This window comes from Micromonospora luteifusca, from assembly GCF_016907275.1.
GTDB lineage: Bacteria > Actinomycetota > Actinomycetes > Mycobacteriales > Micromonosporaceae > Micromonospora > Micromonospora luteifusca.
Genome location: NZ_JAFBBP010000001.1, coordinates 3,839,699 through 3,950,175 on the forward strand (window position 1 = coordinate 3,839,699; position 110,477 = coordinate 3,950,175).

The window sequence follows — 110,477 nt, forward strand, 5'->3', positions numbered from 1 at the left end:
TCCGGCATTCGTTGGCCGCTTTCCGCAGCGACCTGCAGTGGACCATCGTCGAGTGACCGACGACTGCGAGCGGGAGGTGTTCGGCCGGGTGCTCGACGCCCTGCTGCGCGAGGACCACCTCGGCCTGCTCAGCACCGGCCGACTGGACGGGCCAGGCCTCAGCACCGGCCGACCGGACGGGTCCGACTGGTGGCAGGTGCCGCGCCCCGGTGGCCTGCTGTGCATTCCGGTCCGGGCGGACGGCTTCCAGCAGACCCTGCGCAACACGGCGCCGATGGTGCTGGTGCTCGCCAACGGCGCCACCCACCGCACGGACACCCTGGAAGGGTTGTTGACGGTGCTCGCCCCGCACGGCAACGCCGAGGCCGAGGCCGGCTGGCGGGACTTCGGCACCGAGTGCCGCGCCGACCTGCGCGCCCGACGGCTCGCGGCCCGCGACCGACCACGCGTGCTCGCCGAGGTGGCCACCGCACGCGCGAGCACCCCGACAGGTCTGCCGGCGGCGCTCCTGGACGACGTGCTCGCCGCCCACCACGGCCACCCGGTCTACCCCACCGACCGGTGCCGGCACGGTCTCAGCGACGACGAACTGCTCCGGTACGCCCCGGAGCACGCCCCGCGTTTCGCGCTGCGGTGGTACGCGGCCCCCGCCGAGGGCGTCCGGCTCACCGGCGAACTCCCATCGTGGTGGCCGCGCGCACAGCGACCGGATCAGGTGTTGCTGCCGGCGCATCCGATCACCGCGGCACGCGATGCGCTACCGGTGACGGACCTGCCGGTGATCTCGGCGCGACCCACCCTCTCCATGCGGACGGTGGCGCTGGATGACGACCCGTACCTGCACCTCAAACTGCCCCTGCCCACCGCGAGCCTCGGCGCCCGCAACCGACGCACGCTGCACCCGGGCTCGCTCGCCGACGGCGCGGCCGTCGCCGCGCTGCTCGAGAAGATCGCCGGCGCGGAACCCGCCTTCGCCGGCCGGATCCGGCATGCCGACGAGAGCACCTGGGCGCACGTCGACGGTGACGAGCGGCGCAGCTTCCTGCTGCGCCGATTCCCGCGCGACCTGGCCGGCGTCCACGTGGTGCCGGTCGCGGCCCTCGCCGCGGCCGACCCGGTCGCCGGCACGGTCCTCGAACGGATCAGCCCCGAGCGGCCCGGGACGCTGCTGGAGTCCTATCTGGACCTGCTGCTCGACTGGCACGTCTTCCTGTGGCTACGCCACGGGATCGCCCTGGAGGCGCACCCGCAGAACATCCACCTGCTGGTGCACCCCGACGGTACGGTCGGCCTGCTCTACAAGGACAACGACGGTGCCCGACTCGACGCGCGGCACGGCGGCCGGGGCGGGCTCGTCCTGGCCGACGACCGGATGTGGGCGCGCGATCCGCAGGAGCTGGCCGACGTCTTCATCACCATCACCCTGCACCTGGCCGCCGCCGCGCCCCTGATCGCCCTGGCCGCCCGAGGGCTGCCCGTGCCGACCCCCGCCGAAGCGCTGGCACCCCGCCTCGCCGCCGCCCGCGACAGGTGGGGTGACGGCCCGGCGGCACGAACCTTCACCGAGCGGGTCCTGCGGGCCGCCCACCTGCCCATCAAGGCGATGCTCACCGCCGGCACCCTGCTGCCCAAACAGCGGCTGGGCTGCGCCGACATCAACAAGTACTACCTGCGTACCGGCCCGAACTACCTCCGGGAGACACGATGACGTGCGCACAGTTGCGCTCCCGGCCAGCCAGCGCCACCGGCCAGCTCGCCGACCTGGCTGCCGCCCACGCCATCTTCGGCTGCCTGCTCCGCGAACTTGCTCCGCCGGACGGCACCCCGAGCGTGGTCGACGGCACCGTACGTCTGCTGCTGCGGCACCTCGGCGTCACGGTGCGCTGCGCCGCCACCCGACTCTCACCGCTCGGCTCGCACCGCTACGCCGGCCCGGTGCAGCGGAAGACCGACGACGGGCGGTGGCAGGACCTGGACGCGGACGGGCTGGCCACTCTGGTCGCGGCGGAACTCACCACCCGTACCGGGCTGGCGAACGACGAGTTCGTCGAGCAGGTCCGGGCCAGCCGGGACACCATGGCCCGGCTGCTGGCCGAGCGACCGGCCGAGGATCCGACCCCCACCGGTGAACCCGCCATCGACGCGTACGTCGACTCCGAGCAGTCACTGGTCTTCGGCCACCCGCACCACCCCACCCCGAAGTGGCGCAGCGGTGACCCGGGCAGTTGGCGGGCGTACGCGCCGGAGCTGCGTACGTCGTTCCGGCTGCACTGGCTCGCCGTACCGGACGAGCTGGTCGCCGGCGCCGGACCGTTCGATCCGCTCGTGGCCGCCCTCGACCCGCCACGGCCTCCGGTCGGGCACCGTGTCCTGCCGGTGCATCCCTGGCAGCTCTCGCTCATCCCACCGGAGCACCCACGGCTGCGCGATCTCGGGGCGGCCGGTGTGCCGGTACGACCGACGGCGAGCGTCCGCACCCTTTACGCCCCTGACGCCGACCTTTTCGTCAAGACCAGCCTGCACGTACGAATCACCAACTGCCTGCGTAAGAACGCCCGCTACGAACTCGCGGGCGCGGTCGCCCTGACCGACCTGCTGGCCCGGGTGCCGATGCCGGACGGGGTCGGGCTGCTCGCCGAGCCGGCCTACCGCACGGTCGACGTCCCCGGCCCGGACGAGGCGTACGGGACGATCCTGCGCGGCGGCCTACGCCCCCACCTGCGGCCCGGGGACACTCCGCTGCTGGCAGCGGCGCTGGCCGCCACGCCGCTGGTGACACCGGACCCGGTGGCCTGGTGGCGTGCGTACGTCGGGTTGCTGGTGCCGGCGGTGCTGGGCTGCTGGCTCAGCCACGGTGTGGTGCATGAGGCGCACCTGCAGAACGTGGTCGTCGTGCTCGACCGTGACCGTCACCCGGTACGCATGCTGCTGCGCGATCTGGAGGGGGTCAAGCTCGACGCCGATCGGTGGGACACCTGGCCGGACGACGTGCCGGCGCAGGTTCGCTACGGTCCCCGGGACGCCCGCCGCCGGATCGTCTACTGTCTGTTCGTCAATCACCTCGGTGGCATCTGTGGGGCCCTCGCCGACGCGCGGCCGGGCATCGAACGGCGGCTGTGGCACGAGGTGCGGGCCGTCGTCGAGGCGGTGGCCGCCGACCTCGACGATCCGCCCGAGCTGCGCGTGCTGCTGAACGGTGAGCCGTTGGTGGCCAAGGCGAACCTGCTGGTCCGGTGGCGGCGCGACGCCGACCGGGCCGCACCGTTCGTGCCGGTGCCCAACCCGATGGGTGGGCCACGGTGACGAGACCCGTCTACGTCCACGACCTCGACGCGCTGACCGCGCAGGCCGAAGCCATCCGGGCGGCGCTGCCCCGGCAGGTCGAGCTGCTCTACGCGGTCAAGGCCAACCCCGACCCCGGCGTGCTGCGTACCCTCGCCCCGGTCGTCGACGGGTTCGAGGCCGCCAGCCGTGGTGAGCTGCGGAGGTTGGCCGAGGTGCTGCCGGGCCGGGCCCCGGCCGCGTACGCCGGGCCGGGCAAGACCGATGCGGACCTCGCCGCCGCCCTCGCCGCCGGAGTGCACCGCATCCACGTCGAGTCGCCCGCCGAGCTTCGGCGGCTCGGTGCGCTGGCCACCGCCGCGGGCCGGTCCGCCCAGGTGCTGCTGCGGGTGAACCTGCCGGTCGACGCACCCGGCGCGAGCCTGCTCATGGGTGGCGGACCCAGCCCGTTCGGCATGGACCCGGCCGACGCGGCCGAGTGCGTCCGCCGCCCGCCCGCGGGCATCGACGTACGCGGAATCCACGCCCACCTGGCCAGCGGGCTGGACGCGCCGCTTGCCGCCACGGTCGCCGCCGCCGTGGTCCGCTGGGCAGTGACCGAGGTGGGCGCGGTCGAGGTCGACGTCGGCGGAGGCATGGCCGTGGACTACGCCGCCCCGGCGGCACGCTTCGACTGGGTGGACTACGGTCGGGCGCTGGCCGGCGTCCTCGACGCGCACCCGGGGGTGCGGCTGCGCATCGAGCCAGGCCGGTCGGTGACCGCCTACTGCGGGGCGTACCTCACCGAGGTCATCGACGTGAAGCGCTCCTACGGCGAGTGGTTCGTGGTGGTGGCCGGCGGCACCCACCACCTGCGCACACCTGCGGCGAAGGGACACCCGCAGCCGTTCACCGTGCACCGGCGGCGCGGCTCTGCCGGCCTGCCCACCGACGGCCCGCGCACCGACGGGGGGCCGGTCACCGTGGTCGGGCAGCTCTGCACCCCGAAGGACGTGCTGTCCCGTTCGACCACCGCCGGGCCGATCGGCGTGGGTGACGTGCTGGCCTTCGCCATGGCCGGCGCGTACGCCTGGAACATCAGCCACCGCGACTTCCTGCTACACGAACCGCCGCTCTTTTGCACCGGTGACCCGGAGGAACTGGCCGGCGAGTGGGCCGCCCGACCGCTGGCGCTCTGACCTCAGTCCAGTCCGTTACACAGTGGATCCGAGGGTCAAAAATACGTGCGGGCCGTCGATACGATGACACCGATCGGCGCCGACACAGGCGCCGTCAAGTGGAGGTCAACGTCTAGATGAAACGCATCGGTGCAGCGATGCTGGCAATGGCGGTCGGTGTCACCACCGCCGTTCTGGCTACCGGCCAGCCGGCCCTCGCCGCCACCTCGACCAATCAACCCCTGTCGAGCTGGGCGTACCTCGATTCGCAGAGCCCGACGAAGAAGTTCGTCAACCCGGCTGTTCCGCCGCCCGTCGGCACACTTGTCGACAGCGCGAACAAGGCACACACCTACCGCTCCTACTTCACCTACGACCTGACCCAGCTCAAGGGCGCGGTGGTGCACAACTCGTACCTCTACACCAATGAGGAGACGGTCACCGACTGCTCCGCCGCCGCGACGATCGAGGTGTGGCGTACCGCTGCGGTCAAGTCCGGGACGACCTGGAACAACCCGCCCGCCGAGCTGGAGAAGCTGATCTCCGCCGACCGCGGCCCGGACTCCATCTACTGCCCCGGCTACCTGGGCATCGACATGGTGTCGACCCTCAACGCCGCGCTCACCCGGCACGAGAAGTCGATCACCATCGAATACCGGATCACGGCAGCCCAGGAGACGGACCCGCGCGCCGGCCGCACCTTCCAGCGGCCGACACTGAGCTCCACCTCCAACTACCCGCCGACCGTGACCGACCCGCGCCTGGAGGCTCCGGACCGGCCGTGTGGCACGGTCACCAGGCCGTCGCCGGCAGCGGCCTCAACCCTGTTCAGGGCTACCGCGAACGACCCCGACGAGGACGACTTCCCGTCGATCCTCTACGCGATCTGGCCGGTCGACCACCCCGACCAGCGCCGTGAGTTCTACAGCTACAACTTCGCCACCGACCTGAGCCAGTACGCCCACGGTGAGCTCCTCGCCTGGCAGGCCCGCGCCAGTGACTACTACGACGCCGGGCCGTGGAGCAAGGTCTGCTACCTCGTCATGGACAAGACGGCACCGGCGAATCCGCCGGCCGTCTCCTCGAAGCTCTACCCGGAGGGCGGAACGCCCGGCGGCGGCACCGGCCTCAAGGGCAAGTTCCGCCTCGACGCGGACGGCGACCGCGACGTCGTCGCCTTCGCGTGGCGTGACTCGATGGGTGACTCCGGCCGGATCAACGCGCGTCGCCCGGGCGGCTCGGCCATCCTCGAATACACCCCGAAGCGGGACTGGTTCGAGGAGCTCTACGTCAACTCGATCGACGCGGCGGGCAACCACGGGCCGGAGAAGACCTACCGGTTCTGGATCGCCGACACCGCGCCGAGCGCGCAGATCGAGCTGGGTGGGGTCGGGCTGCCGAGCACGATCACGCTGACCGCGCCGAAGCCCGAGACGACCGCCTTCGGCTATCAGGTCAAGGGCGGCCCCGAGTCCCGGGTGCCGGCCGTCGACGGTAAGGCGACCGGGCAGCTCACCTTCACCGAGGTCGGCGAGGTCGAGGTCGTCGTCAGCAGCTATGCGAAGAACAAGCTGATCGGGCAGGACACCCTGCGGACCATGGTCACCGACGCCCCCGGGGTCGAGTCCGCCGAGTTCAACTTCGACAGCGAGCCGATTGCCGGCAAGACCGGTTCGTTCACGTTCACGCCGCGCAACGCCGACGTCGTTTCGTACGAGTACGTCCTGGACGACACCCCGCAGACCGTCCCGGCGGCGGCGGACGACACCGCCGTGGTGCCGTGGACGGCGACTGCGGGGTGGCACACCATGGTCGTACGGTCGGTGCAGGCGGACGGCTCGAAGTCCATGGAGACCTACTACCAGTTCAGCGTCCTCGATCCGGTGCCGTCGGTGTATTCACCGACACTGGAACACCTCACCCGGATCGACGGCGTCGGCCTGCCAGTGGAGTTTTATCTGAGCAGCCAGTTGCCGAACGTGACCGGCTACGTCTACCGGTTCGACGGCGGCCCGGAAACCGTCGTCGACTCCTTTGGTGCCAGCGTGACGGTCAACGTCACGCCGGTGCACACCGGCGACAACACGCTGCTCGTCCGGGCGCTGCTGGCCGACGGCACCCGATCGCCCGAGAAGAGCTTCACCTGGCAGCCGTTCGAGGCGCCGGTCATCATCACCGACCCGCCGAACGGTGGTGCCGCCGCTCAGCCGATGACGCTGACGTTCCGTTCGGCGCTACCCGACACCAAGGAGTTCCGCTATTCGCTGGACTTCGGCGAATACCAGATCATCGCGGCAGGGCCGGACGGCACGGCGACCGTGTCGTTCACCCCGCAGTGGGATGGCTGGTTCTCGGCCCGGGTCACCGGTGTCGCTCAGGACGGCACGACGTCGCCGGAGCGCGAGATGACCGTCCCGGTCCGCGACACCCGGGTCTCGGTGTGGAGCCAGTACAACGAGTGGAGCCCGAGGGGTGGCATCGGTGTGCCCGGTGACTTCGCCCTCAGCACCTCCTGGACGCCGGAGGTGGCGGAGTACCGCTACCGGCTCAACGACGGCCCGGAGCTGACCGTTCCCCGAGCGGACAACTGGAACACCCTGGTCACGGTCGTGCCGGACCGCAACGGGCTCAACACCCTCACCGTGCAGGGTCGCACCGCGGACGGCCGGCTCTCCCCGGTCACCGAATACCCGTTCCAGATCGGCACCGCGCCGCAGGTCGTCTCCGAGGTGTATCCGCGGGACACACCCGGCGGGGGAGTCGGCGTCGAGGGTCGCTTCGAATTCAGTGGCGGCACCGCCGGGATCACGTCCTTCGAGTACACGATCGGCGGCACCGCAGGCACGGTCGCCGCCGACGCGCAGGGCCGTGCGTCGATCACCTGGACCCCGACCGAGGCGACCAGCCTCTACCTGGTCGTCAAGGGGCGTAAGGCGGACGGCAGCACGACCGACGAAACCGGCTACTACATCGCAGTGAACCCGGGCTGATCGATCTTCGATCCGTCCCAGCTCCACCAGTGATCGGATGACGCCCCGCAGGCCGGGTAACCGCCTGCGGGGCGTCATCGGCTCGACCCCCCTCCGTCTCCGCCCGGGTTGGCGGAGCCTGCGGGGGAGCCGGAGCCCGAGGCGCCAAACCGCTGACGGGGCGGTGGCGCACGTCGACGAGCGATCGGCGCGGACTTCTGGCACCGTTGATACGGCGCGCAGTGTCGCCGGGCTGCCGGTGACGCCGTAACGAGGGGGTTTCGTGGACTTCACGCTGTCGACGCGGCAGGGGCGGATCGGCACGGTGGTGGAGGTCGTCGGCGACCTGGACATGAGCACCACGCCCGAACTGCGTGACCAACTGCGCAAACTGGTGGAGAGCGAACCCCAGGTGGTGGTGGTCGACCTGACCCGTGTCGAGTTCATGGACTCCAGTGGCCTCGGCGTGCTCGTGGTCGCCTACAAGGACCTGCGGGAACGGAACGCTCGGCTCGCCCTGGCCGGAGTCAGTCAGCCGGTGCGTACGGTGTTGTCGATCACCTCGGTGGACCGGGTCATCGGCGTCTTCGAGTCGGTGCGCGACGCCGAGGAGGCGCTGTCGGCGGTGTCATGATCACCGTCGCCGGGGGAGGCTGCTGGCGCGGGCCGTGTCGGCGCCAGCGGTGCTCGATCGTGGCCCGCTGCCGCCGTACCAGTCGACGATGAGCAGGGTGGCGTCGTCGGCCAGGACCGGTCCGGCGGTTGCCAACACCGCGTCGGACAGCGCCCGGACCGCCTCACGGGGATGCAGGTGGGTGATGCGGAGCAGAGCGGCGGGCAGGTCCAGGTCGGCCGCGTTGCGTTCGCGCATCCCGTCGGTGACGATGACCAGCCGGTCGCCGGGCAGCAGAATGACCTCGCCGCTGCGGTAACCCTCGTCGGGAAACATGCCCAGCGGGAAGTTGGCGGGCAGTTCCAGCGGCGTAGCCCGACCGTCGCGTACCAGCATCGGCGGAACGTGGCCGGCATTGAGCAGCTCGCAACGCCCGGTGGTCAGGTCGACGCGGCCGAGCACGGCCGTCACGTAGGCGCCGCGTACGTTGGCGTGCTCGGCGACGGCGCGGTTGGCCAACTCCGCCTGAGTGATGAGGCTGTCACCGTGGCGGCGGGTGTTGCGCAGGCTGCCGACCCCGAGGGTGGCCGTCAGAGCGCTGGCCACGCCGTGGCCCATCGCGTCGGTGACGCTGACGTGCAGCGTGTCGCGGGCCACGCTGTAGTCGAAGGTGTCGCCGCCGATGCTCGCGGCGGGCTCCAGCCAGCCGGAGAGGGCGAATGCGCCGGCCTCGCACGTGAACGAGGCGGGCAGCAGGCGGCGTTGGATCTCGGCGGAGAGGGTGAACGGAGCGCTGCGCTGCCCCCACTCGAACAGGTCGGTGTGTCGACGGTTGGCGATGACCACGAACGCCAACGCGTGTGCGGTGCGGGCGATCCGTGCGGTGACGTCGGCGTCCGGCTCGTCGGGCAGCTCGATCTCCAGCAGGCCGATGGCCTCGCCGCGTTCGGTGACGGGTGCGAGCACCGTCCACCGGTCGTCGCCGGTCAGCACCACAGCGGTCTGCTGGCGCAGTGCCTGCTCGTACGGCCCGCCGTCGAAGGGGAGAACCTCGGCGGTCTCCTCGCCCTGACGTCGGCCGGGACCGCCGAGGGCCGTTTGGTGAGTCAGACGGACCAGTGCCCGGCCGCTGAGGTCGGCGATGAGCAGCGAGACGCCGAGCGCGTTCAACGCCGTGACGATGGCGCCGGTGACGGCCTGAACCGCCTCGACCGGCGCGGCTTCCTCGGCCGCCTGCAGCATCTCGGTCAGCACGGCCTGCGCGTTCTCCTCCACCCATCGAGCATAGGCAACTGCTGTTCCGGGCGTCCCGGCCTGACCGGCTACGAAGGATCGGCCCGGCTCTCTTGCGCTGGCGGTGCTCGCAGGCCCGTGGGCTCCCTCCGACTCGGTGTCTGTCGGGTGCTCCGATGATCAGCCGAAGCAGTTGGGGAACAGGGTGGTGAGCTGGGGTGGATCAGAGCCGGACCCGGCCATCCCGGTTGACAGGATCGGCGCCGGCGCGCGGGCCCGTTTGGAGGTTTCTCCTTCTCTTGCGGGACGTTTCGTGGCAGGCGAGCAACGCGAACGCGGCGGCCGTCAGCAGACCACCGAACAACGGGATGACGCGCACCCCGGCCGTCGCGAGCAGACCCGCGCCGATGAACGAGCCGGCTGCGAGGCCGAAGTTGAACGCGACGCTGAGGCTGGCCGACGCCATGTCGGTGGTCGACGGGGCCACCTGCATGATGCGGTGCTGGATTCCCGCGATCAGCGAACTGAACGACATCCCCGCCACGGCGAGCAACGGGATCGTCAATGCCTTGCTCGAGCCAACCACGTAGAGGCCGAGCATCGCGGCGGTGATGAGCCCGAGCAGACCCAGCACGACACCGAGCGGAAACCGGTCCAGCACGCGGCCGACCGCCCAGGTGCCGGCGACGCCGAACGAGCCCTGGACGAAGAGCAGCATGCCGAGAGATGCCGCGGCGAATCCGCTGACGTCGAGGAGGAAGACGGTCATGTAGGTGAACGCGCCCATGGCGCCGGTGACCGCGAGGATGGTGGCGACGAGGAGCACCACGAAGCGGTGTCGATCCGGCGTTGGCCCGACGTCGCCCGCACCTTGTTGCGGTGTGACGCTGGGCAGGAGCAGGGCGACCGCGATACAGGTGACGAAGCCGAGGATGGCCATCGCGACGAAGGCGGCCCGCCACCCCGCCTGCGCGCCCAACCAGGTGCCCAGCGGTACGCCGAGGACCGGGCCGAGAGCGTTACCGATCGACAGCCGAGCCACGATGCGGCCTCGGATGTTCGCGGGGAACATCGAGATCGCCACGGGGAACACCACCGCCCAGAAGACACCGTTGGTGGTGGCGGACACCAGCCGTGCGGCGAGCAGCACCTCATAGGAGGTCGCGAAGGCCGACACCGTCGTCGCCGCGGCGAACACACCGAGCGAGCCGGCGAGCAGTGGGCGCCGGGGCACTCGCCGAGTGACCCGGGTCAGCGGGAGCGCCACAATCATGACCACCACGGCGTACCCGGTCACCAGCAGCCCGGCCTCGGACCTGGAGCGTCCCAGGTCCGGCGCGATCAGCGTGAGCAACCCGATCGGAAGCACCTCGGTGGTGACGTAACAGAAGGTGGCGGCGGACAACGCGGCGAGGGCATAGACCGCGCGTCGTGGGTGCGTCATCGGCTACCTCCCAGATCCTGGACAAGGTGCAGCAACAAGCCGCCACGCAAGCGGTACGCAGGAGACCTTGCGCTACTCGATCCCAGATGTCTTCGTCTGATCCCGGCTAACTGGGTTTTGACGGTAGCATAGACGGTCTGACATGCCTCGTCATGTCCCACCCGCCCAGGGGCCCATCGCCATGATCGACACCAGGTCGGCGACATGGGGGTGTCCAGGCCGCGGGACACCCCCACATCGGCGACCTGGTGGCGATCAGGCTTACCTCGGCCGCCGCGTCGCGCGGCCGCGCCTACCTCGGCCCGCCGCGCCGCGCGGCCTTGCCCACCTCGACCCTCCCGCTGCGGGTCGCATTACCGGCTCTGAGTCGAGCGGAGCATAACCGCCTTGAATGAGTTAGGTGGTAGCATTCTCGGCATGCCACTCGACGTGTGCCAGCTACCGTTGGTCGGCGGCCACCCTGTGCTCGATCTGGTCAACACCCTCGAGCGAGGGGGCGAGTCGCCTCACGACTTCCTGTCCGACAGCTCCGCTCTGCTGCGCTGGTCGGTCCGGGTCGGCGTGATCAGCGACGCCGAGGGCGACCAGGTTGGCCGGGCGTGGCGCGACGAGCCCGCGGCGGCGCACGCGGGACTAACCGCGGTGCGGGACATTCGCGAAGGGGTGTATCTCGTGCTGCTTGCCGCGATCACCGACGCGGACGGTGATACGGCGGGTGACCCCGTCGCGGCCGGCGCCGCGCTGGTCGCACTACATCAGCGCTGGTCCGGCGCGGCTGCCCGAGCAAGATTCGTGCTCGACTCGTCGCGGGTACGACTGGCCTACGGCACGGTGCCGGCCATGCTGGTGCCCGACAGGATCGCCGAGGCGGCCCTCGACGTCATGCTGACGGCCGACCTGACCCGGGTGCGCCGCTGCCCGGTGCTCGAAGGTGGCTGTGGCTGGCTGTTCCTCGACCAGAGCCGCAGCGGTTCCCGCCGTTGGTGCCGCATGGCCGACTGCGGCAACGCGGTGAAGGCGCGGCGGCTCACTGAGCGACGCCGCGCGGCGCGGGCATCGCACTCGTAGGCAGTCGACGATGGCGTGTCAGCGCAGCTTGGTCCTGGGCTGGGAGAACGGCGGTCCGGGTGACGTGCGTGAACATCCGCCACTCCCTGCCACCCCAGGCGAACACCCAGGTCGCTAGACTGTTCCCTCGCGCCCCCGTAGCTCAGGGGATAGAGCATCGGTTTCCTAAACCGTGTGTCGCAGGTTCGAATCCTGCCGGGGGCACCTCAATAGGCAGCCGAAACACGGCCTGAACTGGCGATACGCGTGCTGCTCAATTGGAACAGGTGCGTAACCGTAGGCAAACGGCAGCCGCCGTTCGTCGTAGGTCGCAGAAAAGGCGCGGAATGCTGGGCGGGCGCTACGCGTCGCGAGCGACGGCCCTGCGGGTCGCTGGCGGTCTGGCATCCTGTGCGGATGCGACAGGTCACCGTGCTTGGCAGTTCCGGTGCCTTTCCCGAGGCGGGCCGGGCCTGTAGCGGTTTCGTGGTGGACTGGGACGGCTACCGCTTGGTGCTCGACCTTGGCTACGCCACGCTGCCACGGCTGCTCGGGCACTGGCCAGATGGTGCGGTGGACGCTGTTGTCATCACCCACGAGCACCCCGATCACTGCATCGACCTGCACGGGCTGTTCCGGATGCGGTTCTACGGTGACTTCCGTGGACCACGGCTGCCGTTGTACTGCCCGCCAGGCGTGCTCGACCGGATTAGCGGCCTGGAGCCGGACGTCGACCTACATGCGGTCTTCGACCTGCATCCGGTGCCCGGCAACTACCGGGTGGGGCCGTTCGACTTGACCGGAGTGGCACTCCCGCACCACGTGCCCAACGCAGGCATTCGCATACAGGCCGACGGGATGGCCTTGGCCTACTCGGGAGACACCGGCCCAACTCCCGCGTTGGCCGAACTCGGCCGTGACGCCGATCTGTTCATCGTCGAGGCCACCGACCGCGACGGCGAGACCAACCGACCCACACGCAATCTACTGACCTCCACCGAAGCCGGTCACTGGGCTCGTCGGGCGGGTGCCCGCCGCCTGATGCTCACCCACTTCTGGCCAGGCAACGACCGGGCAGCCGCAGTGGCCGCCGCACAGTTGGAGTTCGACGGTGTTGTGCTGGCGGCCGAAGAAGACCTCACCGTCATCCTCGGGACACCAGATCGCTGACCGCATTCAACCGAGCCCTGATCGTTGCCTGAGGGGGCACGGAGTGGTGCGGGCCATCACCGGGCGGCGGGCCAGCCGTGGGATCAGATCGCCGATACATACTCCGGCAACGCGCGGGGTGCCTTGACCCGCAGGAGGCGTTCGGCGGCAGTCATCGCACGCAGGATCGGCAGCCAGGCGGCTCCATCCCGGATCCACCGGCCGCCGTGGGTCTTCGGGACCATGAGCCGGACGTTGGGTCCGATCTGCTGCTTCTTGTGCACCAGATCGCGGTGGCTTTCCTGGTACTGGGCGAACGCGACACGGTGGTCACCGCTCGCGCTGGCCAGTTCCCCGGCGAGGCGGTAGGCACCGACCAGGGCCAGTTCCGCGCCCGCGCCCGAGGCTGGCGAGGCGCATGCGGCCGCGTCGCCCACCAGCCCGACGCGACCGGTCGACCAGGAGGGCATGTGCACCTGACTGAGCGCGTCGAAGTAGAAGTCCGGGTCGGCCAGCGCTCCGGCGAGCAGTTCCTGGATCTGCCAGGAGATGTCCCGGCCGAATACCTGGCTGACCAGGCGCTTGTGCTGCTCGACGTCGCGGACGTCGTACCGCAGCGGCCCGGAGCGGAAGATGAAGTACGCCTTGGCTTGGGCGTGGTTGCCGGAGCGGTAGACGCCGGCCATCTTGCCCGGCTGGTTGTACATGGTCACCCAGCGGTTCTCTCCCAGGGCCGCGTCGGCATTGGCGAAGGCGAAGTAGTGGTCCTTGTACCGCAGGAACTGCGACTCCGGCCCAAAGGCGAGCCTGCGGACGTTGGAGTGCATGCCGTCGGCGCCGATGACCAGGTCAAAGCGGCGGCTGCCGGCATGGTCGAAGGTGACCGTCACGCCGTCGTCGTCCTGTGCCAAGCCGCGGATGGAGTCGCCGAACAGGTACTCGACCCCGGCGCCGGTCGCCCGATGCAGCAGGGCAACCAGGTCGCCGCGCATGATCTCGACCTCGCTGGCTCCCGCCGTGTCGAGGCGGGCGACGGTGCGGTCGGCAGCATCGACGAACTTCATACCCTGCACATCGGTGGCTGCTGCCCGGATAGACGGCATGATGCCCATCCGCTCGGCCACGGCAACGGCATGGTCACGCACGTCGACGCCGTTGCCGCCGGCACGCAGGCCCGGTGCGCGCTCGACGACCGTCGGGCGGAAGCCGTACCGGGCGAGCCAGTGCGCCACGGTCAACCCGGCGATGCTCGCACCGGAAATCAGGATCCGCTGGTTCATGGAGGCGCCCCTTCACGTACGATAAATGGAGTGCGCGTTCCAGATGATTATGTGGAAGGGGTGTTCCAGATGTCAACTGCGGTTGGAGGCGGGCGCCGGGCAGACGCGGTCCGCAACCGGCAGCTGGCCCTCGATGCGGCGATTGCGCTGCTGTCCGATCCGGGTGCGACCCTCACCGTGGAGGCCATCGCCAGGAGAGCCGGTCTTGGGGCGGGGACCGTCGTGCGCGCTTTCGGCGGCAAGGACGCGCTGGTCGACGCCGCAGTCTCCACACTGCTCGAACCCGTGGTCACCCGCGCCCGCGACCTGCTCGCCCAGACCAGCCCCGAACGGGCCCTCCGCGTGTTCCTGGCCGAGTTGATCGCATTCCAGTCCGCCCACCACTCGATCAGCGAACAACTCGGCGGCCTGGACCTGCCCGCCACCACAACGCTGCGGGCAGAGCTGGTGCGCGTCGTTGAGGACATGATTGCCGGGGCGCGCCGCGACGGCGCAGTTCGCACGGACCTGGAACCCGACGTCATCGCGGTCCTGATCGGCGAGTCGGCGTTCGCGATCGCCCGATCCTCCCCGGCGTCCGGCGAACTCGCCGCCGCCTACATCACCGTCATGATGGACGGATTGCGCCCACGGTGATCTGCGGAGACGGCCGGCCTGCCAGCGAAAGGCTGTTACTCAGGGGCGTAGGACGACCTTGCCGAGATTGGCGCGGGCTTCGATGATCTCGTGCGCCGAAGCGGCATCGGTCAGCGGAATCTCGGCATGTACCGCGGGTCGCAACCGTCCGGACTGGCTGAGTTGCCACAGTTGTTGGTGATGCTGCTCGTAGAGCTCCGGTTCGGTGTTGGCGAATCGGGCCATCGTGAGGCCGGTGACGGTCTTCGAGCCGGCGAGCAGGTCGAAGGCGGGCACCGTGCCACCGCCTGAGCTGAAGAAGATCAACCGCCCGCCCGGTCGCAGTGCTGCCAAGGCGCGCGGCAGCAGGTCGCCGCCGACCCCGTCGAGCACCACATCGACCGGTTCTCCCCAGTGTTGGCTGTCGTAGGTGACGACCTCGTCCGCCCCGAGCCCGCGTAGGAAGTCCGCCTTGTCGGGCGAGCTGACGGCCGCCACGACCCGTTTGATCCCGTGGATTTTCGCCAGTTGGACCGCGAGATGTCCCACGCCGCTCGCCGCACCCGTGATCAGCACGGACTCGGTTGTGGTCGGCCGGGCGGTGGCGAGGGCGGCCAGGGCGACATGCCCGCTGCGGACCAGTGCGACGGCTTGTGTGCAGCTGGCACCGTCGGGTATCCGGCTCGCCATGAAGTCGGGCGCGAGGACCAGGTCGGCATACGAACCGGTGAAGGTCAGGGAGGTGACGCGGTCCCCGACTGCGAACGAAGACACCCCTGGACCGGTGGCGACCACCGCGCCGGCGATCTCTCCGCCAAGGATCCCGGGTAGCGGTGTCTCGCCCTCGCCCCGAACCCTTCGCACGGATGGCAGGGTCACGCCAATCGCTTCGGTGCGCACCAGCAGTTCGCCGGGCCCGGCCTCTGGGGTCGCGGCCTCTTCGAGGCGAAGCACCGCCGGGCTGCCGTACTCGTAATAGCGGACTCGGCGCACGGGCACCTCCATGTCGTTGGGATACCCCTACGATAGGGCAAGCTCGTGGGGATATCCCAATGATTTTGGTACGCTGCGCGAATGGCCGAGGTTCCGTATGCTCCCGCCCGGATCCGCGCCTTGCCGAGCTGGCTTCTCGGCCGCGCCGCGGCTCGTGGGCACCGGCTCGTCGCAGAGGCCCTGGCCCGCGAAGGCATGCGGATGATGCATCATGCGGTCCTGTCGACCGTCGCGGAACTGGGGCCGGTGTCTCAGGCGGATCTTGGCCGAGTCCTCAACGTCGACCCCAAGGACATGGCCGCGCTCGTTCGCGACCTGCTCGCCGAGGACCTGGTCATTCGCACGCCGGACCCAGAAGATCGGCGCAAGAACGCGATCTCCATCTCAGCCGACGGGCGGCGACGCCTGCGTCGCACCGAGCGACTGGGCGATGATGCCAACGACGAGCTGACGGCCGCCCTCACGCCGGCAGAGCGCGAGCAACTCGTGGCCCTCCTGGCCCGCATGGTCTCGCCGGAGTAACCATTCGTCGGGGTCCTTGAACCTGGGGGGTGAGCCGCCCGGGCCATCGACGGGCCAGTGGAGGAACGCCCTTCGGTCACTGTCTCTGGTGACGCCCATGATCCAGATGCTGACCCGCCCGGGTCGGTGAACCCACCCGGTCCGGGTCGCTTTCCTGGCTTCGGACACCGTGCCCGGTCAGGACGGCCTCGGTGCGCTGAAGGATCACCGTGGGCGCCTCGTGCGACGCCAGCGGTGCCTGTGGTGCGGGCGGCACGCGGAGTGGGTAGAGGTTGCGCAGGAATCGCTCCACCGGGTGCTCGACCCATCGGTAGCAGGCCCAGGCCAGGGCGATGCCCAGCACCGTCCAGACCAGCAGGACCTTCAGATTCATCCAGCTCGGAGGGCTCGTCTTCACCGTGCCCATCAGCCAGTAGATGACCGACAGGTGGACCAGGTAGAAGGCGTAGGACCAGGCACCGAGGGAGACCAACGGTTTGCTGCGAAGGAACGAGGGCTTCCCGGAGACGTCGTTGATCGCCGCCGCGAGCACCACGAGTACGCAGGCGGGGATCAGACCCTGCTGCGACCAGTGCGCAGCCCACCAGCCCTGCCGTGCGCCCCACCACAGCAACAGCACCGATGCCGGCACCGATGACAGGGCGAGCCACAGATTGATTCGCGGCCGCCATCCGCGTAGAAGCGCGGCGGCGGTGATCATTCCCAGCAGGAATTCGATGAATCGGATCGGCGGGAAGCGGATGAACCAGGAGAGTTGGATCCAGTACTGCTTCGGGTCGATGAAGTCCTGCACGAAGAACCAGTAGGCCCACTCGATGGCCATGCCGGCCGCCGCGATGACCGCGAGCGCCGGCAGCCGCAGTCGCAGCAGCGGCCGGATGACGAACGGGAAGAGCAGGTAGAAGAACGCCTCGCAGGAGACCGACCAGGCCACCGGGTTGGCGACGAGATGCGCCGCCGGGGGGAACCACGACTCGGTCAGCGACAGGCTCAGCAGGGTGCGCTTCCAGGAGTCGTGCCAGACCTGGTCGAAGGCCACCCAGGCGATGACGGTGCTGACCGCGAGCGCGGGCCAGACCCGGGCGATCCGGCGCCAGTAGAACGTCCCGGTGCTCACCGTGGGGGAGAAGGACCAGGTCAGCACGAAGCCCGAGAGAACATAGAAGAACGTGACCCCGGCATCACCGAATCGGAAGAAGTCGCCGAGCCTGATGTCATTGACGGTGGGCAGCTTGATGATCTGGTTAGCGTGGAACAGGAACACGGCGAATGCTGCAAACCAGCGCAGCCCGGTCAGTGATTCGACCCGGGGCATGCGGTCTTTGGGAGAACTCATCGTGATGTGGCACCTTTGGGGCATCCGCGTGACCGGGGGTCGGCTGGCGCTCCAGGCATAATGCCAGGTTTCCCGATGGCGTGGCAGACGGCGTCACCAGTGGTAGGCCAGGTTCACCGCCAGCGTGGCCACCACGGTGGAGAAGAACACCGCCCATCCCACGAGTTGGCGGGAACCCACCCGCAGGTGCGCGATGAGCGCGCCGACGAAGTACAGCACGAGGCCAGCGGCGGCGAGCGTCCCCAGCAGCGGCACGGCGAACCCGGCCAGCAGCCCCAGAGAGCCGGCCGCCAGCGCCATGCCCAGCCGCGGCACCCACGACCGTGGTATCCGCTTCATGTCCGCCTGGGCCTTCGGGTAGTCGTGGCCGATCAGGTAGGTGACGGCGGCGATGCCGGTGAAGACCGAGGCGAGGATGGTGATCGTGACGTATGCGGCGAACATGTGGCCCTCCTTGGTGGCTGTCTGCCTCAAGGACGGGGTGGTGCCGCGGAACGTTACCGGCGGTGCTGTGACCTGGGGCACTGTCTCGCCGAACCCAGGCCGGATGCGGAACCAGAGCGTGGGCCACGGAAAACCGCAGCCCACGCTCGACCGGTGACGCCCAGGACGTGCCGGCACGTCAGAAGTACTTGTACATCTCCTCCGAGGCCGCCTCGGTCTCGCTGGCGGGCGGTGCTTCCACCGTGACCGGCTTGCCGAACTCGCTCAGCCGCATCTGCGTGACGAGGTCACCAATCGTCTTCGTGGCAACCGTGTAGGAGAGCGCGGTGAGGTGTCCCTCGGCGTCGAGAGTCGCTTCGAACGGAATCGCCGTCGGGTCCTTCGCCAGCTTGGCGGACGACTCGAGGCCCTCCCGCATTCCGGCGTCGGTGCTGGCGGCCTCGGCGGCCTTCCCCAGGTCGGCGACACCGGTGTAACGGCCGTCACCCACCTCCTGGGCAGACACGATGCCGCCGATGATGCCGGTCTGCGCCTTCATGTCGAAGGACTGGCGCAGCGTGCTGTTCGGCTTGAGCTTGGTGAGGTCGAGCTTCATCCACGGCTTCTCGCCCTCGAGCGATTCCGACTTGAGGTAGGCGGCGTCGCCGATCAGCCGCGCCTCCAACGGGTCCGGGGCTTTGCCGGTGATGTGGAACATGCGGGCCGCAGGGTCCATCTTTCCGTTGAGGGTGATCGACTGGTTGCCGGCCTTGACGGAGGCATCCATGGCGAGCTGTCCAGCGAGGCTGCGGTCCATGCCCTGCTTGACGGCGGCGACCGGCTCAAGTTTGGACGTTGCCGGGGCGGCGGAGGGACCGGACGCTCCCGGGTCGCTGGAGTCGGTGCCGCAGCCACTGACGAGGGCGACGGCGAGGGCAATCGAAAGAGTAGGGATCAGTCGGCGCATAGACGCGACCCTAATAGGCGACCGCCACCGAATTTTCGCGAGTGGCGGCACCGCCACACAGGACCGAGCAGGGCGGCCACCCGCCTCAGACCGTCGGTAGCTGTTCGGCTCGGGTGAGCACCTCGTCGATCAGGCCGTACTCCCGAGCCTGTTCGGCGGTGAACCAGCGGTCCCGGTCCCAGTCCTGCTGGATCTCGTCGAGGGTTCGTCCACTGTGCTGGGCGATCAATTCCTGCATCGTCCGCTTCACGTGCAACATGTTCTCCGCCTGGATGGTGATGTCGGCGGCGGTCCCGCCCATCCCACCGGACGGCTGATGCATCATGACCCGCGAATGCGGCAGCGCATACCGCTTGCCGGCCGCGCCCGCACAGAGCAGGAACTGCCCCATCGAGCCGGCGAACCCGAGCGCCAGCGTCGCCACGTCGTTGCGGACATAACGCATCGTGTCGTAGACCGCCATCCCCGCACTCACCGACCCGCCCGGCGAGTTGATGTAGAGAAAGATGTCCCGGTCGGCGTCCTCAGCGGCGAGCAGCAGGATCTGCGCGCAGATCTGGTTGGCCGACTCCTCCGTCACCTCGGTGCCGAGGAAGACGATCCGCTCGCGCAACAGCCGCTCGAACACCTGGTCACCGAAGGACGGCTGTCCGCCGTCCAGCATCCGCACGTCGTACCCGATCATGTGCCGCCGCCTTCCACCACACCGGCGGGCGGTGGGACCGCCCGGTGGACCGGTCCCTTCAGCGTGCGTGCGACGGCGGTGGCTGGCCCAGGGATTCTGCCGCCGGCAGATCCGCCGACGGCAGAACCGCGCGGCCTACGCGGCGGTCAGCTGCCGTAGGCCCAGGCGGGCCCGCGCGCTGTCGGCCAGGGCGGCGGTACGCGGACCGGGGTGCGAGCCACCAGCGGAGGCCATCGCGTCGACGCTGAGGGTCGGCTCGTTCGCCCCCGGCCCGCGGTGCAGGACGAGCCCGCCGATGCGTGGACCCACCAGCAGGGTGGCGTTGCCGATCTCGCGTCGAGTCGCATCGACCCGCTCCAGGTGGGTCAGCACGGCGCGCGGCGCGGCCGGGAGGCGAGGCTCGACCCGCCGCATGTCGTCGCGGGCCTCCCCGAGCAGGTCGGCGAGGCTGATGCCGAGCGCCCGGCAGATCGCCGCGAGCACCTCCGACGACGCCTCCTTGCGGCCCCGTTCCACCTCCGACAGGTAGGGCACCGAGACGTCGGCCGCGGCGGCCACCTCGCGCAGCGTGCGGCCCTGACGCTGGCGGTGGCGGCGCAGCACCCCGCCGATCACTCGTCGTAGTAACGACATGGGGACCTCACCTCGCGGTCGTCGTCGGGGGAACAGTCCCATCATGCCCGCTGCCGGACCGGCCGGCGGTCCCGTGCGGGGCCACCGCCGTTTCGACAGGTGCCGGTCGTCCGCTGTGCGACCCGGACGTGCCGGGCACGACGTACCCGCTATGTTGTGGGCGTGCAGGCGACGGTGGCGGAACAGGTTCGACGGTGATCCATTTTCCCGCGCAGCGCCGAGGCCCGCTCAGTGCGCTGAGCCTCCGGCTCGCCGCTGCCCTGGGCCTGGTCTTCGCCGTGGTCGCCGCGGTCTACCTGGGCCGGGAAGGCTACCGCGATGTCAACGAGGACGGCCTGACCCTGCTCGACTGCTTCTACTACGCGGTCGTGTCGCTCTCGACCACCGGCTACGGCGACATCACGCCGGCCGCGCCGTCGGCCCGGCTGGTCAACGTCCTCTTCATCACCCCGGCCCGAGTGATCTTCCTGATCATCCTGGTCGGCACCACCCTGGAAGTTCTGACCGAGCAGTACCGGACCGGCCGTCGCCTGTCGCGGTGGAGGAGAGCCGTGAAGGACCACGTCATCATCTGCGGCTACGGCACCAAGGGGCGCAGCGCGGTCTCCGCCCTGATGGAGAACGGTCTGGACCGCTCGCGAATCGTGGTGGTGGAACGCAGCGCCACCGCCCTGCGGCAGGCCACCTCCGCCGGGCTGGTGGCGATCGAGGGCTCGGCGACCCGCTCGTCGGTGCTGAACGAGGCGCACGTCAAGAACGCGAAGGCCGTGATCATCGCGACCGACAGTGACGACGCGTCGGTGCTGGTCGCGTTGACGGTACGCCAGCTCACCGCCGGACAGGTCCGCATCATCGCGGCAGCGCGGGAGGCGGAGAACGCGCCACTGCTCAAGCAGAGCGGTGCGCACCACGTGATCGTCTCCTCGGCCACGGCGGGTCGGCTGCTCGGCCTGTCCACCTCGGCGCCGCCGCTGATCGACGTCGTGGAGGACCTGCTCACTCCGGGCCAGGGCATGGCGTTGGCGATGCGCTCGGCGGAACGGGACGAGGTGGGTCGCTCGCCGCGCGAGCTGGAGTCACTGGTGATCGCCCTGGTGCGGCGGGGCAAGGTGGTCACCCTGGCCGACCGGGCCGGCGCGGTGATCGAGACCGGCGACATGCTGGTGCACGTACGCGACGACCGCCCCCAGTCCGCGACGACCGCCTGACCGTCACGTCGCAACGACCGCCTGACCGTCACGCCGCTGTCGCGGCGGGCGGAATGCGGCGTCAGAGGGAATCGTCGGCCACGCAGATCGCCTCGGTGCAGTTGATCGGCGTCGTGGTGGCGGCAGCCCGCCGAAGCAGCTCGTAGAGCGTCTCCCGCTCGCTGGGATCCAGCGCCCCCAGCACTTCGTTCTCCGCACCAGCGAGGGCGCATTCGGCCTCGCTGAGGCGTTTTGCCCCGTCTTGGGTGAGCTCGACGACATGTCGACGGCGGTCCTCGGGTGACCGGCGTCGCTCGACCAGTTGCTCCGCTTCGAGGTCGTTGAGCAGCCCGACGATGTTGGTGCTGTCCATCTCCAGGATGGTGGCGAGCGCCTGCTGGCTGGTGCCACCGCCGGCGCGCAGCACCGTGAGCGCGACCAGATGCCGCGGGCGCAGGCCCAGCGGCGCCAGCACCGTCTCGGACCGCAGCCGCATCCGCCGGGCCAGATGGTCCAGGAGCGCGCCCGAGCGGTGCTCCGAGGGGTCAAGCGGCGGGGCGGACATGTGACCCAGTCTACCGAGCCGTCGGAACATCTGCCTGCTATAAATAGTTGGTGCTGCACAGACGATCCTTGGAGGAGGAATAATGCATCTGCTGCATATCGACTCGAGTATTCGGGGTGACTGGTCGGTCAGCCGGCGGCTCACCGCCCGCGCGGTCGCCACGTGGCGTGCGGCCCATCCGGACGGCACGGTGACCTACCGGGACCTGGGCGCGGAACCGCTGCCGCACCTGGACGCGGCGGGCGGGCTGGCCCGGATGACACCGCTGGACCAGCACACCCCGGCGCAGCGTGAATCCTGGGAGCTCAGCGAGCGGCTGGTCGACGAGGTGAAGCAGGCCGACGTGGTGCTGCTCGGGCTCCCGCTCTACAACTACGGTGCGCCCAGCAGCGTCAAGTCCTGGGTCGACCACCTGATCGTCGCCGGTCTCACCTACGACCCGACGACGCAGGAGGGCCTGCTCAGCGGCCGCGAGTTCGTGGTGGTGGCCACCCGGGGTGGCGGCTACGGCGAGGGCACCCCGCGCCACGGCTGGGACCACGCGGAGCAGTGGCTCCCGCACGGCCTGTCGATGACCGGCCTGGAGCCGCGCTTCATCAGCACCGAACTGACCCTGGCCCCCTCCGTCCCGGCGATGGCCGAGCTGATCCCGCTGCACGAGGCGAGCCTCGCGGCGACCGAGAAGGAGATCGACAACCTCTGGATGCCGGCCTCGGCCCAGCGCTGAGCACCGATACGACGAGAGCGGCCGCCCCCAGTCCTGGGGACGGCCGCTCTCGTCATGCGGTACGGGTCAGAGAATCGTCCAGGTGTCGCCGCTGGCGAGCAGCCCGGCGAGTTGCTGCTCGGGGGTCTCGGTGACCGTCGCCTTGGCGGCCGCGAGCTGAGCCTGCACCACGCTGTCGTAGGAGGGTCGGTCCACTGAGCGGAACACCCCGATCGGGGTGTTCCGCAGGTCCAGGCCGGGCAACCGGGACAGCGCGAAGGCGTACGCCGGGTCGGTGACCGTGGCGTCGTGCACGACGATCTCTTCCGGGCGGACCGAACTGGTCTCCCGGACCTCCAGGCCGAACGCGCCCGGTGGGTGTACCACGCAGAACTGGCCGTCGGCGCCGAAGGTGATGGGTTGCCCGTGTTCCAGGCGGATCAGGTAGTCGTCGCGGGTGCTCGGGTCCTTGAGCTGGTCGAATGCCCCGTCGTTGAAGATGTTGCAGTTCTGGTAGATCTCCACGAACGCCGAGCCTTCGTGTTCGGCGGCGGCCCGTAGGACCGACTGGAGGTGCTTGCGGTCGGAGTCGATGGTCCGGCCGACGAAGCTGGCTTCCGCGCCGAGAGCGAGCGAGAGCGGGTTGAACGGGGCATCCGCCGAGCCGGCCGGAGTCGACTTGGTGACCTTGCCGACCTCGGAGGTGGGTGAGTACTGGCCTTTGGTCAGACCGTAGATCCGGTTGTTGAACAGCAGGATCTTGAGGTTGACGTTGCGTCGTAGCGCGTGGATCAGGTGGTTGCCGCCGATGGACAGGGCGTCGCCGTCGCCGGTGACGACCCAGACCGACAGGTCCGGCCGGGATACCGACAGGCCGGTCGCGATCGCTGGGGCGCGGCCGTGGATCGAGTGCATCCCGTAGGTGTTCATGTAGTACGGGAAGCGCGACGAGCAGCCGATCCCGGAAACGAAGACGGTGCGTTCGCGGGGGATGTTCAGCTCCGGCATGAACTGCTGGATGGCGGCCAGGATGGCGTAGTCACCGCAGCCGGGGCACCAGCGCACCTCCTGGTCGGACTTGAAGTCCTTGGCGGTGAGCTTGACAGCGACGGGCTCAGACATTCTTCAGCACCTCTTCCAGCGTCGTCTCCAGCTCGGCGGACGTGAAGGGCAGGCCGCGGACCTGGTTGTAGCTGATCGCGTCGATGAGGTAGCGGGCCCGGATGACGTGAGCGAGCTGGCCCAGGTTCATCTCCGGGATGACCACCTTGTCGTACGAGCGCAGCACCTCACCGAGGTTCGCCGGCATCGGTGCCAGGTGCCGCAGGTGCGCCTGGGCGATGGACAGGCCGCGCTGGCGGACCGCGCGGCAGGCGGCACCGATCGGCCCGTACGTCGAGCCCCAGCCAAGGACCAGCACCCGGGCGTCACCGTCGGGGTCCTCGACCTCGATGTCCGGGACCGGAATCGTCTCGATCCGGGCGGCCCGGGTACGCACCATGAAGTCATGGTTGGCCGGGTCGTAGGAGATGTCGCCGGTCTTGTCGGCCTTCTCCAGGCCGCCGATGCGGTGCTCCAGCCCTGCCGTGCCGGGAATCGCCCACGGACGGGCCAGGGTCTGCGGGTCACGCAGGTAGGGCAGGAAGGTGACGCCGTCCTCACCGTTGGGTTCGGTGGCGAACTCGACCCGCAGGTCGGGCAGCGATTCGACGTCGGGCAGCAGCCACGGCTCGGAGCCGTTGGCGACGTAGTTGTCCGACAACAGGATCACCGGGGTGCGGTAGGTCAACGCGATCCGAGCCGCCTCCAACGCCGCGAAGAAACAGTCCGACGGTGACCGGGGCGCGATCACCGCGACCGGCGCCTCACCGTGGCGACCGTAGAGCGCCATGTTGAGGTCGGCCTGCTCGGTCTTGGTCGGCATACCGGTCGACGGGCCGGCGCGCTGCACGTCCACGATCACCAGCGGCAACTCCAGCGCCACCGCGAGCGAGATCGTCTCACTCTTGAGCGCTACACCCGGACCACTGGTGGTGGTCACACCCAGCGACCCGCCGTACGACGCGCCCAACGCCGCACCGACCGCCGCGATCTCGTCCTCGGCCTGCACGGTGGTCACACCGAAACGCTTGTGCTTACTCAACTCATGCAGGATGTCCGACGCGGGCGTGATCGGGTACGCGCCGAGGAAGACCGGCAACCCGGACCGCACCCCAGCAGCGACCAACCCCAACGACAACGCCGCGTTACCGGTGATGTTGCGGTACGTGCCCGGTCGCATCTTCGCCGGCTTGACCTCGTAACGCACCGCGAAGTCCTCGGTCGTCTCGCCGAAGTTCCAACCGGCCTTGAAAGCGGCGACGTTCGCCGCGACCAACTCCGGACGGGCCGCGAACTTACGCTCCAGGAAGCGCAGCGTCGACTCGTAGGGCCGCGAGTACATCCAGGAGAGCAGACCGAGAGCGAACATGTTCTTCGACCGCTCGGCGTCCTTCTTCGACACCGCGTGCGCGGCGAGCGCGCCGACCGTCATCGACGTCAGCGCCACCGGGTGCACGACGTAACCGGCCAGCGAATCGTCGTCCAGAGGACTGCCCTGGTAACCGACCTTGGCGAGGTTGCGCTTGGTGAACTCGTCGGTGTTGACGATGATGTCCGCGCCGCGAGGCAGATCGGCCAGGTTGGCCTTGAGAGCCGCCGGGTTCATCGCCACCAACACGTTCGGCGCATCACCCGGGGTGAGGATGTCGTAGTCGGCGAAGTGCACCTGGAAGCTCGACACGCCGGGCAGGGTGCCGGCGGGGGCCCGGATCTCGGCGGGGAAGTTCGGCAGCGTGGAAATGTCGTTGCCGAGCTGCGCCGTCTCCGAGGTGAACCGGTCACCGGTCAGCTGCATGCCGTCGCCGGAGTCACCAGCGAACCGGATGACCACCCGGTCGAGTTGACGGATCTGCTTGGTCACTGTGCCACCTTCGTTCGCGACTGCGGGGCGCGCAAAACCGGCTCACTGCTCGCGCTCACGCCTGCACCTCGCTTCGGTGCGCGCGGTCGCGCGGGCGGCTGAACATGATGGTGACCTCGCCTTGCCCGGCCACGGGACCTCCTTGACGCAACGTTTAACCGCACCGCCCCAGGCTGGTCCGGCCGCTGTCGTTCCTCACCTGAGAGCCTACGTCCAAGCGGCCCCCAACCCTCCCCGGAGGTCCGCCGACTGAGACCCGATCAGGCCGAGAAATGCCCTGGTTTGCGGCCCTACGCCCCGCCCGCCGTAATTCAGATCACCACGGGGTCGCCCGTCGATCAGTCGGCGGGGTCGGTAACGGCCTTGGCTGCCGGGCCGGAGAAGCGGCGGCGCAGCGAGGTGGTGGCCAGCGTGAGGGCCAGCACCACCAGCAGCGCGGAGACCGCGATCAGGATGATCGCGGTGCGCTGTACCGAGGTCATCCCGCCGTCGCCGTCGGCGGCACCGCCGGGGAGTACGCCCTGGGAGCCGGTCGGCGCGGGCGGTGAGACCACCGGCGTGGCCAGCGCCGCCGCGGCGGTGATCCGGAAACTCATCTGCACCTGTCGGCTCGAGCCGCTGCGCGGGTCGAGTTGGCCGATCACGGCACCGGACAACGGCGCTTCCCGCTGGGCCTGCGGCGTCGCCTCCACCGGCAACCGCAACTCGGCGGTCCTGCCCGCCAGCACCGGGCCCGTGTCGCAGCGGGTCCGGGCCTCATCGACCGCCACGCAGCCGGGTGGCGGGGTCGGAACGGTCACCCCGTCCGGCAGGACGACCTCGATCCGACCGGCGGCGTCCACCGGGCCGGTGTTGCCCAGCCGCAGCGCGAGGGTGCTCGCGGCGCCGCTGATGTCGAAGGCCAACTCGTCGGCGGCCAGTGCGATCCCGGGCACCGGCGGGCCAGGAGGAAAGAGCACCGCGAAGCCCTGGTCGTCGGCCGCTTCCCCGGGCACGCCCGGCGCGTCCGCGACGATCTGGACGGAGCCGGCGAGGGGCATCTGCTTCCACGCGGTGCCGTCGACCCGCAGGCGGAGCAGAGCGCTGAACCGGACGCCGGCCTCGGCCGTCCAGGCCCCACAGCGGTACGCGCCGCCGCCGGCCGCGGCGCAACCCTTTGTCCCAGTGTCGGTCAGCCCCGCCGGCAGCGTGTACGAGAGCCGGATCCGTTGCGCGGTCGTGCCGGTGTTGTTGACCGTGACCTGCAAGGTGGTGTCCGTGCTGGCCGCGTTCCAGTACGCCTCGGTGAGGGTGACGTCCTGCGTGGTGACCTGCACGCCCAGCGGGTTCGGCGACGGCGGACCCGGGGCGGGCGGGCGGACCGGCGGGACCGGCGGGACCGGGGGAGCCGGCGGCACCGGGGGCGCTGGCGGCACCGGGGGCGCCGGTGTGGGTGGCCCGCCCGGCGCGGGCGCGGTGGTGGTCGGTGGCGGCGGGATCTCCGGGGCGGTGGTCTCCGGCGCCGGCGGTGTCGTCTCCGGCGGCGGCGCGGTGGTCTCCGGTGCGGGGACGGTCGGTAACGGGTCGCCGCTGGGTTCCTCGGTCGGTGGCGGTTCCTCCGACGGGGTGGTCTCGGGGTCACCCCCGGGTTCGCTGACCGGGTCGGTCAGTTCGACGATCGGGTCCGCGTCCGGCGTTGCCGCGCCGGCCCAGGCCGGCCCGACGGCGAGCGCCGCGAGCAGACCGAGCGCGAGCGCGGTCGCCAGCAGGGGCGTGGAACGCCGGCCCTCCGCCCGGTCACCGGGCGTTGCCTTCACGCGGGCCATCTGACCTCCGGTGACATGGATGGGTGTCCAATGTTCGGCAACAGTTGCCCCAGTGCACTAGTCCCGTCCGGAAACGAATCCGTAACGTGTTTGGGACGGCCCTTCCGGACGGACGGTAAGCTCCCGACTGTGACCGGATACCTGGGCTCGTACGCGACGCTTGGGCTCCTGCTGCTCGCCAGCGTTCTGTTCTTCGTTACGGCGTTCTCGGCCAACCGGGTGTTACGCCCCGCGCGTCCGGCCGATCCGCCCGGCAAACGGGCCAGTTACGAGTGCGGGCTCGACCCGGTCGGCGCGGACTGGGCGCAGATGCAGATCCGTTACTACGTCTACGCGTACCTGTACGTGCTGTTCGCGGTCGAGGCGGTGTTCCTCTTCCCCTGGGCGGTGGTCTTCGACCGGCCGGGCTTCGGTCTGGTGACGGTGGTGGAGATGGCGGTCTTCGTGGCGGTGCTCGCGCTCGGCATTCTCTATGCCTGGCGTAGGAACATCCTGCGCTGGACCTGAGCGTCGCGACCTCCGGCGATCGTGCCGGTCAGTACGGCCGTTCGCGGTCGGTTACGGCGACGACCGGTCAGGCCAGGCCCCGGCGGGTCGCCGCGGGCGGCCGGTCACCTCGGATCGAGGCCACCATGTCCAGCACCCGGCGGGTCGGGCCGACCTGGTGGGCGCGGAACACCCGGGCGCCCAGCCAGGCCGAGACCGCCGTCGAGGCGAGCGTCCCCTCCAGCCGTTCGGGCACCGGCAGGTCCAGCGTCTCACCGATGAAGTCCTTGTTGGAGAGCGCCACCAGCACCGGCCAACCGGTTTCGGTCAACTCGTCCAACCGCCGGGTGATCTCCAGGGAGTGCCGGGTGTTCTTGCCGAAGTCGTGTGCGGGGTCGATGAGGATGCCGTCGGGGCGTACCCCTGCCGCCACCGCGCGCTCGGCGAGCCCGGTCACCGTCGCGACCACATCGGCGACCACGTCCTCGAAGGCCGCCCGGTGCGGTCTGGTCCGTGGGACCAGGCCGCCGGCGTGCGAGCAGACCAGGCCCGCGCCGGTCTGCGCGGCCACCCCGGCCAGGGTCGGGTCGGCGCCCGACCAGGTGTCGTTGAGGAGGTCGGCACCGGCGGCCACGGCCTCCGTCGCCACCTCGGCACGCCAGGTGTCGATGGAGATCACCACCTCCGGAAACGCGGCCCGGACGGCGGCGATGGTGTCCACCGTGCGGCGGATCTCCTCGGCGACGCCCACGTCCACCCCGGGGCCGGCCTTGACCCCGCCGATGTCGATGATCGCCGCGCCTTCGTCCACGGCCCGCTCCACCGCGCGCAGTGCGCTGTCGGCGGCGAAGGTGGCCCCTCGGTCGAAGAACGAGTCCGGTGTGCGGTTGATGATCGCCATCACCACCAGCTCGTCGGGGGCGAACGTGCGCCCACCCAGCCGAAGCGCCCCGGACATGCCCGCCTCCTGAGAATCCGCACCGTCGCCGCCGCGTCGGCCGATCCCGACGCTAGTCCGTCGGCCGGGCGGGACTCCGGGCGGGCGTCGGTACGGATCCTGATCGGGACGGGTGGCGGGGTCGCTCCTGGCCGCCTGCCATGCCACGATCAGTACATGGGTCAGCTTCTGCTCCTTCTGGTCGTGGCATTGACCGTCGCGGCGGTGATATTCGGCGTGACGGTGCTGGTCAGTGGCCGTGATCCCGGCCTGGCGCCCGTCGAGCCTGATTCGCAGGCCGTGGCGTTGCCGAGCGACCGGCCGTTGCGTGAGTCCGACGTGGGTGCGGTCCGTTTCGACACCGGGTTGCGCGGGTACCGGATGGCCCAGGTCGATCAGGCGATGCGCCGCGCCGCCTACGACATCGGCTACAAGTCGGAGCTGGTCAGCGTGCTGGAGTCGGAGGTCATCGCGTTGCGTGAGGGCCGCACCGACGACGCGGACGCGCTGCGCGAGGCCCGTGAGCAGTCGGCCAGCAAGGTGACGAACGCCGACGTGACGAAACCCGACGTGGCAGAGCCGGGCGCGGATGTGCCGCTGGCCGACGAGGCGGACGCCCCGGTCGGCTCGGGCGGCGCGGGCCCGCTGCCCAGCGCCAGCTCGTCCCCGGCGGATTCCGACGGTGTGGCACCGGCCGTCGTGCCCGCCACCGGTGAGCCGGCCGATCGTGAGCAGACCGACGGCGCGCCCACCGACGGCACCGAGCAGCGCGGCGCGGCGGTTCGGTCGGAGTCGGCGTGACCGGTCCGGGAGGCGCCGACGATCTTCGTGAGGCCGCCCAACCCGGTGCCGGTGAGGTAACTGCCACGGTGATCGTCGACGCCCCGGCGGAGCGGGTCTTCGCCGCGCTGCTCGCCTGGGAACGTCAGTCCGACTGGATCCCGTTCACCCGCGTCCGCGTGGTCGAGGGCGACGGGCGCGAGGGCAGCCGGATCGAGGCCGTGACCGCGGTGGGCCGGGCCACGCTGCGTGACGAGATGCGGGTGGTCCGAGTCGACGAGCCGTACGAGATCGGCGTGGTGCACTACGGCCAGTTGCTGCGGGGCCCGGGTGTGCTGCGTTGCACCCAGCTGGGTCGAGCCCGCACCCAGGTCGTCTGGCACGAGTGGTTCCACCTGCCGGGCGGGCGCGCCGGTCGACTGGCCTGGCCGGTGCTCTGGCCCGGCTCCAAGATCGGCCTCACCCAGGCGCTGAAGAGGTTCGCCCGTCTGGTCGAGCAGGGCCGGCTGCCCTGACCACGCCCGGTGCCGGCTGCCAGCCCGGCGCCCGGAAGAGATACCCGACGCGATGCCGCCAGGTTGCCGCAGCGCGGAGGTCCCGGGCGATCGAGGCGTACTCGTGGAAGGCCACCCGGACCGGGTTGTAGCTGCCGACGTTCTTGGTGAGGCCGTACACGCAACGCTCCCGCTCGGGGGCGGACGAGCCGAAGAGCCGATCCCAGACGATCAGGATGCCGCCGAAGTTGCGGTCCAGGTAGCCGCCCTGCGAGGCGTGGTGCACCCGGTGGTGCGACGGGGTGTTGAACAGCGCCTCGTACCAGCGCGGCATTCGGTCGATCCTCTCGGTGTGGATCCAGAACTGGTAGAGCAGGTTGACCGAGCCGCAGAACGCGACCACCGCCGGGTGTACGCCGATGAGGATCAGTGGGATGTAGAAGACCCAGCTGGTCACGCCGGTCCACGGTTGACGCAGCGCGGTGGAGAGGTTGAACCGTTGCGACGAGTGGTGCACCACGTGCGAGGCCCAGAGGATGCGGATCACGTGGTGGCCGCGGTGTGACCAGTAGTAGAAGAAGTCCTGCGCGAGCAGGATCAGCGGCCACGTCCACCAGACCTCGGCCACCCGCAGCGGGGTGAGCGTGTAGAGCAGCGCGTACGCGGCGGCGACCGGCACCTTCCAGAGCAGGTCGGTGAAGACGCTGCCCAACCCCATCACCAGGCTGGTCGCGGTGTCCGCGCCGCCATAACCGACCTCGTCGTCGTCGCGATGCAGCAGGTAGGAGACCCGCTCCAACACGATGAGCAGCAGGAAGGCCGGGATGGACCAGGCGATGACGTCCGGGAACTCCTTCATCGCGCCGCCTCCGCTCGCCGTCACCGGCCCGGGCTGCACCGCTGGTGACCCTGTCCTACCGGTCGGTAACAAGCACCATATGCAGCCGTGTGGCCGGTGGCAATGGGGTGTCGGTGCCATGCCCTAGCGTGTGCGAGGTGACTGACCTGGTGATCGGTGCGGACGGGCTGGCTCGCTGCGCATGGGGGTCGAGCACCCCCGACTACGCCGTCTACCACGACACCGAGTGGGGGCGGCCGCTCCGCGGCGACGACGCGCTCTACGAGCGGATGACGCTGGAGGCGTTCCAGTCCGGCCTGTCCTGGCTGACCATCCTGCGCAAACGCCCGGCGTTCCGGCTGGCCTTCGACGAGTTCCACATCCCGACCGTCGCCGGTTACGACGACGCCGACGTGACCCGGCTGCTCGCCGACGCCGGCATCGTCCGCAACCGGGCCAAGATCGAGGCGGCGATCGTCAACGCCCGCGCCGCACTGGAGCTGCCGGAAGGGCTGTCCGCGCTGCTCTGGTCGTTCGCGCCGGAGCCTCGGCCGGCCCGCCTCGCCTCGTTCGCCGAGCTCGCGCCGATCACCCCGGAGTCGACGGCGATGGCCAAGGCACTCAAGAAGCGCGGCTTCCGGTTCGTCGGCCCCACCACCGCATACGCGCTGATGCAGGCCACCGGCATGGTCGACGATCACATCGTCGGATGTCACGTCACCCTCTGACCGGCGACATGATGGGATGCAGGCATGACGACCGAGACCGCGTACCGGGCCGGTGGGTCCGGCCGTGCCGACGGCGTGGGCACCTGGGCCGTGCTGCTGTCACCCGAGCGGTACGAGGCCGAGCGGCTCGTGCACCACGACACGCTGGAGCTGACCGGGCTGACTGACGTTGCCCGACCGGGGCCGGGAGACCAGGTGGCGGTGCTGGTCGACGCGCCGCCACGGCTGGTGGCGCTCGGCCGGGTCACCGCGCCGGGTCAGCGCCACCGCGAGGACCCCGACGACCCGCAGTCCCCGGTCGAGCCGGGGACACTCGTCGTGGCGTACACCCGGCGGGCCTTCGACGAGCCGGTTCCGGCCGACCTGCTGACGCTCGACGGGCCGGTCACCGCGCTGGAGCCCGCGGCCTTCCGGGCGCTGGCCGACCAGCTCGGCCCACCCCCGGCGCGGCGCACCTGGCTGGTCAGCCTCGATCTGCCCATCGAGGCGGGCACACCGGCCGAGGCGGTCCGGCTGTTCTGGTCGTATGTGCAGGAGTTGGGCCCGCGTGAGCTGCCCGCCTTCGTCTCGCCGGCCGGCGACGAGCTGGCCATGCAGGCGTTCGTGCTCGGCGCGGAGGCCAACCAGGACCCGGAAGAGGACGACTAGAAGAGCCCGTCCAAGCGTCCCCGCCAGTCGGCGAGCACCGGGCCCGGGTCGGTGCCCAGCACCTGTTCCAGCAGCGTGGCGTAGACGTCCCGGAAGTCGGTGGTGTATTTCAGGTCGCCGTCGTCGAGGTCGGTGAGGCTCGGCGGTGCGCCGTGCCAACCGCCGCGTACGCCCGCACCGAGCAGCAGCACGTCGGAGGCGGTGCCGTGGTCGGTGCCGTCCGAGGCGTTGGCCCGGACGCGGCGGCCGAACTCGGAGTAGACCGCCACCACCACCTTCCGACCCGCCTCGGTGCGGCTCATCCGGTCGGCGAACCCGGTCAACGCCCGGTCCAGCTGACCCAGCAGGACGGCCTGCAACTGCTTCTCGTCGGCGTGGGTGTCGAAGCCGCCCAGCGACACCGAGAAGGCCCGGGTGGACACTCCCGCCTCGACGCACTGCGCGACCAGGTCCAACTGCGCGTCCAGCGGTGTGCGTGCCCCGCCGGTCGCCGTCGCCGGTGCCTGCTCGCCGTCCGGATCCGCCGTCTCCGGGTCGGCGGAGTCGCGTACCTGGTGGATCATCTCGTCCACCGACCGCAGGTCGGCGAAGCAGGCGGCGGCGCGACCCCGGGCCGCCGACTCACCCGCTTCGGCGGCGGCGAACGCGGTCAGTGTGTCCGCGGGCAGCCCCTTGGCGGCCTTCCGTTCGGTCACCGGCACTGCGGCACCCGCGCTCCGTGCCCCGGCCAGCAGCGGCGGCAGCGCCGGCTCGAAGGAGACCGCCAGCCGGGGGTCGCCACCGGCCTGGTCCAGCCACCGACCCAGCCAGCCGGTGTTGCCCGGCCGGTCCGGCTGCGCGGTGTGCCAGATGTCCATCGATCGGAAGTGGCTGCGGTCCGGCTTCGGGTAGCCGACCCCGCGCACGATCGCCAGCCCACCGGCGGACCAGCGCTGGTGCAGGCCGGCCAGCGCCGGGTTGAGGCCGAAGCCGTCGTCCAGCCGTCGCACCTCCCCGTCCGGGTACGCCAGCTCGGGGCGGGCCGCCCGGTAGGCGGGGTCGCCGTACGGGATGACGGTGTTGAGCCCGTCATTGCCGCCGTAGAGGGTCACCAGCACCAGCGTGCGAGCCTGCGGATCGCGGTCACCGGTGGTGTCCAGCAGGTCCCGCAGGCGGTACGCGCCGGCGCCGGCGGCCAGCGCGCCCGCGCCGACCACCCCACTGGTCAGCAGGAACCTGCGTCGGGTCTGGGTGTCCATGTCGACTCCTCCGCTCAGCTGACTGTGTATTCGGGGCTGACCAGGCCGGCGGCCAGCAGCTTGCGGGGCTCGCCGGCCAGCGGGGTGAGTGCGGCGCGGGTGCGCGCGCTCCAGCCGTCGACCACCAGCAGCCGGGCCAGCGCGTCGGGCCGGCCGGTGGCGGGCGCGGCGGCGAGCCGTGCCAGCACCGCGGGTGCCGTGGCGGCGGCGAGCATTCCGGCCGTCCGCAGCCGGGCCTGCAGCGACGAGGTGGTCAGCCAGGCTGCCCCGGCCGGCCAGCCGCCCACGCTGGGCGGTCGCAGCGGCACCTGGTCCAGCGCGTTCAGGCCGGCCAGCAGTTGTTTGTGTTGCTGCTCGGCCAGGGCGGAGGGTCGGATGCCGAGCTGCCGCAACGCGCCGACCATCCACTCCACCGGCTGCTTCACCAGCGTGCCCCGGGTCTGCGCGAAGGCCGGCGACGAGAAGATCGCCCGTAGGGTCGCGATGGTGTCCGCGCCAGCCAGGCCCTGCGGTGCCGGAATGTCGGTGCCGGCGTAGCGGAACCAGAGCCGGCCGGCCACGAATGTCGCCGCTGCGGGCTGGGCGGCCAGCAGCCCGGCGTACGCCTCGGCGTCGAACCGGCCGCTGTGCCCGAGGATGGTCTTCTCGCCGGGGTCGTGCCGGCGGGCCTCGAAGCGGGCGGCACCGGTTCGCCGGTCGACGACCCAGCCGGTCAGGGCCCGCGCGCCGGCCTTCACGTCGGCCTCGGTGTAGTTGCCGATGCCGAGGGTGAACAACTCCATCAGCTCGCGGGCCAGGTTCTCGTTCGGCGCCTTGCGGGTGTTCTTCTGCCCGTCCAACCAGATGATCAGGGCGGGGTCGCGCACCATCGCGGCGACCAGCGGGCTCAACGGCCCACGTCCGTGACGGCGCAGCGTCTCCAGGTGGCCCTGCATTGCGCGTGCCGACTTGACCTTCTGCGCGCTGGTCGCCCAGTGCCCGTGCCAGAAGAAGAGCAGCTTCTCGGTCAGCCCGTCCTCGGCGGCCACCATCCGCTCCAGCCACCATCCGGTGACCTGCTGGACCTGCTTGCGCCGCTCCGCGTTGGCCTGCTGCCGCTGCTCGCGGGTGGACTCGCCGGTCAGTTGGGCGTACGGGTCCGCGGCCAGCACCGGAGGCGGTGTGGCCGCCGCGCCACGGTCGGCTCGGGCCGGGGTGAGCAGGCGGTCCAGGGTGGCCGCCGGCCCGGCCCGCTCGGCGGCGTCCACCTCGTCTGCGGTCGGCCCGAAGGTGGCCCGGCGCAGCAGGTGCGCCACCGCTTCACGATCGCTCATACGTGCCGACGCTAGGCGGCCCCTGTTCGAGGACGGTAAGGGCGGCGTGCGAATGGCGTTCAGCGTCCCTCGAAGACCGGTTTCTGCTTGCCGACGAAGGCGAGCGTGGCCGCCCGATGGTCAGCGGTGGCGCCGCAGATCGACTGGGCCTGCGCCTCGGCCGCGAGGGCGTCGGCGAGGGTGCCGGCGTCGGCGATGGAGAGTTGCCGCTTGATCGCCCCGTACGCGACGGTCGGGCCGGCGGCGAGGCGGGCGGCCAACTCCTGGGCGGCCGGCAACACCTGCTCGTCGTCGTCCACCATCCGGTTGAGTAGGCCCAACCGGCAGGCCTCCTCGGCGCGGACCGGCTCGGCCAGCATCAGCAGCTCCACCGCCTTGGCGTGGCCGACCAGCCGGGGCAACGTCCAGGAGGCGCCGGTGTCGGCGGCGAGGCCGACCTTGGCGAAGGCCATCAGGAAACTGGTGGAGGGGCCCCCGATGCGGATGTCGGCGAGGAACGCCAGCGACGCGCCCGCACCGGCGGCCATCCCACGGACCGCGGCGATCACCGGCTTGGGCAGGTTGGCGAGCCGGGCGGCGATCGGGTTGTAGTGCGCCCGCACGGTGCCCAGGGGGTCGCTGGCGGAGTTTTCCAGGGTGGCCACGTGCTCGCGCAGGTCCTGACCCGCGCTGAACGATCCGCCGGCCCCGGCCAGCACGACCGCGCGGCAGGACCGGTCGGTCTCCAGCTCGGCCAGGGCGTCCCGCAGCGCCTCCTTGAGCGGCACGTCGAGCGCGTTCATCGCGTTCGCCCGGTTGAGCGTGAGGGTGACGACGGCGTCGGTCCGGTCGACCAGCAGCGGCTCGGTCACGTGTCTAACGACCCTTCTGTCGGACGATGCGGTTGCCGGCGTCGAGGCACTGTTCGACGTACCGGTCGGCGGCCGGACGCAGGCGGGCCGCGTGCCGGTCGAAGAAACTGGCCGCGGCGGTGCCGGGCCAGCGTTCGGGCAGCAGCGCCGGGGGCAGTTGCGGGTCCCGGAAGAGGAAGGTACGCCACGCGTGCACGAGCCGGAACCGGGTCGCGTACGCCTCCTCGTCGCTGCTGCGCGCGGTGACGGCGGCGAGCAGCGGGCGCTGGTCGGCGACGAAGCGTTCGTAGGCGTGGCCGATCTCGCTCAGGTTCCAGGCCCGGCGGACCACGCCCATCGCCCCGGGTGTGCCGGAGAAGTGGGCGGCGGTGAACCGCTCGAACCGGATGCCGGCCTCGGCGAGTAGCAGGTCGACGTCCTCGGCGGGACGGGTCGCGACCCAGGTCTGCTCGTCGAGAGTGCCGTAGCCGAGGAAGGTCAGGTTGGCGGCGAGCCGCTGCCGGTCCCGTCGGGAGCCCGGAGCATCCAACACCAGCAGATCGAACCGGCCGTCCCAGGTGACCCGGCCGGTCCGGTAGATCCGGGCGGCTGCTTCGTCGAGTCGCCGGGCGGCTTTCGGTGTGATCGAATATCCCGGTCCGGAGGCCAACCGGAGTGGCTCGAGCCAGCCCTGACGCACCATCCGGGACACGGCGGTGCGAACGGCTGGCGGTGCGATTCCCAGCGGCGCCAGTAGCTTGACCAGGGCGGCAACCGGTGCGCGGCCACCCTTCGGACGGAGGTGGTCGCCGTACAGGTCGAAGAGTGCCGACCGTGCCTGCATGACCGCACATTGTGACAGGCCTTCTCAAGATAAGCTAGATGCTGTTACATCAATGCTGCTCCGGTTTGGGTCCGGCGGTGTTCATCAGGGAAAATCGTTGGTCGACACCCCCGCGACCGTTGCGGGTGGTCGTGACGAAGTGGCTGTGGGGCAACCCACCGACCCTGGTGTAGGTCTGAGGGGAGACAACATGGCGGCGATGAAGCCGCGGACGGGCGACGGTCCGCTGGAAGTCACCAAGGAGGGGCGGGGCATCGTCATGCGGGTCCCGCTGGAGGGCGGTGGCCGGCTCGTCGTCGAGATGACTCCCGACGAGGCCAACGCGCTCGGTGACGCGTTGAAGGCAGCGGCCGGCTGAGTAAGGAGTGGTCCGGGCGGCTCAGGCCGCCCGGAACGTTCTTCGGACCCTGAGCCACCGGTATCGCCGGTGGCTCAGGGCCTTCATCGGCGCGGGCAGGCGGGCTCGCTTCCGCTCCGCGACACTTTTCTGGAGGTACGGTTCCGCGTGCTCGCCATCCGTCTCATCGCCGAGCCCGACCGGCTCGACGTCCTCGTACTGCCTGTCCGCCCCGCTGATCCGGCGGCGGCAGGCGACACCTCGGCCGAGCCCGTGTCGACCGCCGTGGCACCCCCCGGCGGCACGGCCGACGAGGTCGCCGCGTTGGTGCCGGCGGCCCGACTGACCGGCCGAGCCGGCGAAATCCACACTCAACTGCGCCCCGGGGCTACTCCCGGCCGGCTACTGCTGCTCGGCATCGGCGACGGCGACGAGGCGGCCTGGCGGACGGCCGGCGCCGCCCTGGCCCGCTCCGCAGCGAGTGAGACGCATATCACCATCGCCCTGCCGGCCGAGGTGACCCCGGCCGCGGTACGCGGGTTGGCCGAGGGGCTGCTGCTCGCCCCGTACCGGTTCCGGATGACCACGGCAGGCGACTCCCCGGCGCTCAGCGACGTCGATCTGCTGCTCGCCGACCCGGCGGCCTTCGAGGCCACCGTCGCCACGGCCCGGACCACCGCGGCGATGACCAACCTCGCCCGTGACCTGACCAACACCCCCTCCTCGGTGAAGACCCCGCAGTGGTTCGCCGACCAGGTGGCGTCCGCCGCGGCCGACCTGCCCGACCTGCGACTGCGGGTCCGTGGCCCGGACGAGCTGGCCGCCGAGGGCTTCGGTGGAATCCTCGCCGTGGGCGGCGGTTCGGCCAGCGGCCCCCGGCTCGTCGAGCTGGACTGGCATCCGGCCGACGCCCGCACGCACGTGGTGCTGATCGGCAAGGGCATCACCTTCGACACCGGCGGCATCTCGATCAAGCCGGTGCCGGCGATGAAACTGATGCGCAAGGACATGGCCGGCGCCGCCGCGGTCGTCGCCGCCACCCTTGGCGCCGCCGCGCTGCGACTGCCGATCCGGGTCACCACGCTGGCCCCGCTCGCCGAGAACATGGTCAGCGGCTCGGCGTTCCGCCCCGGCGACGTCATCCGGCACTACGGCGGCACGACCAGCGAGACGACCAACTCCGACGCCGAGGGCCGACTGGTCCTCGCCGACGCTCTGGCGTACGCGGTGCAGCAGCTCGAACCGGACCTGCTGCTCGACCTGGCCACCCTCACCGGTGCCAACTCGGTGGCGCTGGGCAAGCGCACCGCCGCCCTGTACAGCGAGAACGACCAACTGGCCGCCGACGTGCTGGCCGCGGCCGAGGCGGCCGGCGAGTCGGCGTGGCGGATGCCCCTGCACAACGACTACGTCGAGTACCTGGGCAGCGAGATCGCGGACCTCTACAGCGCACCGGCACAGGGTGCCGGCTCGGTGTTGGCCGCGCTCTACCTTCGCGAGTTCACCGGCGAACTACGGGACCGTTGGCTGCACCTGGACATGTCGGCCCCGTCCTGGGCGGACGGCGATCACGCCGAGATCAGCCGCGGCGCCACCGGCTGGGGCGTCCGGTGGTTGCTGCGGTGGCTGGCCAGCACTTCCGAAACGCGCTCGTAGGCGCGGATCAGCACTTCACCGCGGCGAGCACCCCGTGCCCGACCGGAAGCAGCGCGGGGATCCAGTGTTCCGACTCCCGCACCGCTTTGATCGTCTCGCGGACCGTCACCGTCTCCGCGTCCCGGGCGGCCGGGTCACCGATCCGGCCGCTCGCGAGGACGCCGTTGAGGGCGAGCACGCCTCCCGGGCGCAACAGCCGCAGCGCCGCCTCCACGCAGGCATGGAAGCCGGTCGCCTCCGCGTCCACGAAGACCAGGTCGTACGCGCCGTCGGCGAGCCGGGGCAGCACCTCGAGCGCACGGCCGGTGATGATCCGCGTACGGCCGGCCGCGAAGCCCGCCTCGGCGAAGATCCGCCGGGCGATCCGCTGGTGTTCCACCTCCAGGTCGATGGTGGTGAGCACGCCGTCGGCACGCATGCCGCGCAGCAACCAGACCCCGCTCACTCCGGTGCCGGTGCCGATCTCCACCACCGCGCGGGCGTTGCCGGCGGCGGCCAGCAGCCGCAGCGCGGCTCCCGCGCCGGGGGTGACCGCGTCGAGGCCCACCTCCAGGGCCAGGCTGCGGGCGGTGCGGAGCACGAGATCCTCGGTGACGTAAGACTCGGCGAACTGCTGAGCCTGGACCGTCGAACTGCCGGAACCGGCGACCGTGGCGATGGGGCACCTCCGGGGGCGGTGCGTGGTGCGGGGGCGGGTTGGCACTGTGAGCGTAGAGGCGACCGTCGTGGGGCGCAGCCGCGCCTCCGCCTGTTGCGATCACCGGGGCAACCGCTGACTCCACCGCGTGCATCCGTGCAATCCTGGAGGCGGTATCCCGTCAGCCGCGACCAAACCGGCCCGTGGCCGGGCGACGCGGCGCGGGATCCGGGGACGGACTGGGAGGCACCGACGTGACCGACGGCTGGGAGTGGCGCCGGGGCGGTGAGACTCCGGCTCCGGCGCGACCGCCCGGGGCAGGGGCCCCGCCGGGATCGCCGACCACACCAGGGGCCGGCAGTACGCCCGCTGTGCCGCCAGGCAACACGCCTGTTGCGCCGGCCGGCAGCACACCCGCCGTGCCGCCCGGCAGCCCGTATATCGGACCGCCCGGCGGCACGTGGCCGTCCGGGCACCCGCCGGTGGCGGGTGTGCCGCCCGTCGGGCCGTCGCCGAGTTGGCCCTCACCGGCCGCGGGCGGGCCGGGCGCGGCCGGTGCTTCGCCCTGGTGGTCGGACGCGCTCGCCGATCCATGGCGGGACCCGGCGGCACCGACCGCGGTGGTGGTGCCCGGGGTGGTGGCAGCCGGCACCGAGCCCGAGCCGGTCACCGATCCGGACGCGCCGGGCCGGCCGACGCTGCGCCACCTGTTGCTCATCCCCGTGATCACCGCGTTGCTGGCCGGCACTCTCGGCGGCGCGCTGGGTTACGCGTTCGCGGTGCGTGGCGGCGCCGGTGGGGTGGTGCTCGGCGGTGCGCCGGCGGAGGCTCCAGCGCTGGCCCAGCGCAAGCCGGAGTCGCTGGCCGGTGTCGCCGAACGTGTCCTGCCCAGCGTGGTCACCGTCCGGGTGAGCAGCCTCGGTGGGACCAGTGAGGGCTCCGGCTTCATCGCCACCGCCGACGGCCATGTGATCACCAACGACCACGTGGTTGCCGGTGGCACTGGCAAGGCCTCGGTGGTCTTCAACGACGGCACCACCGCGTCGGCGACCGTCGTCGGTCGGGACCCGGAGTCGGACATCGCGGTGATCAAGGTAAGTCGTCAAGGGCTGCGGCCGGTGGAGTTCGGTGACTCCGACGCGCTGGCGGTCGGCGACCCGGTGCTCGCCATCGGCTCGCCGCTGTCGCTGGCCAACACGGTCACCGCCGGCATCGTGAGTGCCTTGGACCGGACGATGCAGGCCGGCGAGCCGGGTGGCCCCGTGCGCTACTACGCGGCCATCCAGACCGACGCCGCGGTCAACCACGGCAACTCGGGCGGCCCGTTGGTCGACGGCGCCGGGCGGGTGGTCGGGGTGAACTCCACTATCAAGTCACTGGTCGCCGAGGGGCAGGAGGCGGGCAACATCGGGCTCGCCTTCGCCATCCCGATCAACCAGGCCAAACGGGTGACCCAGGACATCATCGGCACCGGCAAGGCCCGGCGTACGGTGATCGGCGCCCGGGCGGACGGCCCGACCGGGGCCGCCGGGGGTGGCTTGCGACTGGCGGAGGTGGAGCCGTCCGGTCCGGCGGACAGCGCCGGGTTGAAGGCCGGCGATGTGATCCTCAAGATCAATGGACGGCCGATGACCGAGCCGACGGACCTGACCGCGTTGGTCCGGAAATTCGCGCCGGGTTCGGTGGTGACCGTCGAGTTTCGGCGGGGCTCCGACCGGCAGAACACGTCGGTGACTCTCGCCGCGGACGCAAAGTGAACAGTGGCTCACCCCTTGCCCGAACGCCATCCGGCGTGCGTAGTCTTGCTGCTGACGCCGAGAGGAGGCCAGCGGGATGTTCGACAACCTGAACTGGTGGGAGATCGGGGCGCTGCTGCTCCTGGCGCTGCTGATCTTCGGTGATCGGCTGCCCGCAGTCATCACCGACGGCCTGCGGCTGGTGCGCAATCTGCGCAACATGGCTCGCAACGCCACCGGCGACCTGAGTCGCGAGCTGGGCACCGACATCCAGCTGGAGGATCTGCACCCGAAAGCGTTCATCCGCAAGCACCTCCTCAGCGAGGAGGACGAGGCGGCGATCCGCAAGCCGTTGCAGGGCGTCTACGACAACCTGCGTGCGGACGTCAGCGGCGTGCACGACGACCTGAAGGACGTGGCCAGCGCTGCGGACCCCCGGTCGAACGGGACCCGGTCCGGCACGGCCACCAGCAGCTCCTCGGCGCCGGCGCCCCGCGTCAGCTACGACGACGCCACCTGACCGAGTCGTAATGTGATCAGCCCGCCGGCCGAGTGGCCAGCGGGCTGATGGCGTTTCAGACGGTCAGCGCCCGGCGGGCTTGAGGCCGAGCGGCTTGCCGAGCAGCGACTCGCGGCGCAGCGCGAGCCGGTCGGCGATCGTGCCGAGTGCCTGCGCGGCCGGGGACTCCGGTTCGGCCAGCACGATCGGGTTGCCGGCGTCGCCAGCCTCGCGGACCCGGGTGTCCAGCGGGATCTGACCGAGCAGCGGCACCTGCGCGCCGATGGTCCGGCTCAGCGACTCGGCGACGGCCGTACCACCGCCAGCGCCGAAGATCTCCATCCGGGAGCCGTCCGGCAACTCCAGCCAGGACATGTTCTCGATGACGCCGACCACCCGCTGGTGGGTCTGCAGGGCGATCGCACCGGCCCGTTCCGCGACCTCGGCGGCGGCGGTCTGCGGGGTGGTGACGATCAGGATCTCCGAGTTGGGCAGCAACTGGGCCAGCGAGATGGCCACGTCGCCCGTGCCCGGAGGCAGGTCGAGCAGGAGCACGTCCAGGTCGCCCCAGTAGACGTCGGCCAGGAACTGCTGCAACGCCCGGTGCAGCATCGGGCCGCGCCACACCACGGCGGCGTTGCCAGAGGTGAACATGCCGATGGAGATCACCTTCACGCCGTGCGACTGCGGCGGCATGATCATGTCTTCGACGCGGGTGGGCCGGGCCTCCGTGCCGAGCATCCGGGGCACCGAGTGACCGTAGATGTCCGCGTCGACCACACCGACGGAGAGCCCACGAGCGGCGAGCGCCGCCGCCAGGTTGACCGTCACGCTGGACTTGCCGACGCCACCCTTGCCGCTGGCCACCGCGTACACGCGGGTGCGGGAGCCGGGCTGGGCGAACGGGATGACCGGCTCCTCGGTGGCGCCGCCACCGCGCAGCTGCGACTGCAACGACTGGCGCTGCTCGGGGCTCATCACACCAAAGTCGATCTCGACGCCGGTCACGCCGGGCACCGCGGCGACTGCTGCGGTGATGTCGTTACGCAGCTTGTCCTTGAGCGGGCAGCCGGCGACGGTGAGCAGCAGCTCGACCCGTACGACGCCACTGGCAGCGATCGTGGCGGAGCGGACCATGCCCAGCTCGGTGATGGGCCGGCGGATCTCCGGGTCGTTGACGGTGGCCAGGGCGGCCTGGATCGCGTCCTCGACGGTGCTCACTGGTGCTGACATGCCCGCAATGCTACGTCGCGGGGCATCCGCCGCCGCTGTTGCCCGGGATGGTGTGAGCCAATCGATGACCCCGCCTCGAAGAGCTGGTCAGCCGTCCGAGCGGCGCGGCCCGGTGCCGTCCGGCCGGGCGTCCCGGACAAAGTCGCCGTCCAGGTCGTCGCGTGGTTCGTCCAGGCCGACGCCATCGGTCGGCCGTTGACCACGTTTCTCCTGCCGGCTGTCCTTCTCCTGCTGGCGGCGCTCCAGCCGCTGCCGGCGCTGCCCCATCTCGTCCAGTTCCTCGGCCAGCCGGGCCAGCTCGGAGCGGAGGAAGTCGCGGGTGGCGACCTCGCCCAGGGCGATCCGCAGTGCCGCGATCTCCCGGGCCAGGTACTCGGTGTCCGCCTTCTGGGCGGTGGCTCGCCGCCGGTCCTCCTCCAGGGCCACCCGGTCCCGGTCCGCCTGCCGGTTCTGCGCCAGCAGGATCAGCGGCGCCGCGTAGCTGGCCTGCAACGACAGCACCAGGGTCAGGAACGTGAAGGTGTACGGGTCGAAGCGCAGGTCCGGCGGTGCCAACGTGTTCCAGACGAACCAGATCGTGATCACCACCGTCATGACGACGATGAAGTTCGCGGTCCCCATGCCCCGGGCGATGCCCTCCGACCAGCGGCCGAACGCCTCCGCGTCGAACCGGGGGAGTTTGATGCCCCGCGGCTCGCGGGGCTGGTCGAGCCGTTCGTTCCGCCGCTGCTCAGCCATCCGCGCCGTCCAGCGTCGCGTCGGTGGTGCCCGGGGCGGCCAGGGTGTCGCGGTCCCGCCAGTCCCGAGGCAGCGAGTGGTCCAGGACGTCGTCCACCGTCACGGCACCGACCAGCCGGTTGTTCCGGTCGATCACCGGCATGGCGACCAGGTCGTAGGTGGCCATGCGGCGGGTGATCTCCGGTAGCGGGGTGGTCGGGCGCAGCGGGTCGATGTCGTTGACCACCACCTTGCCCAGCAGGTCCGCCGGCGGTTCGCGCAGCAGCGCCTGGAAGTGCACCATGCCCAGGTAGCGGCCGGTCGGGGTGTTCTGTGGTGCCCGGGTCACGAAGACCTGCGCGGCGACGGCGGGGGAGAGCTGTGGCTCCCGGATCCGGGCCAGCGCCTCGGCGACGGTGGCGTCCGGCGGCAGGATCACCGGCTCCGAGGTCATCACACTGCCCGCCGTGCCGGGCGTGTACTTGAGGAGCTGACGCACCGGGTCGGCCTCGTCCGGCTCCATCAGGTCCAGCAGCACGTCCTGCTCCGGTGGGGGCAGCTCGTTGAGCAGGTCCGCGGCGTCGTCCGGGTCCATCTCCTCCAGCACGTCCGCGGCCCGCTCCCGGTCCAGCGCCGCGAGAATCTCCACCTGGTCGTGCTCCGGCAACTCGCTGAGCACGTCGGCGAGTCGCTCGTCGTCCAGCGCGGCCGCCACCTCGTTACGCCGTGCGTCGGGCAGGTCCTGCAACGCGTTGGCCAGGTCGGCCGGGCGCATGTCCTCCAGGACGGCGAGGAGATTCGCCGTACCCCGGTTGTCGGCGATGCCGCTGAGCCCGCGCACCCGGTCCCATTCGACCTGGTGCAGGTGGCCGCGGCGGGTGAGCCGCCCGGTCTGCTCGCGTACGGCGACACGGGTCAGCGACCACTCACCACCACGGGTGCACTCCATCGCGATGTCCACGACCGCGCCGGGCTGGCCGCCCGGGTCGATCTGCACCCGCCGGTCCAACAGTTCCTGGAGCACCAGCAACTCGTTCGGGCGCTTCTCGAACCGGCGCAGGTTGAGGGTGCCGGAGCCGAGCACCACGGCGTCCGCGTCGATGGAGGTGATCCGGTTGATGGACAGGAAGATCCGCCGACGCATCGGCATCTCGGCGACGAGGCCCACCACCTCCGGTGGTCGCTTGGTCGCCCGTAGTCGTGCCACGGCGTCACGAACCCGGCCCACCTGATCGCCGTTCGGGTCGAAGACGGCGACTCCGGCGAGACGGGCGATGTAGACCCGGGTCGGCGTGCTCACGGGCACCAGCCTAAGCGCCTAGTGTTTATCAACATGTCGACCTTGGCCTACGAGATCGTGGACGTCTTCACCGACCGACCCTTCGCCGGCAACCCGCTGGCCGTGGTGTTCGGCGCGGAGGCGCTGGCAACCGAGCAGATGCAGGCACTCGCGCTGGAGTTCAACCTCTCCGAGACGGTGTTCGTGCTGCCACCGACCCAGATCGGTGCCACCTACCGGGCCAGGATCTTCACCCCGGTCGAGGAGTTGCCGTTCGCCGGGCACCCGAGTGTCGGCGCGGCGGTCACCGCGAGCCGGCGGGGCATGTTCGGTGTGGGGCAGGTCACCCAGGAGTGTGCGGCCGGGGTGCTGCCGATCGCGGTGACCGCGACCGGGGCAACGCTGACCGGTGGCACCCCGACCCTCGGGCCCGAGTTGGACCCGGAGCCGTTGCTGGAGATCGCCGGGCTGGTCGCGGACGACCACATCGGGCCTGCACCACGGGTCGCCGGCTGTGGGCTGGAGTTCCCGTACCTGCCGGTGCGGCCGGAGTCGTTGGCCCGCGCCCAGGTGAACGCGGCGGCGGCACAGCGGTACGGGGTGTCGCAGGTAAGCGTTTTCTCCTGGGACGCGGCGGCGCAAACCGCACACGCCCGGGTCTTCGTGCCGGGGATGGGTGTCCCGGAGGACCCGGCGACCGGCTCGGCGGCGCTCGGCCTCGGTGTCTGGCTGGTGGCGACCGGTCTGCTGCCCGGCGAGGGGTTGTCCCGCTACGCGGTCAGCCAGGGTGTGGAGATGAACCGCCCGTCCGCGCTGGCGTGCACGGTCACCGCGGCGAACGGCGTGGCGGTCGGCGCGACGGTCTCCGGGCAGGTGGTGCCGGTGGCCCGGGGTGAGATCACTGTCCCGCCATTCGTGGGCTGACGCCACCGCTGGCGGGGAAAGCGGCGCTCTGTTGACACGCGGCCTACACGTCACCGGCCGAGGTGCGGCAGGATGCGAGGGTGACTGACGACGCGCGTGGGTCGACGCCGCTGGTCGACGAGGCGATGAAGAAGGCTGCCGTGGCCTGGGTGAGCGTCTCGGGTGGGCCGGCGCTCGCGCTCTGGTGCGCCCCGCTCGAGGGCGCTCTGCTGGTGGTGACCGGGCCGGGCGAGCAGGCCGCGCCGGGCCTGGCCGACGCAACCGAGGCGCAGGTCACCCTGCGCGGCGACCATGGTGGTCGGATCGTCACCTGGCCCGCCCGGGTGAGTCGGGTGCAGCCGGGCACCGAGGCGTGGGACACCACCGCGCCGCTGGTGGCGGCGAAGCGCCTCAACGCACCCGGTCCGACCGCCGATCTGGTGGCCCGTTGGGTCGCGGACGGTTGCGCGGTGAACCGGCTCACCCCGGCCGGTACGCCGCTGGCCGGCGCTGACCTGTCGGCCGACGCGCAGGCCGAGCCACCCCGTCCCACCCCGGCGGTCCGGGCCACCCGCAAGCCGTTCCGCCTGCACCGGGTTCGTCGCCGCTGATCGGGTGCCGTCTGCTCGTCAGCCTGGCCGGCCGCCGACGCCCACCACCTCGGCGTAGCTGTCGACGAGGGTGAGCACCTCGTCCAGGGTGCCGAGCGTGGGGCCACGCCAGTCCAGGTCGGCGTTGAAGACCAGGTGCGTGGCCAGGTCCGGCGCGGCGAGGCGGACGGCGGTCATCCCGGCCCGCTCGGCGCCGGTCAACTCCTGGCTGCCGCCGTCACCAACGTACAGGCAGTCCCCCGGTGCGAGCCCGAGTCGCTGGCAGGCGGTCAGGTAGAGCGCCGGATCGGGCTTGCATCGGCCGACCTGCACGGAGAAGACCCGCACGTCGAGCAGCGGGGCGACCGCGAGTTGTGGCAGGAAGGCAGGCAGTTCGTGCGTGCAGTCGCTGATCACGCCGGTGCGCAGGCCGCGCTGGCGCAGGGCCGCCAGCACCGGCACCGCGTCGGCCCGCAGCCAGGTGTCCGCGCGGACCGCCCGGTGCCGGGACGCCACCGCCGCCCGGACCGCGTAGTCGCTGGGGTGTACGCCGACCTGGGCGCATACCCAGCGAAGGGTCGCCTCCGCATTGCCGAGCCGACCGGTGGCCCGCTCGTAGTAGGTGCGGTCCAGCACCTCGGCCAACGTGTCGGTGGGGCACCCGATCAACTCGGCGGTGCCGACGTGCGCGGCACCACGCTGCACCGAACGGGTCAGGGTGCCGAAGAAGTCGAACAGCACCGCCTGGTAGCTGGGCATGGCGAAGCGCCTCCGGGCGGTCGAGGGTCAGCGGCGCGAACCCGCGTGATCGTAACGGAGTGCTGACTGTCCGTGCTGTCCGTCATACGTGTGAGGATTACGTCCCGTGACCCCACCTGCACACCGGCCGTCCCCGGACCTGCTGACCACCGGCGCGGTCGGCCTGGCCGTGGTCGCCGTGTCGTCGTCCGCGCCGCTGATCGCGTACGCCGCCGCACCCGCGCTGGCCATCGCGTTCTGGCGCAACCTGCTCGCGGTGGCCGTGTTGAGCCCCGTCTCGCTGGCCCGGCGCCGTGCCGAGTTCCGCAGGCTGACCGTGGGTGTGGGCCGGCGCGAGGGGTTGTTCTGCGTCCTCTCCGGGGTCGCGCTGGCCGGGCACTTCGCCACCTGGGTACCGAGCGCCCAGCTCACCACGGTCGCCACGTCCACCGCCCTGGTCGCCACCCAGCCGGTCTGGCAGGGGCTGATCGCCCGCGCCCAGGGGCGTCGACTCCCCCCGGTGGTGTGGATCGGCATCGCGGTCGCGGTCGGCGGCGCGGCGATCGCCACCGGGACGGACGTGGGCGTCTCCGGCCGGGCGGTCCTCGGCGACGCGCTCGCGCTGACCGGCGGCTTGTTCGCCGCCGTCTACACCGCCCTCGGTGAGCGGGCCCGCGCCAGCATCAGCACCACCACCTACACCACCATCTGCTACGGGATCTGCGCGCTGCTCCTGCTGGTCATGTGCCTGATCGGCGGCGTACGGCTGACCGGGTTCGACGGGCGGACCTGGCTGGCCATCCTCGCCCTGGTGGTCGGCGCCCAACTGCTCGGGCACTCGATGTTCAACTACGCCCTGCAGAAGATCTCGGCGACCACGGTGAGCGTGCTGATCCTGCTGGAGGCGCCCGGCGCGGCCCTGCTCGGCTGGGCCTGGCTGGGTCAGCTGCCCCGCCCGTACGCGCTGCTCGGGATGGCGTTGCTGCTGGTCGGAGTGGCGGTGGTGGTGCTCGGGGGTGGCCGGGCCGCCCGCCGGGCCGCTCCCACCGCGCTGCCGGCCGACCCGACTCCACTGGACGACTGATCGCACGCCGGGACCGGACCGTCGTGAGGAATGTGGACGCTGGTTCCCTCCGCGACGGGTCCGCCCGGCGTCTGTCCGGGTGAGGAGGGCGATCCGTTGACGAATGAGGACCGCACCCGGGTCGGCTTCGCCGACTTCGTCCGGGCCGAAATCGCCGGGCTCACCCGGTTCGCGTACCTGCTGACCGGTGATCGGCACCACGCCGAGGACCTGGTTCAGGTGGCGCTGGCTCGGGTCGCGGTGCGCTGGGAGCGAGTGGACGACCCACCCGCCTACCTGCGTCGGGTGCTCTGCACTCAGGCGGCCAGTTGGTGGCGGTGGCGGCGGGCCCGCCCACCGGAGCGGCTGGGCGGCGTGCTGCCGGAGCGGGCCGACCGGGGTGACGACCCCGACCTGCGGCTGGTGCTGTCAGTGGCGTTGGCCCGGCTGACCGTGCGCCAGCGCGCTGTCCTCGTCCTGCGCTACTACGAGGACCGCACCGAGACCGAGACAGCGGCGCTGCTCGGCTGCCGGGTCGGCACCGTGAAGAGCCAGACCCGGCACGCTCTCGGCCGGCTGCGCGTCCTCGCGCCGGAGCTGGCCGAGCTCGTCGGCCGTACCACGCAGGAGGTGACCCGATGACCGTCCGGCTCTCCGAAGCGCTGCGCGGCCTCGCCGCCGACGTGCCGCCGGCACGCGTACCGGATGGGCTCTTCGACGCGGCGCGGACCCGGCACCGCCGTCGCCGGGCCGCCGTCGCCGGTGCGCTCGCCGTCCTGGTCCTGCTCCTCGGCACCGGGTACGCGCTGCACCCGGTGGCTCTGCCGATGCCCGCCGGCCCGCGTCACGACGCCCCTGGCCTGCCCACTCGGCTCGTCGACCCGCCGCTGCGGACCGCCTCGGTACGGGACTCGGCACCCGGCGCGGCGGCGATGCTCTTCGGTGGCCCGGTCGTGCGCACGGGCTGGTTCGAGACCCGGATGGGTGTGGTGGCCGCCGACGCGGACCGCTACCGGGTGCTGGACGCTGGTTCGGTGGTCGCGGGCTTCGAGGCGTTGCTCTCCCCGGACGGCCGGTACGTCTGGGCCGGCCCGTCCCTGCTCGACCTGAAGACCGGGAGATTCACCCCGGGTCGCGTGGAGGGATACCCGCTCGCCTTCGCGCCGAACGGGGAGCGTCTCGTCTACGCCGACGACGAGACCGGGTTCACCCCACCGAACACCTACAGCACGCCGTACGTCGGGGTCTACGACCGCGAGCGCGGGACCGACGTGTTGCGGGTGCGGGTGGCCTCGGCCTGGATCGCGCCGGGACGCACGGCGGCCGTCTCGCCGGACGGCGGCGAGCTTGCCCTGCAGGTCCGCGACGAGGTCTGGCTGACCCGGGTGGCCGACGCGGGCGCCGATCGTGTCGCCGAGCCGTACCGCAAGCTGCCGCTGGCCGGCGGGCGGCTCGCCGGGGCCGGGTCCTGGCTGCCGGACGGGCGGTCGGTCGCCATCCTGAGCCGGTCCGCCTGCACCGCCTGCCCGGTGCCGTCCTACCGGCGCACCTGGACGATGGCGCTACGGTCCGCTGTCGACGGCAAACCGCTGGCCGGTGCGGCGTTCCCGTCGTTGCCCTCCCGCAGCTTCGTGCAACTGCTCGGCTGGCGCTCGGCGGACGAGGCGGTCGCACTGGTCGGCGTGCCGAGCGCGGGGGCGGTCGACCAGCCGGAGAGCCACGACATCGCCTGGGGCCCCTATCACGAGCCTGACACCCAGGCGGTGGAGCTCGTGGTGCTGCGACGGGGCGCATCCACGCCGGAGGTGCTCTTCCGCACCCCGGAGGGCATCACCGACCTGTCGGTCGCCGCGGACCTCGCGATCGCCGGCGCGGTACGCGAGTCCGGCCGCCCCGACTACGGGCCGCTGCCGTTCTGGGCGCTCGCGGTGGGGTTCGTGCTGGCGGTCCTGGTCGCCCTGCCCGTGCTGTCGCTGCTGAAGCGCCGGCGTGGTCGACGGCGGACCCGAGCCGGGCGACCACCGACTTAGACCTCGTGGACCTCGATGACCCGGGTGATCGATGCGGATGCGCCGAGCGCGACGAAGGTCACCATGGCGGCGCTACTCCCCGATTCCGACGGCCTTGGCGCTCGCCGCCCACAACCGGGCGGCGAGCTGTGGATCGGCCGCCTTCCGGAGCGGTCGACGCGGCCGACGGTCGACGTAGTAACCCCCGTTGATCAGCCGGGAGCGCTCCTGCTTGGCCAACCACACCAGGGTCTCGGCGCCCTTCTCTGGGCTGCGGAACGGCATGAACCGCATGCCGAACGCGACCAGCCTGCTGTCGTTGGCGAACCGGGTGCGGACCACCCCGGGGTGGAAGCTGTACGCGGCAACGTCCGGCCAGCGCCGGGCGGCCTCGGCGGTGAACAGGATGTTCGCCTGCTTGCTGGTGCCGTACGCGCCCATCGGCCGGTAGTCACGCAGTGGCTTGTTCAGGTCGTCCGGGTCCAGTGCGCCGAAGCGGTGCGCGCCGGAGGCGGTCACCACGATCCGGCCCACCCGGTCGGCGAGCAGGTTGGTCAGCAGGAACGGGGCCAGGTGGTTGGCCTGGATCGACATCTCGAAGCCGTCGACGGTGGTGAGCGGCTGCAACGCGATGGCCCCGGCGTTGTTCGCGAGCACGTCGATCCGGTCGTACGCGTCGCGTAGCCGCTCGGCGAGCCGCCGTACGTCGTCGAGGACCGCGAAGTCGGCGCGGAACAGCTCCGGACGCTCGCCCGAGTTCTCCCTTACCCGAACGGCCGCGGCCTGCAGGCGTGCCGGGTCCCGCCCGACCAGCACCACCCGGTCACCCCGGCAGGCCAGTTGCACGGCGGCGGCCATCCCGATGCCGGAGCTGGCCCCGGTCACCACCACCAGTCGACGCTCAGTGAGATCTTCCACAGGTCCATTCACCCCGGTCATGGCGCGAGGTTACCGTGGCGTCACAACGCCCTTTGGGATCGTTAAGGTCCCGGATCTGTCGTCAGGTGGCGTCGGCTGCCCGCCGGACGCTGGAAGGAGCGCATCCATGGCCGCAGTCGGTCGACCCCGCAGGTCCTGCCTCGCCGTGCCGGGCTCCAGCGTCAAGATGCTCGCCAAGGCGCAAGGGTTACCAGCCGACCAGGTCTTCCTCGACCTGGAGGACGCCGTCGCCCCACTGGCCAAGCCGGACGCGCGGAAGAACATCGTGGCCGCGCTCAACGAGGGCGACTGGGCCGGCAAGACCCGGGTGGTCCGGGTCAACGACCTGACCACCCCGTGGACCTACCGGGACGTCATCGACGTCGTCGAGGGCGCCGGCGCGAACCTGGACTGCATCATGCTGCCGAAGGTGCAGACCGCAGCCCAGGTGCACTGGCTGGACCTGACGCTCACCCAGATCGAGAAGACGCTCGGCCTGGAGGTCGGCCGGATCGGCATCGAGGCGCAGATCGAGAACGCCGCCGGTCTGGTCAACGTGGACGCGATCGCCGCCGCCTCGCCGCGCGTGGAGACCATCATCTTCGGCCCGGCCGACTTCATGGCGTCGATCAACATGAAGTCCCTGGTGGTCGGCGCGTTGATTCCGGACTATCCGGGCGACCCGTACCACTACATCCTCATGCGGATCCTGATGGCCGCCCGGATGCACGACAAGCAGGCCATCGACGGCCCCTTCCTGCAGATCCGGGACGTCGACGGGTTCCGCGAGGTGGCCAAGCGCTCGGCGGCGCTGGGCTTCGACGGCAAGTGGGTGCTGCACCCGGGTCAGATCGACGCCGCCAACGAGGTCTACCAGCCGGCGCAGGCCGACTACGACCACGCCGAGTTGATCCTCGACGCGTACGAGCACTACACCTCGGAGGCTGGCGGCCGGCTCGGTGCCGTGATGCTCGGCGACGAAATGATCGACGAGGCTTCCCGCAAGATGGCGCTCGTGATCGCTGCCAAGGGCCGGGCCGCCGGGATGAGCCGTACCTCGGCGTTCACCCCACCGGCCGAGTGACCGGTCGGGCCGGGACGACCGCCGCCGGCTGTCGGCCCGGCCTGACAACCGGCGGTACGCCGACCAGCCCCGCTGGTCAGTAGCTGCTGCTGCTGTCGCCGGCCCCCGTCGTGACCGCATAGATGATCGCGGCGGCGTAGAAGGCGATCAGCAACGCGAGCAGCCCGGTGAGGATCCAGCCGACGATGATGGCGGCCTTCGCCATCCCCGCGCCGCCCTCACCACTGAGCCGGATCTGCTTCTGCGCCACGTGCCCGAGGATCGCGCCGACCGGCGCGGTGATGCAGGACGCGATGCCGACCAGCGCGAGCACCAACGCCGCGATCGCCAACCCGTTGGTCTTCTGTGGTGGCGGGTAGCCATAGCCGGGGTACTGCGGCGCGTAGCCGGGCTGGGCGTAAACGGGGGCGGCGTAACCGGGCATCGGCTGGCCCGCTGGCTGCGCCGCGGCGTAGGGGTCGGCCGGCGCGTACGGGTCGGCGGGAACCGGTTGGGTGGGCACCGGCTGACCGGCCACGAGGGTCGGGTCCGGTGCGGCGCTCGACGGCTGGGCCGACCACGTTGGATCGGTCCAGTTGCCGGGCGGCGGGGGATTGGTCATGCGAACTCTCCGTCAGGTCGGGTGGGCTGTCAGGGTAGCCAGCGCCGCCCAAACCCGATGCCCCCACTACCGGGTGCCGCGTTGCTCGGGCCGGTCGTAACGGGCAGGATCCTGGCATGGCATTCGACGCGCGCGCCGCGGACCGCTCCGGCAGCCGACCCAGACGGGACGTCAGTCGTCCGGGCGGGTCCCGGCGTGCCCGGGCGGCCACGCCGGCGGGCGGTTCCGGCCCCGACGAGCCGGTCGCGCTGGCCGACCCGGTGACCATGCGGCTCGACGGGCGGGTCGCCCTGGTGACCGGGGCGGGCAGCCCGGACGGCATCGGGTACGCCACCGCACGGCGGCTCGCCGACCTGGGCGCTCGGGTCGCCATCGTCTCCACCACCCGGCGCATCCACGAGCGGGCCGGCGAGCTGGGGGTGACCGGCTTCGTCGCGGACCTGACCGACGAGTCCGAGGTCGGCGCGCTGGCTGACGCGGTCGCCGAGCAGTTGGGCGACGTCGAGGTGCTGGTCAACAACGCTGGCCTGGCCAGCCGGGCCAGCCAGGGGGTGCTGCGGCCGGTCGCGCAGCTGACCTACGACGAGTGGCGCGGCGAGATCGACCGCAACCTGTCCACCGCTTTCCTGTGCAGTCGGGCGTTCATCGGTGGGATGGCCGAGCGGGGTTGGGGTCGCATCGTCAATCTGGCGGCCACGGCCGGCCCGGTCAACGCCCTGCCCACCGAGGCCGCGTACGCCGCGGCGAAGGCCGGGGTCGTCGGGCTGACCCGGGCGCTCGCGATGGAGATGATCGCCGATGGCGTGACCGTCAACGCGGTGGCACCCGGCACCATCTACACCGCCGCGTCCACGATGGCCGAGATCAAGCAGGGGCTGGGCACCCCGGTGGGCCGACCGGGCACACCGGACGAGGTCGCCGCAGCGATCAGCTTCCTCTGCTCGCCGGCCGCCTCCTACATCACCGGTCAGATGCTGGTGGTGGACGGCGGCAACAGTGTCCGTGAGGCAAGGTTCCGCTGACCTGACCGTCCACGTCGGACGATCCCGGTGCGCTGGTCAGTAGCCCCCGCTGTCGCCGGTGTTGCCGATCGCGAGGAGGGCCAGCCAGCCGCAGCAGGCCAGCACGGTGAGCCCGGTGAAGACGTAGCCGAGGATCAGCCCCCAGGTCGCGAGCTGTTCGCCGTCCTCGCCGCTGGTGCGGATCTGCCGTTTGGCCACGTGGCCGAGGACGGCGCCGGCTGGCGGAAACACGAAGGCGAACACCAGCGACAGGATCGCCAGCACGTTGGTGCCCCGACCCGGCCCGGACGGCGATGGCCCGTACTGACCGTAGGGGCCCTGCGGGGGGTACGCCGGCTGCTGACTCCAGTGGGCCGGCTGCTGCGGCCCCTGCTGCCCGTATGGCGATGGTTCGCCCGCCGGTGGCCCGTACGGCGACTGGTCCCTGGGCGGCTCGTAGGGTGACGGTGGTTGCTCGTCCGATGGCGGTCCCGACGGCGGTGGGTAGCTCACAGCTGTCCTCCTCCTGCCGGTGCCGGAAAAGTCCCTCTTGCCGGACGCTACCCGCAGCGGTGAACCTTTTCACAGCGGTTGTGTGGACTGGTCACCTTGGCCTCGTCGGCCCCGGAGACCGATACTGACCCAGCGTTCAGTTACCCATGAGTAGTGCGCGGATCCCCGGAGGCTGAGATGGCCCGACTCGCCCAGACGCCCGGCCTGACCGATGTGCAACGGTCGATCCTGGAGACCGTTCGGGAGTTCGCCGACAAGGAAATCATTCCGCACGCCCAGCGGCTGGAGCACGCCGACGAGTACCCCACCGACATCCTCGACGGCATGCGCGAGATGGGGCTGTTCGGCCTCACCATCGACGAGGAGCACGGCGGGCTCGGCGAGTCGCTGCTCACCTACGCGCTGGTGGTGGAGCAGCTGTCCCGAGGTTGGATGTCGATCTCCGGCATCGTCAACACGCACTTCATCGTGGCGTACCTGATCTCCCAGCACGGCTCCGCCGAGCAGAAGACCCGCCTGCTACCGAAGATGGCCACCGGCGAGGTGCGGGGCGCGTTCTCCATGTCCGAGCCCGAGACCGGCTCGGACGTCGCGGCGATCAAGTCCCGGGCCGTCCGCGACGGCGACCGCTACGTGCTCAACGGGCAGAAGATGTGGCTGACCAACGGGGCGTACTCCTCGGTGGTGGCCACCCTGGTCAAGACCGACACCGGTGCCGACTCGGTGTACGGCAACATGAGCACCTTCCTGCTGGAGAAGGAGCCGGGCTTCGGCGAGACCGCCCCCGGCCTCACCATCCCCGGCAAGATCGAAAAAATGGGCTACAAGGGCGTCGAGACCACCGAGATGGTGCTCGACGGCGTCACCGTGCCCGACTCGGCGATCCTCGGTGGTGCCGACAAGCTGGGCCAGGGTTTCTACCAGATGATGGACGGCATCGAGGTGGGTCGGGTCAACGTGGCCGCCCGCGCCTGCGGCATCTCCATCCGCGCCTTCGAGTTGGCGGTCAGCTACGCCCAGCAGCGCAAGACGTTCGGCCAGCCGCTCGCCAAGCATCAGGCGATCGCCTTCAAGCTCGCCGAGATGGGCACGAAGATCGAGGCCGCGCACGCCCTCATGGTCAACGCCGCACGCCTCAAGGACGCGGGCCAGCGCAACGACGTCGAGGCCGGAATGGCCAAGCTGCTCGCCTCGGAATACTGCGCCGAGGTCGTCCAGGAGGCGTTCCGCATCCACGGCGGCTACGGCTACTCCAAGGAGTACGAGATCGAGCGGCTGATGCGGGAGGCCCCGTTCCTGCTCATCGGCGAGGGCACCTCGGAGATCCAGAAGACGATCATTTCCCGCGGCCTGCTCAAGGAATACAAGCTCTGACCCTGACTCCCCGCGATCTTGCACTTACTGCCCCGGCATACCTGACACAAGGGGCGTAAAGACGACCGGAAGTGCAAGGTCGCGCGCGCGGGGGCGTCAGCGGAGGCGGGTCAGGTTTGCTGCGGCGCGTTCGACGATCAGGCAATGGTCTTCCACGTAGTCCATGCCGGCCTCCTCGGCGATCCGCCGCGCCTCGGCCGAGACGATGCCCAGTTGCAGCCAGACCGCCGGAGCCCCGATCGCTGCCGCGTCCCGGACCACCTGCACGGCGTCGGCCGCCGGCCGGAACACGTCCACCAGGTCGACCGGGTGCGGGATGTCGGCCAACGACTTGTACGCCCGCTCCCCGAACAGTTCGTCGACGGTCGGGTTGACCGGGATGATGCGCCAGCCGTACTGCTGCATCTGCAACGGCACGCCGTGCGCGGCCTTCATCGGGTCGCGGGACGCACCCACGACGGCGATCACGGCGGAGTCGGCGAGGATCTGCTGAGCGGTACGCACCAGCCGACTGTAGCTCCGACCTCGCGTCAGATGCTCTGTGTGGCTGAGGCCCGACTGGACGCTCACACGACCAGTCGGGCCCCGTTGTCGCGCGGGGATGGCTAGGGGTGAGCTGGTGCGGTGGCCTTCACGTCGCCCTTGGTGGTTTTGCCAGCGCCGCTCTTCGTGTAGCCGGCGGGCGGCGTGAGGTCGAAGTGGCTCAGGTTCTCGTCCGTGCGGGGCAGCCACTCGAAGGTGCTGACCTCTGCGTTGTCGGTCACCTGCCCGCTCTTGTCGGCGACAGCCTTGTAGGGCAGGAACGAGGCTGCGTCCACCCAGAGTTCCACGGTGTAGGTGGCCGTTGCCGCCTTCAACCGCAGGTGCACCGTGTCGTGTCCGCTCACCTGTTCGTGGCCCACGATCTCCAGGTCTCCCTTGTCGAGCCAGGCCCTGATGCTCGCCGGGTCGTTCGGAACGATGACCACGCCTGTCGCGTCCTCCGGCGAACCGGTGTCTTCGAAGTACGTTCGCTCGAGGTGGTTGACCTGGATACCGCTCAGTTTTCCGTCGGCGAGGGTCGTCATCAGCGAGGAGTTCGGGCTGCCGTCGGCCTGATACATGTCGACCCGGTAACGCCCGGTCTGCTTGTCCGTCCAGGTGTCGTACGAGCCGCCCTTGTAGGCGTCGTGCACCTTCACGACGTACTTGTCCGCGTCGTCCAGTGCGGCCCGGGTCTGCGCGCTGACGTAGGCGACGTCGCGCATCTGCAACGGGCGAGACTTGTCGGTCGCGCTGGTGGAGGCCCCGAACGGTTGCCCGGTGCCGTAGTCAACCGTGCTCAGCGCGACACCACCGGCGCCGAGACCGGCCAGAGCGAAGGCGGTCGCGGTCGCGATCGCCGGACGGCGCAGAAACCAGCGCTTCGTGGCGGGGCGCCGGTACATGGACCCGTTGCGGAGCGCGTGCCGGATCCGCTCGGTCGCGTCCGTCGGAGCGCCGGTCAGGTCCTCGCGGAAGGCAACCAGCAGCTCGATGCCTGCGTTGTCGGGTTCGGAATTGTTGTTCATGCGCTTCCTTCATTCGAAGGGGTGGACGGTGCGTAGTGGGCGGGCAACGCACCCCGTAGGCGTGCCTTGGCTCGATGGAGGCGGGACCGGACGGTTCCCGGTGCCAGGCCGAGCGCGGAGGCCAGCTCCGGATAGTCCAGGCCGGCCCAGACATGCAGCAGGAGCAGATTGCGCTGGTCGTGCGGCATCGCGGCGAGCACACCGGCCAGTGCCTGCGTGGCGGCCTTGGCATCGAGCCGTTCGTTGGCCCGATCAGCGAAGTTGTGCTGACCGGAACCACCGAGCGGGTCCGTACCTGACTTCTCCAATGCCCGCAGCCACCGCACCTCGGCACGGTGATGTTTCCGCAGCAGATTGGTCAGGATGCCGAACAGCCATGGGCGTGCGTTGATCACCGATGTGTCGTACCGGTCACGTAGCGAGAACGCGACCAGGAAGGTCTCGGCGACCAGATCCTCGGCGAGTTGCCGTCCGACCCGGCGGGCGCTGAAGTCGTACAGCCAACCGCCGTACCGCTCGAACAGCTCCCCGAACAGTTCAGGGGCGCCGGTAATCAAGATCGCGTCGGAGCGCTCGGTCACAGTCATGTCCCGAAGGTCCCCTGGTTTGACGGTGTCTTCATGCCTCGTTCTTGTCTGCCGCCGCCGCCCAGGTTCCCGTCAGGAGGTGAGACCGATCAACGCTCAGGCAGATCGGGCTCCCTTCCCGGTATGGGCTAGAGCAGGGTCAGCTGCTCGGCTGCCGATGGTGGCGGCGGCTCGGGCAGGTTGCGGTTGTCGCCCCGTTCGCCGCGGTGCAGCCCGTGCCGGCGTGCCGCGATCCGCACCCGGGCGGTCAACTCCCGCTGGTACGCCTGCGGGGCGTACGCACCGGCCCGGTAGAGCTCGCGATAGCGGGGCACGAGGTGCGGGTGCTCCCGGGCCAGCCAGTGCGCGTACCACTCCCGGGCGCCGGGGCGTAGATGCAGGGGCAGGGCGGTCACGCTGGTGGCACCGGCTGCGGCGATCGCCGACACGGTGGCGTCGATCGACTCGTCGCTGTCGCTGAGGCCAGGCAGGATCGGGGCCATCAGCACCCCGACGGAGAGGCCGGCGTCGGTGAGCGCCCGGACCGCGTCCAGCCGGCGGCGTGGATGCGGCGTGCCCGGCTCGACGGAACGCCAGAGCTGTTCGTCGACGAACCCCACCGAGAAGGAGATGCCCACTGTGGTGACCTCGGCGGCCTGACGCAGCAGGGGCAGGTCGCGAAGGATCAGCGTGCCCTTGGTGAGGATCGAGAACGGGTTGGCGAAGTCCTGCAGGGCCGCGATGATCTGTGGCATCAGCCGGTAGCGCCCCTCGGCCCGCTGGTAGCAGTCGACGTTGGTGCCCATCGCCACGTGCGCGCCCCGCCACTTCGGCGCGGCCAACTCGCGCCGGACCAGCTCACCGGCGTTGACCTTGACGATCACCTTCCGGTCGAAGTCCGCACCGGCATCGAGATCGAGGTACGTGTGAGTGTTGCGGGCGAAGCAGTTGTGGCTCACCACCCCGTCGGCGATGAAGTCCCCGGTGCCAGTGGTGATGTCCCAGAGCGGCAGCTCCAGCCCGAGCGCCTGAATGTCGACAACCCTGAGGTCCGCCTTGCACTTCAGTGCGGCGCCCTCGATCGAGCGCTTCCTGGTGATGGCCGGGTCGGTCAGGTGGAAGAACCGAAGCCGGGCGGGAAGACCCCCGGTCAATCTGATCTCCCGCACACGGTTGGGTCGGCCGCGGTCTTCGAGCACGCAGGTGAACCCGAACCGGCGCAGCGCCTCCGTCGTCTGGTCGAGGATCGCGTCGTCGCTGTTGCTGATGCGCAGGATGCCCCTGCTGCAACTGCCCTCGGCGTCGAAGATGCCTGCCAGGAAGCCGAGCCGCCATTCGTCGCTGGGACTGACCGGCCATTGGACCAGCTCGGTGATCCTCTCGATGTCCCGCTGTTTGGAGGTGCGGATGGCCGACAGGGCTTGGCGCGTGGCGCTGGCCGGAGTGAACGAGAAACGCTTCGTTTCGATGCCCTCCTGGGCAAGGTAACGCTCACTCCTGCTCAACGCCTCGTCATCGACCAGCGCCAGACGGAACCGATGCACAACCCCGTAGGAGTACGAGAAGGTGCCGAGATGTGCGTCCCCCCGGACCATGCCGCAGAGGTAGCCCCGACGGTAGTCGGGTGACTCCTTCGGCCCGGGTGCGAAACGGCCCGTGCCGATCAGGCGATTGTTGGTGGTCAGGTAAGGGCGCTGACCGGCGCCCTGCATCGTCCCGGTGACGTACTTCCAGCCACGATCCGAGAGGAACCGGTGGTCACCGCTGGCGATGAGCGTGGTGCCGTCCGTCAAGGTGACTCGGTACGCAGGCTTCACGGTGGACCATTTGTCCAGCACTGTGGTGACGACGTATCGGCGGTATGCGCCGCGTCGCTCGGTCCCATAGATGCGGTCGCCGGGCTCCAGCTCGCTGATCGGCTTCGTGCGGCCGTCCGCCATCAAAATCGGGGTGTCACCGCCCAGGCAGTAAACACAAGCATGGGAACAGCCCCGGTACGGGTTGATGGTCCATTCGAAGGGGACGCGGGACTGCCCGGGCACCCGGTTGAGGATGGACTTGGCCTGGACCTCGTAGAAGGTCATCCCGGCGAACTCGGGGGTGTCGAACGTGCGGGCGACGGCGCCGGGCAGCGCCAGCGGCAGGGGTGGCGTCGCTGGCGCTGCCCGCTCGGGGTCTCCCTCAACCGGGGGAGCGGTGAGGTTGTCCCAGCGCATGGGCACTATTCGAACACGCGTACGAGTCGTGTGCAAGTGACCCGCCGTACACCGGTGGTCGTTCGGGTGGTCGGAGAGTGGAGGATGGACAGCATGGAGACGTCGACCTTCGTCTACGACGGGGACTGCGCGTTCTGCACGCGCTGCGCCGAGTTCATCGAGAGCCGCATCCCCACCGCCGCGCGGGTGGTGCCCTGGCAGTTCACCGATCTGGACGCGCTCGGCCTCACGGCCGCCGAGTGCGAGGAGGCCGTGCAGTGGGTCGGCGCGGACGGCTCACGCGCGGCGGGTCCGGACGCCATCGCGAAGCTGCTCGCCGCGAGCGGTCCGATCTGGCGCGTCGCCGGTGGCGGCCTGCGGTTTGCGCCGGTACGCGCCGCGGCCTGGCCCGTGTACCGCTGGGTGGCGCGCAATCGGCACCGACTGCCGGGCGGCACGGCGGCCTGCGCTCTGCCGCAGGAGGCCCGGGAACGGCTCTACGGTCCGGCCGGTCGCCCGAGCGCCGGGGCCTGATCGCCGAGCGGCTCCGCCGCCGCACCGGCACTGACCGGCTCCGGTGCCGCACCAGCCCCGACCGGCTCCGCCGCACCGGCATCCGCCGGCTCCTGGCTCGTGCTGTCCGACGCATCGGGTGCCCGGCGGCCGACGAGCCGGCGGGCCCACACCAGCGGGCGGACCCGCTCCAGCGGCAGGAAGCTGGTCATCGCGGCCAGGTGCGGCGCGAACGAGATCGTGATGGTCGCGATGGTGATCGCGTGGAACGAGTAGAAGAAGCCGACCATGGCGAGCCGCCAGCGGGCGGGCAGCAGGAAGACCACGGGGCTGAGCAGCTCGAAGGCCACGATGCCGAACTGGGCGACGATCAGCAGGTACGGCACGTGGGCGATCACGTCCGCCAGGTCGGTGCCGCGCCGGATGATCGCGCGGGCCAGGACCGAGCCGGTCAGCCAGTCCAGGCCACCGAACCGCAGCTTGGCCCAGGCGGCCAGGAAGTACGTGCAGACCACCGCGATCTGGGTGACGCGCAGGGCCCAGCCGCCCGCTTCGGTGCGGGTCGTGTCGCCGTGGCGGGCTCGACCGGCGGTGGGCAGGACGGCCAGTGCGACGAGCAGCCCGAACCGGTCGTGGTCGACCTTTCCGTAGCTCATCGCGATGATCATCCACTCCAGGTACAGCGCGCAGACCGTCCAGCCGAGCAGTCGGGGTGCCCGTCCGGTCGCGGCGAGGAGGGCGAGCACCAGCAGCGACCAGAAGAGCACCGCCACCAGCGCCGAGGTCGGCGTCGGTAGTGGGAGCAGGCGACCGATCAGCAGCGGTTGGTACATGTCGCCGGGCACGCTGACCCGGGTGCGTACCCAGGGGGTGAAGATCACCAGGTCCGCGGCGACGAAGAGGTAGATCAGGGTCCGGAACGCGGCCACCCGGCCCCGGGGCACGGCCTCGGTCAGCCAACGGCTCATCGGGGCGCCTGCCAGCGGACGACCGTCTGATCGGTGTGTTGGCCGGTGGGTCGGCCGGCGCGGATGCCGTGCCAGCGGATGACGATGCGGACCTCGACCAGCGCGGCGGCATCGGGGTGGCGTTCGGCGTACGCGTCGGCGACCTCGGTGAGCAGCGTCGGGTCGGCGGCGTAGCGGGCCTGCTGACCCTCGATCTCGGCGCGGCGGATGCCGGTCGCGTCCTGGCCGAGGTCGATCACGGCCCCGGAGCTGTTCACTCCCTCGACGCGGGTGTCGGGGGCGGGTGCGTCCGGCGGATTGGAGGTGGCGTACATCCGGAACGGGCCGAACGGGAAGTCGTCGTCGCTGCCCCAGAAGGTGCCGCCCACAAGCAGGACGAGACCGACTGCGGTCGCGCCCAGCCGGGTCGCGCGCCCGAGGGTGGTCAGGTTCTCCATCAGGTCGTGACGATACGGGATGTACCGACTGCGTCGGGTCCCTCCGACGGTCAGTTCCGGCTGCCCGGGCAGGTGATCATGCGAGCGTTCCCGGGGGACGACGAAGGCCGGGCCCGATACGGGCCCGGCCTTCGAGTGCCGTCGTGGAGACGGCTCAGTGGTTGTGCTCGGCCAGCTGCTTGCGGACGTCGTCCATGTCCAGCGCCTCGACCTGCTCGATCAGGTTCTCCAGCGCGGACTCGGGAAGGGCGCCCGGCTGGGCGAAGACGATGACGCCGTCGCGGATCGCCATGATCGTCGGGATCGACCGAATGTCGAACTTGGCGCCCAGCTCCTGCTGAGCCTCGGTGTCGACCTTGCCGAAGACGATGTTCTGGTGCTTCTCCGAGGAGCGCTCGTAGACCGGGGCGAACCGCTTGCACGGACCACACCAGTCGGCCCAGAAGTCGACCAGGACGATGCCGTCGTTGCCGGTCACCTCGTCGAAGTTCGTCGAGGTCAGCTCAACGGTTGCCATTGCACTCTCCGATCACCGCGGTTTATCTACGTCCCGTAGAACCAGGGCTGACCGTATCGAATTCCCGGGCGGTGCGGCACGAAACGTGCTCGGGGCTGCGCGGTGGTGTCGAGGGTCATCGATCCACGTCTGTTCATACCGACCTGCGGAACGCAAATGCACGCCGCACTTGCGTGACCTGCGGTGATGGGAGCGTTTCCAGGGAGATCCACGCGATCGAGCGCTACGAATCGGTAACTTGGGCCTTGACAAGGAGGTATCCGGCCTGCAGAGATCGCTGATCAACCTTGGTTCCGTCACGGAGAGTAATGTTACAAAATGATAAATGTGACCTCGATCTCTGTCGAACCTACGCTGCCGTAGGGCAGAATTCTCGGCATCAGAGCGTGGGCGGCGGGTGCCGGGGAGGGCCCCGCCGCTCATTGCGTCTCCCCCCGTACGAGTGACCGGTGTGACATTTCCGCCGTCGTCGATCCCCGTCGGTTTCCTTAACCAGCGGTAAGGCATGCTGTGCCGAACTCCATCGCCCTCCGTCGAAGGGGACCAGGATGCAGTTCGGCCGCTACTACGAGGAGTTCGAGGTCGGCGCGGTCTACCGGCACTGGCCGGGCAAGACCGTCACCGAGTACGACGACCACCTCTTCTGCCTGCTCACCATGAACCACCACCCGCTGCACATGGACGCGCACTACGCCGCGACGGCCAGCCAGTTCAAGCGCAACGTCGTGGTCGGCAACTACATCTACTCACTGCTGCTCGGCATGTCGGTGCCCGATGTGAGTGGGAAGGCGATCGCCAACCTGGAGGTCGAGTCGCTGCGGCACGTCGCGCCAACCTTCCACGGCGACACCATCTACGGCGAGACCACAGTGCTGGACAAGCGTGAGTCCGGTTCCAAGCCCGACCGGGGCGTGGTGTCGGTGGAGACCCGCGGCTACAACCAGGACGGCACGATGGTCTGCGTCTTCCGGCGCAAGGTCATGGTCCCCAAGCGGGAGTACGCGGCCAGCGCCGTCCCGGACGGGGTGGATCCCGAGCGGCCCAGCTTTCCCGAGCCACGCCGCCCCGCGCCGCACTGAGCACGGCGGCGGGTCGACCGCTGCCGGACTCAGGGCCTCATCCCGCAGCGGGTTCTGCTGGGAAGGGGCCCTGTTTCCGTTTTCGGCGCATATGCTGGCGCCGGAGGTTCCGATGAGCCACTCCGTCGCCGGAGAGCCACCCTCTGCCGGCCGCCGAGCCGCACCCTTGACCACCGCTGTCTACTCCGCCGCCGAGTGGGACCTGCTCATCAGCCTGCCCGGTCGGGTCCTCGTGGCCGCCGCAGCTCCGGGCCCTGGCCGCCCGCAACGGGGTGTCATGGCCGGCCTGGCCGGCCTGGATGCCGTGGCCGCGGGCCGAGCCTTCGACAGCGATCTGGTCCGCGCGGTGGTCACCGCGATCTACGCCCGCCACGACGGCACCCCGCAGCCCGTCGAGCGGCTCACCGATCTGGTGGACCTGCTGGCCGCCTGCCGGGCGGCGAGCCGGGTCCTGGGGCGACGCGCCGACCCCGCGGACTCGGCCGCGTACCGCCAGTGGGTGCAGTCGGTCGCGGCCCGGGTCTGTCGCGCGGTGCCCGGCCCCGGCGGACGCGGGGTGGACCAACCGGCCACCCCGGCGGACCGGCGCTTCCTGGACCGGCTCGGTGCCGCGCTCGGGCTGGGTTGACCCGGCAGGCCGCGGCGACGAGCGCGGGCACGGTCCGTACCCTCTGATGACCGTGACCGACGACCAGCTTGAGGTGGGTGTGGGCCCCTGGCCGGGCGACCCACCGGACGACCCTCGTTACGACCCGCAGTTGCTGGCGGAGGGGGACCGGCGCAACGTCGTCGACCGCTACCGCTACTGGCGGCACGAGGCGATCGTCGCCGACCTGGATCGGCACCGGCACGGCTTCCACGTCGCGATCGAGAACTGGCAGCACGACTTCAACATCGGCACGGTGGTCCGCAACGCCAACGCGTTCAACGCCGCCGAGGTGCACATCGTCGGACGGCGCAGGTGGAACCGGCGCGGCGCCATGGTGACCGATCGCTACCAGCACGTGCGGCACCACGAGACGATCGAGGAGTTCGTCGCCTGGGCGGCGGAGCACCGGCTGCCGGTGTTCGGCATCGACAACCTGCCCGGGTCGCGGCCGCTGGAGACCGGCGCCCTGCCCCGGGACTGCGTGCTGCTGTTCGGCCAGGAGGGGCCCGGACTCTCCGCGCCGGCCCGCGCCGCGTGCGACCAGCTCTACTCCATCGCACAGTACGGCTCGACGAGGTCGATCAACGCGGGCGTGGCCAGCGGTATCGCGATGCACGCCTGGATCCGTACCCACGCCGGCACCCCGCCGGACTGAGCTACGCCCAGGGGTCGAATCGGACGTTCCGGCTTGACGTACCGGCGGATGGGGGTGACGGTGGGGATGTGAGTGTCGCGGTGAGTTGTCCGAGATGCGGGGGCCCGGTACGGGCGCCGGATCTGATGCACACCGACTCGAGGTGTCTGAGCTGTGGCCCGGTGCCGCCCCTGCACGTACCGGAGCACATCGGAGCGGAAATCGTGGCGAGCGTGGTGGAGCAGATCATCGCGACCGGGGATCCGCCGGTGACCCCGTTGTGGTGCCCGTGGCCGCTGCCGCCCGGCTGGACCCTCACCGGCGTGGCGTACGCCGGGGACGAGCGGACCGGTGTGCGGGCGACCGCGGTGGCCTGCGCGGGCCCGGCGCCTCTGGGTGGTGGTCCGGCCGATCTGGTCTTCGTGGCCGAGGAGCCGGGCGTCGGGCTGGGCACCCGGCTCGCCGGACTGGCCGGCCCGGATCCGGGACCGGAGTTGGCCGACGCGCTGACCGACCCGGGGCCGGGCCACCCCGACCACGTCGGACAGGCCAGGATCCGGGTCGCCGGCCACCCCACTCCATTGTGGTTGGTGAATTCTCCGACGGATCGAAGCGCGTACGCTGGCGAAGCTCGGGGAATGTGGCTCCATGCGATAGCCTGGCCGGCGAGTGCGGGTCACCTGCTCGCGGAAGACGTCGTGTTACACGACCTTACCGAGTGGACTCCGCCCGAGCTCGTGTACGGCGCACCGTCCCCATATCTACCCGGGAGGGTTTGACCACCTTCCAGGGATTGACGGAGAACGGACGCAGATATTCACTGTACGACACCACACTGATACTCTGGGTGCCGCTGCGGTAATGGGACCCGGCGCCGCGCGAGAGGATGGCCCGCCATGGTCAAGAAGGTCCTCACCTGGGCCGGAATCGCATTCTTGATCTTCTTCGTCGCCTACCGGCCAAACTCTGCGGCAGATGTGTTCAAGTCGCTCGGCGGCGGGATCATGGATATCGCCCAGGGGTTCGGCGACTTCTTCACCAGCCTCGTCGCTTAACCGCCGATGGGCAGCCCCTCCGGTCCACCCTTCGACCCGGACGACCCCGACCGGGAGCGTCGCGAGCGTGACACCGAGCCGATCCCGCGGATCGGGCCTGATGACGGCCCCGACTACGGGGCCGGGCCCGGCCTTTCCGATGGTCCGTCCCTTTCGGACGACGTCGGCTACGGCGACGGGCCCGGCTATGCCGGCCAGGGCCGTTCGGGTCGGGCCTGGATCCGTGATCCGGACGCCGCCTACCAGCAGCCGCAGATCTCCGAGGACGAGCTGGCCGGGTTGCGTGCTGACGCGACCGGCTCGGCTCCTCGGCGGGTGCTGCCACTGGAGGACGAGCCCAGCTCGCTGGTCGCTCGTTATCTCTTCCCCACCGAGCGCTACCGGGGTGAGTGGAAGCGGCACTGGATCCACCTCACCAACCCGCTTCTCATCGGCGTCGCGGCGACCTTCGTGCTCGGTTACCTCGCCGGCTTCCTCGCCGGACAGGCCGTGGGCGCGTTGACCACCATCGCCGTGCTGCTCTGGTTCGCGGTGATGGGTTGGGTGGCATGGAAGGTCGCCGACTGGTGGTATGACCGTTTCATCCTGACCAACAAGCGGGTCATGGTGGTCAACGGCATCGTCACCCGCAAGGTGGCGATGATGCCGCTGGTCCGGGTCACCGACATGAAGTACGAGCAGACGCCGACCGGTCGAGCGCTCAACTACGGCACGTTCGTGCTGGAGTCCGCCGGCCAGGAGCAGGCACTCCGCGAGATCAAGAATCTGCCCAACCCGAACGAGCTCTACCTGCGTGTGGTCGAGGAGATGTACGAGCCGCAGGCCGTCGAGGCACGGCTCGGCAAGGAGGCCGACGAGGCCAAGGCCGACGACGGGGCGTGAAGGTTTTCGACCGAACATCGGAGCAAGTGCGCACCTTTCGTCATGGACCGGAACGCCTCTGACGTGGCACTCTGCCAGGACGACTGGGGCGTGGAGGTGGGCGGTGGCGAGCAGGGACACGCTCGAGGAGCAGTTCCGCGAGTTCGTCGCGGCCCGCTCCGCCGCGCTCCTACGCACCGCTTATCTGCTCACCGGGGACTGGGCCACGGCCGAGGATCTGCTCCAGACGGCGTTGACCAAGACCTACCTCGCGTGGAAGCGGCTCGGCGGAATCGAGGCCGTCGAGCCGTACGCCCGCCGTGTGATGGTCAACACGTCGACGAGTTGGTGGCGGCGACGCTGGCACGGTGAACGCCCCACCGAGGTGCTGCCTGAGCGGGCCGGTGTCGATGAGATCGAGCAGCAACTTGACCGTGACCTGCTCTGGCGACACCTCAGGGAGTTGCCCCACCGGCAGCGGGCGGTGTTGGTGCTGCGCTACTACGAGGACATGTCCGAGGCGCAGACCGCCGCGATGCTGGACATTTCACCAGGCACGGTGAAGAGCCAGGCGTCCCGAGCGCTGGCCACGTTGCGTCGGCGGATGGGCGCCGACGCACCGGACCTGGCCGCCGCAGCAGGCGCCGCCGGTCAACCCGCCGCAGCCGGCGCCGCCGGTCGGTCGGTCGCAGCCGGCGCCGCCCGACCTGGCGGCTCGGGTGCCCCGGCCGGACAGGTCCCGACCACCGGTGTTGCGGCGACAGTCAGAACCCGGCAGGCGGCTGGCCGGCCCGTGCCGCGCCCTTCCACACCCCGTCCCGCCGCGCCGCGGCCGATCGGCCCGCAGGTCGTGCTGCCCACCGCCCCGGCGGCCGTGCCCGTCGGCACGGGCGCCGGGGAGCAACAGTGAGCGGATTCCCAGGGCAGCCCGACAACCTGACGGACGGCCCTCAGCGTTCATATCAGGTGCGGCCTGACGAGCTCGAAGGTGCGGTGCGGGAGACCCTCTCGCGCCAGGTCGCCCTTGCCCGTCCACTGGGCGCCGACCCGGCGGGCCAGGCCATCCGCCGAGCGAGCCGGATCCGGCGTCGACGCACCACTGCCGGCCTCGCCCTGGCGGCGGTCGCCACTGTGTTGCTCAGCGCCGGCATGGCCCAGCTCGGTGCCGAGACCGGGCGGGACGGGACACCCATCGTGGTGATCGGCGACCCGGACCCGTCCATCGGGCCGATCCGGACGGCCAGCGTCCCCGGCCTCGACCCCTCGCCCGGAGCGTCCGCGGCCCAGCTCGCGAGCGAGACGCTGGTCAACGCCGACGGACGGCGGCTGGTGCTGCCCGACGTCGGGCCGGCCGAACGCGCCCAGCTCCTGCCCGGCGGCGGCGGCTGGTTGGTGGTCAGCACACCTACCAACGCCGGTCGCTCCCTCTGGGTGGTGCAGGACGACGGCCTGGTGCAGGTGCTGCTGGCCGGGGCGGGCCCGATCGTCCTGGCGCCGGACAGTCGCCAGGTCGCCTGGCGTGACGGCCCCGATCTGCTGGTCGCGGGGGTGGTCGGCACCCAGCTCATCGGGGCGGCACGCACCCCGGCGCCCGCAGACGCCGAACCCGTCCGGTTCGTCGGCGACAGCGTCCTGGTCCGACTCGACCCGACCAACGCAGGTCACACGCTCTGGCGGCCCGCTGCCGGGCAGTTGCCCGTGGCAGTCGACCAGCAGAGCCTCAACGTCTACGGGACGCTGCCCGACGGCCGGCTCGTCGGCCAGATCGCCACGACCCGCCCGGGCAAGACCTGCCTGGCCGTGCTCGACCCGACCCACCTGCATCCGACACAGACCGGCTGCGGCCCGGACCTCAGCCAGGACGGCGTCGGTGGGGTCTCGACCGACGGCCGGTGGCTGCTGGTGAACGGGCGGGTGGGCAAGGCCAGCGCGGCCCTGCTGGTCGACCTGTGGCGGCTCGGGCCGAGCACGACCGCCGTTGCGGCCGGACCGCCGATGACTGGCTCGATCGTCTGGAGCGACGGGTCCCGCGCCTCCTACCTCGACGGCACCGGCGACCTGGTCCGGGTCGACGTTGGCCGGGTGCGAGCAGGTAAGCCCGCCAGCCCCGCTCCGGTGCCCGGCGTGCCAGCCGGCGACCGGCCAGTGCTGGTGACCAACTTCTGATCCACGCGATCAAGGCGACCTCCGTGAGCCGGGCTCGGATGTCGCTCGGTAGCGTCGGACGGTGACCTCGCGTACCGGCTCCGCCCCGCGGATCGACCTGCACACCCACTCGACGGCCAGCGACGGCACGCTGAGCCCCACCGAGCTGGTTCGCGCTGCCTCCATGGCCGGGCTGGACGTGCTCGCGATCACCGACCACGACACCACCGCCGGCTGGCGGCCGGCCGTGGACGCGCTGCCGCCGGGGCTACGCCTGATCCGGGGCGCGGAGTTGTCCTGTCGCTGGTCCGGCACGCAGCCGGCGGTGCCGCTGCACCTGCTGGCGTACCTGTTCGACCCGGACCATCAGGATCTGGTTGCCGAGCTGGCCCGGGTGCGGGCCGCCCGGGAAGAACGCGGCGAACGGATGGTCGCGCTGCTGCGCGCCGACGGCATCGACGTGAGCTGGCCGGACATCCTGGCCGGTGCCGGCGGCGGCACCGTGGGCCGCCCGCACATCGCGCAGGCGCTGATCCGGGCCGGTCTGGTCGGCAGCACCCGGGAGGCGTTCGGCCCGGACTGGCTGGGCGAGCGGTACCGGCTGCCCAAGGACGACATCGACGTGTTCCGGGCGATCCAACTGGTCCGGGCGGCCGGCGGCGTGCCGGTCTTCGCCCATCCCCGGGCCACCCGGCGCGGCCGGGTGGTGCCCGACGAGCTGATCGCCGAACTGGCCGCCGCCGGGCTGGCCGGGCTTGAGGCCGACCACGAGGACCACAGCCCGGCTGAGCGGGAGCACGTACGGGGGCTCGCCGCCGAGTGCGGCCTGTTCGTCACCGGCTCCTCGGATTTCCACGGCACCCACAAGACCGTCCAGCTCGGCGAATTCAGCACAAGCGTCGAGGCGTACGAGCGGATCGTCGCCGAAGGGGTGACCGAGGTCGCTTCCGGCTGATCCCGGTTTCGCCGGATGGCGGCACGGCTAGGTTGATCACGTGGATCTGAAGCTGTTCGGCGAGGTCTTCGTGACCCTACTGGTGATCACCGACCCGCCGGGCATGATGCCGATCTTTCTGGCGTTGACCGGCCCGCTGCCCGCCCGCGACCGCAATCGGGCGGCCTGGCAGGCGGTCACGCTGGCGTTGGGCGTGATCGTGGTCTTCGCGGTGGCGGGGCAGACCCTGCTGGACTACCTGCACGTGGACCTGCCGGCGTTGCAGGCGGCCGGTGGGCTGCTGCTCGTGCTCGTCGCCCTGGAGTTGCTCACCGGCAAGACCGACGGCCCCAGCTCGGACGCCACCTCGAACATCGCGCTGGTGCCGCTCGGCACGCCGCTGCTGGCCGGCCCGGGCGCCATCGTGGCGACCATGCTCTTCGTCCAGCAGGCCGACGGGCTGGGCGACTACACCGCCATCGCCGTGGCGATCCTCGCCGTGATGCTCGCGGTCTGGATCGTTCTCCGCTTCTCCGGCGGCATCGTGAAGATCCTGCGCCCCGGTGGGATCGAGGTGCTGACCCGGATCGCCGGCCTGCTGTTGGCCGCGATCGCCGTGCAGCTCATCGCCGACGCGGTGTTCGCCTTCGTGACCCAGTACCTGAACATGACCTGACCGGCCCACCGACGATGTCGGGGGTGGGTGGCAGGATCGCAGGCGTGCGACGATCCTCCTCAGCGGGACGGCCGGCGGCCGGTGGCCGGGCTCCCCGACAGCGCGCCGGCGGTGCCGAGCAGCTTGGCTTCGAGGGCATGCCGGAGCGCCTGTTCGTCTGCACACCGAGCAGACTCGGCGCGTACGCGGACTGCCCACGCCGCTACCGCTACTCCTACGTCGACCGGCCGGCCCCGCCCAAGGGCCCGCCGTGGGCGCACAACTCCCTCGGTGCCAGCGTGCACACCGCCCTGAAAAACTGGTATGCGCTGCCCGCCGACCGGCGTCGCCCCGAAGCCCTGGCCACCCTGCTCAAGGGCACCTGGGTCCGCGAGGGTTACCGCGACGACGAGCAGGAGCGGGCCGCCTACCGGCGGGCGTTGGGCTGGTTGGAGGCGTACGTCGAAACGCTTGAGGCCGACTCCGACCCGCTCGGCGTGGAGCGGGTGGTGGCGGTCAAGACCGCCGTGCTGGCGTTCAACGGTCGCGCCGACCGGATCGATTCGCGTCCCGGGCCCGACGGGCCGGAGCTGGTGATCGTCGACTACAAGACCGGTCGCACCGGGCTGGACACCGACGACGCCCGGGGTTCACAGGCGTTGGCGCTCTACGCGTACGCGGCCGAGCGGGTGTTCCGCCGGCCGTGCCGTCGGGTGGAGCTGCACCACCTGCCGACCGGCACGGTCGCCGGCCATGACCACACAGTCGAGTCGCTGGCCCGGCAGTTGACCCGCGCGGAGGAGACGGCCCGCGACATCATGGCCGCCGAACGGGCGGTCGCGGACGGCGCGGACGCGGACGAGACGTTCCCGGTGGCACCCGGCCCGCGCTGTGGATGGTGCGACTTCCGGCGGCACTGCCCGACCGGAGCGCAGGTGCCGGGCAAGGAGCCGTGGGCGGCCATGGACCGGCACACCGACGGCTGACCTCCGGTGGCGGCGGCCGGGTCAGCCGGCCAGCGGGGTGGCAGCGTGACGCGCGGCCCGCTCCTTGGCGGCCTGGATCAACGGCCCCTCCAGATAGCGACGGGGGACGGCGGCGAACGCGAGCCGCAGTGCGCGCACGGTCAGGTCCGCCGACACCGCCGTGGTGGGTAGACCGAGCCCGCCGTACATGCGGCGTGCCCAGGCCGGCAGCAGCGCGAGCGCGGTGCCGGCGATTCCCAGGTACGCCCAGCGCGGAGGGCCGAGGGTGAGCCCCAACCGGGCCGGCAGGCTGAGCTTCCACGGCAGCGGCGGGGCAGTGAGGAAGAGCGCCGTCTCGGCGGCCTCCCGGGTCATCCGCAACTGCGGCCGTACGGCGCGGTAGTAGTCGGCGACCTCGGCCGCGGTGCCCGGGACGGTGGCCGGGTCCAGGCCGACCAGGGCGGCGGAGCGCCGCTGCTCGGTGTAGTAGCCGTCCACCTCGTCGTCGGTGAGCGGCAGCCCGGCACGCCGAGCCGTGCTGAGGAACGACTCGACCTCGGTGACGTGCACCCACCGCAGCAGGTCCGGATCGTCGATCCGGAACTCGACGCCGGTCGCGGGGTCGGTGGCCCGCATCCGGGCGTGCAACCGGCGCAGCCGGGCCCCGGCGGCCTCCGCCTCGGCGGTCGTCCCGTAGACGGTGGTCGCCACGTAGTTGGCGGTGCGGACCAGGCGGCCCCAGGCGTCGGTGCGGTAGTTGCTGTTCTGCGCGACCCCGGCCATCGCCTGTGGGTGCAACGCCTGAAGGTAGAGCGAGCGCAGGCCGGCGACGATCAGGATCGGCTCCTCGTGCACCTTCCACGTGACCGAACCCGGACCGAAGAGGCCGAGGTCATCGGAGTCCACGGCCCAAGAGTGCCACGCCGGGGCCGCCCTCGTCGGCCACGTGCCGCCGGTCAGGCGTCGGCCAGGCGGCGGGCCCGGCAGCCTGGGCAGAGGCCCCAGAAGGTCACTTCCGCCTCGTCCACCTCGAACCCGTGCGCGACGTTCGGCTCCAGGCACGGCGCGCCGCCCACCGCGCAGTCGACGTCGGCGATCTCGCCGCAGCCCCGACAGACCACGTGGTGGTGGTTGTCGCCCACGCGTGCCTCGTAGCGGGCGGGACTGCCGGCGGGCTCGATCCGACGGGACAGCCCGGCCCGCGACAGCGCACCCAGCACGTCGTAGACCGCCTGGGTGGAGACCGAGTCGAGGCGTTCCCGGACGCGCCGGGTGATCTCGTCGACCTCCAGGTGGCCGCCGCCGGCCAGCACGTCGAGCACCGCGAGGCGTGGCCGCGTGACACGCAGGCCCTTTGATCGCAGCAGCTCCTCGGCAGCGGACATTGGCCAATGACAGCACGCGCGACCAGCATCGACAACCGTCGCCCGGCTCGGGTGGCCACCGACACAGCCGGGAAGGCCCGAGGCGCGGCCTCGCGACGGTGAACCCGATCGAGGCGGCGCGCGTGTGTCCGGTCGAGAGCCAGGGGACGGTCGGAGGACCGTACGCTGACCATCCCCTGACCATGATCGACCTGGAGGGTTCGATGTTCGAGGAGATCCTGGGTCTACCGGTACACGTCCTGGTGGTCCACGCGGTTGTCGTGTTCGTGCCGCTGCTGGCGGTGCTGGCCATCGCGTACGTGGGGCTGCCGCGGTGGCGGCACCGGCTGGACTGGGCCCTGGGCCTCCTCGCCGTGGTCGCGCCGGTGACCGCCTACGTGGCCGTCAAGTCGGGTGAGGCATTCACCGACGCGCTGGTCGCCCGGGGCTTCCAAGGTCAGATCCTCGACCAGATCTTCGAGCACTCCCGCTACGGCGACATCCTGTTCCGCATCGTGGTGCCGCTCGGGATCGTGGCCATCCTGCTGCTGGTCGCCACCAGTGGGCACCCCCGGGTGCCGCGGCTGCCGGCGCTGGTCACCCCCGTGCTGGCGGTGGCGGTCGTGTCGCTGTCCATCGCGGCCCTGGTCTACGTCTATCTGACCGGCCACACCGGCGCCGAGGCCGTCTGGGGAACCACCCTCTGACCTGCGGGCCCGGCGCGGGTCAGAAGATGACCCGCGAGCAGAGCAGGCAGACCACGATCACCAGCACCACGCCGGCCGCCACGCCGAAGCCGTAGGTGACACGCTGCGAGCGCTGCTCAGCCACGTCCAGGTCGGCCATGTCCTGCGGCGGGAGCTGTCGCGGCGGCGCCGGCTGCAGGTGTACGGGTGGACGCCAACCGCTCGGCGGCGGCACGCTCGGCGGCGGACCGGCGTACCCGCCCGCGGGGGTGTTCGTGGGCGCGGCGGGCGCTTGGTGCGCCGCCGCCTCGTCACCGGTGCCGGGCCGTCGCCAGTAGTCGTCCGGGGTGCTGCCACCGCTGGGGGTCGTCACGCCGTCCGACGCTACCAACGCGGTCGGCGGCCCGTTCGTTTCTGGCCGGCGTGCCACCGTCGGCGACCGGTCTGCTGGTATCGGCTGCGCTAGTCTTGCCGCTCGTGAGCACCATGGACCCCGGCACGCAGGGCGCGCGCGGCGACGACGACCGCTCCGTCGACCTCAGCGAAGACTTCGTGGTGCTGCCCGAGCAGACCTCCGACGACACCGACCGTGGCTGGGGCGAGCGGGCGGGCGGCAACGACGACTGGCTGCTCGCCGAACGCCCTCCGCACTGGGACTGACGCAGACGCTCCGGCCACTTCGCCGCGAACGGGTGCACCCGATGGTGGGGGCTCGCGCTCAGCCCCGGACGACGATGGCGAACCGGGTGCCTTCCGGAAGCCCGACGGCGCGTTGCGCCTGGTCGGGGCGGAGCGCCAGGTAGAGCGCCGAGGACTCGTCGGTCGCCCCGGTGCCCAGCACGTCCAGCACCAGCGCCGCCGGAGCGAGCAACGTCGCCTCGGTGCCCACCCCGTCCGGCGCCGCCGAGAGCAGATCCACCCTGGCTCCGGGGCGGACCACCGCCAGCGTGGCCGGCTCGGCCAGCCGGACCGGCAACCCGACAGCGCCGCTCGGCAACGGCAGCGGGCTTCTCGTGCCACTTCCGGCGGTCGTGCCGCCGGTCGGCGAGGGCCCCGCCGTTCCGCTTCCGCCGGTGGAGCCTGGCCTGTCGGTGGAGCCTGCGCCGTCGGTGGAGCCTGGCCCGTTGGTAGAGCCTGCGCTGTCGGTGTTGGTCGGCCCGGCCCCGTCGACCTTCCTGGTCGTGCCGTCCGCTCCCGCCGACGCGTCGGAGGGCACGGTGGTCGGCGGGCAGGCGGTCGGAGTGTGCAGAACGGCGGCGGCCAGGCCGAGCAGCGCGGCGACCAGGCCGGCTCGGAGCAGGGTGCGCCCGCCGGGCAGGGTGAGCCGACGCAGCGGGCGCAACGCCCGCGCCGAGTCTGGATCGCCCATCGTCTCTGCCGCCTCCCGTCCACGGGTGTCGCAGCGACACCCGTGGCGGCAGGTTAGGCCGTTCCAGGCGGTGGCAGCCGGCCGTCGGTCGGTGCCTGTGGACAACCGGCTGGCCTGTGGACAACGTCCGCCAGTCGGCTCAACCTGCTATGGCACGGCGGTGATCGCCGGAAGGCCGAGGAGGGCGCGCGGTCAGGCCAGCCGGAACAGACCGACGTCCGTGAACCCGAGTGGATCAAGGCCCGACCCGGCGAGGTCGGGCGACGAGTCAGGACGCGGAGCTGGCCGCCGGAGCCTTGCCGCCGCTCGACCCGCCCGACGAGGAGGACCCCGACGAGGACGACGAGCCGGAGGAGGACGAGCCTGAGGACGACGAGCCCGAAGATGAGGACGACGAGGACGAACCGGACGACGATGAGCCCGAACCCTCACCGGAGGACGACTCGGACTTCGCCGGCTTGCTGGTCGTGCCGCCGGCCGTCGCCTCGGAGCCGGACGCCCGCGAGTCGGTGCGGTAGAAGCCCGAGCCCTTGAAGACGATGCCGACCGAGTTGAAGACCTTGCGCAGCCGCCCCTGACACGCCGGGCACTCGGCCAGCGGCTCGTCAGTGAAGGACTGCACCGCCTCGAGCTGGTGACCGCACGTGGTGCAGGCGTACTGGTACGTGGGCACGTTCTCCTCCGGATCTGGGCTCAGCCAGTTGGCACTCGACGTATTCGAGTGCCAATGGTGCGTCATTCGCCCCGGGTTCGTCCAGCGGACGTGTGGGGCGCGACATCATGCGCCGCACCCGGGCCGGCGTCAAGCGTACGCACCCCGTCGGCGGGGGTGACGACCGCGCGGACAAGACGGTCGTGCGGCTCCGCCGGCAGCGCCTCGACCAGCTCCCCGTCGTGCAGCGGCACCACCGTCAGCGTCGCCTCGGGCACCCGGGCGAGTGCCCGGTCGTACGAGCCGCCGCCGCGCCCGAGCCGCCGCCCGAGGCGGTCGACCGCGACAGCCGGTACGACCATCAGCTCCGCCTCCGCCACGGCGGCCACCCCGAGACGGGCACCGGTCGGCTCCCGGATACCCCGACCGGCGGCGATCAAGGCCCCTGGCCCGGTATACGTCGCCCAGTCCAGATCCAGATCGGCGAGGAGCACCGGCAGCAGCAACTCGGCATCGGTCGGCAAGGCCGCCCGCAGCACCTCCGGCAGATCAGCGCCGCCCGGTTCGGAGCCCACCGGTACGTACGCCGTCATGCGGCGCGGACGCAGCCGGCGTACCAGCGCGACCAGCTCGGCCTGCACGCGCCCGGCGGCGACGGCCCGGGCGGGGCCGCTCAGCGACCGGCGGCGGGCGAGCAGCTCGGCGCGGGCATCCCGCTTCGCCGCACGGGTCACTTCTGCTTCATCAGAAAATTCCGCCACGCAACACTCCTGACGCAACGCCTCTCCCACGGTTGCACTGTGTCAGCATCGCAAGCAACGGAGGCGGAACTTCCGGGGGGACCGAGTGACGCTACGCGGGCGGTTGACGGCAGCCTTCCTCGTAGTGGTGCTCGGGCCGGTCCTGCTCGGCGCGCTGTTCGTCGCCTCCACCGTCACCGCCGTCGACCGCAGCCGCTCCACCGAGCGCCTGTCGGTGGCGGCGTCCACCGTGCGTACCTCGGTCGACGCGCTCTGCCAGCAGCTGCGCGCCACCGCCGACGCGGTGGCCCTCACCGCCGATCCGGCCGTCGCCGCCGCCCAACTTGTCGGCCGAGGCCTGGCCGCCGCAGTGCTGATCACCGACGTGAGCGGTCGGGTCACCTACGTCTCGCCCGGCGCGCCGCCGACGCCCTGGCGGGCCTGCTCCGGCTCGACGACCGATGCGGCCAGCCCGATTCGGGCGCTGGCCGCCCAGGTCGACCTGCGCGACCGCGCGGGCGCCCTGCTGGGCACGGTGACCGCCGCGCAGCTGGTCGACCCGGCCTTCGTGGCCCGGCTGGCGGCGGTGACCGGGGTGGCGGTCACCCTGCTCGACAGCGCAGCGAGCCCCGCCCGGGTCACCCACACGACCGAGTCCCGAGAGGTACGCGACGCGGTGCTGGCCGCCGCCAGCGCCGTCGATGGCGAGCGGGTCATTGAGACGAGCGAGGGCCGGTACGTGCGGAGGATCGGGCCGTCCGACACGCAGCCGCTGCCACTTGTGGTCTCCGTGCCCAGCGAGCGACCGCAAGGGCTGCACGCCACGCTGGTCGGGGTGGTCGTGGTGGCCGGGTTGCTCGCCGTGCTGACCGCCTGGCGGCTGGCGCGGGTGACCACCCGACCGCTGGCCGAGTTGGCCGGCGCGGTCGACCGGGTGGCCCACGGCGACCTGACCGCCCGTGTGCCGGTGCGCAGCCGTGACGAGCTGGGGCGGTTGGCCGCCGCGTTCAACCGGATGACCCGGGAGACCGGGTCCTACGTCGCGGCGCTCACCAGCAACCGGGACCAGCTCCGCGGTCACCTCGCGGTGCTCGGTGACACCCTGGCCAGCACGCACGACCTGCAACGCATCCTGCGGGTGATCCTGCACAGCGCCATCGGAGCCACCGGCGCGCGCGCCGGCGCCGTACTGCTGGTCGAGACCGGCGGGGTGCTCGTCGCACAGTGCACCGAGGGGCTGGACGGACGCTGGCCGGAGGGGGACGCGGACGGGTCGCAGACGCTTCGGGTGCCGGTGGGCGTCGGCGTGGTCGGCGCCGTCGCCGCCACCGGGGAACCGCAGCGGGGAAGGGCCGAGCCGACCGAGGCCCCGTCGGGTGAGCCGCGCTGCCGCACGTACGTGGCGGTCCCGTTCGCCGCCCCGGCCACCCCCGGCGGATCCTCCGGGCCGGTCGACGAGGCCGGCGCGCCCGCGGCCCTCGGCGTGCTGGCCCTCTACGACCGGCTGGGCGCCGACGAGTTCGATGACGACGACCTGGTCACCCTGCGCACCTTCGCCGGCCATGCGGCGGTGGCGGTCGACAACGTCCGGGTGCACGAGGAGGCGCAACGGCTCTCCCTCACCGACCCGCTCACCGGGCTGTGGAACTACCGCTACCTGCGCGAGTCGATCCGGCGGGAGGTGGAACGCGCCAGCCGCTTCGGGCGGATGCTCAGCGTCCTCGCCCTGGACCTCGACCGGTTCAAGGACGTCAACGACACGTACGGGCACGCCGCGGGGGACACCGTGCTGGCCGAGTTCGCCCGGCGGGTGCGTGGGGAGATCCGGGAGGTCGACCTGGCCTTCCGGCAGGGCGGTGAGGAGTTCGTGCTGCTGCTGCCGGAGACCGACGCCCGGGGCGCGGCCATCGTGGCCGAGCGACTCGGCGCGGCGGTCCGCGAGACACCGATCGCCGTCGAGGCGTACGCCGGGCCGGTCGTGGTGACCGTGTCGGTGGGCATCGCCGTCTACCCGGACAACGGCAGCACCGGACGGGAGGTGCTGGAAGCCGCCGACGACGCGCTCTACGCGGCCAAGGCGGCCGGCCGCGACACGTACCGGGTCGCTGAGGTGCGCCCGGACGTGGTGACCCGGGAGATACCGGTGCTCGCGGGCGCCGTGAGCCCACCCGACGGGCTGCCGCGCGCCGGCCAGCCGGTGCAGGCCATCCGGGAGCCGGGCGGGCCCGCCCGGTCGGACTTGGCTGTGGGCGTACCGGAAGGGTCGCCTGCGCACGCACGGCCCGACGCGACCGACGATCCGGCGGACATCGACGCGGAGGCGGCCCGAGCCGGCCCGGATGCCGCGCGGCCGGGGCCGGCTGGCGGCGCGTCTTCTGGGCCACACCCGCCGCGGCAGAGCCGTGGCCGATAGTCTCGCGGCATGTCGGAGCACTCAGCGAACCCCTCATCGACGGTCGCCGCAACCGGCCGTCCCCTGGCGGTCAAGGCCGTCATCCCGGCCGCCGGACTGGCCACCCGGTTTCTGCCGGCCACCAAGGCGGTGCCCAAGGAGTTGCTGCCGGTGGTGGACCGGCCGGTTCTGCAGTACATCGTCGAGGAGGCCACCCAGGCCGGCATCGGCGACGTGTTGCTGATCACCGGGCGGGGTAAGACCTCGATGGTGGACCACTTCGATCGTCGCCCCGACCTGGAGACCAGGCTGGAGGAGAAGGGCGACGCCGAGCGGCTGGCCGCGGTGCGTCGGCCCAGCGAGCTGGCCGAGATCTACACCGTGCGGCAGCCCGAGCAGCTCGGGCTCGGCCACGCGGTCGGGTACGCCGAGTCACACGTCGGCGACCAGCCCTTCGCGGTGCTGCTCGGCGACGAGTTCGTCAAGCCGTCGGAGCCGCTGCTGCCGGCGATGCTGGAGCTGCAGGCCCGCACCGGCGGTGTGGTGCTCGCCTTCTTCGAGGTCGACCCGGCCGAGACCAAGCGGTACGGCATCGCCTCCGTCGAGCCCGCCGAGTCGGAGCTCACCGACATCGGCGAGGTCGTCAGGGTGACCGGGATGGTGGAGAAGCCGCAGCCGGAGGACGCCCCGAGCAACCTCGCGGTGCTCGGCCGTTACGTGCTGCCGGGCAAGATCTTCGACGCGATCCGGCGGACGAAGCCGGGCAGCGGCGGCGAGATCCAGCTGACCGATGCGATGGAGCTGCTGCGCACCGAGGGCACCCCGGTGCACGCGATCGTCTACCGGGGCACCCGCTACGACACCGGTATGCCGCTGGGTTACCTGCAGACGGTGGTGCAGATCGCCGCCGAGCGCGAAGACCTGGGCGCCGAGTTCCGGTCCTGGCTGGCCGACTTCGTCAAGGCCGACGCGGCAGGCGGATCTGGTACATGACCGCGACGGCCGACGCCGAGGCGGCCGCGAACGAGTTGACGCCGCTCGCCGACTACCTGGGCAGCGTGCTGCGCAGGTTGCGCGCGCTGCCGCCACTCGACCTCGATCTCACCCAGGCGCACGGCAACGTCCTCGCCGAGGACGTCGTCGCGCCGCACGCCTTCCCGGCCTTCGACCAGGCGGCCGTGGACGGTTACGCCGCCCGCTGGGAGGACATTTCGGGAGGGGGCCGGGGCCCGAGCTACGTCCCGGCCCCCTCCGGCACGCCCGGCGGCCGGACCATCCGACTCAACGTGGTCGGCGATCTCGGCGCCGCGAGCTGGCGGCCGGTCCGGCTCACCCCCGGTTCGTGCTTCTCGGTGGCCGCCGGGGCGCCGCTGCCAGTCGCCGCGGACGTGGTGGTTCCGGTGGAGTGGACCGACCAGGGCATGGCCGCGGTCGAGATCTTCCGCACCCCCAAGCGGGGCTACGGGGTACGCCGAGCCGGTGAGGAACTGCCCGCCGGCACCCTGCTCGCCCGGGCCGGCACGTACGTCTCCCCGGCCCTGGTGGCGGTCTTCGCCGCCACCGGTATCGGGCACGTGGTGGTCCGGCCCAGCCCACGGGTGGTCATCGTGGCCACCGGCGACGAACTGGTCGACGTGGGTCGGGGCAGTCAGCCGGGGCAGGTGGTGGACGCGAACTCGCACGCGCTGACCGCCGCCGCCGCCGAGGTGGGCGCACTGGCGTACCGGGTTGGCATCTGCGACGACGACCCGGAGGGGCTGCGCGGGTTGTTGGAGGACCAGACCCTGCGCGCCGACCTGATCATCACCACCGGGGGCACCGGCACCGGCCCCGGAGACATGGTGCGCCGGATCCTGTCCCGCCGCGAGGGGGGCCGCGCCGGGCCGGTCACGTTCACCGACGTGGCGCTCTATCCCGGCACCGCGCTCGGGTTCGGCACCGTCGGCGCCGAGGAGGTGCCGGTGGTCTGCCTGCCCGGCGACCCGGGCGCCGCGTTGATCGGCTTCGAGGTGCTGGCCCGCCCCGCCATCCAACTCCTCGCCGGCGCCGAGCCGGTGTTCCGACCCAGCGTGCGGGCGCACCTGCTGGAGACCGTGTCGTCCCCGGCAGGGCTGCGCGAATTCCGACCCGCGCACGTCGCCGAGCGGCGCGGCGGCGGATACACGGTGCAGCCACTCAGTGGTGGGCCGTTCACCCTCTCCGGGCTGGCCGAGGCCAACGGGCTGCTGGTGCTCGGCGAGCGGGTCACCACCGCCGCCGCAGGCTCCACCGTGGACGTCCTGCTGATGGACCGCCGCCGATGACGGTGATCCGGTCGGCCCGGTCGCGGTCTGCGTCAGGTGCTCGTCGGTGCACGTGGTGAGTCCACTTGCGCGCGACACGGTCCCGCGCGGGAGACTGTGCGGGTGAGCCTTTTCGGACCCCCGCGGGCACCGGGCTGGCCGGTGGAGTTGGCGGACGGCCCGGTGCTGCTGCGGCCCTATCGGCGCTCCGACGCCACAGCGTGGTCGGAGGTGCGGCGCGCCAATCGGGCCTGGCTCGCACCCTGGGAGTCGTCGCTGCCCGGCGGTTGGGACGAGCTGAACTCGCCGGCCGCGTTCCGCTGGGTGCACCGTGACCAGCGCCGCTCGGCCCGTGAGGGTGAGGGCATGCCGTTCGCGGTCTGCCTGCGCGAGGCCAACCGGGATCGGCTGGTCGGGCACATCAACGTGGGCAGCATCGTGCGGCGGGCCCTCTGCTCCGGCTATGTCGGCTACTGGGTGGACGCCCGGGTCGCCGGCCAGGGGGTGATCCCGACGGCGCTCGCCCTCGCCGTGGACCACGCGTTCGGCCCGGGTGGCCTGCACCGGGTGGAGGTCAACATCCGTCCGGAGAACCGGCCGTCCCGGCGAGTGGTGGAGAAGTTGGGCTTCCGCGAGGAGGCGTACCACGTGCGCTACATGCACATCGACGGTGCGTGGCGGGACCACATTGGATACGCGATGACGAGCGAGGAGATCGCTGCCGAGGGTGGCCTGCTGGCCCGCTGGCATCGGGTACGCGCCGCCACCCGGTGAGCCGTCCCACGGACGGGATCGGCGCGGCGCGGTGGCATCCCGGTCGGTGCGCCGTAACCTCAAGTAACTGCAAGCTACGGCAAGCGCTCCCCGGCCGGACGATCCACGCACCCAGGCGCGATCGGTGGAAGATCCTGCGGTCAGGTGACGGTTGCTTCGAATTCGGTGACGGGAGGGGTGAGGGTGCCGACCTCGGTGCTCCTCGCCGTCCTCGCCGCCGCCGGCCTGCTCGCCCTGGCCCCGGCACTGGTTCGCCGGTACGACGCCACCGAGCGGCTGGTGGCGGAGCGGGCGCAGTCGACGGCGCGGGTGCTCCAGCGCCGCCGGCGGCGCCGCACTGTGCCGGGACGGCAGCCCGTCCACCCTCCGCGCGCGCTGATCGTCACCCTCAGCGAGGACGCGACTACAGGAGCGTTGACCGCCCCGGTCTCCGCACCCCCGGCCGGCCGCCGCTCCGGTCGACTGCGCGCCGTGCCACCCGCACCAAAGCGGTCCCGCCGTCGCCCGCCGCCCCGCCGACAGCACACGCCCGCCGTGTACCGACGTCGCCGGGTGCTCGCCGCTCTGCTCCTGCTCAACGTCGTCGAGTTGATCGGCGTGCTGTTCGTCAGCCCCGGCTTCTGGATCGGCTTCTCGGTCACCTTCCTGCTCCTGGCCGCGTACGTCGTCCACCTGCGCGGTCAGGCCCTCGCCGGGCAGCGCCGCCGCCGCGCTCGCGCCCGCGAGGCGGCCTGGCTGGCCGCGCGGCAGGCCGAGGTGCGCCGGGAGCAGGCCCGCCGGGCCGCGGCCCGCCGAGAAGCGCAGCGCCGCCTGGCCGCCCAGCGCGAGGGGGTACGCCGAGCCGCGATGGGCCTGGACCGATCCGGCGACCTGCCGGCAGCGGTCAACGGCGGATCGGTGTCCTACCGACGGTCGGGCGGGCTGCGCGGGCGCCCCTACGAGGCCGGCCGAGGCGCCTGACCGCCCGACAATGCTGCGACCCGCTGACCAGCGCACCTCCGAGCCCGGCGGGTCGCAGGGTTGGCGTGCTCCGTGCCCGGCGGGTGGCGGGTTGGCGTGCTCCGTGCGCGGCCGGTAGCGCGCCGTGCGTGTGTGCGCGGCGGGTTGATCGACTCCATGTCGCCGATGTGGGGGTTTCCCGATGGATGGATGCCGCCCATGTCGGCGTAATGGAGTCGATCAACGCCAGGCGCGGGCGACGGGCAGGTTGATCAACTCGGGTTCGTGGAAGGTGGGGTCGCGTGGCGTCCGGGATGCCCTGATTTTCGGCAACCTGAGTGGATCTTTGGGCGGGCTTCGGTGGCGCGTCGGGGGCGGATTCGCGGTGGGGGCCAGCGACCTGTTAGCCTTGCTGCCGGCCCGCCCGGTGTAAGCCGGGTGGGACCGAAGCCGGTTCGCCGGCGGGGGGCTGTGGCGCAGACTGGTAGCGCACCTCGTTCGCATCGAGGGGGTCAGGGGTTCAAATCCCCTCAGCTCCACCCCAGAGAAAAGGCCGTTTCCGCGCGTCGGAAACGGCCTTTTCGGTGTTGGTGGGCACCAAGCCGACCCACCCTGGGACGGGTCGTCAGCTCCACTTCAGGCTGGCGAGTTCCGTGCGGAACTGCGTCAGGCTGAATTTCTCGCCCTCGGAGGGCGTCAGCTGCAGCGAGTACGCCAGGTCCCCGACCTCCCACCGCACCTGCCAGGATGCTCCCGGGCTCCCCGTGATGGCGCCCCGGTGTGAGCCGATGGACATGGTGCCCGCAGGCGCGCGGCCATCGCCTCCCCCGACCGTGCGGCCCGCGACCGCGAGCAGCGTGGAGCCGTTCGGGCCGTTGTAGCCCTGGCAGAAGCCCTCATTGCAGTGACTCGAATACGGACTCCACCGCTTGTCGGAGGCCAGGTCTGGCAGCTCGCGTTCGGAGAAGGTCGGCGGTGACAGCGCACTGGCGGCATCGCGGAGCACCCGAGTGCCGAGGGGCTTCTGCAACGACACGACGAGGGGAACCCGCAGGCCGCTGGTCGAGCAGTCGGTGGCGGTCACTACTCGACCGCTCACCGCGACGACCACCTGAGCGTCGGTCTGCTCGGTGATCGTGGCCTGCGGTTGCAGGAGTTCCTTGCAGGTCGTGTCGCCGGGGGTGGCGTACACGGTGATGGTCCTGTCGTCGCGGCCGACCATCGCGGCGTTCCAGCCCATGGCCGGCTCCGCGGGCGGCTCCGCGGGCGCGGCTGTGGTCGCGGCCGTGGTCGCGGTGACGCCTTGAGCCGTGGCCTGGTCGGGCTCCCGGCGGCTGACAACGATGCCGCCGACGAGCGCGAGGGCGATGGCGACCCCTACCGCCGTGGTACGAATCCGTCGGCGGCGGTCGGCGTGATCATCGCTGCCCAGGCCCGTGTCGAGCAGGTCGTCGGTCTGCACAGCTGCCTTACCTCCCGGTGGAACAGGCGGACACGGATCGTACGTGAGTGTCCGGTGCCCCCGAGGCCCCTCGAAGCCGACCTGTGTCGGTCACTCCCACAAGTTCAGCGGCCACTGCTGCGGAACACCTAGGCGAATCGTTCGGTCGTCACGGGTATCAAGCCGTGCTGTCGCAGGACGGTCGTCAAATCGGACAGGATCGCGCCCACCGCGTCGGTGGTGGCAGTGCTCAACAGGACTGTCACGTCGAGACACCAGGCGAGTGTGTGGCCAACCCGTCGTAGATCCCAGGCGAACTCGTCGCCGTCCTTCTCGAGGTGCCCGCTCGCGGCTGATGCGCTCGTGCCGCCGGCCGGCGGCCGCCAGACCACCCGGAGGCTCGTCACCTGTTCCGCGCGGAGTTCCTTTGCGAAGAGGACGCGGTACACGCGCCGTTCGTGGAAGCCGGCCGGTGGTTGCTCGGGGCCGAGCCGCAGCGGCGGTGCGTTCGCGATCGATTGGTGGTCGAGGAAGTACGTCCGCAGCACCGTGTCGTCGGGCAGTTGCCCGCCTCCGAGCGTGCGGTAGACGCTCTCGGCCTCGCGGCGGGAGGTGGGCACCACCCTTGCCAGCATCTCCGGATCGGTACGGATGGCGCGACTGAGCGAGGCAGAACTCCACCAGCCAGATTCCGACGTCCAGCCCGCGTTGTCCAAGCCCGTCGTGGAGTGGTCGTGCTGCCGGGTGAATTCTTCGACGAGAATCCCCTCCACCGCAGTGGTGGGGTCACGGTCGTCGTGCCGAGGCAGGACCAGGTAGTAGTCCAGGGAGGACGATCGCTGGATCGTCTCGACGCCTGACGCGCCAGGCGCGACGCGCAGGGGGTTGGCAACCATCGGCGACATCCTCGGTCGTGCTCCCATCGCGGACCCGGCAACCGTAGCGGTTCGCGGCCGGGCGGCCGAACGTGTGTCCGGCCGCCCGGCTTCAACGCCTCAGGACCTGGTCAGCGTCACGATCGAAGTGTCGCTGACGGTGACGTACTCGCCGTACTCGGCGTCGTAGCCGCTGGCCCGAGTGATGGCCTCGGCCTTGCCCTTGCCGAACGGCGTCGTGCCGGTCGGGACGGCGGTTGCCGTCCACTGCGTCGCGCTGCCCGGCGTGCAGTTCACCTGCGTCGCGAAGTTGCCGCGGACCAGCACCTTCCTGACGATCTGGGTGACCGCACCCTCCAGCGACACGGAGGTGGGCTGGTTGCAGGTCACCGTGCCGTGCAGGACCGCGTTGCCGTTGATCCGGTTGGCGATGCCGTCGGTCGCCACGGCGAGTTCGAGGTCCAGCGGCTCCGGCGGTGCCGGGTTGGAGATGTGCACCTCGCCGCGCGCGGCGGCCTCCCAGCCCTCACAGTGCTGCTCGAAGGTGGCGTCGAAGGTCTGTACGTAGCCGTTGGGGCCGAACACCGCGTTGATGACGGTGAAGGTGCCGGTCAGCTCGTTGCAGCCCCGCCCGTTGCCGGACAGGTCAAGCCCGGGACCAGCGCCGTTGAACGGGTACCGGGTCGCACCCTTGTAGGTGCCCGGAGCCAACGCCGCGCTGCCCGGGGCGTCGAAGTCCACCGACCACCAGTCGCCGTTGTAGCCGCTGATGCTGACCGACACGTAGCTGTTGTCGGCCGAGCCGTTCGTCGTGAGTTGGTCGCCGTTCTCGGTGGAGTAGGAGTATGAGTCTCCACCGGTGATGTAGTCGCCGGGGTCGCCGCTGAAGGAGACCGAACCGGACTCCACGGTCTGCGCCTGGGCGGGTGCGGCAACGGCCAACCCACCCAGCACTCCAGTGATCGACAGGGCGGCCGCGAGGGCCGCCTTACGCCAGGTTCCTTGCATCCCGTTCCTCTCTCGGAGACGAGACAGCCGCGGGCGTTCGCCCGATAGTTGCTGTCGGCCAATTACCGCACGGATCGAAAGCTCTGGCAGTCCGGAGCGACACAAAGTACAAAGTGGATAGACCGCCGGCAATGGCCGCTCTGGTCGTCAGAGGCGGGCGAGACGCGGGGAAACGCCTCGGGCGGCTAGCATCCGGATCCCGACCTGAGGAGCCCAGATGACAACGACGGCCCAGACCCGGTTCGGCATCGTCGGCAGTGGCTGGCGGGGAGAGTTCTTCCTACGCCTGGCCCGGCTTCTGCCGGAGCGGTTCCGAGTGACGGGGGTGGTGACGCGTACCGAATCGCGGGGTGGCGCGGTGGCGGCCGAATGGGGCGTGCCGACCTTCCACACGACGGCCGAACTGCTCGCTCACGAGCGACCGGACTTCGTCATCGTGTCGGTGCCCTGGCCCGTGACCCCCGACGTGACCCGCGAGTTGGTCGCGGCTGGCGTACCGGTGCTCGCCGAGACGCCACCCGCCCCGGACCTGGCAGGGCTGCGCTCGCTCTGGGCCGACGTCGGGGGCAGCGGTCTGGTGCAGGTCGCCGAGCAGTACCTGCTGATGCCGGGGCACGCGGCCCGTCTGGCGCTGGTCCGCGCCGGGGTGCTCGGCGAGCCGACCTCGGTCCAGATCTCCTCGACGCACCTCTACCACGCGGTCTCGCTGATCCGTGGTCTGCTCGGCGTCGGGTTCGACGCCGCAGAGGTGAACGCGCGGGCCTTCGTCGCGCCGCTGGCCAACCCGCTGTCACCCGCCGGTTGGAGTGGCGACAGCACCCCGCAGCAGCTCACCACCACCCTCGCGACCATCGATTTCGGCGGGCGGATGGGGTTGTACGACTTCACCGACAACCAGTGGTGGAATCCGCTGCGCGCCCGCCGGTTGGTGGTGCGGGGTTCGCTCGGTGAGTTGGTCGACGATCGGGTCGTCCGACTGGTCGACCCGACCACACCGGTGGAGTCGTCCCTGGCGCGACGGCAGACCGGTCACGACCTGAACCTGGAAGGGCTCGACCTGAAGCACATCAGCTTCGACGGCGACGTCGTCTATCGCAATCCCTTCATCGGCAGCGGAATGTCCGATGACGACATCGCGGTGGCCGACATCGTCGTCCGCACGGGTGCGTGGGCGCGGGAGGAGGGCCCGGCGCCGTATCCCCTCGCCGAGGCCAGCCAGGACCACCTGATCAGCCTCGCCATCGAAGAGTCGGTACGCACCGGTCGCCCGGTCGTCTCCGTCACGCCCCCGTGGGCACGGTAGCCCCACGGGATCCCGCTTCTGTCGCCTCCCCGACACACCGCAACCCCGCAGCCTCTTCAGGTGTGACACCGGTATCAACCAACACCCGGGAGCACCCGGGCGCACACGGGGAGAAGAAGATGACGCACACCGCTCGACGCAGGATGCTCGCGGGCACCGCCGCCGCCGGACTGCTGGCCACCTCTCTCGGCGTCGCCGTCGCCGCACCGGCGACCGCCGCGACCGGCAGGCCGGCCCTCGGGGCCTGCACGATCAGCACCCTGCCGTACCCGACTGACACCTACCGCGCCGACGCGAACGCCATCGACCCGACGGGCCGCTTCGTCGCCGGCACCGCGCTGCGGATCGAGGAGACCGGCAACCAGTACCTGCTGCTGTTCTGGGACCGGGACCGGCTCACCGAGGTCGAGGCACCGAGCATGGCGACCCCGGCCGACATCAACGAAGACGGCGTCGTGATCGGCAACGGCTGGTCCGAGAGCGGCGACGGCCAGCCGTGGCGGTACCGCGACGGTCAGGTCGAGCTACTGCCGGTGGTGCCGTCCTCCACCGGTATCGACGTCACCGCCATCAACAAGGCCGGCGACATCGTCGGCTCCGGCACGGACGTGGACACCAACGAGTTCTTCGTGGTGCGCTGGCCGGCCGCCCGGCCGGGCACGGTCGAGGTGCTCGACGTCCCGGCCAACGCCACGCCGAGCGGGATCACGGATAACGGGACCATCGTCGGTATGGCCGGGGACTTCGGATCCTGGACCGGCTGGATCCGTCGGCCGAATGGCCGGATCAAGCCACTCACCGTACCGGGCACTCAGTCGACCGTCGTCAACGCGGCGGCGGGGCACTGGGCGATCGGCAACGTCACCCCCGGCGATGGCAACGCGGTCAAGGTGCGGTGGGATCTTCGGAACGGGTCGTACACGCCGCTCGACCAGCGGTTGAGTGTGCTGGACGATGTCAACGCCAAGGGTGTCGTCGTGGGCGGCGACCGGGTCGCGCGCGGTGCCAACTCCCGGGAGTTGCCGGGCGGCGGCGACCGGGTGGGCCTCGGCGGCCGGAGCATCTCCGACACGGGCGCCATCGTCGGTTTCCGCAATGCCGACCGTCTCACCCCGGTGCGCTGGACGGGCTGCTGACCGTAGACCCGTGCGGGTGAGGACGGGCATCTGAGTAAAGGGCGAGCACCGTACGGTGCTCGCCCTTTACTCCCACTGACGGGGCCGGCTCGGGGGAGCCGGGCCCGTCATCCCGGTATCACGGCTTCCCGGTGCCGGTCGCGTTGGAATTGGTGCCGTCGACCCGGTTGGCGCCGATGACGAGCGCCACGATGCCGCCCGCGCAGCAGAGCAGGGTGAGCACGGCCGCGGTGACCGCGACGACCACGGCGGTCTTCTTGGAGGCGTTCGTCCGCGCCGGTGGCGGTGCGATGAGCGGATAGCCGGGCACGCGAGCCACCTGGTATCCGCCGCCAGCGCCCGGGTGCCCACCGTCGGCAACCGGGTACGCGGCGCCCGAGAACGGCGGCTGCGGTGTCGCCGCGAATGGACGGGTCGACGGCTCCGGGTGGGACAGCTGGCGGTATTGCGGCCCGACGGGGGGCTGGGGGTGGGTCACCGTACTCCTTGACGCCTCGGTACGTGCGGTTCGGGAACCCGTCCGACGCTACCGTGCGTGGCCGATCGCCCGATCGCCGCGCCGGATCGCATCCCACCGATGGCGATGCTGCGCCGGTCCGGCCAGCCTGGACGCTGATCGGCCGGGCACCGGCTGCCACAGTGGATGGGGTGGCCTACCCATCGCTCTGGGTGATCGCGGAGGGCTAGCGCAGGGGAAGTACGGCGGCGGTGCGGACCAGCCCGTCGGCGACCACGAATCGGCCGCTTATCGATGCTGGTGGGTCGTCGACCCCCGCTGCGTCCACCCGGGCCGACGCGATCCGAGCGGTGAACGTGCCCGCGTCCGGATCAAGATCGAGTCGGGCGTCGTGGAAGTCCAACCAACTCCCGACGACCGGGTACCAGACCTTGTAGACGGTCTCCTTGGCACTGAACAGGACGATCGGCCAGTGGGTGCCGCTGGGCAATCGCGCGCAGTAGGCGTCCTCCTCGGGCAGCAGCACGAGTCTGCGTACTCCTGGGTTGATTTCGCGGTGCAGCTCGGCGTCTATTCCGACGGACCGGATGTCGGTGGTGTGTGCGGCCGCGGCGGCGCAGTAGCCGGTGGTGTGGGTGATGGCACCGACCACCCCCGCGGGCCAGACTGGCGCACGGTCGGCGGCGGCCGGCACGGCGGTCGGTGGCAGGCCGAGCTCGACCAGAGCCCTGCGGGCGCACGCCCTGCCGGCAGTGAAATCCCTGCGGCGGGTCGGCACGGCCTGCTCGCCGAGGCACACCTGCTCGGCGGGGAGCAGCTCGCTGGCCCAGTCGGCCCGGCCGGCGACGGCCACCGCGACCGTCGACGGCAGCAGGTCACGCATCGCTGCCGCCTACCCGTCGGTAGGAATGGAGCATCGGGCCAACCGTCAACTTTCCGACTCCCACAACCGGAGAAGGTACCGGAAGGATGTAACAACGGAGGGCTGCGCGCCGCCTTCACTGATGGCTCCGGGGGGACCACCATCGAACACTGGCCGGGCACGACAGCCGGCCAATCCCGTGGACATCTGGAAGGACGTGCGATGACCGATGGTGCGGAACGGCCGGGGGTACGGGCTGACGATCACGCCCCGAAAACCCCCAGCTGGAGTTGCCGCTCCTGCGGTGACGAGTGGCCGTGCGCGACGAAACGCAGCCAGCTGCTGGCCGAGTACGGGGGTGATCGGGCGATGCTCAGCGTCTACCTGGGCTCGTGCCTCGCCGCCGCCACCGAGGATCTGCGCGCGGCCCCGGTGATGTCGCTCCAGGACCGGTTCATCGGCTGGTTGCCGCGCGGCCCCCGGCGCGGCTGACCGCTGGTGGCCCGACCGTCGGGCGGGGCCACCAGCGGTGCCGGACGGGTTCAGCGGCGCCGGGGCCGCCGGGTCATCGCGAAACCGGCCACGCCGGCCACGGCGGCGAGCACGCCGCCGATGCCGGTCCAGACCCAGCGCGAGCCGAGATCAGGCAACCAGTCCGCGAGCGGGTCACCCTCCTCGTCGGCCTCCGGGTCCACCGGGGGTACGGCGTTGAGCACCGTGCCCGCTTTGGTGTTCGGCACCAGCGGTGCGGCCAACTCGCCGTCGTCGGCCGAGGCGCCCCGGTCCGCGATGGTGCCGACCAGCAGGTCCACGTCGATCGGCGCGCCCAGATCCGGCTCCGGCAGGTCGATCACGGAGAGCCGGACGACGTACGTGCCGGGCAGCGGGTCGGCCGACCAGGGCTCTGCCCACGGCCGTACCTCGCGCAGCGTGCAGCCCAGCGCCACGCTCGTCGCCTTCGCGTCCACGGTGGGGGTCTGCGCTCCCGCCGTGCACGCCTGGCGTCGGCGCAACCCGTCGAAGACATCGACCGTCCAGGTGGAGGCGCCGCTGCGCCCCTTCGGGAAGGTGACGGTGGCATTGATCTCGTGCACCTGACCGGCCGTCGCCGGGAACGACCAGTAGAGGTGGTCGCCGATCGAGGCGTCAACCCGTACCGGTTGCCCGGCGGTGATCGGGGTGGCGTTGAGGAACGACGTGCCGGCCCGGTTCACCGGCGTGGCACCGGGGGAGGGCGTCGGGGCGGCGACGGCCGTGGCGGGAAGCAGCGCGACCCCGCCAGCGGCGAGCAGCGCCGCCAGCGGCCGGAACAGTGCGGTACGCATCAGTTCTCCCTCCAGGTGGAGACCCACCAGCGGGTGAGCAGGCCGACGAGCAGGCCGGTGATCAGCCCGGCGACGGTGAGCAGGGCGAGCAGCACCCAGCCCCGGCCGAGGTCCGGTCCGTCCGGTGCGGGCGCGGCGGCGACCACGTCGATGGTCAGCTCCACCGGCATGCCCGGGGTCGCTGCCGTGCCGGGACGGGGAGCGAACGAGTTGCTGACCACCAGGCAGACGGTGGTGGGTTCGACGACCGCGGTGGCGGTCTCCTCGGCTTCAGCGGCGTCTTCATCGTCGGCGGTGGCCGACCAGCGCAGCCCGGCGGAGAGCACGTCGGCCCGCCCGCTGCCGGCGTCCGCGCCTCGGACCAGCTCTCGACCGTCCGCTGCGGTGGCCCGCAGCAGCACCCCGTAGTCCCGGTTGACGGCGCGGTCCAGCGCCATGCTGACCGACGCCCGAAGCTCCTGCCCGGGGCGTACCGGCACTCGGTAGTAGCGGTGCTCGGAAAAAGCTTCCCGGTCGGCGTAGACGCCGGGGGCGAGCAGTGGTGCCGAAGGGCAGGCGTTCGCGCCGCCGACCACGGTCGGGGCCCGGGTGTGCGTGTCGCCGGCCCGCTCGACGAGTTGCTTGATCCGGCCGGTCAGCTCCTCCGCGCTCTGCGCGGCGGTGTAGGTACCGCCGGTCGCGCTGGCGATGCACAGCAGTTGCCGGCGCACCTTCTCGTCCGGGGCGAGGCCGAGGGTGTCGACGACCAGGCTGGTGCCCTGGGCGGCCAGTTCGCGAGCCACCTCGCACGGGTCCGGTGGGGCGCAGGTGTCCTCGCCGTCGGTGATCAGCACGATCCGCCGGGTGGTGGCCCCGGTGCCCAGGTCCTGCGCCGCAGAGCGCAGTGCGAGGCCGACCGGTGTGAACCCGGTCGGCCGCAGCGTCGCCACGGCAGCCTTGGCCGCGGACCGGTCCACCGGGCCGACCGGCACGATCTGCTGCGTGTCCTGGCAGCCCACCTTCTTGTCCTTGCCGCGGTAGGTCGCGCCGAGCACCCGGATGCCGAGCTGGGTCTCCTCCGGCAGGGCGTCCACCACCTCGTTGAAGGCCTGCTGAGCCACCGAGATCCGGCTGCGTCCGTCGATGTCGGCGGCGCCCATCGAGCCGCTGACGTCAAGCACCAGCTCGACCCGGGGAGGCTCCGACACCGGCTCCTCGTCGGCCTGCGCCGGGACCGGCCCGGCCAGCGCGGTGGTCGCCAACAGTCCGCAGAGGACAGCCGCCGATCGTCTGAAGTTGATCACGGCCCGCAGTGTAGTGAGATCCACTTTGGATGATCACTCGGGTCGGTGCGAACCTCCGCCCGGACGCCCCCGAACAGCTCGACAACCACCTCTGGCCGGCCGCTTTCGCGCTCTGGGTCCACGCCAGGTCACCCTCGGTCAACTGCTCGTTAGCAAATATCGGCCCGGCCGTCATCCGTCGGAAATCTGACTCAAGTCGACCCGTTGTGCCGGTGGTGCGCGGTGGTTAAGCTCTTCTTGCGCGCCCCAATCGCCCGCTTCCCCCGTGGCAGGCGATCGGGGCGCGCGTCTTTGTCAAAAGGGCCCGCACGCTTCAAGCGTGCGGGCCCTTTTGCGTCGCGCTGTGCGGCGCGTCGCCTGTCGGTGCTTATATCCACCGACCGTCGAGCCACATCCGGGACAGCCACTCCGAGTATGGGAGCAGCTTGCCGACGAAGATCGGATAGAAGTACGCGAAGCAGAGCGCCACCAGCAGCACGTACGCCCCCGCCGCGATGCTGCCCACCAGTCGGCGTTCGTAACTCGGGTCACCGGGCACCAGCGGCGCCACCTCACCCACGTCACCCCCGGCGGGTGCGATCAACGCGCCCAACACGTACACCACGGCCAGCACGAGGAAGGGCACCGCCGGGGCGGCATAGAACGCGAACATCGTGCGGCCCTGGAGGGCGAAGGCGAACCAGGGCAGCAGCCCGGCGGCCACGCTCAACAGGATCGCGCCGGCCCGCCAGTCCCGACGGGCCACACCCAGCCAGGCCAGCGCCACCAGGGCGGGCAGGAACGACCACCAGAGCAGCGGGGTGCCCAGCAGCAGGATCTCGGAGGCACAGGTCGGCTCGCCGCAGACGCCGTCACCGGACCAGTGGAAGGCCACCGGCCGGCCGAGCAGCAACCACTGCCACGGCCACGACTGGTACTTGTGTGCGTCGTCGAGCTGGGCGTGGAAGCCGTACGCCGCCCGGTGGTACTCGAAGAGGTTGATCAGCGGGCCGATCACCGGGCGGTCACTGAGCGAAGCGCTCGCATAGTGGGGAGACGACGCGAGCCGGTAGTAGCCGTCGTCGGTGAGCAGCCAGCCCGACCAGGTGGCGAGGTAGGTGCCCAGCATCAGCACGCCGGCGAGCACCAGCCAGGGCAACTCGTCGAGCAGGGTGTCCCGCCAGGGCCGGCGGACCCCCGCCGAGCGGCGGACGCCGACCTCCCAGAGGAGCACCAGCAGTGCGAAGACCGGTACGAAATACAGTGCGCTCCACTTGACCGCGCAGGCGCAGCCGATCAGCACCCCGGCCGCCAACCGCCACCACGGCCAGGTGCGCCAGCCGGTCGGCGGCCGGCCGGCACGGCCCGGCTGGCTCGGGTCGAGCCCGTCGTCCAACGCCCGCGCCCAGCGGCGGCGGCGGGCGTCCCGGTCGAGCACCAACGCGCCGAACGCGGCCAGCACGAAGAAGAGCAGGAAGATGTCGAGCAGCGCCGCGCGGGACAGCACCAGGTGGAAGCCGTCCAGGGCGAGCAGCAGGCCGGCGGCGCAGCCGAGCACCGTCGAGCGGAACATCCGCCGACCGATGCGGACCAGCAGCAGGACCGACAGAGTGCCGACCACGGCCGCCGAGAACCGCCAGCCGAACTCCGGTGCGGTGGTCATCAGGTGCCCGGGGACGGAGACCTTCGAGTCGGCGTCCTGATAGCCGAAGGCCCACTCGCCGAGGCCGATCAACCACTTGCCCAGCGGTGGATGCACCACGTACGACGGGACGTTGTCCTTGTAGTTCCACTCGACGCCCCGGCTGATCAGCCCGTAGCCGTCCTTGGCGTAGTACGTCTCGTCGAAGATCTTGCCCTTCGGGCTGGACAGCCCGACGAAGCGCAGAATCGCCGCGATGGCCACCACCACCGCCGTGGCCAACCAGGAGAGCCGGTCCAACTGGTTGTCGACGGTGGCGAACCGCCGCCGGACCATGGCGGGCACGCCGCCGCCACCGGCGCGCGGTGCCGTCGGCTCCTGGTCGGGGCTGGGCTCGCCCGTCACCTCGACCATCTTGGCAGGATCGGCGCTCGGGCTCTGCGCTGTCGACGCACTCGTCACCCGGCGATCGTAGGCTGCCAAGGTGCCCGGTGGCGTCCGTCGTCCCTGATACCGGTACCAACTGTCGATGAAGGAGACGAATTCGTGGGTGAAATGTCCGAAGTTGGGCGCCTGATCCTGCTCGGTGCCCCGCTCGGCAACCCCGCCGACGCCTCGGCCCGATTCCGAGAGGTGCTGATCAGTGCCGACGTGGTCGCGGCCGAGGACACTCGCCGGCTCACCCGGCTGGCCCGCGATCTCGACATCACCGTCGGCGGTCGGATCGTGTCCTACTTCGAGGGCAACGAGGAGCGGCGTACACCCGAGCTGGTCGAGGTCATCCTCGGCGGGTACGTGGTGGCGTTGGTCACCGACGGCGGGATGCCGAGCGTCTCCGACCCCGGTTACCGGCTGGTCCGGGCCGCGTTGGAGGTCGGGGCGCCGATCACCGTCGCGCCCGGGCCGAGTGCGGTCACCACCGCACTTGCCGTCTCCGGGCTGCCCTGCGACAGGTTCTGTTTCGAGGGCTTCCTGCCCCGTACCCCTGGCGGCCGCCGATCCCGGCTGCGCGCGCTCGCCGCCGAGGAACGAACCCTGGTCTTCTTCGAGGCCCCGCACCGGATCGGTGCGGCGCTCACCGACCTGGCCGACACGTTCGGCGCGGACCGGCCGGCCGCGCTCTGCCGCGAGCTCACCAAGACCTACGAGGAGGTACTCCGCCGCCCGCTCGGCGAGCTGGCCCGGTGGGCCGCCGAGGGAGACCCGCGCGGAGAGATCACCCTCGTCGTGGCCGGCGCACCGGTGACCGCCCCGGAACGCCCCGACGACGAGACCCTCCGCGCGGCGGTCGCCGAGCGGGAGGCCGCCGGCCGGTCGCGCCGGGACGCCATCACCGACGTCGCCACCGAGTACGCGCTGCGCCGCCGGGACGTCTACACGATCGTGCACAGCTGACCGGCGCTCCCAGACGAGTAATTCCTAACCCTGCTTGGGGTGGTGGGCGTAGCCGGCGGCCGGCGGTGACCGTCGGTCACCTCCGTGAGGGCGGATGCGGTAGTGAGCGGTATACCTCAGAGTCATATTCATACCTCTGAGGTATACCGCTCACCAGCACATCGACATGGCGGGCAGCCAGGGCCCGCGCCCGTCGGCCGGCGGGTTCACCAGGCGGCGGCCAGGAAGCCGACGGTGATCAGCACCGGGCCGGCGATGGCGGCGGCTACCGCCCAACGGCGGTGCCGGCGGCCGGGCAGCCGGGCCGAACCGGTCCACCGGACGATGCCGGCGGCGCAGCCCAGCACCACCAGCAGGCCGGGCAACCAGCGCAGGTGCCGGCCCACCCCCGCGTCCGCGTACGCGGTACCGCTGTCCGGGCCGGTCATCCGGGCCGTCAGCGGTGTACCGGCCGCGTCCCGACCGGCGGGCACGCCGCTGACCTTCACACCGTGTGCGATGAACCGCCCGTCCTCCGCCGTGAAGATCCCCCGGCACCGCTGGGTGAGCCCGCCGCCGGTGCAGTCGTCGATCACCACCGTGCCCACCCGGGCATGTCCGATCGCAAGCCAGAACGGGCCGGCGCTGACCCAGGCGAAGAAGGCCGCGACCAGACTCAGCAGCACCAGCGCGGCGAGCCCGGGCAGCGGATCCGGCGGTGGGGCCGTGCGGCTCGGCTTCCGGCGCCCCGGCCAACGGAAGCTGCGGTCCCGCTCCGGCGTCGGGTCCTCCCGGACCGGGGTGCCGTCCCAGTGCACCTGCTCGATCGGTGCCCAGAAGGCGCTGTCGTCGTCCGGCGTGTCACCGCCGGGCCGACGACCCCGGTGTCGGCGGCTCTGCTGTCGGACGGGCACCCGGCTCGGCACCGCGTCCACCGGCGCCCCGGTGGTCGGCTCCACCTCGACGGCCTCCCCGCTGGGCCGCGCGGCGGCGGGTGCGGAGCCGGCAGCCCGTCCCGATGCCGCGGCCGGCTCTTCCTCCGGCCGATCGGCGTCCGGTCCGGGGTTGTTGCTCGGCAGTGCGTCGGGGCTCGGCAGTGCGTCAGGGCTCGGCCGTGGGGTGGGGCTCGGCCGTGGGGTCGGACTCGGTCGCTGTGCCCGTGCCGCTCGTCTGCCAGTCACGAGGTTCATTGCACACCGGCCGGGGAGGCGGAACGGGCAGCTGAGCCGCGTGTCGACGACAAATCGGACCAATGGGCGGGGTGGTCGGACCGGTCCGCCTGCCCGGCACCCCCCATTGGTTCGCGGTCGCCCCGGACGGGTCACTAGGCTTGCTGCTCATGAGTCACGTTCTCGCGGCGGTGGCCTGGCCGTACGCCAACGGCCCACGCCACATCGGCCACGTCTCCGGTTTCGGCGTTCCCTCCGACGTCTTCGCCCGGTACATGCGGATGGCCGGTCACGACGTGCTCATGGTCTCCGGCACCGACGAGCACGGCACCCCGATCCAGGTGCAGGCCGACGCCGACGGGGTGACCCCGCGCGAGCTGGCCGACCGGTACAACAGGGTGATCGTCGAGGACCTGCACGGCCTCGGTCTCTCCTACGACCTGTTCACCCGCACCACCACCCGCAACCACTACGCGGTGGTGCAGGAACTCTTCGAGGGGATGTACCGCAACGGTTACATCGTGCCGAAGACCACCATGGGCGCCATCTCCCCGTCCACCGGGCGCACCCTGCCCGACCGTTACATCGAGGGCACCTGCCCGATCTGTGGGTACGACAGTGCCCGCGGCGACCAGTGCGACAACTGCGGCAACCAGCTCGACCCGATCGACCTGATCGACCCGAAGTCGCGGATCAACGGGGAGACCCCGAAGTTCGTCGAGACCGAGCACTTCTTCCTGGACCTGCCCGCCCTGGCCGAGGTGCTGCGGCAATGGCTGGACACCCGGGACGGGTGGCGGCCCAACGTGCTGCGGTTCTCCCGCAACCTGCTCGACGACCTCCAGCCCCGGGCGATCACCCGTGACCTGGAGTGGGGCGTGCCGATCCCGCTGGACGGCTGGCGCGACCGACCGGACAAGCGGATCTACGTCTGGTTCGACGCGGTGATCGGCTACCTGTCCGCCTCGATCGAGTGGGCTCGCCGCTCCGGCGACCCGGAGGCCTGGCGGAAGTGGTGGTCCACGGACGGGGCCGGTAAGGACAGCCAGTCCTACTACTTCATGGGCAAGGACAACATCGTCTTCCACTCGGTGATCTGGCCGGCGTTGCTCTCCGGCTACTCCGGCGAGGGCTCCCGCGACGGTCAGCCGGGCGAGCTGGGTCGGCTCAACCTGCCCACCGAGGTGGTCTCCAGCGAATACCTGACCATGGAGGGACGCAAGTTCTCCTCCTCCCGCAAGGTGGTCATCTACGTTCGCGACTTCCTGGAGCGCTACGACGCCGACGCGCTGCGCTACTTCATCGCCGCCGCCGGTCCGGAGAGCAACGACACCGACTTCACCTGGGCCGAGTTCCTCCGCCGCAACAACGACGAACTGGTCGCCGGCTGGGGCAACCTGGTCAACCGGTCCGTCTCGATGGCGGCGAAGAACTTCGGGGTGATCCCGCCGGTCGACCCGGCCGGGCTCACCGAGGCCGACGAGGCGCTGCTCGCGACCGCCCGCGCCGGCTTCGGCACGGTCGGCGACCTGATCGGCCGGCACCGGCAGAAGCAGGCCATCGGCGAGGCCATGAAGGTCGTCGCCGAGGCCAACAGGTACCTCTCCGAGCAGGCGCCGTGGAAGCTCAAGGACGAGGCGGACAAGCCTCGGATGGGCACCATCCTGCACGTCGCCCTCCAGGTGATCAGCGACGCCAACACGCTGCTCACCCCGTTCCTGCCGCACTCCGCGCAGCAGGTGCACGACCTGCTCGGTGGCACCGGCGTGCACGCGCCGATGCCGGTCATCGAGCAGGTCGACGACCTGGACGGCGGTCCGGCGTACCCGATTCTCACCGGCGACTACACCGTCGGCGCGCGTTGGGAGTCGGTGGCGCTGGAGGCGGGCCGACCGTTGGCCGTGCCGAAGCCGGTGTTCCGCAAGCTCGACCCGTCGATCGTCGACGAGGAGCTGGCCCGGCTGGCCGACTGAACGCACGACGCGCGCGGCGGCAGGGCTGCCCTGCCGCCGCGCGACGTCACATCGCGTACCGGGTGTCCATCACCTGGTCGTCGGTCACCTCGGCGCCCGGCGCCCAGGCCTCGTAGACGCCACGTTCGTGGCACTGCGCCCCGGTCGTGACCACCGCGTCCGGGTTCGGGTAGCGCAGACGCATCCGCAGCCAACCGGCCTCCTCCCGCAGCACCAGGCACGGCACGCCCCGCCACTGGGCGAACCGGAGCCGGCGGGCCACCGCATCCACCGGATAACGGGCCGCCCGGGTCATCGCCAGCACCCGGAACCCGCCCGGCAGGTCGGCCACCGCCTCGTACTCGCTGTCGCCGTACATGCCGACCAGTTGAGTGGAGCGGGCCGCGTCCGAGTTCGGCACGTACTCCTGGTCCGGGGAGATGTCCGGCACCGCGGCCAGCAGGTGCCGCCACTGCGGGCCCACCATCCGCAGCCACCCGCGCTGCTCGGCCTGGTAGGTGTAGAGCACCACCTCCACCCCCTCCGCCGGGTAGGCGATCAGGGCGGCGTTCGCGGGCATCGGCAGATCGGCGAAGTCCCGGGTGATGAACTCCGGGATGAGCTGACCGTTGCTCGGCACGAAGCCCGTGCCCAGCACCGGCGCGCCGAGCCGGTCCCGGGATGCCAGCGCGGTCAGGCCGCGGTGTGCCTCGCCCACCGGCACGTCGTAGTCGCCCGGGTCGGACGCCCGCCAGCGCAACGCGTACGCCACATCCGAGTTGTCCCGGCCGACCTCACCGTCGGTGCGCAGCACCGTCGTCGTCGACGGCGTACGCAGATGCGCCACGTCATGCTCGCGGTAGCAGAATCCGTGCGGCAGCCAGCCCCGTACGTACCCGGCGAGCTGCCGGGCAGAGAGCACCTTCATCATCCGGGTGCCCCGCCGGACCACGGCCGACGCGCGTGCCGCCGTCAGCGTCGGATCCCCCGCCGCAGCCGGCTGTTGGCTGAGTTGGTGCAGGTACGCCCAACCCCGCTCGCGGTGCGCCGGCATCATCAGCGGCGTCTCCGGCTCGTCGGCCGGCTCCGGCGCCCCGTGCACCGCGGTCACCTCGGTGACGTGCACGAAGCGCCGCCACGGCAGGGCGGTGCCCGGTCGGGGTGCCCACTCGAATCCGGCCACCTCGTCGGCGCTGAACAGCTCGTACGCGGCGCCTCGGGCAATCTCCTCGGCCGGGTAGACGCCGCCTCCGAACGCCACGTGCAGCCCGGTCCGTTCGCCGGCGGCGTCGCCGACCTGGGGGGTGACGCTCATGCCGTCACCTCCCTCTGCTCGGTGAGATGGGGACCGTCTCGCTGCTGCGTCGGCCCGGTGGCGCGCACTGGGGACGGTAGAGTCGCGCGACGTAGCCGGGGTGAACGTCGGGTGGCGGGCAGATGGACAGGCCCGGTGTGTGATGCTGTCGCTGATGAGCGAGCCGACTGAATCCCGTCGAGAGCGTGCCGCCCGGCGGGCCGGAGAGTTTCCGCCCGCCCCCGAGCCGCTGCCCCGGCCGGTGCTGGACAGCCACACCCACCTGGACATCACGGTCAGCGAGGCCGGTGTGCCCGGCGGGCCGACCGATGACCCGGTTGCCGTGGCGATCACGTTGGCCACCAAGGTCGGCGTGGACCGCCTGGTCCAGGTGGGGGTGGACGTCGCCTCCTCCCAGTGGGGCGCGGACATCGCCGACCGGTACCCCGCGGTGCTGGCCACCGTGGCGCTGCACCCGAACGAGGCGCCCCGGCTGGACGACCTCGACGAGGCGCTGCGGGAGATCGAGTCACTCGCCGCCCGCGACCGGGTCCGGGGGATCGGCGAGACCGGGATGGACTTCTTCCGGACCGGCGACGAGGGGCGTGCCGCGCAGGAGGAGAGTTTCCGTTCCCACATCGCCATCGCGAAGCGGTACGGCAAGACGCTGGTCATCCACGACCGGGACGCGCACTCCGACGTGCTGCGGGTCCTCGACGACGAGGGCGCTCCCGAGCGGGTGGTGCTGCACTGCTTCTCCGGTGACGCGGACTTCGCCCGCGAGTGCGTCCGCCGTGGCTACCTGCTCAGCTTCGCCGGCACCGTCACCTTTGGCAGCGCCACCGCGTTGCGCGAGGCCGCCGCGCTCACCCCGATGGACCAGATCCTGGTGGAGACCGACGCCCCGTACCTCACTCCGACGCCGCATCGTGGCCGGCCGAACGCCTCGTACCTGATTCCGGTCACCGTCCGCGCGCTGGCCGCGACCACCGGCAGCGACCTGGACGAGCTGTGCGCGGCCATCTCGGCCAACGGCGACCGGGCCTTCGGCCCGTGGTGAGCCCGGCTCGACGGTCGGCCCCGACGTCGCCGTTACGCTGCCAGGCATGACCGGTCTCCTCGGCCCGGCGGAGATCCGGGAACTCGCCGCCCGGCTGGGCGTCGCGCCCACCAAGAAGCTGGGCCAGAACTTCGTGCACGACCCGAACACCGTGCGCCGGATCGTCAACGCCGCCGGCCTGACCCCCGACGACGTGGCCCTGGAGGTCGGGCCGGGGCTCGGCTCGCTGACCCTGGGGCTGCTGCCCGTCGCCGGGCACGTCCACGCCGTGGAGATCGACCCGGTGCTCGCCGGGGCACTGCCGGAGACCGCCGCGCGGCACGCCGGGGCCGACGCCGGTCGGCTCACCGTGCACCGCGCCGACGCGCTGCGCATCGACGCCGCCGAGCTGGCGGACCCGCCGCCGACCGCGCTGGTGGCGAACCTGCCCTACAACGTGGCCGTGCCCGTGGTGCTGCACCTGCTCGCCGTGCTGCCCACCCTGCGGCACGGCCTGGTGATGGTGCAGAAGGAGGTCGCCGACCGGCTCGTCGCCGGTCCCGGCTCGAAGGTGTACGGCATCCCGTCGGTCAAGCTCGCCTGGTACGCCCAGGCCCGGGGCGCCGGTCGGGTGCCCCCGAACGTGTTCTGGCCGGTCCCCAACGTCGACTCCGGCCTGGTCGCCTTCACCTGTCGTGAACCACCCCGAGCCGACGTACCCCGGGAAGAGGTCTTCGCGGTGGTCGACGCGGCGTTCGCGCAGCGGCGCAAGACGTTGCGGGCCGCGTTGGCCGGCTGGGCCGGCGGCCCGGACCGGGCCGCCGCCGCCCTCACCGCGGCCGGCGTCGACCCCGGTGCCCGGGGGGAGGCACTGACCGTCGAGCAGTTCACCGCCATCGCCGCGTCGGCTCCGGTCGGTACGCGGGCCGCGAAGTAGGCTGACGCCGTGCCTGAGGAGATGATCTTGACCGAGCCGTTCGACATTCGTCTGCGCGTACGGGAGATCACCCCGTGACCGAGGCCTGGCGACCGGACGGCGAGGACGAGCGACGCGGGGCCATCGGTCCGGTGAAGGTCCGGGTGCCCGCGAAGGTCAATCTGCACCTCGGGGTGGGCCCGCTGCGCCGTGACGGCTACCACGAGCTGAACACGGTCTACCACGCCATCTCGATCTACGACGAGCTGACGGCCCGCCGGGGCGACACTCTCGCCCTGACCATGGAGGGCGAGGGCACTGGCGAGCTGGCGTTGGACGACACCAACCTGGTGATCCGTGCCGCGCACGCCCTCGCCGGGTACGCGGGCGTGCTGCCACACGCCCGACTGCACCTGCGAAAGCAGATCCCCCTCGCCGGTGGGCTGGCCGGCGGTAGCGCCGACGCGGCCGCCACGCTGGTGGCCTGCGACGCGCTCTGGGGCACCGGGCTGTCCCGCGACGAGTTGGCCGGGATCGCCGCGGACCTCGGCTCCGACGTGCCCTTCCTGATCTACGGCGGCACTGCGCTGGGCACCGGCCGGGGCGAGGCGATCAGTCCCGTGCTGGCCCGCCCCACCTCCTGGCACTGGGTGGTGGCGATCGCCGACGGCGGCCTCAGCACCCCGGCCGCGTACCGCGAGTTGGATCGGCTCCGCGACGCCGGGACCGCTGGTGCCCCGCTGGGCAGCACTGACGCCCTGCTGGGTGCGTTGCGCCAGCGTGACCCCCGGGTGCTCGCCCGGACGCTCGGCAACGACCTCCAGGACGCCGCGCTGGCCATGCGCCCGGCACTGGCCGACACGCTCAAGGCCGGGGAGGCGGCCGGCGCGCTTACCGGCATCGTCTCCGGCTCCGGGCCGACCTGCGTGTTCCTCGCCGCCGATGGGGCAGACGCGGAGCGGATCGCCGCCGAGTTGACGGCTGCGGGCGTGTGCCGGGAAGCCCGGATCGCTCATGGTCCGGTCGCCGGCGCTCGCGTCGGCTGACGGCGCGTCCCACCGGGCCCGCGGGCGCGCGGCGCGGGCATCCATGTCGTCCGCGTACCCTTGGGTCAGGCGTCCAGGTGCCCGCCGGCACCGGGACGCTTTGATCATGAAGGGTGGAACGTGGCGAACATCGTCAATCTGGACCGGGTGTCCAAGGGGTACGGCGCCGCCGGGCGGCTGCTCACGGACGTCTCGCTCGGCCTGGACGACGCCGACCGGATCGGCGTGGTCGGCCTCAACGGTGCCGGCAAGTCCACCCTGCTGCGGCTGCTCACCAAGCAGGAGGACCCCGACGACGGCCGGGTGACCCACCGCCGCGACCTGCGCGTGCTCTGGCTGCCGCAGCAGCTCACGCTCGCCCCCGACGCCACCGTCCGGGACGTGGTGCTCGGGACCGCCTGGCTCGCCGAGGGCATGGGCGCCGAGCACGAGTGGGCCGGCGACGCCGGGGTGCGTGCCATCCTCGACGGCCTCGGTATGCCGCACCTCGGCCTCGACCAGCCGGTCGGCCCGATGTCCGGTGGCGAACGGCGGAGGGTGGCGCTCGCCGCGCTGCTCGTCCGCGACTCCGACCTGCTCATCCTCGACGAGCCCACCAACCACCTCGACGTCGGCGGTGTCGACTGGTTGGCCCGGCACCTGGTCGGCCGCAAGGGTGCCCTGGTCGTGGTCACCCACGACCGGTGGTTCCTGGACGCGGTCTGCACCAACACCTGGGAGGTCGCCGACCAGACCGTCCGCGCCTACGAGGGTGGGTTCGCCGCCTGGACCCTCGCCCGTGCCGAGCGCGAACGCGTCGCCGCCGCCACCGAGGCCCGCCGGCAGAACCTGCTCCGCAAGGAGATCGCCTGGCTGCGCCGTGGCCCGCCCGCCCGGACCTCCAAGCCCCAGTTCCGCATCGACGCCGCGAACGCGTTGATCGCCGACGTGCCGCCGGCGCGCGACACCATGTCCCTGCAGCGCATGGCCACCTCACGGCTCGGCAAGCAGGTGTACGACCTGGAGAACGTCGAGCTGCACGCCGGCCCCAAGGAGATCCTGCGCGACGTCACCTGGCTGGTCGGCCCCGGCGACCGGATCGCCATCCTCGGTGCCAACGGCGCCGGCAAGACCACGCTGCTGCGGATGCTGGCCGGCATCACCCGCCCCGACGGTGGCCGCCTTGGCACCGGCTCCACCGTGCGGCCCGCATTCCTCTCCCAGGAGCTCACCGAGCTGCCCGGGCACCTGCGAGTGCTCGAAGCCGTCGAGGAGGTCGCCCGCCGGGTGCAGCTCGGCGACCGGGAGGTCTCGGCCGCGCAGCTCGCCGAGGTGTTCGGCTTCGACGACCGCCGACTCTGGACCCCGGTCAGTGACCTCTCCGGTGGGGAACGCCGCCGGTTGCAGATGCTGCGGCTGCTCGCCGGCGAGCCCAACGTGCTGCTCTTCGACGAGCCCACCAACGACCTGGACACCGACACCCTCGCCGCGCTGGAGGACCTGCTCGACTCGTGGCCCGGCACGATCATCGTGGCGAGCCACGACCGGTACCTGATCGAGCGGGTCACCGACACGGCGTACGGGATGTTCGGCGACGGCCGGCTGGTGCACCTGCCGGGCGGTGTGGATGAGTACCTCGCCCGTACTGCCGAGCGGTCCGGCTTTTCGCGGGCGGCCGTCACGTCGGGATCCGCGCCGGCTGCTTCCTCGGGAGGCGGCATGTCCGCCGCCGAGGTCCGCCAGGCACGCAAGGAGTTGACCCGGCTGGAACGGCAGCTCAGCAAGCTCGACCAGCGCGAGACGACGCTGCTGGATCAGCTCGCGGCGGACGCCACCGACTATGCCCGGGTCGCCGAGTTGGACACCCAGCTCAAGGATCTGCGCGCCGAGCGGGAGCGGATCGAGGAGACCTGGATGACGCTCGCCGAGGAGCTTCCCGAGAGCTGACCGGGCCGGACGCGCCAGCCCGGGGGCCGTGTGCGGCGTCACACCGCCACATGCGGGACAATCGTCGGCGACACCTCACCCCACGGCGTTGGAGACTCAGACATGGCCCACACCCCCGTCAACCACCCCGCGCGGCCGATCTACCGGGCGATCGGCGGGCTGACCGGTCTGTACCTGGTGGTCTTCGGTGTGCTCGGCATCATCACGAGCGCCGGCAACGAGATCTTCGCCCAGGACGACACCCAGGTCCTCGGTCAGGGCACCAACCTCGGCTTCTCGCTGCTCACCGTCCTGCTCGGGATCGTCGTGCTGATCGGCACCGCGCTCGGCCGCAACATCGACGTGGCGATCAACCAGTGGCTTGCGTACGCCCTGATGGTGGTCAGCCTGGCCGGTCTCGCGTTCATCCGGACCGACGCCAACTTCTTCAACTTCAGCATCACTACGGTGATCGGCGTGATGGCGGCCGCCCTGGTGCTGCTCATGGCCGGCATGTACGGCAAGGTCGGGTCGGACGAGGAGGCGGAGGCGTTCCAGAAGGCTCGTCTCGTTCTCTGATCCTTGGTTGCGGCGGTGGTTTTCGCCGGAGCCCGAGCTGCTCCGGGCGGTCAGGCTTGATCCCTGCGCAGCTCGGGCTCCGGCGAAAACCTGACTCGGTCCAGCCTTCGGCGGACCCTTTCCGGCTTTGTGGTTCCTCGGACAGATGGTTCTGTATTGGGTGACAATCCTCCTGAAACGGTCACTTCAGGGGGTCTGGGTATGCCGCACTTTCCGGTTAACCATCCGGCACGGCCGCTCTACCGGGTCCTCTCCGGCCTGATCGGCGTCTACATCCTGATCTTTGGCGTCTGGGGCATCGCCGAGACGATCGGCAACCCGCTCTTCGACCGAAGCAGCACCTGGGCCCTCGGGCTCCGCACCAACCTGGCCTTCTCGCTGGCCTCGGTGGTCTTCGGAATCGTCCTGATCATCGGAGCTTCGCGGCGCACCAACCTCGGCCACTACATGAACCTCACCGCCGGGGTGGTGTTCCTGGTTACCAGCATCCTGATGATGTCCGTGCTGCAGACCGACGCGAACTTCCTCAACTTCTCGATGTCGACCGTGATCGTGTCGATGCTGTTCGGCCTGATCCTGCTCGGCACCGGCCTCTACGACAAGGTCGGCCCACCGGAACACGCCGAGGCGGAACGGGAGCACCGCAAACATCCGGTGGCCGAGGTGCACCGCCGCTGACCCTCGGTCAGCGACGTCGGGCGGTGATCAAGGTCGGCTTCGCCTCCAGGTGCGACAACCCGTTCCACGCCAGGTTGACGAGGTGCGCCGCCACCGTCTCCTTGCGCGGCTTGCGCACCTCCAGCCACCAGCGACCGGTCAGTGCCACCATGCCGACCAGCGCCTGCGAGTACAGCTCGGCGAGCTTCGGGTCGTACCCCCGGCTCTTGAACTCGGCGCCCAGAATGTGCTCGACCTGGTGCGCCACGTCGTTCATCACGCTGCTGAAGGTGGCCGTGCCGGACATCAACGGCGACTCGCGGACCAGCACCCGGAAACCGCTGGTCTCCTCTTCGATGTAGCCCAGCAGGGCCAGGGCCGCCTGCTCCAGCAGCTCCCGTGGATGCCCGGCGGTCAACGCCGTGGTGATCCGGTCCAGCAGGGCGCGGACCTCCCGGTCCACCACCACCGCGTAGAGCCCTTCCTTGCCGCCGAAGTGCTCGTACACCACCGGCTTGGAGACCTTGGCGCGGGCCGCAACCTCCTCGATGGAGGTGGCGTCGAAACCGCGCTCGGCGAAGAGCTGCCGCCCGGTCGCGATCAACTGCTCGCGTCGCTGAGCCGCCGACATGCGGACCCGGGAGGTGGGTTTGGGTTTGGGCGCCGAGGCCGGCGACGTCGTCCGCCGGCCGCCGGCACCGTCACCGTCAGTGACCTCAGGCATGTCGCCGCCTCGCTGGCGCTCGGTGACGCCCTGCCGTGGAATGGTGCCTCCGCTGTGCCCGTTCACGTCGTCGCCTCACTGGCGGGCGGTTCGACCGCCCTGCCACGCCGTCCGACCGTACCCGGATCGGGCCCGGCCCCCCGTGCGCCGAGCCGTCCGGTCCCCCCGCGTGGCTCGATCATCCGGCCATCCTGCCAGGCGACCTCCCGGTGCACCGCCCGGTTTACCGGGGTGCGACCGGCTTCACCAGCTTGGCGGCGAGTCGCTCGGGCTTCGGCCAGCGCACCTGCGTCGCCGCGCCGACCTTCTCGAACAACCAGATCACCCGGGCGGAGATGTCCACCTGGCCGCGCAGCACACCGTGCCGGGCGCTGGTGGGGTCGGCGTGGTGCAGGTTGTGCCAGCTCTCGCCGAACGACAGGATCGCCAGCGGCCAGAAGTTCGATGCGCGGTCGCCCTGGCGCATCGCGAACGGACGCTCGCCGTAGACGTGGCAGACCGAGTTGATCGCCCAGGTGACGTGGTGCAGCAGGCCGATCCGGACCAGGCCCGCCCAGAAGAACGCGGTCAGCGCGCCCTGCCAGGACCAGGACACCAGGCCGCCGATCAGTGCCGGGCCGAGCAGTGAGATGGCCACTATCGCTGGGAAGAGTCGATCGACCCGGCTGATGTCCCGGTCGGCGATGAGGTCGGGTGCGAAACGCTCCCGGTTGGACAGTTCCCGGCGGAACAGCCAGCCCACGTGGGCGTGGAACAGGCCCCTGGTCAAGGCCCAGAAGCTGGTGCCGAAGCGCCACGGCGAGTGCGGGTCACCCTCCAGGTCGGAGAAGGCGTGGTGCCGCCGGTGGTCGGCGACCCACTGGATGATCTCGCCCTGCACGGCCAGCGAACCCGCCACCGCCAGCGTCACCCGCAGCCACCGCTTGGCCTTGAACGAGCCGTGCGTGAAGTAGCGGTGGAAGCCGACCGTGATGCCGAGTCCCGAGACGACGTACCAGACCAGGCCGATGACCACGTCGGTCCAGCCCAGCCAGCCGCCCCATGCCACCGGCACGGCGATCAGCAGAGCGACGAAGGGGATCACCACGAAACCCCAGAGGGCGGCCAGGATGCCGGGGGACTGGCTGCCGTCGGTGAGTGGTTTGGGGCCGGATCCAGCGGGGGTGGGATCGAGCAGAGCAGTGGACATGGGACCTCGCAGGGGGACGATTACGATCACGAAGCTACGCCTACGTCACCGTAACTTACGGCACCGTAGATCGCACGGGGAAGTTTCGAATTACCCTCGCGTAACTGCTTAAATCCGCAGGTCAGGACAGTATTGTCGGTGGATGGGTTGGGGTGGCCCAGGGCGGCGTAGGCGCGGCTCAGGGCGGCGCGCGGGAGTACGCGGACTGCGGCCCGATCGGGGTGGGGCGGGACGAACGATGGCGTCCGGCGGCCGGGGCGCTAAGGTGTAGCGCGGGATGCCCATCCCCCCTGATGCGACGTGCTCGCATCGTTGATCGGCCGTGGTGTAATTGGCAACACCCGGGTCTTTGGTACCCGTATTTCAGGTTCGAACCCTGGCGGCCGAGCTGCCCATCTACGTCCGTTTTAGGGTCGGGTGGGGGTAAGAGGGGATCGTGCCAGGCGCCGCGGCTAGCATGGCCGCGAGAGTGTCCGCCGTCCCGACGGGAGCCACGTCGTGCCCCAGCCCCACCTCCGTACCGTCGTCGTGCTCGCCGCCGGTGAGGGCAAGCGGATGAAGTCGACACTGCCCAAGGTGCTGCACCCGCTGCTCGGTCGGACGCTGCTCGGTCACGTGCTGAGCGCCGCCGCGCCGCTGGCCGCGGACCGCACCGTTGTCGTGGTGGGGCATGGTGCCGACCAGGTCCGGGGGCACCTGACCGAGGTCGCCCCGGACGCGACGCCCGTGCTCCAGGCCGAGCAGCTCGGCACCGGGCACGCCGTGCGGATCGCGCTGGAGGCCGTACCGGACGGCGCCGGCACGGTCGTGGTGATCAACGGGGACGTGCCACTGCTGCGACCCGAGACGGTGGGCGCGTTGGTGACCGCACACGAGGAGGCCGCCGCGGCGGCCACCGTGCTGGCTGCCGAGGTGCCCGACCCGACCGGGCTCGGGCGGATCGTCCGGGACGCCGACGGCCGGCTGGAGCAGATCGTCGAGGAGCGCGACGCCGACGCCACGCAGCGCGCGATCCGTGAGATCAACGCCGGCATCTACGCGTTCGACGCGGTGCGGTTGCGCGAGGCGCTGAGCAAGCTCTCCACCGACAACGACCAGGGCGAGGAGTACCTGACCGACGTCTTCGGGCTGCTCCGCTCCGCCGGCGAGCCGGTGGCGGTGCACGTCGCCGTCGACCACACCGAGACGTTGGGCTGCAACGACCGGGTGGAGCTGGCGACGCTGCGCCGGCTGTTGCGCGACCGGGTCAACGAGGCGTGGATGCGCACCGGGGTGAGCCTGCTGGACCCAATGACCACCTGGATCGACGTGACGGTGGCACTGGACCGCGACGCCGTGGTCGACCAGAACACCCAGCTGCGCGGCAGCACGGTGGTCGGTGCGGGCGCGCAGATCGGGCCGGACGTCACGCTGATCGACACGATCGTCGGCCCCGACGCGTCGGTGGTCCGCAGCCACGCCGTCGGCGCCGAGGTCGGCGCGGGAGCCAGCGTCGGGCCGTACGCGTACCTACGGCCGGCCGCGCGACTGGCCGACAAGTCCAAGGTCGGCACGTTCGTCGAGGTGAAGAACTCCGAGATCGGCCCGGGCGCGAAAGTGCCGCACCTGACGTACGTGGGTGACGCGACGATCGGCGCGAAGGCCAACATCGGCGCGGCGACGATCTTCGTGAACTACGACGGGGTGAACAAGCACCGGACGGTCGTGGGCGAGGGTGCGTTCGTCGGCTGCGACACGAGCCTGATCGCGCCGGTCGAGGTGGGCGCCGGGGCGTACGTGGCGGCGGGCAGCGCGATCGCTCAGGACGTGCCGCCGGGCGCGCTCGGGGTGACTCGTGCGCCGCAGCGCAACATCGAGGGCTGGGTGGCGCGCAAGCGACCCGGGACGGTCTCCGCGGCGGCGGCCGAGCGTGCGCTGCGCGGTGCCGAGGGTGCGTCGGAAGTGACCGGCGCCGCAAGCGACAGTGAGGCAATGCACGGGGTTGCCGAGACGGTGGGCGGCGCATCCGGCGCGGGAGATACTGCAACCGAATAGTCCCTGACCCACCACCACCGGGTCGGGTACCGCCGACATAACGGGAGCAGACGGGCCCATGGGCAGCATCGTCGCGGAGAACCGCAAAAGCCTGATGCTCTTTTCCGGACGTGGCTTTCCGGAGTTGGCCAAGGAGATCGGCGAGGTGCTCGGCGTCGCGCCGACCCCGGCCGACGCGTACGAGTTCGCCAACGGCGAGCTCTTCGTGCGTTTCAAGGACTCGGTGCGTGGTTCGGACGCCTTCGTGGTGCAGTCCGTCACGCACGGGGTGAACACCTGGGTCATGGAGACCCTGATCATGGTGGACGCGCTGAAGCGGGGGTCGGCCAAGCGGATCACCGTGGTGCTGCCGTTCTACCCGTACGCGCGCCAGGACAAGAAGCACCGGGGTCGGGAGCCGATCTCGGCCCGCCTGGTGGCGGACCTGTTGAAGACCGCCGGCGCGAACCGCATCCTCACCGTCGACCTGCACACCGCGCAGATCCAGGGCTTCTTCGACGGCCCGGTGGATCACCTCTTCGCGATGGACATCCTGGCCGAGTACGTGGAGCACAAGTACGCCGGCCGGCCGATGACCGTGGTGGCACCGGATTCGGGCCGGGTGCGGGTGGCCGAGCGGTGGACCGACCGGCTGGGCGGCTGCCCACTCGCGTTCATCCACAAGACCCGTGACCCGATGAAGCCGAACCAGGTCGTCGCGAACCGGGTTGTCGGCGAGGTGGAGGGCCGCGTCTGCCTGATCGTCGACGACATGATCGACACCGGCGGCA

113 protein-coding genes, 3 tRNA genes and 1 pseudogene (2 of these 117 running past the window's edge) are annotated in these 110,477 nt (G+C 71.2%); 65 read left to right on the forward strand and 52 right to left on the reverse strand.

Features of this window, described 5'->3' with window-relative positions:
* The 6 genes from JOD64_RS17420 to JOD64_RS17445 all read left to right on the forward strand — a co-directional run.
* A protein-coding gene (locus JOD64_RS17420; protein ID WP_204943182.1) for an ATP-grasp domain-containing protein crosses the window boundary here: on the forward strand, nt 1-56 show its end. 1,114 nt of this gene lie to the left of the window's left edge; 56 of the gene's 1,170 nt are visible here — the last part of the coding sequence; its start codon lies beyond the left edge, outside the window; it ends in the stop codon at nt 54-56.
* Complete coding sequence (locus JOD64_RS17425; RefSeq protein ID WP_204943183.1) at nt 53-1,708, forward strand: IucA/IucC family protein; 1,656 nt, start codon at nt 53-55, stop codon at nt 1,706-1,708. Before JOD64_RS17420 ends, JOD64_RS17425 begins: the two co-directional genes overlap by 4 nt.
* Nucleotides 1,705-3,303: an IucA/IucC family protein gene (locus tag JOD64_RS17430; protein WP_204943184.1), complete on the forward strand. Its 1,599-nt coding sequence runs from the start codon at nt 1,705-1,707 to the stop codon at nt 3,301-3,303. The genes JOD64_RS17425 and JOD64_RS17430 overlap by 4 nt, the downstream gene beginning before the upstream one ends.
* Complete coding sequence (locus JOD64_RS17435) at nt 3,300-4,460, forward strand: alanine racemase (protein ID WP_204943185.1); 1,161 nt, start codon at nt 3,300-3,302, stop codon at nt 4,458-4,460. Before JOD64_RS17430 ends, JOD64_RS17435 begins: the two co-directional genes overlap by 4 nt.
* 116 nt (nt 4,461-4,576) lie before the next feature.
* The gene (locus JOD64_RS17440) at nt 4,577-7,429 is read left to right on the forward strand and encodes a hypothetical protein (protein ID WP_204943186.1); all 2,853 of its coding nucleotides are present in this window, start codon (nt 4,577-4,579) and stop codon (nt 7,427-7,429) included.
* A gap of 262 nt (nt 7,430-7,691) precedes the next feature.
* Entirely contained in the window at nt 7,692-8,042 is a 351-nt protein-coding gene (locus JOD64_RS17445; protein ID WP_204943187.1) for an STAS domain-containing protein, read from the forward strand.
* On the opposite strand, the gene JOD64_RS17450 is transcribed toward JOD64_RS17445, so the two are convergent.
* Nucleotides 8,043-9,296, reverse strand: a complete 1,254-nt coding sequence (locus JOD64_RS17450; RefSeq protein ID WP_204943188.1) for a PP2C family protein-serine/threonine phosphatase — start codon at nt 9,294-9,296, stop codon at nt 8,043-8,045. It abuts the gene before it with no gap.
* Nucleotides 9,297-9,477: 181 nt separating this feature from the next.
* Entirely contained in the window at nt 9,478-10,698 is a 1,221-nt protein-coding gene (locus JOD64_RS17455) for an MFS transporter (protein WP_204943189.1), read from the reverse strand.
* Nucleotides 10,699-11,115: 417 nt separating this feature from the next.
* On the opposite strand from JOD64_RS17455, the gene JOD64_RS17460 reads away from it, so the two are divergent.
* From JOD64_RS17460 to JOD64_RS17470, 3 genes are all read left to right on the forward strand, one after another.
* Complete coding sequence (locus tag JOD64_RS17460) at nt 11,116-11,766, forward strand: CGNR zinc finger domain-containing protein (RefSeq protein ID WP_204943190.1); 651 nt, start codon at nt 11,116-11,118, stop codon at nt 11,764-11,766.
* A gap of 131 nt (nt 11,767-11,897) precedes the next feature.
* Nucleotides 11,898-11,970: transfer RNA gene (locus tag JOD64_RS17465), tRNA-Arg, on the forward strand.
* Between the two features lie 192 nt (nt 11,971-12,162).
* The gene (locus JOD64_RS17470; protein ID WP_204943191.1) at nt 12,163-12,915 is read left to right on the forward strand and encodes an MBL fold metallo-hydrolase; all 753 of its coding nucleotides are present in this window, start codon (nt 12,163-12,165) and stop codon (nt 12,913-12,915) included.
* Nucleotides 12,916-12,998: 83 nt separating this feature from the next.
* On the opposite strand, the gene JOD64_RS17475 is transcribed toward JOD64_RS17470, so the two are convergent.
* Nucleotides 12,999-14,174 (reverse strand): FAD-dependent monooxygenase, encoded by a 1,176-nt coding sequence (locus JOD64_RS17475; RefSeq protein WP_204943192.1) that lies wholly within the window; start codon nt 14,172-14,174, stop codon nt 12,999-13,001.
* A gap of 69 nt (nt 14,175-14,243) precedes the next feature.
* Here JOD64_RS17475 and JOD64_RS17480 point away from each other — a divergent pair, with 69 nt between their 5' ends.
* The gene (locus tag JOD64_RS17480) at nt 14,244-14,810 is read left to right on the forward strand and encodes a TetR/AcrR family transcriptional regulator (protein WP_204943193.1); all 567 of its coding nucleotides are present in this window, start codon (nt 14,244-14,246) and stop codon (nt 14,808-14,810) included.
* A gap of 39 nt (nt 14,811-14,849) precedes the next feature.
* Here JOD64_RS17480 and JOD64_RS17485 read toward each other — a convergent pair whose 3' ends face one another.
* Complete coding sequence (locus JOD64_RS17485) at nt 14,850-15,794, reverse strand: quinone oxidoreductase family protein (protein WP_239559552.1); 945 nt, start codon at nt 15,792-15,794, stop codon at nt 14,850-14,852.
* A gap of 69 nt (nt 15,795-15,863) precedes the next feature.
* Here JOD64_RS17485 and JOD64_RS17490 point away from each other — a divergent pair, with 69 nt between their 5' ends.
* Nucleotides 15,864-16,304, forward strand: a complete 441-nt coding sequence (locus JOD64_RS17490) for a MarR family winged helix-turn-helix transcriptional regulator (RefSeq protein ID WP_204943194.1) — start codon at nt 15,864-15,866, stop codon at nt 16,302-16,304.
* A 76-nt stretch (nt 16,305-16,380) separates the two neighbouring features.
* Here the strand turns inward: JOD64_RS17490 and JOD64_RS17495 are convergent, their stop codons facing one another.
* The 5 genes from JOD64_RS17495 to JOD64_RS33800 form a co-directional block, all read right to left on the reverse strand.
* Nucleotides 16,381-17,640, reverse strand: a complete 1,260-nt coding sequence (locus JOD64_RS17495) for an acyltransferase family protein (protein WP_204943195.1) — start codon at nt 17,638-17,640, stop codon at nt 16,381-16,383.
* A 93-nt stretch (nt 17,641-17,733) separates the two neighbouring features.
* Nucleotides 17,734-18,084 carry a DoxX family protein gene (locus tag JOD64_RS17500; RefSeq protein ID WP_204943196.1) on the reverse strand — a complete coding sequence of 117 codons (351 nt, stop codon included), beginning with the start codon at nt 18,082-18,084 and terminating at the stop codon, nt 17,734-17,736.
* A 178-nt stretch (nt 18,085-18,262) separates the two neighbouring features.
* A complete protein-coding gene (locus JOD64_RS17505; RefSeq protein ID WP_204943197.1) occupies nt 18,263-19,030 on the reverse strand; it encodes a hypothetical protein in 768 nt (255 codons plus the stop codon).
* An 85-nt stretch (nt 19,031-19,115) separates the two neighbouring features.
* Nucleotides 19,116-19,715, reverse strand: a complete 600-nt coding sequence (locus JOD64_RS17510) for a ClpP family protease (RefSeq protein WP_204943198.1) — start codon at nt 19,713-19,715, stop codon at nt 19,116-19,118.
* 135 nt (nt 19,716-19,850) lie between these two features.
* Nucleotides 19,851-20,348, reverse strand: coding sequence for a helix-turn-helix domain-containing protein (locus JOD64_RS33800; protein ID WP_307813464.1), 498 nt, complete (start codon nt 20,346-20,348; stop codon nt 19,851-19,853).
* Nucleotides 20,349-20,542: 194 nt separating this feature from the next.
* Between JOD64_RS33800 and JOD64_RS17520 the strand changes: the two genes are divergently transcribed.
* Nucleotides 20,543-21,556, forward strand: a complete 1,014-nt coding sequence (locus tag JOD64_RS17520) for a potassium channel family protein (protein ID WP_204943199.1) — start codon at nt 20,543-20,545, stop codon at nt 21,554-21,556.
* Nucleotides 21,557-21,617: 61 nt separating this feature from the next.
* Here JOD64_RS17520 and JOD64_RS17525 read toward each other — a convergent pair whose 3' ends face one another.
* Nucleotides 21,618-22,100: a MarR family winged helix-turn-helix transcriptional regulator gene (locus JOD64_RS17525; protein ID WP_204943200.1), complete on the reverse strand. Its 483-nt coding sequence runs from the start codon at nt 22,098-22,100 to the stop codon at nt 21,618-21,620.
* Between the two features lie 82 nt (nt 22,101-22,182).
* On the opposite strand from JOD64_RS17525, the gene JOD64_RS17530 reads away from it, so the two are divergent.
* Complete coding sequence (locus JOD64_RS17530; RefSeq protein WP_239559553.1) at nt 22,183-22,827, forward strand: FMN-dependent NADH-azoreductase; 645 nt, start codon at nt 22,183-22,185, stop codon at nt 22,825-22,827.
* 66 nt (nt 22,828-22,893) lie between these two features.
* On the opposite strand, the gene JOD64_RS17535 is transcribed toward JOD64_RS17530, so the two are convergent.
* From JOD64_RS17535 to JOD64_RS17545, 3 genes are all read right to left on the reverse strand, one after another.
* A complete protein-coding gene (locus JOD64_RS17535; RefSeq protein ID WP_204943201.1) occupies nt 22,894-23,928 on the reverse strand; it encodes a 2-oxoacid:ferredoxin oxidoreductase subunit beta in 1,035 nt (344 codons plus the stop codon).
* Nucleotides 23,921-25,768, reverse strand: coding sequence for a 2-oxoacid:acceptor oxidoreductase subunit alpha (locus JOD64_RS17540; protein WP_204943202.1), 1,848 nt, complete (start codon nt 25,766-25,768; stop codon nt 23,921-23,923). Before JOD64_RS17540 ends, JOD64_RS17535 begins: the two co-directional genes overlap by 8 nt.
* 338 nt (nt 25,769-26,106) lie before the next feature.
* Nucleotides 26,107-27,573 carry a hypothetical protein gene (locus JOD64_RS17545; protein ID WP_204943203.1) on the reverse strand — a complete coding sequence of 489 codons (1,467 nt, stop codon included), beginning with the start codon at nt 27,571-27,573 and terminating at the stop codon, nt 26,107-26,109.
* Between the two features lie 129 nt (nt 27,574-27,702).
* Between JOD64_RS17545 and ndhC the strand changes: the two genes are divergently transcribed.
* A complete protein-coding gene (gene ndhC / locus JOD64_RS17550) occupies nt 27,703-28,080 on the forward strand; it encodes an NADH-quinone oxidoreductase subunit A (protein ID WP_088986508.1) in 378 nt (125 codons plus the stop codon).
* A 67-nt stretch (nt 28,081-28,147) separates the two neighbouring features.
* Here the strand turns inward: ndhC and folP are convergent, their stop codons facing one another.
* Nucleotides 28,148-29,017, reverse strand: a complete 870-nt coding sequence (gene folP / locus JOD64_RS17555; protein WP_204943204.1) for a dihydropteroate synthase — start codon at nt 29,015-29,017, stop codon at nt 28,148-28,150.
* A 156-nt stretch (nt 29,018-29,173) separates the two neighbouring features.
* Between folP and JOD64_RS17560 the strand changes: the two genes are divergently transcribed.
* Together JOD64_RS17560 and JOD64_RS17565 are read left to right on the forward strand one after the other, a co-directional pair.
* A complete protein-coding gene (locus JOD64_RS17560; RefSeq protein ID WP_204943205.1) occupies nt 29,174-29,797 on the forward strand; it encodes a DivIVA domain-containing protein in 624 nt (207 codons plus the stop codon).
* Entirely contained in the window at nt 29,794-30,291 is a 498-nt protein-coding gene (locus tag JOD64_RS17565) for an SRPBCC family protein (protein ID WP_204943206.1), read from the forward strand. The genes JOD64_RS17560 and JOD64_RS17565 overlap by 4 nt, the downstream gene beginning before the upstream one ends.
* Here the strand turns inward: JOD64_RS17565 and JOD64_RS17570 are convergent.
* A complete protein-coding gene (locus tag JOD64_RS17570) occupies nt 30,236-31,153 on the reverse strand; it encodes a sterol desaturase family protein (protein WP_307813465.1) in 918 nt (305 codons plus the stop codon). The two genes, JOD64_RS17565 and JOD64_RS17570, sit on opposite strands and share 56 nt — an antisense overlap.
* Before the next feature lie 113 nt (nt 31,154-31,266).
* Here JOD64_RS17570 and JOD64_RS17575 point away from each other — a divergent pair, with 113 nt between their 5' ends.
* Nucleotides 31,267-31,836 (forward strand): DNA-3-methyladenine glycosylase I, encoded by a 570-nt coding sequence (locus JOD64_RS17575; protein ID WP_204943207.1) that lies wholly within the window; start codon nt 31,267-31,269, stop codon nt 31,834-31,836.
* Between the two features lie 24 nt (nt 31,837-31,860).
* Entirely contained in the window at nt 31,861-32,484 is a 624-nt protein-coding gene (locus tag JOD64_RS17580; RefSeq protein ID WP_204943208.1) for a hypothetical protein, read from the forward strand.
* Here JOD64_RS17580 and JOD64_RS17585 read toward each other — a convergent pair.
* From JOD64_RS17585 to JOD64_RS17600, 4 genes are read right to left on the reverse strand one after another with little or no spacing between them, the layout of a single operon-like run.
* Nucleotides 32,481-33,722, reverse strand: a complete 1,242-nt coding sequence (locus JOD64_RS17585) for a DUF1501 domain-containing protein (RefSeq protein WP_204943209.1) — start codon at nt 33,720-33,722, stop codon at nt 32,481-32,483. The two genes, JOD64_RS17580 and JOD64_RS17585, sit on opposite strands and share 4 nt — an antisense overlap.
* A gap of 14 nt (nt 33,723-33,736) precedes the next feature.
* A complete protein-coding gene (locus tag JOD64_RS17590; RefSeq protein ID WP_204943210.1) occupies nt 33,737-35,035 on the reverse strand; it encodes a DUF1800 domain-containing protein in 1,299 nt (432 codons plus the stop codon).
* A gap of 59 nt (nt 35,036-35,094) precedes the next feature.
* Nucleotides 35,095-35,886 carry an enoyl-CoA hydratase-related protein gene (locus JOD64_RS17595; protein WP_204943211.1) on the reverse strand — a complete coding sequence of 264 codons (792 nt, stop codon included), beginning with the start codon at nt 35,884-35,886 and terminating at the stop codon, nt 35,095-35,097.
* Nucleotides 35,887-35,890: 4 nt separating this feature from the next.
* Entirely contained in the window at nt 35,891-36,709 is an 819-nt protein-coding gene (locus JOD64_RS17600; protein ID WP_204943212.1) for a PaaX family transcriptional regulator, read from the reverse strand.
* A 190-nt stretch (nt 36,710-36,899) separates the two neighbouring features.
* Here JOD64_RS17600 and JOD64_RS17605 point away from each other — a divergent pair, with 190 nt between their 5' ends.
* Both JOD64_RS17605 and JOD64_RS17610 read left to right on the forward strand, forming a co-directional pair.
* Complete coding sequence (locus JOD64_RS17605; RefSeq protein ID WP_007455245.1) at nt 36,900-37,067, forward strand: DUF3117 domain-containing protein; 168 nt, start codon at nt 36,900-36,902, stop codon at nt 37,065-37,067.
* Between the two features lie 147 nt (nt 37,068-37,214).
* Nucleotides 37,215-38,702, forward strand: a complete 1,488-nt coding sequence (locus JOD64_RS17610; protein ID WP_204943213.1) for a leucyl aminopeptidase family protein — start codon at nt 37,215-37,217, stop codon at nt 38,700-38,702.
* A gap of 7 nt (nt 38,703-38,709) precedes the next feature.
* On the opposite strand, the gene JOD64_RS17615 is transcribed toward JOD64_RS17610, so the two are convergent.
* On the reverse strand, nt 38,710-39,282 hold the full coding sequence (locus JOD64_RS17615) for an O-methyltransferase (protein ID WP_204946114.1): 573 nt from the start codon (nt 39,280-39,282) through the stop codon (nt 38,710-38,712).
* Between the two features lie 548 nt (nt 39,283-39,830).
* On the opposite strand from JOD64_RS17615, the gene JOD64_RS17620 reads away from it, so the two are divergent.
* Nucleotides 39,831-41,096 (forward strand): S1C family serine protease, encoded by a 1,266-nt coding sequence (locus tag JOD64_RS17620; protein WP_372434151.1) that lies wholly within the window; start codon nt 39,831-39,833, stop codon nt 41,094-41,096.
* A gap of 76 nt (nt 41,097-41,172) precedes the next feature.
* Nucleotides 41,173-41,595, forward strand: a complete 423-nt coding sequence (locus JOD64_RS17625; protein ID WP_204943214.1) for a twin-arginine translocase TatA/TatE family subunit — start codon at nt 41,173-41,175, stop codon at nt 41,593-41,595.
* 63 nt (nt 41,596-41,658) lie between these two features.
* Here the strand turns inward: JOD64_RS17625 and JOD64_RS17630 are convergent, their stop codons facing one another.
* From JOD64_RS17630 to JOD64_RS17640, 3 genes are all read right to left on the reverse strand, one after another.
* Nucleotides 41,659-42,807: an Mrp/NBP35 family ATP-binding protein gene (locus JOD64_RS17630; RefSeq protein WP_204943215.1), complete on the reverse strand. Its 1,149-nt coding sequence runs from the start codon at nt 42,805-42,807 to the stop codon at nt 41,659-41,661.
* A gap of 87 nt (nt 42,808-42,894) precedes the next feature.
* Nucleotides 42,895-43,545, reverse strand: coding sequence for a DUF1003 domain-containing protein (locus tag JOD64_RS17635; protein WP_204943216.1), 651 nt, complete (start codon nt 43,543-43,545; stop codon nt 42,895-42,897).
* The gene (locus JOD64_RS17640) at nt 43,538-44,824 is read right to left on the reverse strand and encodes a magnesium transporter MgtE N-terminal domain-containing protein (RefSeq protein ID WP_204943217.1); all 1,287 of its coding nucleotides are present in this window, start codon (nt 44,822-44,824) and stop codon (nt 43,538-43,540) included. The genes JOD64_RS17635 and JOD64_RS17640 overlap by 8 nt, the downstream gene beginning before the upstream one ends.
* Nucleotides 44,825-44,857: 33 nt before the next feature.
* Between JOD64_RS17640 and JOD64_RS17645 the strand changes: the two genes are divergently transcribed.
* Both JOD64_RS17645 and JOD64_RS17650 read left to right on the forward strand, forming a co-directional pair.
* Nucleotides 44,858-45,727, forward strand: coding sequence for a PhzF family phenazine biosynthesis protein (locus JOD64_RS17645; protein WP_204943218.1), 870 nt, complete (start codon nt 44,858-44,860; stop codon nt 45,725-45,727).
* Nucleotides 45,728-45,807: 80 nt separating this feature from the next.
* Nucleotides 45,808-46,317: a hypothetical protein gene (locus JOD64_RS17650; RefSeq protein WP_204943219.1), complete on the forward strand. Its 510-nt coding sequence runs from the start codon at nt 45,808-45,810 to the stop codon at nt 46,315-46,317.
* A gap of 18 nt (nt 46,318-46,335) precedes the next feature.
* Here the strand turns inward: JOD64_RS17650 and JOD64_RS17655 are convergent, their stop codons facing one another.
* Nucleotides 46,336-47,055, reverse strand: a complete 720-nt coding sequence (locus tag JOD64_RS17655; RefSeq protein ID WP_204943220.1) for an HAD family hydrolase — start codon at nt 47,053-47,055, stop codon at nt 46,336-46,338.
* A gap of 106 nt (nt 47,056-47,161) precedes the next feature.
* On the opposite strand from JOD64_RS17655, the gene JOD64_RS17660 reads away from it, so the two are divergent.
* The 3 genes from JOD64_RS17660 to JOD64_RS17670 all read left to right on the forward strand — a co-directional run bounded on the left by JOD64_RS17660 (nt 47,162) and on the right by JOD64_RS17670 (nt 50,127).
* Nucleotides 47,162-48,118 (forward strand): DMT family transporter, encoded by a 957-nt coding sequence (locus JOD64_RS17660; RefSeq protein WP_204943221.1) that lies wholly within the window; start codon nt 47,162-47,164, stop codon nt 48,116-48,118.
* A 96-nt stretch (nt 48,119-48,214) separates the two neighbouring features.
* Nucleotides 48,215-48,739, forward strand: a complete 525-nt coding sequence (locus JOD64_RS17665) for a SigE family RNA polymerase sigma factor (protein WP_239559555.1) — start codon at nt 48,215-48,217, stop codon at nt 48,737-48,739.
* Complete coding sequence (locus tag JOD64_RS17670; protein ID WP_204943223.1) at nt 48,736-50,127, forward strand: WD40 repeat domain-containing protein; 1,392 nt, start codon at nt 48,736-48,738, stop codon at nt 50,125-50,127. The genes JOD64_RS17665 and JOD64_RS17670 overlap by 4 nt, the downstream gene beginning before the upstream one ends.
* 72 nt (nt 50,128-50,199) lie before the next feature.
* Here the strand turns inward: JOD64_RS17670 and JOD64_RS17675 are convergent, their stop codons facing one another.
* Nucleotides 50,200-51,024, reverse strand: a complete 825-nt coding sequence (locus tag JOD64_RS17675; RefSeq protein ID WP_204946116.1) for an SDR family NAD(P)-dependent oxidoreductase — start codon at nt 51,022-51,024, stop codon at nt 50,200-50,202.
* A gap of 127 nt (nt 51,025-51,151) precedes the next feature.
* On the opposite strand from JOD64_RS17675, the gene JOD64_RS17680 reads away from it, so the two are divergent.
* Complete coding sequence (locus JOD64_RS17680; protein WP_204943224.1) at nt 51,152-52,108, forward strand: HpcH/HpaI aldolase/citrate lyase family protein; 957 nt, start codon at nt 51,152-51,154, stop codon at nt 52,106-52,108.
* 76 nt (nt 52,109-52,184) lie between these two features.
* Here the strand turns inward: JOD64_RS17680 and JOD64_RS17685 are convergent, their stop codons facing one another.
* Entirely contained in the window at nt 52,185-52,709 is a 525-nt protein-coding gene (locus JOD64_RS17685; protein WP_204943225.1) for a DUF4190 domain-containing protein, read from the reverse strand.
* Nucleotides 52,710-52,825: 116 nt separating this feature from the next.
* On the opposite strand from JOD64_RS17685, the gene JOD64_RS17690 reads away from it, so the two are divergent.
* Nucleotides 52,826-53,731: an SDR family NAD(P)-dependent oxidoreductase gene (locus JOD64_RS17690; protein ID WP_204943226.1), complete on the forward strand. Its 906-nt coding sequence runs from the start codon at nt 52,826-52,828 to the stop codon at nt 53,729-53,731.
* A gap of 36 nt (nt 53,732-53,767) precedes the next feature.
* On the opposite strand, the gene JOD64_RS17695 is transcribed toward JOD64_RS17690, so the two are convergent.
* A complete protein-coding gene (locus tag JOD64_RS17695; protein WP_204943227.1) occupies nt 53,768-54,223 on the reverse strand; it encodes a DUF4190 domain-containing protein in 456 nt (151 codons plus the stop codon).
* A gap of 177 nt (nt 54,224-54,400) precedes the next feature.
* On the opposite strand from JOD64_RS17695, the gene JOD64_RS17700 reads away from it, so the two are divergent.
* Nucleotides 54,401-55,597, forward strand: coding sequence for an acyl-CoA dehydrogenase family protein (locus tag JOD64_RS17700; protein ID WP_204946117.1), 1,197 nt, complete (start codon nt 54,401-54,403; stop codon nt 55,595-55,597).
* 96 nt (nt 55,598-55,693) lie between these two features.
* Here the strand turns inward: JOD64_RS17700 and JOD64_RS17705 are convergent, their stop codons facing one another.
* From JOD64_RS17705 to JOD64_RS17720, 4 genes are all read right to left on the reverse strand, one after another.
* Nucleotides 55,694-56,101: a CoA-binding protein gene (locus tag JOD64_RS17705; protein ID WP_204943228.1), complete on the reverse strand. Its 408-nt coding sequence runs from the start codon at nt 56,099-56,101 to the stop codon at nt 55,694-55,696.
* Between the two features lie 101 nt (nt 56,102-56,202).
* A complete protein-coding gene (locus JOD64_RS17710) occupies nt 56,203-57,147 on the reverse strand; it encodes a hypothetical protein (protein ID WP_204943229.1) in 945 nt (314 codons plus the stop codon).
* A complete protein-coding gene (locus JOD64_RS17715; protein ID WP_204943230.1) occupies nt 57,144-57,734 on the reverse strand; it encodes an RNA polymerase sigma factor in 591 nt (196 codons plus the stop codon). Before JOD64_RS17715 ends, JOD64_RS17710 begins: the two co-directional genes overlap by 4 nt.
* Before the next feature lie 128 nt (nt 57,735-57,862).
* Nucleotides 57,863-59,929, reverse strand: coding sequence for an intein-containing Rv2578c family radical SAM protein (locus JOD64_RS17720; protein WP_204943231.1), 2,067 nt, complete (start codon nt 59,927-59,929; stop codon nt 57,863-57,865).
* A 93-nt stretch (nt 59,930-60,022) separates the two neighbouring features.
* Between JOD64_RS17720 and JOD64_RS17725 the strand changes: the two genes are divergently transcribed.
* Nucleotides 60,023-60,442: a thiol-disulfide oxidoreductase DCC family protein gene (locus JOD64_RS17725; protein WP_204943232.1), complete on the forward strand. Its 420-nt coding sequence runs from the start codon at nt 60,023-60,025 to the stop codon at nt 60,440-60,442.
* Here the strand turns inward: JOD64_RS17725 and JOD64_RS17730 are convergent.
* The 3 genes from JOD64_RS17730 to trxA form a co-directional block, all read right to left on the reverse strand.
* Nucleotides 60,406-61,389, reverse strand: coding sequence for an HTTM domain-containing protein (locus JOD64_RS17730; protein WP_204943233.1), 984 nt, complete (start codon nt 61,387-61,389; stop codon nt 60,406-60,408). The two genes, JOD64_RS17725 and JOD64_RS17730, sit on opposite strands and share 37 nt — an antisense overlap.
* Nucleotides 61,386-61,826, reverse strand: a complete 441-nt coding sequence (locus tag JOD64_RS17735; RefSeq protein ID WP_204943234.1) for a hypothetical protein — start codon at nt 61,824-61,826, stop codon at nt 61,386-61,388. The genes JOD64_RS17730 and JOD64_RS17735 overlap by 4 nt, the downstream gene beginning before the upstream one ends.
* Nucleotides 61,827-61,980: 154 nt before the next feature.
* Entirely contained in the window at nt 61,981-62,343 is a 363-nt protein-coding gene (gene trxA, locus JOD64_RS17740) for a thioredoxin (protein WP_007455291.1), read from the reverse strand.
* 548 nt (nt 62,344-62,891) lie between these two features.
* On the opposite strand from trxA, the gene JOD64_RS17745 reads away from it, so the two are divergent.
* The 11 genes from JOD64_RS17745 (at nt 62,892) to JOD64_RS17795 (ending at nt 71,341) form a co-directional block, all read left to right on the forward strand.
* The gene (locus JOD64_RS17745; RefSeq protein ID WP_204943235.1) at nt 62,892-63,422 is read left to right on the forward strand and encodes a MaoC family dehydratase; all 531 of its coding nucleotides are present in this window, start codon (nt 62,892-62,894) and stop codon (nt 63,420-63,422) included.
* Nucleotides 63,423-63,513: 91 nt separating this feature from the next.
* Complete coding sequence (locus JOD64_RS17750) at nt 63,514-64,050, forward strand: hypothetical protein (protein ID WP_204943236.1); 537 nt, start codon at nt 63,514-63,516, stop codon at nt 64,048-64,050.
* 52 nt (nt 64,051-64,102) lie between these two features.
* The gene (locus tag JOD64_RS17755) at nt 64,103-64,726 is read left to right on the forward strand and encodes a TrmH family RNA methyltransferase (RefSeq protein ID WP_204946118.1); all 624 of its coding nucleotides are present in this window, start codon (nt 64,103-64,105) and stop codon (nt 64,724-64,726) included.
* A gap of 80 nt (nt 64,727-64,806) precedes the next feature.
* Nucleotides 64,807-65,484 carry a DUF6758 family protein gene (locus JOD64_RS17760; RefSeq protein ID WP_372434154.1) on the forward strand — a complete coding sequence of 226 codons (678 nt, stop codon included), beginning with the start codon at nt 64,807-64,809 and terminating at the stop codon, nt 65,482-65,484.
* Nucleotides 65,485-65,601: 117 nt separating this feature from the next.
* The gene (locus tag JOD64_RS17765; RefSeq protein ID WP_007455302.1) at nt 65,602-65,760 is read left to right on the forward strand and encodes a hypothetical protein; all 159 of its coding nucleotides are present in this window, start codon (nt 65,602-65,604) and stop codon (nt 65,758-65,760) included.
* Between the two features lie 6 nt (nt 65,761-65,766).
* The gene (locus JOD64_RS17770) at nt 65,767-66,642 is read left to right on the forward strand and encodes a PH domain-containing protein (protein WP_204943238.1); all 876 of its coding nucleotides are present in this window, start codon (nt 65,767-65,769) and stop codon (nt 66,640-66,642) included.
* 103 nt (nt 66,643-66,745) lie between these two features.
* Nucleotides 66,746-67,531, forward strand: a complete 786-nt coding sequence (locus JOD64_RS17775; RefSeq protein WP_204943239.1) for a SigE family RNA polymerase sigma factor — start codon at nt 66,746-66,748, stop codon at nt 67,529-67,531.
* Nucleotides 67,528-68,787, forward strand: coding sequence for a hypothetical protein (locus tag JOD64_RS17780; protein ID WP_204943240.1), 1,260 nt, complete (start codon nt 67,528-67,530; stop codon nt 68,785-68,787). Before JOD64_RS17775 ends, JOD64_RS17780 begins: the two co-directional genes overlap by 4 nt.
* Before the next feature lie 61 nt (nt 68,788-68,848).
* The gene (locus JOD64_RS17785) at nt 68,849-69,721 is read left to right on the forward strand and encodes a PHP domain-containing protein (RefSeq protein WP_204943241.1); all 873 of its coding nucleotides are present in this window, start codon (nt 68,849-68,851) and stop codon (nt 69,719-69,721) included.
* A 40-nt stretch (nt 69,722-69,761) separates the two neighbouring features.
* Nucleotides 69,762-70,376 carry a MarC family protein gene (locus JOD64_RS17790; protein WP_204943242.1) on the forward strand — a complete coding sequence of 205 codons (615 nt, stop codon included), beginning with the start codon at nt 69,762-69,764 and terminating at the stop codon, nt 70,374-70,376.
* A gap of 14 nt (nt 70,377-70,390) precedes the next feature.
* Entirely contained in the window at nt 70,391-71,341 is a 951-nt protein-coding gene (locus JOD64_RS17795; RefSeq protein WP_239559558.1) for a RecB family exonuclease, read from the forward strand.
* Nucleotides 71,342-71,362: 21 nt separating this feature from the next.
* On the opposite strand, the gene JOD64_RS17800 is transcribed toward JOD64_RS17795, so the two are convergent.
* Entirely contained in the window at nt 71,363-72,226 is an 864-nt protein-coding gene (locus tag JOD64_RS17800) for an oxygenase MpaB family protein (RefSeq protein WP_204943244.1), read from the reverse strand.
* A gap of 50 nt (nt 72,227-72,276) precedes the next feature.
* Complete coding sequence (locus JOD64_RS17805; RefSeq protein ID WP_204943245.1) at nt 72,277-72,705, reverse strand: Fur family transcriptional regulator; 429 nt, start codon at nt 72,703-72,705, stop codon at nt 72,277-72,279.
* Nucleotides 72,706-72,908: 203 nt separating this feature from the next.
* Between JOD64_RS17805 and JOD64_RS17810 the strand changes: the two genes are divergently transcribed.
* Entirely contained in the window at nt 72,909-73,391 is a 483-nt protein-coding gene (locus JOD64_RS17810) for a DUF2231 domain-containing protein (protein ID WP_204946119.1), read from the forward strand.
* Nucleotides 73,392-73,410: 19 nt separating this feature from the next.
* Here JOD64_RS17810 and JOD64_RS17815 read toward each other — a convergent pair whose 3' ends face one another.
* A complete protein-coding gene (locus JOD64_RS17815; RefSeq protein WP_204943246.1) occupies nt 73,411-73,743 on the reverse strand; it encodes a hypothetical protein in 333 nt (110 codons plus the stop codon).
* Nucleotides 73,744-73,847: 104 nt separating this feature from the next.
* Here JOD64_RS17815 and JOD64_RS17820 point away from each other — a divergent pair, with 104 nt between their 5' ends.
* A complete protein-coding gene (locus JOD64_RS17820) occupies nt 73,848-74,030 on the forward strand; it encodes a hypothetical protein (RefSeq protein ID WP_204943247.1) in 183 nt (60 codons plus the stop codon).
* A 58-nt stretch (nt 74,031-74,088) separates the two neighbouring features.
* Here the strand turns inward: JOD64_RS17820 and JOD64_RS17825 are convergent, their stop codons facing one another.
* Complete coding sequence (locus tag JOD64_RS17825) at nt 74,089-74,739, reverse strand: flagellar biosynthesis protein FlgA (RefSeq protein WP_204943248.1); 651 nt, start codon at nt 74,737-74,739, stop codon at nt 74,089-74,091.
* Nucleotides 74,740-74,969: 230 nt separating this feature from the next.
* Here JOD64_RS17825 and JOD64_RS33805 point away from each other — a divergent pair, with 230 nt between their 5' ends.
* Complete coding sequence (locus tag JOD64_RS33805; RefSeq protein WP_307814010.1) at nt 74,970-75,257, forward strand: hypothetical protein; 288 nt, start codon at nt 74,970-74,972, stop codon at nt 75,255-75,257.
* Nucleotides 75,258-75,319: 62 nt separating this feature from the next.
* Here JOD64_RS33805 and JOD64_RS33810 read toward each other — a convergent pair.
* Nucleotides 75,320-75,478: pseudogene (locus JOD64_RS33810) on the reverse strand (FmdB family zinc ribbon protein); the annotation flags it as partial.
* Complete coding sequence (locus tag JOD64_RS17835) at nt 75,475-76,125, reverse strand: 5-formyltetrahydrofolate cyclo-ligase (protein ID WP_372434157.1); 651 nt, start codon at nt 76,123-76,125, stop codon at nt 75,475-75,477. The gene JOD64_RS17835 and the pseudogene JOD64_RS33810, both read right to left, overlap by 4 nt.
* 112 nt (nt 76,126-76,237) lie before the next feature.
* On the opposite strand from JOD64_RS17835, the gene JOD64_RS17840 reads away from it, so the two are divergent.
* From JOD64_RS17840 to JOD64_RS17865, 6 genes are all read left to right on the forward strand, one after another.
* On the forward strand, nt 76,238-78,544 hold the full coding sequence (locus JOD64_RS17840) for a diguanylate cyclase (protein WP_204943251.1): 2,307 nt from the start codon (nt 76,238-76,240) through the stop codon (nt 78,542-78,544).
* A gap of 9 nt (nt 78,545-78,553) precedes the next feature.
* Nucleotides 78,554-79,516, forward strand: a complete 963-nt coding sequence (locus JOD64_RS17845; protein WP_204943252.1) for a UTP--glucose-1-phosphate uridylyltransferase — start codon at nt 78,554-78,556, stop codon at nt 79,514-79,516.
* Nucleotides 79,513-80,826: a molybdopterin molybdotransferase MoeA gene (locus tag JOD64_RS17850; RefSeq protein ID WP_204943253.1), complete on the forward strand. Its 1,314-nt coding sequence runs from the start codon at nt 79,513-79,515 to the stop codon at nt 80,824-80,826. Before JOD64_RS17845 ends, JOD64_RS17850 begins: the two co-directional genes overlap by 4 nt.
* Nucleotides 80,827-80,928: 102 nt before the next feature.
* On the forward strand, nt 80,929-81,579 hold the full coding sequence (locus JOD64_RS17855; protein WP_204943254.1) for a GNAT family N-acetyltransferase: 651 nt from the start codon (nt 80,929-80,931) through the stop codon (nt 81,577-81,579).
* A 177-nt stretch (nt 81,580-81,756) separates the two neighbouring features.
* A complete protein-coding gene (gene sepX / locus JOD64_RS17860; protein ID WP_204943255.1) occupies nt 81,757-82,539 on the forward strand; it encodes a divisome protein SepX/GlpR in 783 nt (260 codons plus the stop codon).
* A gap of 444 nt (nt 82,540-82,983) precedes the next feature.
* Nucleotides 82,984-83,057: transfer RNA gene (locus tag JOD64_RS17865), tRNA-Ala, on the forward strand.
* Nucleotides 83,058-83,143: 86 nt separating this feature from the next.
* Here the strand turns inward: JOD64_RS17865 and JOD64_RS17870 are convergent.
* The 3 genes from JOD64_RS17870 to JOD64_RS17880 all read right to left on the reverse strand — a co-directional run bounded on the left by JOD64_RS17870 (nt 83,144) and on the right by JOD64_RS17880 (nt 85,842).
* The gene (locus JOD64_RS17870) at nt 83,144-83,980 is read right to left on the reverse strand and encodes a hypothetical protein (protein WP_204943256.1); all 837 of its coding nucleotides are present in this window, start codon (nt 83,978-83,980) and stop codon (nt 83,144-83,146) included.
* 128 nt (nt 83,981-84,108) lie between these two features.
* Nucleotides 84,109-84,855 carry a hypothetical protein gene (locus JOD64_RS17875; protein ID WP_204943257.1) on the reverse strand — a complete coding sequence of 249 codons (747 nt, stop codon included), beginning with the start codon at nt 84,853-84,855 and terminating at the stop codon, nt 84,109-84,111.
* A 99-nt stretch (nt 84,856-84,954) separates the two neighbouring features.
* Nucleotides 84,955-85,842, reverse strand: coding sequence for a hypothetical protein (locus JOD64_RS17880; RefSeq protein ID WP_204943258.1), 888 nt, complete (start codon nt 85,840-85,842; stop codon nt 84,955-84,957).
* 217 nt (nt 85,843-86,059) lie between these two features.
* Between JOD64_RS17880 and JOD64_RS17885 the strand changes: the two genes are divergently transcribed.
* Together JOD64_RS17885 and JOD64_RS17890 are read left to right on the forward strand one after the other, a co-directional pair.
* Entirely contained in the window at nt 86,060-87,145 is a 1,086-nt protein-coding gene (locus JOD64_RS17885) for a Gfo/Idh/MocA family protein (protein WP_204943259.1), read from the forward strand.
* A gap of 62 nt (nt 87,146-87,207) precedes the next feature.
* Complete coding sequence (locus tag JOD64_RS17890) at nt 87,208-88,281, forward strand: hypothetical protein (protein ID WP_204943260.1); 1,074 nt, start codon at nt 87,208-87,210, stop codon at nt 88,279-88,281.
* Nucleotides 88,282-88,399: 118 nt separating this feature from the next.
* On the opposite strand, the gene JOD64_RS17895 is transcribed toward JOD64_RS17890, so the two are convergent.
* Both JOD64_RS17895 and JOD64_RS17900 read right to left on the reverse strand, forming a co-directional pair.
* Nucleotides 88,400-88,759: a hypothetical protein gene (locus JOD64_RS17895; protein ID WP_204943261.1), complete on the reverse strand. Its 360-nt coding sequence runs from the start codon at nt 88,757-88,759 to the stop codon at nt 88,400-88,402.
* A gap of 205 nt (nt 88,760-88,964) precedes the next feature.
* Complete coding sequence (locus JOD64_RS17900) at nt 88,965-89,621, reverse strand: 4'-phosphopantetheinyl transferase family protein (protein ID WP_204943262.1); 657 nt, start codon at nt 89,619-89,621, stop codon at nt 88,965-88,967.
* Nucleotides 89,622-89,822: 201 nt separating this feature from the next.
* Between JOD64_RS17900 and JOD64_RS17905 the strand changes: the two genes are divergently transcribed.
* Nucleotides 89,823-90,092 (forward strand): hypothetical protein, encoded by a 270-nt coding sequence (locus tag JOD64_RS17905; RefSeq protein WP_204943263.1) that lies wholly within the window; start codon nt 89,823-89,825, stop codon nt 90,090-90,092.
* 50 nt (nt 90,093-90,142) lie between these two features.
* Here the strand turns inward: JOD64_RS17905 and JOD64_RS17910 are convergent, their stop codons facing one another.
* The 3 genes from JOD64_RS17910 to JOD64_RS17920 all read right to left on the reverse strand — a co-directional run bounded on the left by JOD64_RS17910 (nt 90,143) and on the right by JOD64_RS17920 (nt 94,243).
* Entirely contained in the window at nt 90,143-90,925 is a 783-nt protein-coding gene (locus JOD64_RS17910) for a peptidase (RefSeq protein WP_204943264.1), read from the reverse strand.
* Entirely contained in the window at nt 90,925-92,208 is a 1,284-nt protein-coding gene (locus JOD64_RS17915) for a VWA domain-containing protein (protein WP_204943265.1), read from the reverse strand. Before JOD64_RS17915 ends, JOD64_RS17910 begins: the two co-directional genes overlap by 1 nt.
* A gap of 367 nt (nt 92,209-92,575) precedes the next feature.
* A complete protein-coding gene (locus JOD64_RS17920; RefSeq protein WP_239561309.1) occupies nt 92,576-94,243 on the reverse strand; it encodes a dolichyl-phosphate-mannose--protein mannosyltransferase in 1,668 nt (555 codons plus the stop codon).
* 141 nt (nt 94,244-94,384) lie between these two features.
* Between JOD64_RS17920 and rsmI the strand changes: the two genes are divergently transcribed.
* Nucleotides 94,385-95,224 (forward strand): 16S rRNA (cytidine(1402)-2'-O)-methyltransferase, encoded by an 840-nt coding sequence (rsmI, locus tag JOD64_RS17925; protein ID WP_239561310.1) that lies wholly within the window; start codon nt 94,385-94,387, stop codon nt 95,222-95,224.
* A 206-nt stretch (nt 95,225-95,430) separates the two neighbouring features.
* Here the strand turns inward: rsmI and JOD64_RS17930 are convergent, their stop codons facing one another.
* The gene (locus JOD64_RS17930) at nt 95,431-96,162 is read right to left on the reverse strand and encodes a hypothetical protein (RefSeq protein ID WP_307813472.1); all 732 of its coding nucleotides are present in this window, start codon (nt 96,160-96,162) and stop codon (nt 95,431-95,433) included.
* A 380-nt stretch (nt 96,163-96,542) separates the two neighbouring features.
* On the opposite strand from JOD64_RS17930, the gene metG reads away from it, so the two are divergent.
* A complete protein-coding gene (gene metG, locus JOD64_RS17935) occupies nt 96,543-98,345 on the forward strand; it encodes a methionine--tRNA ligase (protein ID WP_204943268.1) in 1,803 nt (600 codons plus the stop codon).
* Nucleotides 98,346-98,391: 46 nt separating this feature from the next.
* On the opposite strand, the gene JOD64_RS17940 is transcribed toward metG, so the two are convergent.
* Nucleotides 98,392-99,639 carry a hypothetical protein gene (locus JOD64_RS17940; protein ID WP_204943269.1) on the reverse strand — a complete coding sequence of 416 codons (1,248 nt, stop codon included), beginning with the start codon at nt 99,637-99,639 and terminating at the stop codon, nt 98,392-98,394.
* Nucleotides 99,640-99,781: 142 nt separating this feature from the next.
* On the opposite strand from JOD64_RS17940, the gene JOD64_RS17945 reads away from it, so the two are divergent.
* From JOD64_RS17945 to JOD64_RS17970, 6 genes are all read left to right on the forward strand, one after another.
* A complete protein-coding gene (locus JOD64_RS17945) occupies nt 99,782-100,678 on the forward strand; it encodes a TatD family hydrolase (protein WP_204943270.1) in 897 nt (298 codons plus the stop codon).
* Between the two features lie 46 nt (nt 100,679-100,724).
* Nucleotides 100,725-101,594, forward strand: a complete 870-nt coding sequence (gene rsmA, locus JOD64_RS17950) for a 16S rRNA (adenine(1518)-N(6)/adenine(1519)-N(6))-dimethyltransferase RsmA (RefSeq protein ID WP_204943271.1) — start codon at nt 100,725-100,727, stop codon at nt 101,592-101,594.
* Between the two features lie 74 nt (nt 101,595-101,668).
* Nucleotides 101,669-102,619 (forward strand): 4-(cytidine 5'-diphospho)-2-C-methyl-D-erythritol kinase, encoded by a 951-nt coding sequence (locus JOD64_RS17955; RefSeq protein WP_204943272.1) that lies wholly within the window; start codon nt 101,669-101,671, stop codon nt 102,617-102,619.
* A 120-nt stretch (nt 102,620-102,739) separates the two neighbouring features.
* The gene (locus tag JOD64_RS17960) at nt 102,740-104,545 is read left to right on the forward strand and encodes an ABC-F family ATP-binding cassette domain-containing protein (protein WP_204943273.1); all 1,806 of its coding nucleotides are present in this window, start codon (nt 102,740-102,742) and stop codon (nt 104,543-104,545) included.
* 102 nt (nt 104,546-104,647) lie between these two features.
* Entirely contained in the window at nt 104,648-105,103 is a 456-nt protein-coding gene (locus JOD64_RS17965) for a DUF4383 domain-containing protein (RefSeq protein WP_204943274.1), read from the forward strand.
* Nucleotides 105,104-105,304: 201 nt separating this feature from the next.
* The gene (locus tag JOD64_RS17970) at nt 105,305-105,781 is read left to right on the forward strand and encodes a DUF4383 domain-containing protein (RefSeq protein ID WP_204943275.1); all 477 of its coding nucleotides are present in this window, start codon (nt 105,305-105,307) and stop codon (nt 105,779-105,781) included.
* Between the two features lie 7 nt (nt 105,782-105,788).
* Here JOD64_RS17970 and JOD64_RS17975 read toward each other — a convergent pair whose 3' ends face one another.
* Together JOD64_RS17975 and JOD64_RS17980 are read right to left on the reverse strand one after the other, a co-directional pair.
* On the reverse strand, nt 105,789-106,484 hold the full coding sequence (locus JOD64_RS17975) for a TetR/AcrR family transcriptional regulator (protein ID WP_204943276.1): 696 nt from the start codon (nt 106,482-106,484) through the stop codon (nt 105,789-105,791).
* 223 nt (nt 106,485-106,707) lie between these two features.
* Nucleotides 106,708-107,673 carry an acyl-CoA desaturase gene (locus JOD64_RS17980; protein WP_204943277.1) on the reverse strand — a complete coding sequence of 322 codons (966 nt, stop codon included), beginning with the start codon at nt 107,671-107,673 and terminating at the stop codon, nt 106,708-106,710.
* A 316-nt stretch (nt 107,674-107,989) separates the two neighbouring features.
* Here JOD64_RS17980 and JOD64_RS17985 point away from each other — a divergent pair.
* The 3 genes from JOD64_RS17985 to JOD64_RS17995 form a co-directional block, all read left to right on the forward strand.
* Nucleotides 107,990-108,061, forward strand: a tRNA-Gln gene (locus tag JOD64_RS17985).
* Between the two features lie 110 nt (nt 108,062-108,171).
* Nucleotides 108,172-109,707, forward strand: a complete 1,536-nt coding sequence (gene glmU / locus JOD64_RS17990) for a bifunctional UDP-N-acetylglucosamine diphosphorylase/glucosamine-1-phosphate N-acetyltransferase GlmU (RefSeq protein WP_204943278.1) — start codon at nt 108,172-108,174, stop codon at nt 109,705-109,707.
* 58 nt (nt 109,708-109,765) lie between these two features.
* On the forward strand, nt 109,766-110,477 hold the 5' portion of the coding sequence (locus JOD64_RS17995; protein WP_091394633.1) for a ribose-phosphate diphosphokinase. 269 nt of this gene lie beyond the right edge of the window; 712 of the gene's 981 nt are visible here — the first part of the coding sequence; it begins with the start codon at nt 109,766-109,768; the stop codon falls past the right edge of the window.

What these genes read in the sequence shown, in the direction of transcription:
- JOD64_RS17965 (WP_204943274.1), top strand. Translation starts at nt 104,648, where the DNA reads ATGGCCCACACCCCCGTCAACCACCCCGCGCGGCCGATCTACCGGGCG.
- JOD64_RS17710 (WP_204943229.1), bottom strand. Translation starts at nt 57,147, where the DNA reads ATGAACAACAATTCCGAACCCGACAACGCAGGCATCGAGCTGCTGGTT.
- JOD64_RS17685 (WP_204943225.1), bottom strand. Translation starts at nt 52,709, where the DNA reads ATGACCAATCCCCCGCCGCCCGGCAACTGGACCGATCCAACGTGGTCG.
- JOD64_RS17770 (WP_204943238.1), top strand. Translation starts at nt 65,767, where the DNA reads ATGGGCAGCCCCTCCGGTCCACCCTTCGACCCGGACGACCCCGACCGG.
- JOD64_RS17630 (WP_204943215.1), bottom strand. Translation starts at nt 42,807, where the DNA reads ATGTCAGCACCAGTGAGCACCGTCGAGGACGCGATCCAGGCCGCCCTG.
- JOD64_RS17535 (WP_204943201.1), bottom strand. Translation starts at nt 23,928, where the DNA reads ATGTCTGAGCCCGTCGCTGTCAAGCTCACCGCCAAGGACTTCAAGTCC.
- JOD64_RS17625 (WP_204943214.1), top strand. Translation starts at nt 41,173, where the DNA reads ATGTTCGACAACCTGAACTGGTGGGAGATCGGGGCGCTGCTGCTCCTG.
- JOD64_RS17690 (WP_204943226.1), top strand. Translation starts at nt 52,826, where the DNA reads ATGGCATTCGACGCGCGCGCCGCGGACCGCTCCGGCAGCCGACCCAGA.
- JOD64_RS17560 (WP_204943205.1), top strand. Translation starts at nt 29,174, where the DNA reads ATGGGTCAGCTTCTGCTCCTTCTGGTCGTGGCATTGACCGTCGCGGCG.
- JOD64_RS17750 (WP_204943236.1), top strand. Translation starts at nt 63,514, where the DNA reads ATGCTGGCGCCGGAGGTTCCGATGAGCCACTCCGTCGCCGGAGAGCCA.
- JOD64_RS17485 (WP_239559552.1), bottom strand. Translation starts at nt 15,794, where the DNA reads ATGGAGGTGCCCGTGCGCCGAGTCCGCTATTACGAGTACGGCAGCCCG.
- JOD64_RS17850 (WP_204943253.1), top strand. Translation starts at nt 79,513, where the DNA reads ATGACCGCGACGGCCGACGCCGAGGCGGCCGCGAACGAGTTGACGCCG.
- JOD64_RS17475 (WP_204943192.1), bottom strand. Translation starts at nt 14,174, where the DNA reads ATGAACCAGCGGATCCTGATTTCCGGTGCGAGCATCGCCGGGTTGACC.
- JOD64_RS17735 (WP_204943234.1), bottom strand. Translation starts at nt 61,826, where the DNA reads ATGGAGAACCTGACCACCCTCGGGCGCGCGACCCGGCTGGGCGCGACC.
- JOD64_RS17495 (WP_204943195.1), bottom strand. Translation starts at nt 17,640, where the DNA reads ATGAGTTCTCCCAAAGACCGCATGCCCCGGGTCGAATCACTGACCGGG.
- JOD64_RS17430 (WP_204943184.1), top strand. Translation starts at nt 1,705, where the DNA reads ATGACGTGCGCACAGTTGCGCTCCCGGCCAGCCAGCGCCACCGGCCAG.
- trxA (WP_007455291.1), bottom strand. Translation starts at nt 62,343, where the DNA reads ATGGCAACCGTTGAGCTGACCTCGACGAACTTCGACGAGGTGACCGGC.
- JOD64_RS17545 (WP_204943203.1), bottom strand. Translation starts at nt 27,573, where the DNA reads ATGGCCCGCGTGAAGGCAACGCCCGGTGACCGGGCGGAGGGCCGGCGT.
- JOD64_RS17805 (WP_204943245.1), bottom strand. Translation starts at nt 72,705, where the DNA reads ATGTCCGCTGCCGAGGAGCTGCTGCGATCAAAGGGCCTGCGTGTCACG.
- JOD64_RS17880 (WP_204943258.1), bottom strand. Translation starts at nt 85,842, where the DNA reads ATGCAAGGAACCTGGCGTAAGGCGGCCCTCGCGGCCGCCCTGTCGATC.
- JOD64_RS17670 (WP_204943223.1), top strand. Translation starts at nt 48,736, where the DNA reads ATGACCGTCCGGCTCTCCGAAGCGCTGCGCGGCCTCGCCGCCGACGTG.
- JOD64_RS17765 (WP_007455302.1), top strand. Translation starts at nt 65,602, where the DNA reads ATGGTCAAGAAGGTCCTCACCTGGGCCGGAATCGCATTCTTGATCTTC.
- JOD64_RS17745 (WP_204943235.1), top strand. Translation starts at nt 62,892, where the DNA reads ATGCAGTTCGGCCGCTACTACGAGGAGTTCGAGGTCGGCGCGGTCTAC.
- JOD64_RS17945 (WP_204943270.1), top strand. Translation starts at nt 99,782, where the DNA reads ATGCTGTCGCTGATGAGCGAGCCGACTGAATCCCGTCGAGAGCGTGCC.
- JOD64_RS17600 (WP_204943212.1), bottom strand. Translation starts at nt 36,709, where the DNA reads ATGCAGGCACGGTCGGCACTCTTCGACCTGTACGGCGACCACCTCCGT.
- JOD64_RS17605 (WP_007455245.1), top strand. Translation starts at nt 36,900, where the DNA reads ATGGCGGCGATGAAGCCGCGGACGGGCGACGGTCCGCTGGAAGTCACC.
- JOD64_RS17510 (WP_204943198.1), bottom strand. Translation starts at nt 19,715, where the DNA reads ATGATCGGGTACGACGTGCGGATGCTGGACGGCGGACAGCCGTCCTTC.
- JOD64_RS17715 (WP_204943230.1), bottom strand. Translation starts at nt 57,734, where the DNA reads ATGACTGTGACCGAGCGCTCCGACGCGATCTTGATTACCGGCGCCCCT.
- JOD64_RS17910 (WP_204943264.1), bottom strand. Translation starts at nt 90,925, where the DNA reads ATGCGTACCGCACTGTTCCGGCCGCTGGCGGCGCTGCTCGCCGCTGGC.
- JOD64_RS17885 (WP_204943259.1), top strand. Translation starts at nt 86,060, where the DNA reads ATGACAACGACGGCCCAGACCCGGTTCGGCATCGTCGGCAGTGGCTGG.
- JOD64_RS17470 (WP_204943191.1), top strand. Translation starts at nt 12,163, where the DNA reads ATGCGACAGGTCACCGTGCTTGGCAGTTCCGGTGCCTTTCCCGAGGCG.
- JOD64_RS17490 (WP_204943194.1), top strand. Translation starts at nt 15,864, where the DNA reads ATGGCCGAGGTTCCGTATGCTCCCGCCCGGATCCGCGCCTTGCCGAGC.
- JOD64_RS17920 (WP_239561309.1), bottom strand. Translation starts at nt 94,243, where the DNA reads ATGGTCGAGGTGACGGGCGAGCCCAGCCCCGACCAGGAGCCGACGGCA.
- folP (WP_204943204.1), bottom strand. Translation starts at nt 29,017, where the DNA reads ATGTCCGGGGCGCTTCGGCTGGGTGGGCGCACGTTCGCCCCCGACGAG.
- metG (WP_204943268.1), top strand. Translation starts at nt 96,543, where the DNA reads ATGAGTCACGTTCTCGCGGCGGTGGCCTGGCCGTACGCCAACGGCCCA.
- JOD64_RS17585 (WP_204943209.1), bottom strand. Translation starts at nt 33,722, where the DNA reads ATGGACACCCAGACCCGACGCAGGTTCCTGCTGACCAGTGGGGTGGTC.
- JOD64_RS17500 (WP_204943196.1), bottom strand. Translation starts at nt 18,084, where the DNA reads ATGTTCGCCGCATACGTCACGATCACCATCCTCGCCTCGGTCTTCACC.
- JOD64_RS17455 (WP_204943189.1), bottom strand. Translation starts at nt 10,698, where the DNA reads ATGACGCACCCACGACGCGCGGTCTATGCCCTCGCCGCGTTGTCCGCC.
- JOD64_RS17905 (WP_204943263.1), top strand. Translation starts at nt 89,823, where the DNA reads ATGACCGATGGTGCGGAACGGCCGGGGGTACGGGCTGACGATCACGCC.
- JOD64_RS17460 (WP_204943190.1), top strand. Translation starts at nt 11,116, where the DNA reads ATGCCACTCGACGTGTGCCAGCTACCGTTGGTCGGCGGCCACCCTGTG.
- JOD64_RS17875 (WP_204943257.1), bottom strand. Translation starts at nt 84,855, where the DNA reads ATGGTTGCCAACCCCCTGCGCGTCGCGCCTGGCGCGTCAGGCGTCGAG.
- JOD64_RS17525 (WP_204943200.1), bottom strand. Translation starts at nt 22,100, where the DNA reads ATGTCCGCCCCGCCGCTTGACCCCTCGGAGCACCGCTCGGGCGCGCTC.
- JOD64_RS17590 (WP_204943210.1), bottom strand. Translation starts at nt 35,035, where the DNA reads ATGAGCGATCGTGAAGCGGTGGCGCACCTGCTGCGCCGGGCCACCTTC.
- JOD64_RS17700 (WP_204946117.1), top strand. Translation starts at nt 54,401, where the DNA reads ATGGCCCGACTCGCCCAGACGCCCGGCCTGACCGATGTGCAACGGTCG.
- JOD64_RS17730 (WP_204943233.1), bottom strand. Translation starts at nt 61,389, where the DNA reads ATGAGCCGTTGGCTGACCGAGGCCGTGCCCCGGGGCCGGGTGGCCGCG.
- JOD64_RS17795 (WP_239559558.1), top strand. Translation starts at nt 70,391, where the DNA reads ATGTCGGGGGTGGGTGGCAGGATCGCAGGCGTGCGACGATCCTCCTCA.
- JOD64_RS17975 (WP_204943276.1), bottom strand. Translation starts at nt 106,484, where the DNA reads ATGCCTGAGGTCACTGACGGTGACGGTGCCGGCGGCCGGCGGACGACG.
- JOD64_RS17900 (WP_204943262.1), bottom strand. Translation starts at nt 89,621, where the DNA reads ATGCGTGACCTGCTGCCGTCGACGGTCGCGGTGGCCGTCGCCGGCCGG.
- JOD64_RS17480 (WP_204943193.1), top strand. Translation starts at nt 14,244, where the DNA reads ATGTCAACTGCGGTTGGAGGCGGGCGCCGGGCAGACGCGGTCCGCAAC.
- JOD64_RS17940 (WP_204943269.1), bottom strand. Translation starts at nt 99,639, where the DNA reads ATGAGCGTCACCCCCCAGGTCGGCGACGCCGCCGGCGAACGGACCGGG.
- JOD64_RS33800 (WP_307813464.1), bottom strand. Translation starts at nt 20,348, where the DNA reads ATGTCGTTACTACGACGAGTGATCGGCGGGGTGCTGCGCCGCCACCGC.
- JOD64_RS17580 (WP_204943208.1), top strand. Translation starts at nt 31,861, where the DNA reads ATGACGACCGAGACCGCGTACCGGGCCGGTGGGTCCGGCCGTGCCGAC.
- rsmA (WP_204943271.1), top strand. Translation starts at nt 100,725, where the DNA reads ATGACCGGTCTCCTCGGCCCGGCGGAGATCCGGGAACTCGCCGCCCGG.
- JOD64_RS17725 (WP_204943232.1), top strand. Translation starts at nt 60,023, where the DNA reads ATGGAGACGTCGACCTTCGTCTACGACGGGGACTGCGCGTTCTGCACG.
- JOD64_RS17810 (WP_204946119.1), top strand. Translation starts at nt 72,909, where the DNA reads ATGTTCGAGGAGATCCTGGGTCTACCGGTACACGTCCTGGTGGTCCAC.
- JOD64_RS17440 (WP_204943186.1), top strand. Translation starts at nt 4,577, where the DNA reads ATGAAACGCATCGGTGCAGCGATGCTGGCAATGGCGGTCGGTGTCACC.
- JOD64_RS17825 (WP_204943248.1), bottom strand. Translation starts at nt 74,739, where the DNA reads ATGGGCGATCCAGACTCGGCGCGGGCGTTGCGCCCGCTGCGTCGGCTC.
- JOD64_RS17720 (WP_204943231.1), bottom strand. Translation starts at nt 59,929, where the DNA reads ATGCGCTGGGACAACCTCACCGCTCCCCCGGTTGAGGGAGACCCCGAG.
- JOD64_RS17845 (WP_204943252.1), top strand. Translation starts at nt 78,554, where the DNA reads ATGTCGGAGCACTCAGCGAACCCCTCATCGACGGTCGCCGCAACCGGC.
- JOD64_RS17645 (WP_204943218.1), top strand. Translation starts at nt 44,858, where the DNA reads ATGTCGACCTTGGCCTACGAGATCGTGGACGTCTTCACCGACCGACCC.
- rsmI (WP_239561310.1), top strand. Translation starts at nt 94,385, where the DNA reads ATGTCCGAAGTTGGGCGCCTGATCCTGCTCGGTGCCCCGCTCGGCAAC.
- JOD64_RS17655 (WP_204943220.1), bottom strand. Translation starts at nt 47,055, where the DNA reads ATGCCCAGCTACCAGGCGGTGCTGTTCGACTTCTTCGGCACCCTGACC.
- JOD64_RS17635 (WP_204943216.1), bottom strand. Translation starts at nt 43,545, where the DNA reads ATGGCTGAGCAGCGGCGGAACGAACGGCTCGACCAGCCCCGCGAGCCG.
- JOD64_RS17505 (WP_204943197.1), bottom strand. Translation starts at nt 19,030, where the DNA reads ATGCGCCGACTGATCCCTACTCTTTCGATTGCCCTCGCCGTCGCCCTC.
- JOD64_RS17970 (WP_204943275.1), top strand. Translation starts at nt 105,305, where the DNA reads ATGCCGCACTTTCCGGTTAACCATCCGGCACGGCCGCTCTACCGGGTC.
- JOD64_RS17530 (WP_239559553.1), top strand. Translation starts at nt 22,183, where the DNA reads ATGCATCTGCTGCATATCGACTCGAGTATTCGGGGTGACTGGTCGGTC.
- JOD64_RS17980 (WP_204943277.1), bottom strand. Translation starts at nt 107,673, where the DNA reads ATGTCCACTGCTCTGCTCGATCCCACCCCCGCTGGATCCGGCCCCAAA.
- JOD64_RS17680 (WP_204943224.1), top strand. Translation starts at nt 51,152, where the DNA reads ATGGCCGCAGTCGGTCGACCCCGCAGGTCCTGCCTCGCCGTGCCGGGC.